The following is a 114,853-nucleotide window of genomic DNA, read 5'->3' as shown; positions in this document are numbered from 1 at the left end:
GATGTCCAGCAGCGCGACCCGGGGTCGGTGGGCACGGACCAGCTCCACCGCCGCGTGCCCGTCGCCGGCCTCGGCGACCACCTCGATGCCGGGATCGCTGGCGAGGATGGCCCGGACACCGGCCCGGATCATCGCCTCGTCGTCGGCCAGCACCACCCGGATCGGCGGTGCCCCCGTCGTGTCGGTGTCCACTACGCGATCCACTCCTTGCTGACCAGCCGGCCGTCGGTGAAGCAGAGCCGCCAGGTCGGCGCGGCGAGGGGAAAGTTGCCGTCGGTGTAGTACTCGCAGCCGACCCGGTCGACAGGTGTCGGGCGTTCCAACTGCCGCCGGGGCAGCCCGACCAGCTCCGACCGGGCCGCGCCGACGCGCATCTGGTCGAAGGTGGCCCGGTCCAGCACCGTCCCGGCGGTCGCCACCGGGTAGTAGACGAAGGAGAGCACCAGGGCGAAACCGACCGGGGCGACGAGCGCCACCAGCAGGCTGCGCCGAACGCGCCGCCGGGCGTCGTGCAGCCGCCGCTCGGCGTCCACCGGCCGCTCCGCCGGACCCTGTCGCTCGTCGGACCAGGACGTCGGCCCGACCTCGGCCGCCGACCCGATCGGCTCGGGCGGCGCCGCGGTGGCCGGCAACACCGCCCGTACCGCGAACCCGCCGTCGGCCCGGTGGCCGGCGTCGAGCGTCCCGCCGGCGAGGCGGACCCGCTCGGCGAGGGCGAGCAGCCCACTGCCCTGCGACGGCGGGGCGGGCAGCGGCCCGGCCGGCGGAGCGTCGTTGACGACTGTCACCTCGACCCGGTCACCGTCGCGGGTGAGGCGCACGTCGACCGGGGCGCCCGGCGCGTACCGGGCCGCGTTGGTCAGCGCCTCCCGGACGATCCGGTGCGCCGCGTGCCCGGTCATCGCCGGTAGGTCCGCGACCACCGGGGCGGTGTCCAGCCGTACCGCCATGCCGGCCTCCCGGGCGCCGTCGACCAGGTCGGCCACGGTCTCCCCGCTCGGACGCAGCGACGCGCCAGCCTCCTCGCGGAGCACCCCGATGATCTCGTGCAGTCGCTCGGTGGCGGCGGAGACGCTGGCCCGCAACTCCCCCGCCGCGGCCCGGTGCCGGTCGTCCAGGTCCGCGGCGACCTCCAGGGCGGCGGCGCGCAACGCGATCAGGCTGAGGTCGTGACCGAGCGAGTCGTGCATCTCCCCGGCGATCCGGGCCCGCTCACGCAGCCGGATCCGCTCGGCGGCACCTCGCTGCTCGCGGGTCAGCGCGTCGACGTGCCGGCGACCGGCGTCGGTCAACTCCTGCTGCTGGCGGCGGTACCGGCCGACCAACCAGGGGAACACGGCGGCGAAGAGCAGCACCGAGGCGAGCAGGAACCAGGTGGCCGCGCCGGCGCCGAGCAGCCCCAGGTTGAGCGCCGTGCCACCGGCCGTGATCAGCACGAAGACCATGATCGCTGGACCCACTGTGGCGCTGCGCCGCCCGGCGAGATAACTGAAGACCGGAATGGCGAACACGAAGTTGCCATCGACCAACGACCCGAGCACCGCCAGCACCAGGGCGACCAACGGCTGACGTCGACTCGCCATCACCGCCACACTCAGCACCAGCAGCTTGCCGACCAGCAGCGGCAACGTGTACCGCGTATAGGGCGGGCTGGCCTCGGCGTAGCCGACCGGGGCGACCACCACCGCCCAGAGCAGCACGTCCAGCAGCAGGCGACGCCGCCGGTGCAGCCAAGCCGGCGGCGGGAAGTCGAGGATCCGCACGGCGGTCAGGCTACCCACGCCCGACCTGCGCGGACACCGACGAAAGTCAGGTGTTCAGCCGCTCTCCTCGGCCCAGACCCGCCAGTCGTCCAGCACGCCGTGCAGGGCCGGGGTGAGCCAACCCGGCGCGGACCGCCGGAACACGCCCGGGTCCATCGCGCCCGCGCCGTCGGGCAGAGCGCCGAGCAGGTTCGGCACCAGGTCGGTGAGGTTCGTCCAGTGCACCAGCTCCGGCCGGGCCGGCCAGGCGCCGATCACCACACCGGCCGGCACCGCCCTACGGTCCAGCGCCTCCAGGGTCAGCGCGGTGTGGTTGAGCGTGCCCAACCCGGCGCGGGCGACCACCACCGCGGGCGCACCGAGCGACACCGCCAGGTCGGCCATCGTCCACGGCTCCCCCGACGGCCGCAGCCCCATCGGAACCAGCAACCCACCCGCGCCCTCGATCAGCACGAGGTCGTGCTTGTCGGCCTCCGCACGGACGGCGTCCACCGCCGCGTACAACTCCAGCGGAGGCAGGTCCGCGACCCGCGCGGCGGCCAACGGGGCGAGCGGATCCGGGTAGCTGGCCAGGGTCCGGCCGGTCAGCGGCGCAGCCAGCCTGTTCACCGCGTCCACGTCGCCGGGCTCACCGCCGGCCGTACCGGTCTGACCCGGTTTGATCACCGCCACCCGCAGCCCGGCGGCCTGCGCGGCGGCCGCGATCGCCGCGGTCACCACCGTCTTGCCGACCTCGGTGTCCGTCCCGGTGACCAGCACCGACCCCGCCCACCCGGTCACGACGCCCCCTCGGTTCGCGACTGCGGGGCTCGCAAACCCGGCTCACTCCTCGCGCTCACGACGCCCCCTCGGTTCGCGACTGCGCGGCTCGCAAACCCGGCTCGCTCCTCGCGCTCACGGCGCGGTGTCCACGATGACGTCCAGCGCCCGCTCGAACGCCGCCCGGGGCACCCCCGCGCTCACTGTGAGGCGCAGGCGGGAGCGGCTGTCCGGGGTGGATGGTGGCCGGAAACAGCCCACCGCGACGCCCCGGTCCCGGCAGTCCGCGGCCCAGGCGGTCGCCGCCTCCGGCCCCGGGGCGGTCACCGAGATCACCGCCGCGTCCGGGGCGGAGACGGTCAGCCCGGCCGCCCGCAGTCGACCGACCGCCAGTCCCACCCGGTCGGAGAGTTCGGCGCGCAGGTCGTCGCCGGCCTGGGCGAGCCGCAGCGCGGCGTGCACACCCGCGGCAACCGCCGGCGGCAGTGCCGTGTCGAAGATGAACGTGCGCCCGGTCTCGACCAGATGCCTGACGAACTCGGCCGGGCCGGCGACAACGCCGCCCGCGCCACCGAGCGCCTTGGACAGGGTGGCGGTCACCACCACGTCCGGCTCGCCGGCCAGCCCGGTGGCCGCCACCGCGCCCGCGCCGGCCGGGCCGGTCAGGCCCAGCGCGTGGGCGTCGTCGACCAGCAGCAGCGCGCCGTGACGGCGGGCCACTGCGTGCAGCCGAGCCAGCGGGGCGAGATCACCATCGACCGAGAAGACCGACTCGGTCACCACCACCGCCGGGCGGCCGGGAGCGGCCGCGAGCGCGGCGGCTACCGCGTCGACGTCGGCGTGCGGGGTGACCACCGTCTCCGCGCCGGAGATGCGGCAGCCGTCGATCAGCGACGCGTGGTTGTGCGCGTCGGAGACGAGCAGCGTCCGAGGTTGGACGAGCGCCCGCAGCGCGCCGAGGTTGGCCAGGTAACCGGAGGAGAAGACCAGGGCACCATCGGTGCCCAGCCAGCGGGCCAGGTCCTCCTCCAGCGCCCGGTGCGCGTCGGTGGAGCCCCGGACCAGACGCGACCCGGTCGCCCCCAGCCCGTACGCCGACAGGGCCGCCGTGGCCGCCGCGATGACGTCCGGGTGGGCGGCCAGGCCGAGGTAGTCGTTGCCGGCCAGATCGGTCATCTGATCGTCGGCCGGACGCGGATGCAGTCGCCTGGTGAGCCCGGCCTTCGCCCGCAGCTCCGCGCGGCGGTCGAGCGCCGCCAGCCAGTCCGCCACCGTCACCCTCCCCCGCTGTGCGTGCCGGTCAGCCCGACACCCGCCGGGCGAAATTACCACCCGCCGCCACCGGCCCGACGATTCCACTCGGTGTACGGCGCCGACGGGCGGCCAGGTCATCCCGGCTGATCGGGCGGTCCTGAGGCCTGTTTCAAAGCACCTGGCCGGCCTGGAGCCTTGGCGCAGGCCTAGTAGGGTACGAGCCATGCCAGAGATCCTCGACCAGGCCCGGACCCAGGTCCTGGGTGACGGTGTCGGCCTCGATCAGGCCGGCGTCCTCGCCGTGCTGAACCTGCCCGACGAGCACCTGCCCGCCGCCCTCCAGCTCGCTCACGACGTGCGGATGCGCTGGTGCGGCCCGGAGGTCGAGGTCGAGGGAATCGTCTCGCTCAAGACCGGCGGCTGCCCGGAAGACTGCCACTTCTGCTCGCAGTCGGGCCTGTTCACCTCGCCGGTGCGTTCGGTCTGGCTGGACATCCCGTCGCTGGTCGAGGCGGCGAAGCAGACCGCCGCTACCGGGGCCACCGAGTTCTGCATCGTCGCAGCGGTCCGCGGTCCGGACGCCCGGCTGATGAAGCAGATGCGCGAGGGCGTCGCCGCCATCAAGGCGGAGGTCGACATCCAGGTCGCCGCGTCGCTGGGCATGCTCAGCAAGGAGCAGGTCGACGACCTGGTCGACATGGGCGTGCACCGTTACAACCACAATCTGGAGACCTGCCGGTCGTACTTCCCCAACGTGGTCACCACGCACTCGTGGGAGGAGCGCTGGGAGACGCTGCGGATGGTGCGCGACTCCGGCATGGAGGTGTGCTGCGGTGGCATCCTCGGCCTCGGTGAGACCGTCGAGCAGCGGGCCGAGTTCGCCGCGCAGCTCGCCGAGCTGAACCCGCACGAGGTGCCGCTCAACTTCCTCAACCCGCGCCCCGGCACCCCGCTGGGTGACCGCCCGGTGGTGGAGGGCAAGGACGCACTGCGGGCCATCGCCGCGTTCCGGCTGGCCATGCCGCGCACCATCCTGCGGTACGCCGGTGGTCGCGAGATCACCCTCGGCGACCTCGGCACCCGTGATGGTCTGCTCGGCGGCATCAACGCGGTGATCGTCGGCAACTATCTGACCACTCTGGGTCGACCGGCGACGGCCGACCTGGAGCTGCTGGACGAGTTGAAGATGCCGGTCAAGGCGCTTTCCGCCACGCTGTGACGACCATGACGACGACGGAGCTGTGGTGCGACCGGTGCGGTGAGTCGGCGACGGCCACCGCGCACCCGGCCTGCGTGTCGGCCCGCCAGTTGGAGCCGCCCCGGTTCTGCCCCCACTGCCGTCGCCGGATGAAGGTGCAGGTGCTGCCGGTGGGCTGGTCGGCGGTCTGCGTCGAGCACGGCGAGATCCGGGGCTGAGCCGGTGCTGCGAGGGCGGGCGGTGACACTACGACCGGCGACGGTCGCGGACGTGCCGGCCCTCGCCGCGATCCGGGCCGACCCGGAGGTACGCCGGTGGTGGCGGGGCGGCGACGACCTGGCCGACTCCGTACACGCCGACCTCGCCGACGACGACCTGCACGTGTACGCGATCGAGCACGACGGTCAGGTGATCGGCGCGATCCAGTGGTACGCCGAGGCGGACCCGGACTACCGGCACGCCAGCCTGGACGTCTTCCTCGACCCGGCGGAGCGCGGCGCCGGCCTCGGCGGTGACGCCATCCGCACCCTGGCCCGACACCTGATCGACCAGTACGGCCACCACCGCTTCACCATCGACCCGGCCGCGGCGAACAGCGCCGCCATCCGGGCGTACGCGAAGGTCGGTTTTCGCCCGGTGGGGGTGCTGCGCCGCTACGAGCGCGGCGCGGACGGCCGCTGGCACGACGGCCTCTTGATGGACCTGCTCGCCGACGACCTGGTGGAGTGACTCAGGCGTCGTCCCACAGCAGGTGGCCGTCGGGCAGTCGGCGGGCGCCCTCGGCCGGCGGGTGCGGGCTGAGACGGCCGTCCGGCATCAGATGCGCCACGGGGACTTCCTTGCCCAGCGTCGCGACGTCGGCGATCAACCGCCGGTGGCAGCGCCACCACACGCTCTCGCTGCACATGATCGCGGTGGTTCGACGATCCGCCTCGGCGAGCACCTCGGCGAGCGCGTCGTCGAACTCGGCCGTCCTCGTGTGGGCGGCGTACGCCCGGAACGCCGCGACCGTCCACCAGGTGTCCGGCTCCGGCTCCCCGGCCGGGACGTGTCGTCGTCCACCGAGCCGCGGCTCCCAGCGGTAGTCGATGCCGCACTCGGGCAGCCACTGTTCGAGTTCCTCGCGGCGGACGTCCGGGTTGGTGCGGCTGGCCGGGTATCGCCGCACGTCCACCACCTGGGCGATCCCGGCCCCGGTCAGCAACTCTCCCAGCCGGCCCCGATCGGCCGCGCCGTGTCCGACGGTCAGCAACTCTCGCACCACCGTGGCTTGCCCGGAATCCCGCTGATCTATCCCACCCGGGTCCGCCCGGGAGGGCCGGGCGCCGCAGATCTTGGACAGTTACCGTTCGCGCGGAACGGTAACTGTCCAAGATCTCGTCGCGGTGCCGGTCAGGCGATGGTGCAGGCGGTGTTGTTGACGGTGATGGCGGTCGGTTTCGGGTTGGCGCCGCTGTACGTGCCGTTGAAGCCGAAGCCCACCGACGCGCCCGCCGCGATCGTGCCGTTGTAGGACAGGTTCGTGGCGGTGACCGCCGCGCCGCTCTGGCTGATCGCCGCCGACCAGCCCTGACTGACGCTCTGCCCGCCGGGGAAGCTGAACCGCAGGGTCCAGCCGTTGATCGCGGTGGTGCCGGTGTTGGTGATCGACACGTTGGCGGTGAAGCCGCCGCCCCAGTCGGTGGTGGCGTACCCCACAGTGCAGGTGCCGCCGACCGGCGGGGCCGCGGTGGTCACCGCGACCGGCGTGGACGCCGCGGAGGTGTTGCCCGCAGCGTCCACGGCCACCACGTAGAACTGGTACGCCGTCGAGGCGGTCAACCCGGACACCGCCTGGGTGGTGCCGGTCGGCGAGCCGACCAGCACGTCGGTGGCGCCGGCCTCGCGGTAGACCCGGTAACCGGTGACGCCCACGTTGTCGGTCGACGGGGTCCAGGCCAGTGTGAGCCCGGTGGGGGTGACGGCCGAGGCGACCGGCGTGCCGGGGGTGCTCGGCGCTGTGGTGTCGGCGGTGCCGGCCGGTGGCGTGGTCACGCTGAGCTTCGGCGAGGCGGCCGACTCGTTGCCCGCGCCGTCGCGCGCCACGATGGTGTACTCGAACGTCCGCTCCGGCAGCAGCGTGGTGATGGTGATCGAGTTCTCGGTGACCCGTCGGGTCGCCACCACGTCGTTACCGACCATGAACTCGCGGACGTCGTACCCGGCGAGGCCGCTGCCGCCGCTGTCGGTGGACGGCGCCCAGGTCAGGGTCACCGTGCGGGGGCCGAGGTTGGACGCCACGGGAGTACCCGGGACGGTCGGCTTGGTGGTGTCCGGTACCACCGGGCCCGGCTCCTCACCCCAGACGCGGGTGGCGCCGGAGTAGAGCGGCACCTTCCGGTTGGGCCCGGCGGTGGCCTGGTACGACGGGTCGTTTGTCGGGTCCCAGGTGCCGCCCTCCGGCACACCGATCTTGAACTGGACCTCCATCCGGTGCTGCGACTGACCCGCCGGGGCGATGGTGTGCCCGGCGCAGTCCACCTCGACGTACCAGATGTCGCCGCTGAACTGCTTGGCAGTGGTCGGGGACGGGCAGCCCTGGGTGTAGCCGGCGGTGACCTGCACGGGGCCGGTGCCGTCGGTCCGGAAGTAGTAGCGGAACCGGCCGTCGGTCAGCGCGCGGGCCGGGAACGCGGACTTGTTGTAGACCATCACCTTGAGACCGGTGGCCCGAGGTTCGGCCTGCGTCACGGTGGTCTCCACTGTCAACTCGTCGATGTCCGGCGTCTCGGCGACCGGGAAGTTCGCCAGCGGCGTGCCGCCGTACTCGGAGGTCAGCCGGACCAGCGCGGACGTGAAGCCGGCGTTGTAGTCGGTGGCCACCTCGTTCATCACGTAGTCCGAGCGGCTGTCGCTGTACGCGTCGTTGGCCGAGGACGGGCCGCCGACCAGCGCGCCGTAGAGGGTGTGCCGGGTCTCGACAGGCACGGTCTGGCTGTCCCACCAGGAGCCGTGTGCGGTGCGGTGGTGCGGGTTCTTCGGTGCGTTGGCACCGAACCCGATGACGTAGCTGGAGTTACGGGGGTTGTCGCCGAGCGCGTAGTTGATCTGCCGGACGGCGAAGTCGTGGTAGCGGGCCTTGCGGGTGGTGTCGGTGGTCTTGTCGCTGTAGACCAGCGCGGCGAAGGAGGTGTTCGCGGCGTAGCGCAGCGCGCCCCAGGAGTCGAGCACCGCCATCCCGCCCGGCGAGTACGGCACCCGCTGCCCGTTCACCCCGACGGTCCAGTAGTCCAGCCACCGGTTGGCGTCGTCGACGTACTTCTGCTTGCCGGTCAGGTTGGCCAGCAGCACGTACGCGCCGAACTGCTTGTTGTCCCAGGCGATGGTCCACTTGTAGGAGCGGGTGGTGGACTGGTTCTCGGTGCCGAGCTTGTCGTACTCACTCTCGGCCTTGGTCAGGTAGCTGGCCTCGCCGGTGGCCCGGTGCAGCCAGATCGCGGCCCAGACCAGCTCGTCCTGCCAGCCGCTCCACGAGCGGTAGAAGCTCGTGGCGTCGGTGATGCACTCGTGGTACGCCTTCCGCACCGTGTCGGCGAAGGTGTAGAGCTGCCGGGCGTGGCCGAGCAGCTTGTCCGCGTAGGCGGCGTCGGTGGGCCGGAACACCATCGAGGAGGCGGCCATCGCGGCCGCCGTCTCCCCCGCCAGGTCCGCGCCGCCACAGCTGGCATCGATCTTGTACGCGGGCCGCGCCATCGGCATCACCTCGGCCGGGCCCCACCACTTGTGGTCGTCGTCGCCCTTGCCGACCTGTCCGTAGAGGACGTTGGCCGACGGGTGCGCCTTGATGAAGTAGTCGTTGACGAAGCGCAGGTTGTTGAGCAGGTGCGGCAGTTGCCCGGAGGAGGTGTAGCCGCTGCGGTACTCGACAGCTCCCCAGGCGAGCATGGTGGCGCTGAACGCCATCGGGAAACCGAACTTGACGTGGTCGCCGGCGTCGTACCAGCCGCCGGTGAGGTCCACCCCCGCGCTCGCGCCGTCGGTGAGCGCGCTGTCTCCGCGCCAGGAGACCCGGTTCCAGTCGGGCAGCCGACCGGACTGCTGCGCCTCGTAGAAGAGCAGCGACTTCTGCAACGCCTCGGCGTAGTTGTAGGTCGCCGCCGGCGCGGCGGAGGCGGGCCCGGACGGTGGCGCGGTCACCGCGAGGGACGCGCCGGTGAGCAGCGCGACGCCGAGGGCCAGCAGCCGCCGCGGCCAGGGCTGGTCGGCGGCCGGCGACCGGCCGGGCTGGCCGCTGAACGGCCGGGTCAGGTGGCGCATGGCGGACTCCTGTCGGAGGCGCCGCCGGCGGTCGCACCGACGCGGGACGGCGTACGGGCGGCACGGCCACCGGCGACAGCGGGGTGGCGGTGTGACCACGGGTCATGGAAGCGCTCCCATGGATAACCGACAATGTAATGTGCACGTCGTCGATTGGGAAGCCCGCGCTGCGCCGCCAGCGCCACCGCTCTCGTGGGTGTTACGACGACACGCGCACGGCAGCACGGAAGGTCGACCCGGCAGGCACTTCCGCCCGAGACGTCGTCCCAGCTCAGGCCGGTTGGCCGATGCCGTGGGCAGACCCCACCCGTGGGACCATGGGCGGCCCCCTCGACCATTCCGGAGGAATTCTCATGCCACTGCGTCGGCGCCTGACGCGCGCGGCCGTCTGCACGGCCGCCGCCACGGCCGTTCTCGCCATCGCCTCCCCGGCCTGGGCATCGAGCATCGTCCCCCTCAACCCCGCCCACGCCGGCGCGACGGCGGGGACCTTCCAGCAGGAGTGCCAGGACCCCAAGTTCGGCACGCGCCCCACCAATCAGGACGGCTGGCACTTCGTGCTGCCCACCAAGGGAGCCGGTGACTTCCAGAGCCTGACCCTGACCTTCAAGGACAATGCGGGCGTCCCGGTTACGGTGACCGTGCCGGACCCCGCGGATCCGTACACCGACTTCCTGTCCGCCAACGGCGGCGGCGACAAGCAGGTGAAGCACGCCTACCTCTTCACCCCGACGGGATGGACGTTGACCGGCGGCAGCGCCCTGGTCAGCGGCGAGGGCGACAAGTTCAACCTCAGCCACACGTGCGCCGGCACCGGCACCACCGAGTCGCCGACCCCGACGCCGACCACGCCGACCACGGAGTCCCCGACGCCGACGCCGACCACCGGCTCGCCGGCGCCGACCACCGGCCTGCCGACGCCGACCACGCCGGCGCCGACGGGCTCGGTCTCGCCGTCGGAGTCGGCAGCACCCGGCGGATCAACCTCGACCCCGGAAAGCGGCGCGGGCGGCGGCGACAACGGTGCCAGCCTCCCGCTCACCGGCGCGGCCGTCACCAGCATGGCACTCGGCGGTGTCGCCCTGATCGGCGGCGGCACCCTGCTGATGATGCGTCGCCGGCGCGACCGGATCACCTTCACCAGCTGACGCAGGAACGCCCACGACCGGCTCCGGACATCGCTCCGGCTGCCGGTCGTCGGCGTTTCGCATGCCCCCGTGTTCCGTACTCACGGGTAACCCAGTCAACAACCTCACATTATTCATTGGCATCGATTAGTTGATTGCCATCCTCGCTGGCCACGACACCCCTCTCGGAGTTGACCATCAAGCGGCTTCGGTCGGCCGGCGGCCAGCCAGACAAACGTACTGTTGCTGACCCACTACCAAGCGCGAGACAGTACCGCTCACCAGCGGTGCCGTCGACGCCGCCGCTCCCTGGTCAACCCTGAGGAGAAGCGATGGCACTACGACTCGCCGACGACACCGCCTGGACCGACATCCTGGCCCGCGCGGTGGCCGTCACCCCGGAGGCGTTCGGCGCCGAGGTCGACGGCGTCACCACACTGCACAACCTGGTCGAGGGCGAATGGCGGGCGGTCGGCCAGCCCACACCGGTCCGCACCCCGGTGGACAACACAGTCCTCATCAACCTGCCCCGGGTCGATGCGACCACCGCGCGCGCCGCGGTCGCCCACGCCGCCGACGCGCACCGGGCCTGGGCCCAGACCCCGCTGGCCGACCGCAAGGCCCGGGTCGCCGAGGCCGTGGACTCGCTCACCGCCCACCGCGACCTGCTCGCCCTGCTGCTGGTGTGGGAGATCGGCAAGCCGTGGCGGCTGGCCTGCGCCGACGTGGACCGGGCCCTCGACGGCGTCCGCTGGTACGCGGGCGAGATCGACCGGATGCTCGCCGACGGCCGCGAACCGCTGCCCGGCCCGGTCAGCAACATCGCGTCGTGGAACTACCCGATGAGCGTGCTGGTGCACGCCGAACTGGTGCAGCTCCTGGCCGGTAACGCGGTTATCGCCAAGACCCCGTCCCAGGGCGGCGCGGTGTGCCTGACCGTCGCGCACGCGCTGATGCGCCGGGCCGGGCTGCCCGCCACGCTCGTCTCCGGCAGCGGCGGGGAGCTGTCCGAGGTGCTGGTCCGGGCACCCGAGATCGGCGCGGTGGCGTTCGTCGGCGGCCGGTCCAACGGCGGCAAGGTGGCCGCCGCGCTGCTCGACAGCGACAAGCGGCACTTCATCGAGCAGGAGGGTCTCAACGCCTGGGGCATCTGGAACTTCTCCCAGTGGGACCTGCTCGCCACGCACCTCAGGAAGGGCTTCGAGTACGGCAAGCAGCGCTGCACCGCGTACCCCCGGTTCGTTGTGCAGCGCGATCTGGTCGACGAGTTCCTCGACATGTACCTGCCGGTCGTCCGCTCGGTCCGCTTCGGTCACCCGCTCGCCGTCGGCGACGACTGGGCCGCCGGTGACCCGCTGCCCGAGCTGGACTTCGGGCCGCTGATCAGCGCCGCCAAGGCCGACGAGCTACGCCGCACTGTCGACGAGGCGGTCCGCGGCGGCGCGATCCCACTGCACCGGGGCAAGCTCACCGGCGCGCCGTTCCTACCCGGGCAGGACACCTCGGCGTACGTGGCGCCGTCGGTGCTGCTCGCCCCGCCCGGACGGTCCCGGCTGATGCACGCCGAGCCCTTCGGGCCGGTCGACACTATCGTCGTGGTGGACACCACCGACGAGCTGCTGGCCGCGATGAACGCCTCCAACGGCGCGCTGGTGGCCTCGCTGGCCTGCGACGACACCGACGAGGCCGGCAAGCTCGCCGTGGACCTGCAGGCGTTCAAGGTGGGCATCAACAAACCGCGCTCACGCGGTGACCGGGACGAACCGTTCGGCGGCCGGGGCGCCTCCTGGAAGGGGGCGTTCGTCGGCGGCGACCTGCTGGTGCAGGCCGTCACCGTCGGCGGAGACAGCCGGCTCTACGGCAACTTCCCCGACTACAACAGCTACCCCACCACCTGAGCGCCGGAACCGGAGAGGCCCCCTTGTGGACGCTCGCCGGGCACAAGGGGCCCTCGTCGGCACGTACCGTCGGGAGATGGCATTGATCGCGCAGCTCTCCCTGGGCGTGTCCGACGCCGAGCGGGCCGCAACGTTCTGGGCCGCGGCCCTCGGCTACCGTCGCCGCGAGCCCCGATTCACCGGCGACGAGTGGATCATGCTGGAGCCGCCGCCGGGGGTGTCGGGAGCGGCCCTCGCGATGGACCTCAGCGAGAGCCCCGTGCGGGAGTTCCCCCGACTCCACCTGGACCTGGACGCCGGCGACCGACCCCTCGACGAGGAACTCGACCGACTGCTCGCCCTCGGCGCGCGGATCGTCAACTGGCGGCACTATCCCACCGATCCACACCCGACCGAGCCGCCGTACGTGGTGCTCGCCGACCCGGAGGGCAACCGGTTCTGCGTCTCGGGCCGCCGCGAGCCGTCCCGACCCTGAGCAGGCCCTAGGCGAACGCGCCCTTCCGGTCCGCCCCGGCGGCGACGGCGAGCGGGACGGTGAGGGTGAGCAGCCCGCCGTCGCGCTCGACAGCAGCGGGCCGGCCCAGCCGGTGCAGCGTACGCAGCATCGGGTCGTTGGTGGCCTGCACGTGCAGCACCAGCGCCGCGTACCCGGACCGGTCGGCGTGCTGGACCACCCGGCGCAGCAACGCCGAGCCGAGCCCACGCCGCTGCCAGTCGTCCTGCACCAGCAGCGCCACCTCGGCCTCGTCGCCCTCGCCGAGCAGGTTCGCCATGGCGACCACCGACTCGGCCGTGCCGTCGGAGCCGGTGGTGCTGGCGATCAACGTCAGCCCTCGGCTCGGCTCCAGCAGTCGACGCAGGCGGGCCGGCTGCGGCAGCGCCGCCCCGCCCAGGTAACGCCGCTGCCGGCTACGCGGTGAGCACGCCTCGTGCAGCTCCACCACGCCGGACAGATCGTGGGCGCTGGCCGGCCGGACGGCCACCTCCGCGCCGTCGGGCAGCACCACTGTGACCTGTTCGGCAGCCCGGCGCGCCACGGTGGCGGCCAGCTCGACCAGGGCCTGCGCCCGCGCGTACTCCGCCGGGGTGAAGTCGGGCGCGACCCGCCGCAGAACGAACGAACCGCCCGCCGGGTCGGCCAACAGCATGTCGGCCCCGGTGATCCCCCGTTCGCCGCCGACCGACGCTGGTCGCCAGCTGACGACGTCGGCAGCGAGCAGGGTCCGCAACGCCTCACCCGTCGCGTCCGGGTCACGCACCAGCCGGTTGGCCAGCCCGAGCACCCGGGTGGGCTGGTCGGCCAGACCACGCGCCTCGCTGCGCGCCACCCAGCAGTCCCGGCCCCGACCACGCTCGACGGCGGCGATCAGCTCGGCCTCGTCCAGCGCGTCCGGCGCGTCGACCAGGAAGTCGTCCACCGCGCCCTGCTCGGTGGGCTGCACCTGCACGGTGAGGATGTTGACCCCGCGCAGCGCGAGGCTGGCCGTGAGCACCGACAGGTAACCCGGCCGGTCGTCCACCGTCGCCCGGATCCGCCACAACGTCATGGTTGGCTCCCTTCCCCGGGTGCCAGCCTCGTCCCCCGCTGTTGCCGCCCGATTGCCCGGCGGTGACGGGTTGCGCTCAGGAAGTCGACCCCGCGCGGCGGGTCACCGGATCCGCCGCTACACGAAACGGCCGCGGTAGCCGATGGGGCCCTCCCCGACCCGCTGGTAGGTGCCCAGGAATCCACCGCCGCCGAAGGCGATCGTGCCGTTGTTGCCGCGCAGGTCCCGCCAGGCCAACCTGGTGACCGGGCAGCCGCGCACCTCCACCGCGAGGAGCAGGTCACCCGAGCGGTGCCAGCCACCGGCCCAGCCCTCCTCAGTGTCGAAGCGCCACGCCTCCTTGGCGACGGTGCCGCGCTCGGTCAGCCGGCCGCGGAACTCCGTCGGCTCTCCACCCGGCTGCCGCCGCCAGCCGTATAAGGCCCGCTGTCGCTTCTCGAACGTGATCGCGTACTCGGTGCCGGACGTGTCGGCCCACGCCACCTGGTCGAGGACGGACTGCTCGCCCCGATCGACGAAGATGGTGACCTCGCCGGCGTCGCTCGCGTACCGCAGCACCGGCTTGGCGACCGCCTGCCGGACGAGGGCCAGGCCCGCCTGGTCGTGCGCGTTCATCGGGTCGACCGTGACTCGGTAGAGCCACAGCATGCTGCGGGCGTCGACACCGCTCGCGATCCGCATCGTGTTCCGGCCGGGCACCAACTCCTCGGCCGGGACCGCGAAGACCAGCCGTTGCGGAAGCCCACCACCGTTCGGGATGCGGAGCTCATCGGCCAGCGGCCGGCCGTTGAGGTGAACGGTGAGCGGGGCGTACCCGGGGCCTCCGGCCAGCATCGACACGAGCGCCACCAGGGTGACGCACGCCTCCCGCACCACGGCCGGGTCGGGCACGTCGAACTCGAACTCGACCGACCCGCCGGCGTTGATCGCCAGGTGGTCGTCCGCCGCCGAGGACCGGTGCACGCCGGTGATCTCGACGTTGCCGAGACGGGGCGGCTCGGTGCCGAAGTCCGCGTAGGTGGGTGCCATCTGGATCCCCGGCCGCCGTCCGGGCACCGGCGGGGGCGGCAGCTTGGCATCCGCCTCGTAGGCCCGCGGCGCACCGGAGGGGACGCGACCGCCGCCCTCGGGGGTCTCCGCGCGATATCCATCAGTGGAGATGTCCATCCCGAAGAGACTAGATCAACAAGTCCGAGCCCTGCGGACCGCCCGGTCGACGGGTGGCGCCTCAGGGATTGGCGCTGACCGGGGGCGCGCCCACCAGGTCGAGTCGGTCACCGAGGATCACCGCGCAGGCGCGGACGAGCTGGGTGAGCCGATCCACCTCGGTGCTGTGGAACGCCGCGGCGGAGAGGGTCTCGCTGCGCTCACGGGCCACCACCAGCACCAGGCCCGCCCGGCCGAACGGCGCGATCGCGTGGTGGGTGCCGTCGGGCGTGGTCATCGACCGACCGCGCAGCGGGGTCACCTCCGGCAACCGCGGGGGTACGGGAGCACGCCAGCTCGCGTACCCCACTGTCGCCCCGCCGCCCCCGCTCCGCGAGGCCCAGTCGACCGGCACCACGGCGGCCACGGCCCAGTCGGCGGCCAGCAGCCCCGGCACCGCGTCGACCAGGGTGGCCAACCCGTCGGCCGGGTTGGCCGCGACCTGGGCCAACAGCTCCGCGTCCTGCCCGGTGGTGGTGGGCGCGCCGATCGCCCGCCACACACCGTCCACCCGCACCCCCGGTATCGCCGCGAGGCCGGCCAGCAGTCGCTCCACCCGCGCCGCGCCCGGCCAGACGACAGTGAAGTCGTCCACCGCGCGCCCGCCGAGCCGTTCGAGGACCACCACCTGGACGATGTCCGCCCCGGAGACGCCCAAGGTGCGGGCGACCTGACCGAGGGTGCCCGGACGGTCCGGCAGGGTGACCCGAACTCGCAGCAACATGTCTGTCCCTCCGCTCGGCGGGCCGGCGAGAGAGCGGCCGGCAGGCTGACCCCAGCCTGGTAGTTGACCATTTCGTCGCTGTTGCAGGGGCATGTCCCGAGCGGAAATTCTGACCTTGACAACGTGAGCGGGCTGCCATCAACTAGTCGGATGAGCGATCCGGCCGTCGACGCGTCCCGGCCGGAGGCCGTTCCCGTCTCCCCGGCAGGGCTGGCCCTGGACCGCCTCGCCGACTATCTGGCAACGCGCCGACCCGAGCTGGCCGTCGGGCCGCTGCGTGCCACGCTGATCGCGGGCGGCAAGTCCAACCTCACCTACCTGCTGCGTCTCGGCGACCGCGAGGTGGTGCTGCGCCGCCCCCCGCTGGGCCACGTGCTGGCGACCGCGCACGACATGACGCGCGAGTTCCGGGTCATCTCGGCGCTGGCACCGACCGATGTGCCGGTCCCGGGCGCGCTGCTGCTCTGCACCGACCCGGAGGTGATCGGGGCGCCGTTCTACCTCATGGAGCGGATGCCCGGCGAGGTGTTCCGCACCCGCGCGCAGACCGACCCGCTGGGCGACGAGCGCCGCCGTGCCCTCGCCATGGCCATGATGGACACGCTCGCCGCGCTGCACAGCGTCGAGCCGTCCAGCGTCGGGTTGGCTGACTTCGGCCGCCCCGAGGGCTACCTCGCCCGGCAGGTCCGCCGCTGGGCCGGGCAGCTCGACCGCTCCCGCAGCCGGCCGCTGCCCGGCATCGACGAGCTGCGTGACCTGCTCGCGGCGACCGCTCCGGAGGGTGCGAACGCCGGCCGGATCGTGCACGGCGACTTCCGGCTGGACAACCTCCTCGCCTCGGCCGACCCGGTCGCCGTGCACGCGGTGCTCGACTGGGAGATGGCCACCCTCGGCGACCCCCTCGCCGACCTGGGGCTGCTGCTGACGTACTGGGACGTGCTCGGCGGCAGCGACACCGCCGCTGGCAACCCCGTCGCCGACGGGCTCGGCCCGCGCGCCGGCTTTCCCACCGGCAGCGAGCTGATCGACAGGTACGCCGGACGCAGCGATGTCGACGTCGGGCCGCTGCACTGGCACGTGGCGCTGGGCTGTTTCAAGCTCGCGGTGATCTGCGAGGGCATCCACTACCGCCACACGCTCGGGCAGACGCTCGGCGAGGGCTTCGACCGGATCGGCGAGATGGTGGCACCGCTGGTCGCGCACGGGCTGACCGCTGCCAGGGAGCGCTGATGGACTTCTCATACGACAGCCGGACCGAGGAGCTGCGCGACGAGCTGACCCGGTTCCTGACGGAGCACGTCTACCCGGCCGAGGCCGTGCACGCCGAGCAGGTGGCCGCCGGGGACCCGTGGTCGCGTACCCCGGTGTTGGGCGAACTGAAGGCGGAGGCCCGCAAGCGCGGCCTGTGGAACCTCTTCCTGCCCGACCCGCGCTACGGCGCCGGCCTGACCAACCTCCAGTACGCCCCCCTGGCCGAGCTGACCGGGCGCAGCCCGCACCTCGCGCCGGAGGCGGTCAACTGCGCGGCACCGGACACCGGCAACATGGAACTGCTGGCCGAGTTCGGCTCGGAAGCGCAGCAGAAGCGCTGGCTGATGCCGCTGCTGGAGGGCGAGATCCGTTCCGCGTTCTGCATGACCGAGCCGGACGTGGCATCCTCCGACGCCACCAACATCGCCACCCGGATCACCCGCGACGGCGACGAGTACGTGATCAACGGACGTAAGTGGTGGTCGTCCGGGGCCATGGACCCGCGCTGCGAGATCTTCATCGTGATGGGCAAGACCGACCCCACCGCCGACCGCCACCGCCAGCAGAGCATGGTGCTGGTCCCCCGGGACACCCCCGGGGTGACAGTGCGCCGGGGCATGACCGTCTTCGGTTACACCGACGGTTCCCACGGCGGGCACGCCGAGATCGACTTCACCGACGTCCGGGTGCCCGCGGAGAACCTGATCGGCGCCGAGGGCACCGGCTTCGCCATCGCCCAGGCCCGGCTGGGGCCGGGCCGGATCCACCACTGCATGCGGTTAATCGGAATGGCTGAGCGGGCATTGGAGCTGCTCTGCCGCCGCGCGAACGAACGGATCGCGTTCGGCCGACCGCTGGCCGAGCAGGGCGTGGTCCGGGAGTGGATCGCCGAGTCCCGGGTCCGCATCGAGCAGGCCCGGCTGCTGGTGCTCAAGACGGCCTGGCTGATGGACACCGTCGGCAACAAGGGCGCGCACACCGAGATCCAGGCCATCAAGATCGGCACGCCGGCGATGGCGGAGTGGGTGATCGACAAGGCCATCCAGGCCTACGGCGGCGCCGGTGTCAGCCAGGACACACCACTGGCCGCCCTCTGGGCGCAAACCCGCACCCTGCGCCTCGCCGACGGTCCCGACGAGGTGCACCGCAACTCCCTGGCCAAGCGCGAACTCCGCCGCTGGGCCCCCTAACCCGGGCCCACCGCTCACCCGCCCACCACGCACGCCGGCGCCCCGCATGCCCCGCGCCCCGCAGGCCCCGCACGCCACTACACCCCAAGATCGTGCTCGATCCTGGATGTAGTGGTGTGCGGTCGCCGGGAGGCCACTCAATCCAGGATCGAGCACGATCTTGCCCCGCCGGCCTTCTTGATCATGAGGTTGGCGAGTCGGGATGCCAGAAATGTCCAGGCCAAGTCCATGATCGACGCGCCGTGCGGGGCGCGGCGTGTGGGTTCCTGGACGGGTGGGTTAGGCGGAGGCTCGGTGGACCAGTTGGGTGTCCAGGAGGATGTGGGAGGCGGGTAGCTCCTCGCCACGGATCCGGGCCACCAGCAGGCGGGCCATCTGCCGGCCCATCTCCTCCACCGGCTGGAAGACAGTGGTCAACGGCGGTTCGGCCTGTCGGGCGATGGTCGCATCGTCGAAGCCGATCACCGCGACGTCCTGCGGAACGCGCCGGCCGGCCTCGCGCAGGGTACGCAGTGCGCCGAACGCCATCAGGTCGGACGCGACGAAGACCGCGTCCAGGTCCGGGCAGACCTCCAGCAGCCGGCGCATTCCCGCCGCGCCGCTGCCCTCGCTGAAGTCGCCGTACGCGATCAGGTCGGGGTTGACGCTGGCGCCGGTGGCCTTTACCGCGTCGGTGTAGCCGGCCAACCGGGCCAGGCCGGCACCCATGTCCTGCGGACCGGCGATGGTGGCGACGCGTCGCCGCCCCTGCCTCGCCAGGTATTCCACGGCCTGCCGGGCTCCGCCAACGTTGTCCACGTCGACAAACCAGGCCGGTTGGGCGCCGGGTTGCAGCATGCGGGCGGGCCGACCGCCGAGCACGGCGGGCAGGCCACGTTCCTCCAGCAGCGTCGGCAGCGGGTCGGAGTCGTGCAACGACAGCAGCAGTACGCCGTCGACGTGCTGGTTGGTGAGGTGGTGCTCGACCCGTTCCCGCTCCACCGGCGACTGTGCCATGGCCAGCCAGAGCTGCATCGGCGTCTCCAGCAACCCGGAGCTGATCCCCCGCACGATGCTGGCGAAGAACGGCTCGGTGAAGACCCGCTCGCCGGATTCGGACACCACAAGCGCGACGGAGTCGGTCCGCTGGGTGACGAGCGCACGGGCGGCCCGGTTCGGCACGTACCCCAGCTCTGCGATGGCCTGTTGGACCGCGGCCCGGGCCTCCGGGCTGACCTGGGGCGAGCCGTTGACCACGCGGGAGACCGTGCCCCGACCGACGCCGGCACGCGCCGCGACCGCGTCGAGGGTCGGGCGCCCGAGCGACCGGGTGCGCTGCGTTGTCATCGTCTGCTCCTCCGACGGCGGGCGGACCCGGCGCCACCTGCGGGAGGTGGACGCCGGGGCCGTCCTGATGGCTGGCCCGAGCCTATTGTGCGGCCAGACCGTTGCGCCGGATCACCGAGGCGTACCACTTGGCGCTGGACTTGGGGGTGCGGACCTGGCTGTCATAGTCGACGTGGATCATGCCGAACCGCTTGGTGTAACCCCAGGCCCACTCGAAATTATCCATCAACGACCAGGCAAAGTATCCCCGCAGAGGCACTCCGGCGTCGATCGCCTCGTGGGCGGCGCGCAGGTGGGCATCGAAGTAGGCCAGCCGATCGACGTCGTCGACCTGCCCGTCGACCACCGAGTCGACGAACGCCGAGCCGTTTTCGGTGACGTACAGGGGCAGATCGGTGTAGCCGTTCACCCGGCGCAGCGTCTCGGTCAGACCCGGGGCGTCGATCTCCCAGCCCATGTCGGTGACCGGAACACCGCGGGTGACGAACCGGACGTCCTCGCTGCCCGGCCAGCACGAGGGGGCCGGGTCGGCCTCGACGCCCTCGACCGGCGCGGCGACCACGTGCCGGCTGTAGTAGTTGACCCCGACCAGGTCCAGCGGCGTGGAGATGGTCGCCAGGTCGCCGTCGCGCACGTGCTCGAAGTCGGTCACCGTGCTGAGGTCGGCCACCAGGTCCTCCGGGTACGACCCGCGCAGCAGCGGGTCGAGGAAGAACCGGTTGGCCAACCCGTCGATCCGCCGGGCGGCGTCCCGGTCGGCGGGACTGTCACTGGCCGGGTCGACCGGGTAGAGGTTGACTGTCACGCCCACCTCGGCGGCCGGCCGGGCGGCCCGCAGTGCCTGCACGGCCAGGCCGTGACCGAGCATCAGGTGGTGTCCGGCTCGCACCGCGTCCGCTCCGTTGGTGCGGCCGGGGGCGTGCACGCCGGAGCCGTAGCCGAGGAACGCGGAGCACCACGGCTCGTTCAGCGTGGTCCAGTAGCGCACCCGGTCACCGAGCGCGTCGGCCACCAGGGTGGTGTAGTCGGCGAAGCGGGCCGCGGTGTCCCGGGCCGGCCAGCCGCCGGCGTCTTCCAACGGCTGCGGCAGGTCCCAGTGGTAGAGGGTGAGCCACGGCTCGATGCCGTTGGCCAGCAGCTCGTCCACCAGCCGCCGGTAGAAGTCCAGGCCGCCCGGGTTGGCCGCGCCGGTGCCGGTGGGCTGCACCCGGGACCAGGAGACCGAGAAACGGTACGACTTCAGGCCCAGCTCGGCCATCAGCGCGACGTCGTCGCCGAGGCGGTGGTAGTGGTCGCACGCCACGTCCCCGGTGTGTCCGGCGACGACCCGACCCTCGGTGTGGCTGAAGGTGTCCCAGATCGACGGGGCACGGCCGTCCACGGCCGCCGCTCCCTCGATCTGGTACGCCGCCGTCGCGGCCCCCCAGAGGAATCCGGGTGGAAAGGTCAGCCCGGGGCGCTCGTCGAGGACATCGACGGCGGGTGGGCTGGCGGGGTTGCTCACGACTTGACGGCACCTTCCATGATCCCGCCGATGATCTGGCGGCCGAACACGAGAAAGACGATTACCAGGGGGATGGTGCCGATCGCCGTGGCGGCGAACACCTGGGAGTAGTCGGTGTAGTAGGCGTACGAGAGGAAGGAGAGCGAGACCTGCAGGGTCGGGTTCTCCGGGGTGAGGATGGCGTACGGCCACAGGAACGAGTTCCAGGTCTCCATGAAGGTCAGCAGACCGAGGACACCGGCGGCGGGACGCAGCGCGGGCAGCACGATGCTCCAGTAGATCCGGAACGTGCTCGCGCCGTCGACGCGGCCGGCCTCGATCAGCTCGTCGGAGATCGCCTGGCTGGCGTACTGCCGCATCATGAACACGCCGAAGGCGGTGACCAGGAACGGCACGGTGACCGCGTAGAGGGTGTCGTACCACCCCAGGTCCTGCATCATGCCCCAGAGCGGGATGAGCCCCATCTGGGTCGGGATCATCATGGTGACGATGATCGCCAGCAGGAGGGCGTTGCTGCCGCGGAACTTCAGCTTGGCGAAGGCGAACCCGGCCAGCGAACCGGTGAGCACCACCGACAGGGTGACCACCGAGGAGACGATGATCGAGTTCATCATGCCGGTGAGGAAGTTGGCGGCGTCGTTGTCGAGCACCCGCCCGAAGTTGTCACCGAACGCGCCACCGGGGGTCAGCGGCGGCGGCACGTCGTTGATGTTGTCCAGGCTGCGACTGCCGATCACCAGCATGTAGTAGAACGGGTAGATCGACAGCAGCGCCGCCAGGACGAGCGCCAGGTAGGTCAGCGGGCTGGTGCGCCACAGGCGCTGGGAAGCCGAGATCATCGATCTCTCCTCACTTCGCCGAGCGGCGGACGAGTAGGAAGTTGAACAGCGACACCACGATGATGATCATGAAGATCGCCCAGGCGACCGCGGCTCCGTAGCCGGCGGTGTTCAGGTTCACGATGCCCATCTCGTACATGTACATGGCCAGCGTCTGGAACTCCCGCTGGTTGCCGCCGATGATGTTGCCGTTGCCGAAGAGCAGGGGCTCGGTGAAGAGCTGCATGCCGCCGATCGTGGACAGGATGACCACGAAGATGAAGGTGGGCTTGAGCATGGGCAGGGTGATCTGCCAGAACTGTCGCCACGGACTGGCACCGTCGATCTCCGCGGCCTCGTAGAGGTCCTTCGGGATCGCCTGCATGCCGGCGAGCAGGATCAGGGTGTTGTACCCGGTCCACCGCCAGTTGACCATGGAGGAGATGGCCGTCCAGGAACTCCACCGGTGCCCGTCCCAGTCGACCGGGTCGACACCGACGAAGCTGAGCAGCCAGTTGAACAGGCCGAACTCGCGCTGGAACAACATCCCGAAGACGATCGCGACCGCGGCCACCGACACCACGTTCGGCATGAAGATGGCCATCCGGAAGAAGGTCTTGGCGCGCAGGAGGCTCCGGTTCAGCAGGTTCGCCAGGAAGAGGGCGAGCAACAACTGCGGGATGGTCGACAGGGCGAAGATGCCGAACGTGTTGACCAGCGCGTTCCAGAAGTACTCGTCGGACACCAGCCGGGTGTAGTTGTCGAAGCCGATGAACGTGTGCTCGCCGATCATGTCCCAGTCGTGCAGCGACATCCAGGCGGTACGCAGCATCGGGTACAGCCCGAATACGCCGAAGATCAGGAAGAACGGGGCGATGTAGAGGTACGGCGAGTACTTGACATCGAGGCGGTTGAATAACCTTCCCCGTCGACGTCGGCGATCGACGTCGGGAGAAGGCGGTGCTGCTGGCGACGGCCGTGCCGTCGTGGCCGACAGGCTCATGCGAATTTCCTTTTCCAGCGAGGCCCGGGGGCCCTCGCGCAGGGCGCTACGCGGAGGGGACCGGCCGGTGGCGTCCGGGAAACCCCGAACGCCACCGGCAGGGAATCACTCAGAAGGCACCCTGAGTCTTTGCGTCCTTCGTGAACTGCTCCCAGGCCTTGGCCTTGTCGGCCTGCCCGTTCTCGAACGCCCGCAGGGCCGGCTCGAGCGCGTTCTCCTTCACCGCCTGGTGCTTCGGACCCAGGTGGATCGGCTGGATCTTGGCGACACTCTCCCCGAAGATCTTGCCGGTCGGCGCGTTGCTGAAGTACTCGTTGGTGTAGCCGAGGAAGGCCTCGTTCTTCAGCGCCTCCAGGTTGGTGGGCAGCGGGCCCTTGAGCTTGAAGGCCTCCACCTGGCTCTTGGCGTTGGTCAGGTACTCGGCGAGCTTCGCCGCCTCCTTCGGGTACTTGCTCTGCGCCGGAACCGCGAGCCACGAGCCGCCCCAGTTACCGCCGCCGCCCGGCACGGACGCGACGTCCCACTTGCCCTTGTTGGCCGGACCGGAGTTGTCCGACACGATGCCGAGCATCCAGGACGGGCAGAAGGTGGCCGCGAAGGTGCCCTGCTTGAAGCCACCCGACCACTCCGGCGACCAGGTGGACGCCTTGGCGGAGATGTCCGCCATCGAGGTGGCGGTGTCCCAGGCGTTCTTCACCGCGGGGCTGGTGTCCGCGATGATGTTGTCTTCCTTGTCGTAGAACAGGTCACCGTTGCCCTGGAAGAGCACACCGTTGGAGACGGCGGTGATCGAGTCGATGAACGCCTTGCCGCCGCTGCCCTGCTTGTACTTCAGACCGGCGTCGTGGAAGCCCTTCCAGTCCGGCCAGAGCGCCGACACCTGGTCGCGCTCGGCGGGCAGACCGGCCGCCTGGAACAGGTCCTTGCGGTAGCAGACGGCGAGGCTGCCGACGTCGGTCGGCAGACCGATCAGCCGACCGTCCGGCGCCTTGCCCAGCTCCCACTTCCAGGGCAGGTATTCCTTCGAGTGGTCGGCGACCAGCGGGCTGAGGTCGGCCCAGTTGCGCGCGTTGGGCTTGAACTCGTTGAGGATGCCCTCTTCCAGGGCGGTGACGTCCGCCGCGCCCTTGCCGGTGGCCAGGTAGCGGACCAGCTTCGGCCGGTACTCGCCGAGCTGTGCGGTCTTGCGCAGCTCGACCTTGATGCCGGTGTCCTTCTCGTACTGCTTGACGAGCTCGTCGTAGCCCATCTCGCCGAAGGTGTCGACGACCAGCTTGGCGGGCTTCTCGCCGGCCGCTGGCTTGTCGTCGTCGTTGCCGCAGGCTGCGAGACCGCTGACCGCGGTGATCGCGGCCAGGGCAGCGGCCGCCAGGCGGGTACGCCGCGTGGTGACACTCATTCGCTGACCCCTCTTTCCGGTGGTGAGGCTGATGTGTGTGGTGGGGGGTGCCCATCGCGCCGGGCCGGGGTCCGTGAGTGACACACACCACCTCCGGGAGCGCTCCCATGAGATTGCCGGCGGGTAACGGGAGTGTCAATAGGACGTTGGGAGCGTTCCCAGATCGTTACCGCTGACCACTCACACCGCACCAACCCCAACCACACCCCCCGCCCCACCCCGGCGATCAAGAGGTTTCGGTCAGGAAACGGAGCCCTGCTGACGCAAACTTCTTGATCAACAAGGCGGGGGCCCGATGGGCGGGCGGGTCAGCAGAAGTGGCGGAGGAGGGTGGTTGCGCGGGTGGGGTCGAACCGGGACGGGTCGAAGGTCGAACCCGCCCAGTCGCGCAGCATCGCGTGGCGGGAACTGACGGGGTCGGCCGTGGCGCTCTGGTCGTCCAGGGCTTCCAGGAGCGCCTGGTAGCCCAACGGCCCGCCGACACCCTCCGGCGGGCAGGCCCGTTCGCCGGCCAGGCAGACCGGGTACCGCTCGTCGGGGTCGGCGGTCAACGCGTCCTCCACGACCAGGTCGTGCTCCCACCAGTCGCCGAAGTCGTACGTGTAGGAGAACCGGCTGCCCTTGCCGAGCACCGCGTCGAGCCGCACGTCCAGCTCGTCGTGCAACGCCAACTCCCCGTCCGGGTCCGGCTCGCCGTACTGCACCGCGTCGATCTCGAACGAGTGCAGGTGGCAGTCCCGCCAACCCATCGCGTGCTGCACCACCCGGTGCAGCCGGTCCAGCGTGTAACCGGCCGGCACGAGCACCCGGCGCCACACCGGTGGGCGGGTCCCGGTGAGGGACATCTTCAGCTGGAAGATCTGACGCGACATGCTGTCCTGTCCTCCCGCGGCTTAGGCTGCGAGCATGATCTGCCGAGCGTGCCGGGCCCGGCGACACGACGACTGCCCGGGCCGGAACTGGTGCGACTGCCAGCACCGTACCGCCGAACCCACCCCTCCGGTCACCGGTCCGGCCGGCGAATGACCGTCGGAATTCCGATCCGACGGCTCTGGCCCGAGCCGTCGACGCAGCCGCTCGACGACGCCGCGCTGACCGCCCTCTACGGCCGCGCCGACAAGCCCCGACTGCGGATGAACTTCGTGGCCAGCCTGGACGGCGCGGTCACCGTGGACGGCTACTCCGCCGGGCTCTCCGGCGAGCCGGACAAGCGGGTGTTCGGCCTGCTGCGGATGGTCTGCGACGCACTGGTCGTGGCCGCCGGCACACTTCGCCACGAGGGGTACCGAGCGGTCCGGCTCAACGAGCGCCGCCGCGCCTGGCGCCGTGCCAACGGGCTGGCCGAGTACCCGACGCTGGTGGTCGTCTCCGGTTCGCTCGACCTGGATCCGGCGCAGGCCGCCTTCGCCGACGCGCCGACCCGCCCGGTGGTGCTCACCCACGCCGACGCCGATCCGCCGCCCGGGCTGACCGACGTCGCCGACGTGCTGCGCTGCGGCGCCGAGCGGGTCGACCTGGCGGCCGGTCTCGCCGAACTGCACCGCCGCGGGCTCACCCAACTGCTCTGCGAGGGCGGCCCACACCTGTTCGGCGCACTCACCGCCGCCGACCTGGTGGACGAACTGTGCCTCACCGTTTCGCCGCTGCTGGCCGGGCCCGGCCCCGGCCGGATCACCGCCGGCGACGCCGCACCGCCCCGGCACCTGCCACTGCGCCACGTGCTCGCCGCCGAGGACGGCGTCCTCCTGCTTCGCCACGCCCGTCCGTGAGACCTCAGTCGATGAGCACCGCCCCGGGGGCCCACGGGATCTGGTATCGCCGGCCGTCCTCGGTACTCGCCCAGACCTGCACCTCTTGGTACGGCTCGGCGGCGACCACCTCGACCACCGCGCCCCGCGGCGCCGCGCCGAGCGGATGCGGCACGCCGTTGGCGACGACCTCGACGGTACGCCCCTGAGGAGCCTGGGCGAGGACGTAGAGCCGGCCCCCGGAGCGACGGGCCACGGCAACGCCCAGCCCACTGCCGGCGGATCGGACAGCCGCGCAGACCACGTCACCGTCGACGCAGGCCAGGTCGTACGAGAGGTGGTCGAGCAACCGGCGCGGTTCGCCCACGTCCGGGGCGGTCAGGACCTCGACCGCCTGTCCCCCGGCGGCCCGCTCCTCGGCTCGTGGTTCGCGCCGGATCAGCACCAGCGTCTCCGTACCGACCCGGCCGACCGCCACGACCTGCGCCTGCGTCACCGGTCGACCGTCGGGACCGACGATCCCGGCCGGAACCTCGGCAGCGGCGATCAGCCCGGTGCCCCCACCCTCGCTACCGCCGCCGCGACCGGCCGGCCCCAGTTGCGGGAGCAGCAGTGCCCCGGCGGCGACCACCACGGCCACCGTGCCACCTGACAGCAGCAGACGCCGACGGCGACGCGCCCGGCTTCTCGTGACGACCCGTTGGGCGAGACCGGGTGGCAGCTCCACGGTCGCGACGGCGTGGTCGAGCAGGGCGGCCACCTCGTTGTCACGCATGGTTCTCCTCCGCGAGGTCGAGGTCGAGTGGGGGACCACCGGCCGCCTCTAGTCGGGCCCGCAGGCGGTGCAGGCCACGGGAAGCCTGGCTCTTCACCGAGCCCACAGAACATTCCAGTTCGGCAGCAGCCTCCGCCTCCGAGAAGCCGAGCCAGTACCGGACCACCACCACCGCCCGCATCCGCGGTGGAAGCTCCCGCAGTGCCGCCAGCAGCAGCTCCCGGTCGTCGACCCGGGTCGTCTCATCCTGCTGCGGCACCGCGTCCGGGAGGCCGGCGACCCGACGTCGGTTCCACGGCGAGCGCCACCGGCTGACCAACCGGTTCGTCATGGCACGACGCAGGTAGGCCTCCGGTTGCCGTTGCCGGACCACGTGCCAGCGCGGATACGCCTGCTCCAGCACCTCCTGCAGCAGGTCCTCGGCGTCCGCCCGCTGCCCGGTGATCAGTACGGCGAAGCGGAGCAGTCGCGGGCCGCTCGTCGCGACGAAAGCGCCGAAGTCGTCACTCATACGTGCTCCATGCCTAGGTAACGCGACCGGCGCCTCGGGGGTTGAGTCCGGACCTCGCGCGGTGACACGCCTACACGACTCCCGCCCACCTCATGCGCTCGGTCGAGCACCCAGCGTCATGAGTGTGACGGCGCATGGTGTCGTCCGACGCGTCGCGTGGCGACCTGTCGTACTCCTCGGGCAGGATGCAGGGCATGCGCGCCGACCGTGATGCCCGACCGACCCGAGTCGCCCGATGACCGACGCCGACCTCGACAGCCCTGGCGAGGCGGTCGGGCGGGTGCTGGGCACCGCCGACGCCACCCCGTTGCAGTTCTGGACGGCCGTGGCGCCCGGCAGTTACCTCCAGCTCGACGACGTGGTGGTCACGCGACGGGAGCTGCCGGACCGGGAGCCGGTGACGATCGCCGGGGTGGTGACCCAGGTCCGCGCTCGGCACGAGGGCGCCCAGTTCGACTCCGACGTGTTCGCCATCGCCGACGGCACGCTGCCCGCGCAGGTGCAGGAGGCGGCCGAGGTCACCACCACCCGGGTCGATCCCGAGCTGTACGTGCCGCCGACCCCAGGCGCGGTGGTGTTCCGGGCCGAGGGCGACGCCCGGGCCCGCGCGCTGCACTTCGACCGGATGGAGCGGCGCATCCCGATGGGGATGGGTCGGGACGGGGTCCCGGTCTACCTCAACGCCGACTTCCTCGACGGCAGTCGGGGTGCGCACGTCTCCATCTCCGGCATCTCCGGGGTGGCCACCAAGACCAGCTTCGCCACCTTCCTGCTCTACTCGGTCTTCCGCTCCGGGGTGCTGGGCGGCGACGCGGTCAACGCCAAGGCGCTGATCTTCAACGTCAAGGGTGAGGACCTGCTCTTCCTGGACCACCCCAACACCCGCCTCGACGATCCCACCCGCGCGGCGTACGCGAAGCTCGGGTTGAGCGCCGGCGCCTTCCCCGACGTGCGGGTGTACGCCCCACCCCGGGTCGGCGACTCGGCCGGCACGCCGGATGTGAGCAGCCGGCTCACCGGGGTGGATGCGTTCTACTGGACGCTGAGCGAGTTCTGCACCGACCGTCTGCTGCCGTACGTCTTCGCCGACGCCGACGACGAGCGCCAGCAGTACACGATGGTGGTCCACTCGGTGGCCGCGCACCTGGCCCGCTACGCCCAGCCCGCCGACGGCGGGGTGAGCATCGACGGGGTCCGCCTCGGCTCCTACGGCGACCTGGTCGACCACATCGTCGATCAGCTCAACGACGACGAGACCCGCTCCGACTGGGCGGGCAGCGCGGTGGGGTTGGGCACCGTCAACGCGTTCGCCCGGCGGTTGATCGGCAGTAAGAAGGACCTGGCCCGGCTGATCCGTGGCGACCTCGCCACCCGCCGCCCCCACTCGATCAACACGAGCGAGTCGGCCCAGGTCACCGTGGTCGACCTGCACAACCTTCCCGACCGCGCGCAGCGGTTCGTGGTCGGTGTGACGCTCAAGAGCGAGTTCGAGCGCAAGGAGAAGTCCGGCACCGCCAAGCCGCTGCTCTTCGTCGTCCTCGACGAGCTCAACAAGTACGCCCCCCGGGAGGGCTCCTCGCCCATCAAGGAGGTCCTGCTCGACATCGCCGAGCGGGGCCGTTCGCTCGGGGTGATCCTGATCGGCGCGCAGCAGACGGCGAGCGAGGTGGAGCGGCGGATCGTCACCAACTCGGCGATCCGGGTGGTCGGCCGGCTCGACCCGGCCGAGGCGTCCCGCCCGGAGTACGGTTTCCTGCCGCCCGCGCAGCGCCAGCGGGCGTTGCTGGCCAAGCCGGGCACCATGTTCGTCAACCAGCCGGACATCCCGGTGCCGCTCTGCCTGGAGTTCCCGTTCCCGGCCTGGGCCACCCGGGTCTCCGAGGCGGGCCGGGCACCATCGGAGACGCTGCGCTCGATCACCCAGTCCGCCGACCCGTTCGCCGTGGTGGGCTCCGGCGGCGGCACCGACGACGACATCCCGTTCTAGCTAGGGGCCGGCACAGCCATGAAGATCCTGCACACCTCCGACTGGCACGTGGGAAAGGTGCTCAAGGGGCAGTCCCGGGCCGACGAGCACAAGGCCGTGCTGGCGGGGGTGATCGAGATCGCCCGTGCCGAGCAGCCGGATCTGGTGATCGTCGCCGGTGACCTCTACGACACCGCCGCGCCCAGTTCCGAGGCGACCCGCCTGGTCACCAGGGCGTTGACGGCGCTGCGGCGGACCGGCGCGGACGTGGTGGCGATCGGCGGCAACCACGACAACGGCCCGGCGCTGGACGCGCTGCGCCCGTGGGCCGATGCCGCCGGCATCACGCTGCGCGGCGGGGTGCGGGAAAATCCGGACGAGCACGTCATCGACGGCACCACCGCCGGTGGCGAGCGGTGGCGGCTGGCCGCGTTGCCGTTCCTGTCCCAGCGGTACGCGGTGCGCGCGTTGGAGATGTACGAGCTGACCGCCGCGGAGACCAACCAGACGTACGCCGACCACCTGGGCCGGGTGCTGGGGCGACTGACCGAGGGTTTCACCGAACCGGACCGGGTGCACCTGGTCACCGCGCATCTGACGGTGACCGGCGCGGCCACCGGTGGTGGCGAGCGCGACGCGCACACCGTGTTGGGCTACGCCGTTCCGGCCACCGTCTTCCCGGCCACCGCGCACTACGTGGCGCTGGGTCACCTGCACCGGGCGCAGCGGGTCGCGGGCCCCTGCCCGGTGCGGTACAGCGGCAGTCCACTCGCTGTGGACTTCGGTGAGCAGGAGAACATTCCCTCGGTGACGATGGTCGAGGTGACGGCCAGCACCGCCGCCCGGGTGCGGGAGGTGCCGGTGACGGCGGCGAGCGCGCTGCGCACGGTGCGGGGCACCCTGGCCCAGCTCGCCGAGATCGAGGCACCGGACGCGTGGCTGCGGGTCTACGTGCGGGAGCAACCCCGCGCCGGCCTGCGCGAGGAGGTTCAGGAGCTGCTCCCCCGGGCCCTGGAGATCCGGATCGACCCGGAGCTGTTGGCCGCGCCGGGCAGCGGCGCGCGCATCGCCCAGCGGTCGGGGCGTTCGCCCCGGGAGTTGTTCGCCGACTACCTGGACAGCCGGGGCCACGCCGACGAGGGTGTCCGGGAGCTCTTCGACGAGCTTTTCGAGGAGGTTGAGCACTGATGCGTCCGATGCGGTTGGACATGGCCGGGTTCACGGTCTTCCGGGACGAGACCACAGTCGACTTCACCGACGCCGACTTCTTCGCGCTGATCGGCCCGACCGGTTCGGGTAAGTCGACAGTGCTGGACGCGATCTGCTTCGCCCTCTACGGCATGGTGCCGCGCTGGGGTGGTGCCCGAGGGTTGGCGAACGCGCTCGCGCCGTCGGCGACCGAGGCGCGGGTGCGGTTGGTCTTCGAGTCCGGCGGCGCCCGTTACGTGGCGACCCGGGTGGTCCGCCGGGACGGCCGGGGCAACGTGAAGACCGCGAACGCCGGGTTGCAGCTGATGCCGGCCGGCTTCGACGTGACCAAACTGGACACCGGTCTGAGCCCGGACGACCTCGGCGAGGTGGTGGCCGGCACCCCCGCCGAGATGGAGCAGGCGGTGCTGGAGGCGGTCGGGCTGCCGTACGAGCAGTTCACCAGCTGTGTGGTGCTGCCACAGGGGCAGTTCGCCGACTTCCTGCACGCCAAGCCGGCGACGCGGCAACAGATCCTGGTCAACCTGCTGGGCCTCGGCGTCTATGAGGACGTGCAGAAGAAGGCGACGGCGCGCGCCGCGCAGGCGGAGGCCCGGCTGGAGGCGGTCGACCAGGTGCTCGCCGGGTTGACCGGCGTGGACGACGAGGCGTTGGCCGAGGCCGACGCCCGGGTGGAGCGGATGGCCGAGCTGGCGGCCGCGGTGGCCGAGGCGGTGCCGGAGCTGGCGGCGGCCCGGGTCACCGCACGGGAGGCCGCGGCGGCGCTGACCGCGCTGGACGACGATCTGACCGTGCTGACCGGGGTGCGCGCGCCGGCTGGGGTGACCGCTGTCGCTCACGCGGTCGCCGCGGCGCGGGCCGACGCCGAGGCGGCGGCGACCGCGGTGTCGCTGGCCGAGGAGCGGGAGGACAAGCTGCGCGGTGAGCTGGCCGCCGCCGGTGACGAGAGCGCGCTGCGACTGCAACTGCGGGCGTACGACGATCGGGATCGGCTGTCCGGCGAGGCCGACACGGTCCGGGCGACGGTGCGCGCGGCGAATGACGAGCATGCCGCCGCGGTGGCGGCGCTGGCCGCCGCACGGGTGGTCGCCGAGCGGGCCGACGCCGAGCTGGAGGCGGCCTTCCGGGCGCACGAGGAGGCGAAGGCCACCGACCTGGCGGTGAGTCTGCGCGTGCATCTGCATGCCGGCGCGGCGTGCCCGGTGTGCGAGCAGCCGGTGGCCGAGGTGCCGGCGGTGCCGGCCGATTCGGCGGTGGCCGCCGCGACGGCGGCGGGCAAGGCCGCGCGGGCCGCGACCAAGGCCGCGCAGGCGACCGTTCAGGAGCGGGACACGGCGGCGCGGGAGCTGGAGCGGCTGCTGGTGCAGGCGCGAGCCCGGCAGGAGCAGATGGAGGCCCGGCTGGCCGAGCTGGACGGGCAGCTCTCCGGCGCGGCCGAGCCGGCCGTGCTGCGCCGGGAGTTGGCCGAGCACGCCCGGTTGCGGCGTGCGCTGGAGGAGGCGGCGACCGCGGTCCGGGCCGGCCGCGAGACCGCTCGGCAGGCCCGGGCCGGGGTGGACGCCGCCGAGGAGCGGCTGCGGGCGGCGTGGCGGGCCTTCGACACCGCCCGTGACGGGTTGGCCCGGTTCGGCCCACCGGCGACCGATCGGGACGACGTGGCCGCCGCGTGGGCGGCGCTGACCGGGTGGGCGACCACCGAGGCGGACCGCCGCCGCGCCGAGCGGGCCGGTCGGGCCGCCGCCGTGGCGGAGGCCGAGTCGCTGGCCGACGGGGTGCAGCGGGCCATCGCTGGCATCTTCGCGGCCGCCGACGTGCCGGTCGGGGACGACCCGGTGCACGCGGCGACAGTGGCTGTGGAGCGGGCCGACGCCGACCGGCGGCGGCTGCACGAGCGTCGCGAGCAGGCCGGGACGTTGCGCGAGCAGCGGGCGGGGCACGAGCGGGAGGCGCAGGTGGCGCGCGCGCTCGCCGGGCACCTGCGGGCCAACAACTTCGAGCGGTGGTTGCTGGCCGAGGCGTTGGACCTGCTGGTCGACGGCGCGTCGGGGATCCTGCGCGAGTTGTCCTCCGGGCAGTACGAGCTGGTGCACGACAAGGGCGAGTTCGTGGTGGTCGACCACCACGACGCGGGGCTGCGTCGCGGCGTGCGCACCCTCTCCGGCGGTGAGACGTTCCAGGCGTCGCTGGCGCTGGCGTTGGCGCTCTCCGAGCAGTTGGCCGGGATGTCCACCACGGCGGCGAGCCTGGAGTCGATCGTCCTGGACGAGGGTTTCGGCACGCTCGACGCCGCCACCCTGGACACGGTGGCGGCGACCCTGGAAAACCTGGCGGCCCGGGGCGATCGGATGGTCGGCGTGGTCACCCACGTGCCCGCGCTGGCCGAGCGGATTCCGGTCCGCTTCGAGGTGCGCAAGGATGCCCGGTCCGCGCGCGTGGAGCGGACGGGCCGGTGAGCGACGCCGCGTTCTTCGTGGATTCGTGGGATCCGGCGTACGGGGCGTCGTTCGAGGCGTCCGCCGCCGGGCCGGCCGCGCCGAGCAGCGCCCAGGTCGACGCGGATGTGGAGTTGCCCGCCGTGGACTGGCGGGCGATCGGGGTACGCCCCGGGGTGCGGGCGCCCGACGTGGTGTTGCTGGTCGACGGGGTTCGCCGCATCGACGCGAGCATCTGGACGGCGGAGACCGACGGCCTGTCGTTCCCCGGGTTGGCCGCCTCGTACGCCGCCGGGGTGGTCCGGTGTGACCTGGGGCGGGGTGCGGCGCAGTTGGCGGGTACCCGGGTTGGTCGGGGCCTGTTCACCGCGAGCCCGTCGGCGCAGGATGTGGTGGCGGGCGCGATCCGTTACCCGGTGCACCGGGTGGGTGGCACCGGTGAGCTGGCGAAGTTGCCGGCCGCCGTGCAGGGCCCGCTGACCGCGTTGGAGGTGGCGGTGTCCGACGCCGCCCGGGTCGACGGTGACCTGTTGGTGGTGGACGGCCCGCTGCGCAGTCGTCGGCAGTTGCCGCGCACCCTGGGCTACATCAAGACGCAGCACAGTCAGTACCTGGATGCCCGGCTGACCGCTGTGGTGACGAGTATGGCCTCGGGTGAGCGCTCCCCGGTGTTCCGGCTCGGCACCGCCTGGGGTGGTTGGTCGTGGTATTTGCGGCTGCCGGTGGCGATCGGCGCGCCGTGGGCGGGCATCGTTCGGGTGGAGTGCTCCGCCGACCTGCCCGTCGAGGCGGCGATCGAGCTGGCCGACCTGTCGCTGGTGACCCTGCCCCGCTTCGCCTCCACCCCGTACAAGGATCCTCGGGCCCCGCAGAACCTGATCCCGATCGCTGGCCTGGAGCGCCGACTGCGGGCCCTGCTCGGCGATTCCCGGCTGCTGCACCGCGCGCTGACCGCCGCGGCCCGCGCCGCCCGATGAGCGCGGATACTGGTTCCGGTGGGGCGTAAACGGACGGGTGACCGGGTGGTCGAGCAGGTGGACACCGGGCTGGCGGAGCTCGTCCCGGCCCCGGACCGGGCCGGCTCGTGGACGCTGCTGCTGGACGGCGCGCCGCAGTCGCACGTCGACCTGACCGACCCCACCCACCTCGAGTTCGAGTACGTGCGGCGGTTGGCCGCCGCCGTGGATCTGAGCGCACCGGCCGGTGAGCCGCTGCGGGTGCTGCATCTGGGTGGCGGCGCGCTGACCCTGCCCCGGTACGTCTCCGCCACCCGACCCGGGTCGACCCAGCGGGTGTCCGAGGTGGACGGTGCGCTGGTGGAGCTGGTCCGTCGGGCGTTGCCGTGGCCGTCCGATGCCCGGTTGCGGGTCCGGGTGGAGGACGCCCGGGCGGTGCTGGCGTCCAGTCGGGAGGCCAGCTACGACGTGGTGGTCGCCGACGTGTTCGCCGGTGCGCGTACGCCAGCCCACCTCACGTCCGTGGAGTACACGGCCGAGGTGGCCCGGGTGCTCCGCCCCGCCGGTTGGTACCTGGCGAACCTCGCCGACGGCCCGCCGCTGCGGCACGCCCGAGGGCAGGTCGCCACGGTCCGTTCGGTGCTGCCGCAGGCCTGCCTGATCGGGGACGCGGCGGTGCTGCGTGGGCGCCGGTACGGGAATCTGGTGCTGGTCGCCGGGCGGTCCACACCGCCGGTGCCGGAGCTGACCAGACGCGCTGCCGGCGACTGGTTCCCCGGCCGGGTGGTGGCCGGCGACGACCTGGACCGCTTCGTCGGTGGCGCGCAGGTGGTGCGGGACGCCGACGCCACCGGCTCCGATCCGCCACCGCCGGGGCTGTTCTCGGTGCGCCGCTGACCGTCCATTCGACGGCGGCGGGGAAGTTTTTTCGTCGTTTGTTGATCCGCTGAGGCCGGCGCTGCGTACCACCGGGCGGCCCACCTCGTGGGCCGGTGTTGGTCACGGAACATCCCGGAGGTCTGCATGCACGCGGTGGCGGCCGGTTGGCATGGCGACGCGGTACGCGCTGACTGGTTGTCGGCGCGACCCTCGTCACGGTCAACCTCGTCTGCCCGGGGGGTCGACGCGCGGGCGACGCCTCGCCAGAATGGTCCGGTGACGCCGCGACCGGCGCCCGGGCGCCATCAGGCGACGACGACCGAGGCCAGCCACTCCGACCAGTTGATCCGTCAGCTCTATGCCGAGCACGCCGGCCCGTTGCTGATGTTCGTCATGCGTCTCACCGGGGGGGACCGGCAGCGCGCGGAGGACATCGTCCAGGAGACGCTGCTGCGGGCCTGGCGCAACGCGCACCGCCTGGGCACCCAGGGGCAGGGTTCGCTGCGGCCGTGGTTGGTCACTGTGGCCCGCCGCATCGCCATCGACGAGCACCGCAGCCAGGAGGCCCGGCCGCCGGAGACGTACGACCGGGACCTCACCGCGTTCGCCGAGGCGGACAGCACCGACCGGGTGCTGCGGACCATGACGGTGGCGGACGCGCTGCGTACGCTCAGTCAGTCGCACCGGGAGATCCTGATCTCGACGTACTTCCGGGGGCGGACGGTGCCGGAGGCCGCCGAGGAGTTGGGCCTGCCGCTCGGCACCGCCAAGTCGAGGGTCTATTACGCGCTGCGCGCGCTGCGCACGGCTCTGCAGGAGCGGGGGGTGACAGAATGAGCCGGCCGGACCATATGGACGTCGCGGCGTACGCGCTCGGTGTGCTCGACGAGCAGGACACTGAGCGGTTCGAGGAGCATCTCGCCACCTGCTGGGCGTGCGCGGCCGAGTTGGAGACGATGGTGCCGGTCGTCGGGCTGCTCTCCGACATCGACGGCGAGACGATGATGGCGCTGGAACAGACGGCGACCGACCCGGCCCTGCTGGACCGGACGCTCGGCGCGGTCCGGGCCGACCGGCGGCGTACCCGGTTTCGTCACATGCTCGCGACGGCCGCCGCGGTGGTGGTCTTCGGCGGTCTGAGCGGGTACGGCTTCGTCAGCGTGACCGGCAACGATCAACCGCCGGGGGTGCTCGCCGAGTCGACGCCGAGCGCGCCCAACGACCCGCCGACGAGCGTGCCGACGGCCGCGCCGAGCGGCCCGGGTGTGGGCGGCACCGAGGTGGAGGGTGATCAGGTCGAGGCGACCGACCCGACCACCGGTGTGCAGACCACCATGTTCCTGGTGACGAAGGATTACGGCACCCGGATCAATTTCAGCCTGCGGAAGCTGCCCGGCCCACGCATCTGCCGACTGGTGGTGGTGCGCAAGAACGCCACCACCGAGGTCATCTCGACCTGGTCGGTGCCGGATGGCGGTTATGGCACCAACACCCGGCCGCAGGGTCTCGAACTCAGCGCCTCGACGTCGGCTCTGCCGAAGGACATCAAGCAGCTCCAGGTGCAGTCGGTGGATGCCAACGGCGTGGCGAGTCCGCTGGTCACCGTACCCATGTAAGCGCGGTTACCGCATCGGCGCCGGTCATTGCCACAATGACCGGCGCCGATCTGTCGTTGCGCGAAGGGGCCCCTCGCGGGGGCGTACGCATGGAGACGGAAAACGGTTCAATCAGTTTACGTGAAATTGACCACTGTTACTACTTCAACCTTGACAGCCCGCACGCCGTACCTATGGGTGAACTGTCAAGAATGAGGAGGGCACGTGGCACAGATGAAGCGGACCGTCATCGTCGCGAGCGCGATGGTCGCACTAACGGCCTGCGCTCCCGCGGGTTACGACGGGGCGAACTCGAGCGCGGCCGAGCCGGTCGCCGTCGCCGCGGCCGAGCCCACCGCGACGGTTGAACCTGAGGCCTCGGCCTCCCCGGAGGCGCCCGCCGCCGACGCCCCGCCCGCGGACGTCGACCTGACCGACAAGTTGGTCGGTAAGAGTGTCGCCCGGATGGGCAAGGTGGTCACCGACCAGGACGGCTGGATCCTGTACCGCTTCGACAAGGACACCGCCGACCCGCCGTCGTCGAACTGCGTCGACAAGTGCGCCGAGGTGTGGCCCCCGGCACTGACCGACGGCAACCCGGAGCTCACCGGCGTCTCCGACGACAAGGTCGGCAGCGTGACCCGGCAGGACGGCACCCGTCAGCTCACCGTCGGCGGCTGGCCGGTCTACCGCTACGTCGGTGACAAGAAGCCCGGCCAGTGGAAGGGCCAGGCTGTCGGTGGAACCTGGTTCGTGGTCCAGCCGGACGGCAAGAAGAACCTGAGCTGCCTGCCCAAGGGCACGCCGAAGGCTGTCGCACCGCCGGCGGACAGCGGCTCGAACGACGCTGGCGGCTCGGGCTACTCGTACTGAGCCTGGTCGCCCATGAGGGCACGGTGGTCGGTCGTCGCCGGGGAGGGCGCGACCGGCCACCGTCGTGTCCGGGGTGGGTCAGGTCCGTTCCCACGGGCTCGGCACCGGGAAGTACGTTTCCAGGAACGGAATGAGCAGCGCCAACTGCTTGTCGAGGTCCTCCTCGACGGAGAACGCGTCGTTCAGGCAGAACACCTGCCGATCCCGACGGGCGAGCAGGTGCGCCAACCGGGCGGGTGTGTCCGGGTGGGACAGCTCGGCGATGGTGTAGCGCAGGTTCCCCGGTGCCGCGCGACCGGTGTGGAACGCGTAGTAGTGGTGCAGCGACGAGGCGACCGACAGGTCGTCCATGCTGCGGAACTGACTCGCCGCGGTCCGCCGGTACTGCTGCGGGAACGTCTGCTCGATCTCCTGGAGCACGCTCCGCCGCAGCGCGTGCGGCATGTGCTTCATCTTCTGGGTCAGCACGGTGCCGAACCGCTCCGCGATCAACGCCCGGTTGTTCTTCCCGGCCGCCGACGACGGGATGTCCCCGGCGGCGGGTGGGCCCGGCGGCACCAGGGCCGGCGAGGGAAAGAACCGGGAGATGCCGTTGGCCAGGAAGAAGTCCTGGGGCAGCACCTCGGTGCCGAGGAAGACGTCATCGTTGAAGTACAGGAAGTGCTCGGAGAGCCCGTCGATGTGGTGCAGCTGACTCTCGATCGCGTGCGAGTTGTACGTCGGCAGCACCGTCGGGTCGGTGAAGATCTCCCGATGGCTGACCACCCGCAGCCCGGTGGCGGACGGGTCAAGCCAGGTGGGCACCTGGTCGTCGGTCACCACGTAGACATGTCGCACCCAGGGCGCGAACATGTGCAGCGACCGGAGCGAGTAGCGCAGCTCGTCGCGGCTGAGGAAGCGGGCCGCGCTCGCCGCCTCCGCGTGGTACGGCACCCCGGCCACCTCTGCCCGTCGGCGTAGCCAGACCGGGTCGGCGCCGTCGACCCAGGTGTAGACCACGTCGACCGGGAACGGCACATCGTCCGGGCGCGGTGCGGCGAACTCCGGACGGGTCCAGGCGGTCGCGGGCGCGGCGGCGGGCACCAGGCCGGTGAACCGCGACTCCGGTACGAGGACCAGCGGCGCCGCCACCGTCACCTGTTCGGCGACGGCGTTGGGTCGCGGCGCGACGAGCGTGTCACCCTCCCGGGTCCAGAACTCGACGTCGCACCCGTACGCCTGCCCCAGCACCAACCGCCGCTGGGGGTCGGTCCAGTACCAGGTCAGCCGCACCACCGGGGCGTCGGCCAGCCGGTCCCAGGACTTCGGTTCGAAGCCGGCGGCCGGCTGCCCGGTACCGTCCGGCACGCCGACGTAACCGGGGACCCGACCGCAGGCGGCGGCGAGTGCGGCGTACGCCCGCACGCGGTGCGCGGCGTCGACGGCGACCACCGACGAGCGGTGGATTTCGCCGCGTACCCGGAAGTGGGGTACGCCGGCCTCGTCGAGCGCCGCCGTCACCGCGGTGAGATTGTCCAGCCGTGCCATCAGGGGGGTGACCGCCCCGATCCGGGCCACCCGGGGTCCCCGGTCGGCGGTGACGACCACCCGGTCCGCGCCGGCCAGCAACTCCGGCTGGCGGCGGGCCAGCCGTTCGCCCCGGCGCTCGGAGAGGTGACCGTCGCGCGCGGCCCGGGCGACCCACTGCTTCAGCTGGTGCCGGGCCCGGGGGCTCACCTTCGTCGCGATGGCTCGCCGGGTCTGCGGGCTCAGCACCCGGCGGTACACCTCCACGAACCCGGTGGGTTCGGCCAGCGCCCGGGCTGGCTCCCCCGGCGTGGGCTTCGACTCGGTCACCGCTTGTTTCTCCTTGTGTCCGTGCTCATGGGCGATCGACGACGACGATCGACAGTTCGCTGTCGCGGGTGTAGTACGGGCGGACCCGCAGCAGTGGTGCCGGGTCCTCCTCCACGAGATCCAGCCCCGGATCGTCCACCAGGTAGATCTCCGGGTAGTTGTAGACGAGTTTCTTGTCGACGATGTCGTCGACGAGCAGACCCAACCGGACCTCACGGTCCGTGCCGACCTGCCGCAGCCACAGATCCCAGTCCTCGTATCGGCCCAGTCGATGTGCGGCCAACTCGTCTACAGCCACGTCGATACGCAGGTGACCGCTGCGGGTCCGTACCACCGGCACGGACACCGCGCACTCGTGGTGACCCCGTCGGTGGAGCACTGCCTGCTCGGGAATGCCGGATCCGCACCAGACGGCCTCAATCGACACCCGCTCACCGCTGAGCGCGATCCGCCGCACCTCGGCGTGCTCTGCCCGGACCCAGCTCCGCACCGCCAGAAAGCCGTCCGCCGTGCGGTACGGCAGGTGCGAACGGACCACGTGCACACCGGCCGGATCATCCGCCGGTCGGTGACCGCCGGCGAGTACCCGCGTGTCGATCCGGGCCGGGCACAGTCGGAGGCGCGCCCCCGTCAGCGGCTGCAGGTACGCGTTCCAGCGGCCCTCCGGCAACGCGTCGGCGGGCAGCACCGCCACCTGGCGCCCCCCGTCGTCCTGCGCTTCCAGTGGCACCCGCACCTTGTGCCCGTTGTCCCGGTCGCGCAGCAACAGGTGCGCGCCCGCAGCGAGGTCCGGTGCATCGATACTCAGGCTGAGGCCGTGGTCCGGCAGCACCTGACAGTCCACTGTCGGCCCGGCGGCTGGTGCGGCGGCCCGCCGCCGGATCGCCTTCTGCAATCGGGCGGAAGTGGCGCGGGCCTGCCGAATGCGGGAGAGGCGCACCAGTGCGCCCAGGCTCGCCCGGCGGGCCAGGTCACTGCCCGCGATCCCGCGAAGGACCGGATCGCCCAACAGGCGGACCAGATCGGGTTCCCGAACCAGTTCACCGCTACGAGCCAGCACCGAACGACCGGTGCGCGGCCCCTTGCCCGACCGGGCGGCCCTCTCGGGCCGCCCGAGCGCCGGGCCTCGCTCGACCAGCACGGCGTCACACTGTCGGGCGAAGGAGTCGGCGAGCGTATCCGGGTCGAACCGCGCCGCGTTCGCCAACGCCTGCCGGGCCAGGCCGGCCCGGAGATCGTCGTCGTGCATCAGCGTCCGCAACGCCGAGGCGTACGCGTCGATGTCGTCCATCGGGACCAGCAGACCATCGACCCCGTGCTGGATGATCTCGCGGGGTCCGACCGGGCAGTCGGTGCTGACGACCGGCAGGCCGAGCCGCATCGCCTCCACGATGGTCATGCCGAACGATTCTCGCTCCGAGGAGACCGCCGCGATCGAGCCCTTGACCCACTCCGTGGACATGTCCTCTCGCCGGCCCATCAGTTGGACCTGGTCGGACATCCCCAACTCGCGGATCTGTGCGACCAGCGCGGGGCGTTGCGGGCCATCTCCGTAGATCCGCAGTTTCCAGCTCGGATGATCGCCGGATGCCCGCGCGAAGGCGGCGATGAGCCGGTCATAGCGCTTGATCGGGTCGAGCCGCCCCGCACTGACCACGATCCGGTTGGTCCCGTCGGCCAGCGGCACTGTGGGCTGGGGAACGCTGTTCGGCAGTGCCACGACGCGGGTGTGTGGCACCGGATTGCCCGATCGGAAGGCGGCGGCGTCAGCCTCGGTCACTGTGAAGGCCAGGTCGATCCGGTCGTACGAGAGCCGGATCTCCTCCTTCAGCACGTCGTCGATCAGATCCTGCGTCATGTGCTCCTGCGCCACGCGGACCGCGTGGTCGGGGCCGTGCCGTGCCACCACCATGTTGATGCCGGGCCGGGTACCCACGATGACGTCGGCCCCGGTCGAGCGCAGGTAGTCGATCATCCGTTCGTCGGTCAACCGGCTGTACTGGGTGTGGAACTCCTCGCTCTTCGGCACCAGCAGGGACGGCTCCCGGAGCCGGGGATCGGCCCGGTCGGGACGCCCAGGTCGGGTGTCGAGGAGCGGGACGAGCGCGATCCGGTCGTCGATGGCGAACATCGGCTCGTCGGTGCGGCGGAACACGGAGACGATCTCCACGCCGTGCCCCCGGCCGACCAGGGCGGTGGCCAGGTTCAGCACGGCCCGGTTGGTGCCACCAACGCCGTACATGTTGTGGATCAGGAAGGCGAATTTCACCCGGAGATCCTCAGTTCGTAGGGGCTCGGGACCGGGAAGTACGCCTCCATGAACGGCTCGAGGATGGTCATCTGGTGTTGCAGTTGGGCGAACGTCGAGTAGGCGTCGTTGATGCAGAAGGTGTCCCAGTCCCGCCGTGCCTCCGCTCGCCGCAGCCGCGCTTCGAGGTCGGGTACCGCGAGTTGGACGTAGCCGTAGTTGACGCGCCCGGGCAGCGCGCGGCCGGTCAGGAACGCGTAGTAGTGGTGCAGCGAGTACGTGATGGTCAGGTCGTCGGCACTGCGGAACCGACTGCGCATGGTGGCCTCGTGCTCGACCGGAAACTCCCGCTCGATCTCCGCGAGGATGCTGCGCCGCAACGGATAGGGCACATGCTGGGAGCCCTGGGTGAGGGTACGGCCGAACCGCTTCTCGATCAGGGCCCGATTGTTCTTGATCATTGCGTCCACCGGGCTGTCCAGCTCGGTTTTCTCGCCGAGCGGGATCCGGTTCTGCGACAGGAAGAACTTGGTGTTGCCGTTGGCCAGGAAGAACGTCTGCGGTGCCAGGGGGCGACCGAAGAACATGTCGTCGTTGAGGTACAAGAAGTGCTCGGCGAGCCCATCGATGCGGTGCAGCTGACTCTCGATGGCGCACGAGTTGAAGGTCGGCAGGGCGTCCGGGGCCGCGAAGATCTCGTCGTGGTTGACAAGGAAGATGTTGCCGGCGCTGAGGTCCAGCCAGGCCGGACGCTGGTGGTCGGTCACGATGTAGATGTTGCGGACCCACGGGGCGTTCAGGTGTAGCGATCGCAACGAGAACTTCAACTCGTCGCGGTTGATGTACCGCGACTCACTCGCCGCCTCGGCGTGCAGCGACTCACCACGGACGCCCGCACGACGTTGCTGCCACTGGGGGTCCGCGCCGTCCACCCAGGTGTAGACCACGTCGATGGGAAAGTCGATGTCGTCCGGGAGCAGGCGGTCGAACTCCGCGCGGCTACGCCGGGGCGGGTGCCATTTCGCCGGAGAGGCGAGGCGGGTCAGCCGATGCTCGTCCACCTGCACCGGCGTGCCATCCAGTGCCACCGCCCGCATCATCCGGTTGGGACGGGGCGAACGGAGCAGCCCGGCGGCCCGGTCGGGTTTCCAGAACTCGATCTCGCAGCCGTACGCCGGGCCCAGGATCAGCTTGAGGGTCGGGTCGGCGCGGAACCAGGTCAGCTTGATCGCCTGAGCGGCGTACAGCTCGGTCCAGGCCGGCGCCTCCGACGCGTCCGTGAGGCCGCCGACGATCGGCGGCCGGGGCAGAACCTGGCTCACGTAGCAGGTCTCGACCCCGCCCAACTTCTCCAGGGCGCTCAACGCGGCAAGCCGATCAACCTCACTGACGCCGATCACCGGCGTCCGGTCGTCCATGCCGCGGACAAGGAAGTAGTCCACCCCGTGCTCGTCCAGCGCGCCGCTCACCGCGTCGACGTTCAGCCGACGCCCCAGGATCGGAGTCAGGTCGGCGTGCACGTGCGCGGTACGACGTCCACCGTCGACCAGGACCTCGCGAAGCGCGGGGAGGTCTGGCCCGGCGCTCCCCACCGGCGCGGACCTGGCCGCGTCGGCAGCCCGGGATGGCGCGCCCGCGCGCTGCGGTACCACCGGCGTGTTGTTCACGGCACTTCCTTCATCGGGTTCAAGGACGATCCGAATTGGTCCGGTCGCGAGGCGAGGAGCCCGCCGGATGTCGACACGGCCAGGAGGACGGCGCAGCCGGACGCGTCGACCTGCACCGCGTGGCCACCAGTAATCGGCGTTGACTCGCGGAGCCAGCGGCAGGGCGTCGACCCGGCCGGGTCCAGCCACGCGACGCTGGAGCCGGACGCGTCGTCTCGGACCGCCAGCAGGACCGCGCCCGCTTCGGACACGAACCGAGCGGTCAGCGGGCCGGGACCGCCGTGACCACCGAGGTCAGCGGCCGTCGACAGGTCCCAGTCCCGGCCGCCGCCGCGCGTACGGTACGACAGCACGGACGCCGAGTCCCGTCGCCGGAACAGAAGTAGTCGCTCGCCGTCGGGCAGCCGCGTCACGGCAGGCGGGCCTGCCGGCGCCTCGGTCTCCAGCCGGGCGTACTCGGCGCTGAGGTCCGGCACGGAGACCAGCCAACGTCCGATTCCAGCGCGCCCGGCGGCCAGCACCTCCACGTGGTGGTCGTTCCACGTCACAGCAGCCAGGCCGTCCTGGATGTCCCGGCCACCGAGGTCCTGCCACTGCGTCCAGGACGTCCCGTCGTACAGCCGGGCGCTCAGTCCCTTGCCGGCGTTCCGGGCCAGCAACAGGACACCCCCGTCAGACAGGGAGACAGCGTGCGGCATGCCGATGTTCCGTCGATCCGACGGGGCATTTCGCCCGGCGGGGTTGCCGAGCGACTCCCAGCGAACGCTGGCGTCGCCGGCGCCGGGCAATACGGTTGTCCAGATGTCACGGACGTGCCGATCGGGCACTGCCGTGAGTTCTTGCCGCACCGCGAAGAGCCGCCAGCCGCCGCTCGGGGTGGCCAACGCGGCGACGTACGGCAGGAGCCTGCTGCCGGGAACCACCCGGCTCGGGGTGAACGCGCCCGAGCCGGCCTGCTGCCAGTGAACCACCTGGCCGCCACGCACGGCGAAGGCCGACAACTCACCGTTCGGGCCCGGTACCGCCCAGGTCCGCGAGCCGGGATAGCGCAACGTGGTTCCGGAGGCGTTCCCGGTGCCGATCGCATCGCCGCCGACCTTGCGGTCACCGTGGCCGACGGGTCCGTCGGCGGGGCGACCGTCGGCCCACCCGTAGGTGTCCTTGTATCGCTGCTTGAGTGCCCGCGCCTCAGGGCTGAGGTTGGACGGCCACCGTCGGACGTAGTAGCCGCGGAACGCCTCGACGATCGTGGCGCTGCCACCGCCCTCAGCGAACCATCGTTGGGCCGCCTCGTGTGCGAACAGCCCGGTGATGGTGTGGGAGAGGTGGTCGGAGTAATCACCGGTGTCGGCGTGCTGTGGGTTCGCCTTGTCGTGCAGTTGACGATCGGGATCCGGGTCCATCGTCCACAACAGCGTCGGCTCGACGTCGCGCAGCAGGTGCAGCAGCGCCTCGATCAGGTCCTCCCGAGAGTAGGCGAAGGTACCGGAGACCGGCGAACCCAGCGGGACCATGGTGGGCGTGACAGTGGCTTCGCCGGTCCACAACTGTGGCAGCGACCCAGCTCCGACCGGCGAGCCGGGGGGCGGCGCACACCAGAGGTTCAGCGACATCAACCGGATCCACGGCGCGTCGACCAGCGTCGAAAGGTCCGCCTCGGCCGTCGAGCCCAGGGTGATCGCCGCACGGTGCCACTTGGCGTCCCGGTCACCGAGAACCATCTCGCCGTACGCCGAGCGGAGCCCGTTGAACCGCGCGGCGGCGAAGCCCTCGAAGTCCACCGGCAGCGCGGCGTGTGCCGCCGACCCACCGGGGGCGTTACGTCCATCCGCCTCACCAGAGGTCAGGCAGACCGTCAGGTGTGTCGCGCTGTGTCGCAGCTGGCTGGCGAGTAGCGGGTTCAGGAAGTAGAGATCGTCGTCCTGGTGGGCCATGACCGCCATGGACCGCGGACGGCGGTCAGATGTCATGGCGCTCCCCAGACGGATCGGATCGTCGCCGGCCCGGTTGCTCTCTTGAGCCGAGGACGGCCTTGAAGTCGGTGACCGTGTTGAGCATGTTGTTGGGCATTGTGGGCGCGTCGACCGGGGTGCCCCGACGGGCATCCGGCACCGGACGGTACGAGCGCCTCCACAGCTCCCCCGCGCCCACTTTCCGCCGCTCCGCCACCACGTCGTCCGGCAGCTCGAACGGGGCGGGGAAGGGCAGGTAGCGCGGCAGGAAGTCGGCCAGCATCCGCTCCTGCTCGGCGAACGACCGAGGGTCGGAGTCGGTGTCGTTGAGGCAGAACACGTCACGGTGCCGGCGGGCCAGCAGCTCGGCCAGCCGGGCCGGGGTCGAGGGGTGACCCAGGTCGGCGTACTCGTACTCGATGTCGCCGGGGACGGCCTGCGCGGTCAGGAACGCCCAGTACTGGTGCAGCGACGACGGGATGGACAGGTCGCCGTGGTGCCGGAACCGGTGCCGCGCGGTGGCGGTCACCTCGTCCGGCAGCATGCCCTCGATCTGCTGCATGATGCTGCGGCGCAGCGCGAACGGGGTGTGCTTCATCTTCTGCGTGATGGTCACGCCGAACTGCCGTTGGATGTGCCGACGGTTGTTCTTTCCGGCGGCCTTCACCGGCGGGTCCTCCGGCTTCGCCTCCCCAAGACCGAACTGGGCCGGCGAGGGGAAGAACTTCGCGATCCCGTTGGCGTGGAAGAAGTGGTTCGGCAGCAGCGGGCGACCGAGGAACACGTCGTCGTTGAGGTAGAGGAAGTGTTCGGCCAGTCCGTCGATGCGGTGCAGGCGGGACTCGATGGCGTGCGAGTTGTACGACGACCGGCCGCCGAGGTCGGCGAAGAGTTCGGCGTGCGAGATGACCGTGATCATCGGATGGCTCGGGTCGAGCCAGCTCGGCAGTTGGCTGTCGGTGATCAGGAAGATCCGCCGTAGCCAGGGCGCGAAGCTGTGCAACGACCGCAACGAGTACCGCAGCTCGTCGCGGTTGTGGTAGCGCGACGAGTTCGCGGCGACCGCGTGCACCGGGCCGTCCGGAGCGCCGAGCGCCAGCGACTTCCGCTTCAGCCACTGCGGGTCGGAGCCGTCCACCCAGGTGTAGACGGCGTCGATCGGGAAGCCGACCCGGTCCGGCGCGCGGACGGCCAGGTCCCGGCGGGTGCCGTAGGTGTGGTCGTCGGCCTCGGGCACGAAGTGGCTCATCAGCGCCGCTGCCACCCGGACCGGCTGCGCCCGGGCAGGGGCCTCGTCGACGACCCCGTTGCGCCGGGGAGCGCGGACCATGTCCCCGTGCCGGCTCCAGAACTCGATCTCGCACGCGAACTGGGCGCCGAGGACCACACCGGCGCGGGCATCGGTGACCGGGAAGCAGACCTGGATCACCTCGGTCGGGGCGGCGTCCGGTTGGTCCCGACGGGGCCGGACCTGCACCACCCGGACGTCCGCGCCGGACAGCGCCGGCGCGGAGCGGATCAGGCGTTGTACAGCCGGCCGCTGGTCGTCGAGGACCGCGACGGTGCTGCGCAGGTGGTCGTCGTTACGAATGCAGTGGTATTCGATGCCCGCGGCGTGCAGCGCGGTGGTGACGGCGGTGAGGTTGCGGTGCCACTGTTCCAACGGCGTCGCCGTGGCGACGATCTCGGCCCGGGTTCGAACGCCACCGTCGGTCACCGCCACCCGGGCTCCGAGGGGGTGCACTGTGTCGCCGCCGCGCGGGCGGGAGAGCGTCTGAACCAGGCCGATCCGCCGGTGCGCGGGCAGCAGACGCAGCAGCCGCCGCCGTGCCGGCGACGGCAGGAGTCGATAGACCTTCAGGGCGATCATGCGCTGGGCCGTCCGCTCGCTACGACCGCCTTGTCAGCGGGCACCCGTCAGCCCCGCGAACGGGTAGCGGGGTGAGATCCCACTCGCGATGATTCGACACAGACTCGCGCAGCCATCACTGCATGCCCTTCCACAGATCCCCCGTTGGCACTGCGTGGCGATCCAGCGTCGGCCGCGCGGCCGCCTGGTGGCGGCTGTCGGCGGGACACCGGTCTCCGGGCCGGACCGCGTTCTCCCACGAGTGGAAGTTGTTGGCCGCCGCAGGTGGCCCGGGGCAGTGCGTTTACCTGCAGGCCATCAAACAACCACATGATCGATACCTGGCCCACCGCCTAAAGTGACATAAGGGCGGTATGTACCTGTTTGCCAAGATAATCCTGGCCATTCGGGTGGTTCAACGACACCGGGACGGTCGGCCGAACGTATCCTCGCGAAGCTCCTCAACCGCGGGCGGGACCGGTACGGCCCGCTCGTCAGCCCCCACCGTGACCTGGCAGAGTAGCGGGGTGACCGAGACCGGACCCGCCGCTACCAGGGTGCTGCACCCGCCGGTCGGCTACCGGCTGACCGCGTCGGTCCGCACGCTCACCTTCAGCCCGTACGACCCGTGCGCCCGGGTGGCGGCCGGCACCTTCTGGTGGGCCACCCGCACCCCGGACGGTCCGGCAACGCTCGCGCTGCGACCGGCTGGCGGCGAGTTGCTCGCGGAGGGGTACGGGCCCGGCGCCGAGCACGTCCTCGCCCGCGCCGACGCGATAGCCGGGCTACGCGACGACCTGACCGGCTTCACCGAACTGGCCGCGGCGCACCCGCTGGTCGCCCGGCTGGCCCGGGAGCACCGGGGCCTCCGGATGCCCGCCACCGGCGAGGTCTTCCCCCGACTGCTGCGCGCGGTCTTCGAGCAGAAGGTCACCGGCAAGGAGGCCTACCGGGCGTACGCGGCGATGGTGCGGCACTTCCGGGAGCCGGCTCCCGGCCCGTTGCAGCCGCTGCTCCTGCCGCCCGAGGCAGCCTCCGTGGCCGCGGCTCCGTACTGGGTGTTCCACCCCTTCGGGGTGGAGCAGCGCCGAGCCGACACGCTCCGTCGCGCCGCCGCGCTCGCCGATCGCCTGGAGCGCAGCACCGACGCCACCGACGCCACCCGCCGGCTGACCGCGATCCCCGGCATCGGGCCGTGGACGGCCGCCGAGGTGGTCCGGATCGCGTACGGTGACCCGGACGCGGTCAGCGTCGGCGACTACCACATCCCGAACACGGTGGCCTGGGCGCTCGCCGGCGAACCGAGGGGCGACGACGCCCGGATGATGGCCCTGCTGGAGCCGTTCAGAGGTCACCGGGGCCGGGTGTGTCTGCTGCTGGAGGCAGCCGGCATCCGGGCACCGAAGTACGGCCCGCGCGCCCCGATCCGCTCGTTCGCCCGGTTCTGAGTCTCGCCGGCGCCACTGCGGTCAGCGACCGACGCAGAGCCGACGCAGGGTACGGCCGAGCCACCAGGCGTACGCGTGCTGCACCGCCCGAACCGCCGGCCCTCCCGTGCGGGTGAACCAACGGTCCGGAAGGCTGAACGCGCGGACCTCGAACCAGACCGCGCCGGTGTCGTCGCGGACGACCTCGAACGCCTCCTCGCCTCGCTCCGGGTGCCCGGGCAGGGTGCCGTAGCCGAAACCGGCGAGCGTGGGCGAGTCCACGCTCCAGACCACCTGGCACGGCCCCCAGAGGCGGGCCGGACCGACCCCGAGGCCGGAGGTCACCAGCACACCGGCGACGGCCCGCGGCGCTTCGGTGCGAATCCGGACGCCGGCGGCACGGTGCAGCCGCCAGCTCAGCACCGCGTCGGCGGCGGTCTCGAAGCAGCCGCCCGGCAACGGATACCGGTGGCGCAGGTGGTGGTACCCGCCGGGCAGCGGCCCGTGCCGGGTCGACCCCACCTCCGGGTACGTCAGCTCGGCCACCGTTGCCCCCTCGACCTCGACCGGACACGGGTCAGGGTACGACCGGTGCGGTCGGGCCGCCCGTCGATGGCGACGGCGGCTGTGGTGTGCTGCCCCGATGAACGCCGAGGCGAGCATCGTCCCGGCCGGTGTCGTGGACGCCGGCGAGATACTCACCGTGCAGCGGGCCGCGTACCTGAGCGAGGCGCAGCACTACACCGATCCCTTCCTGCCTCCGCTGACCGAGACGTTGGACGAGGTCGCGGCGGTGCTGGCCGGCCCGAGCATCGTGCTCGCCGCCAGGTTGGGCCACCGTCTGGTCGGTTCGGTGCGGGCCCACCTGGACGGGGACACCGCGCACGTCGGCCGCCTCTCGGTCGCCCCGGACCAGCAGGGACGGGGTGTCGGCGCGCAACTGCTCACCGCCATCGAGCGGGCCTGCGCCGGCCGGGCGGCCCGGTTCACCCTGTTCACCGGCGCGGACAGCGCGCGCAACCTGCGGCTGTACCAGCGGCACGGCTACCGGATCGTGGCGCACCGCCCGGACCCGAACGGCATCTCGTTGGCCGTGCTGGAGAAGCCGGCCGTCAGCCCCGCTCGCAGCGACGCCTGAGCCCGTCGGCCTCCATTCGCACGTAGCGGCGGAACAGCCCGCCGTACAGCCAGCCGATCAGGCCGGCCAGCGGGCCGGACTGGCTGAAGGCCAACTCGACGCGGGTACGCCCGTCGGGCAGCGGCAGCAGCCGGTGCTCCGCCGTGGTCCGCACACCCGGCGCGTCGGAGACCCAGACGAACTCCCGCCGCTCGGTCAGCTCGGTGACCCGCCACACCGCCGGCCGCAGCTTCGGCTGGGTCAGTCGGGCGGTCGCGCCGACGGCGAGCGGCCCCGGCTCCCCTCGCTCGGCCCGGGTCACCGAGTCCGTCCACTCGGGCCAGCGGGGCACGTCGACCAGCACCGCCCAGACCTGCTCGGCATCCGCGGCGATCTCGGTGTCGGCCTCGAACCGCATGGTGTCCCCTCCCCGGCGGCGCCGCTCGGCACCGCCACGGGTGCAGACGAGGCCGTCGGGAGAATTGTGACACCGGTGCTCGATCCCGTCCGTCCCTCCTCAGTGGAAGCGGACCGGGCCTGGCACCCGTGGTTCCCGGCCGCACACACCGTCCTCGGCCGCCGCGCGGATCAGGCGGCCTCGCGCAGGTCGGCCAGGGTGAGCGGGGTACGCCGCCGCAGCAGCTCCTCCAGCTCCGGCACTGAGCCGACCTCGCCGAGCACGTTCCGGCCGCCACCGAACCGCTCGGGGTAGCGGCGGGTCAGCCGGAAGCGGTAGCGGCCCCGGATCAGCTCGATGCTCACCCGCCACCGCCCGCAGCAGTCACAGACCCACTCGGACACCTCGCGAAAGTAGCTCTGACCTGGGGTTATTTGATTCGCCCGGTGGGGACGGGCGGCGCGTAGTGGGACACGCCGCCCCGCCATCCACGGTGATCTGCCTCACGACTGTCGGCACCGTCTGATTGACTGGTCGGCGTGGACCTGCCGATCAACCCGCCGGTCGAGCCGATGCTGGCCAAGAGCGTTCCCAAGCTGCCCACCACGCCAGGGGTGACCTACGAGCCCAAGTGGGACGGGTTCCGGTGCATCGTGTTCCGCGACGGCGACGAGGTCGAGTTGGCCAGCCGGGGCGGCAAGTCGATGACCCGCTACTTCCCCGAGGTGGTCGAGCAGGCCCGCCGGCAGCTGCCGGAGCGGTGCGCGGTCGACGGGGAGTTGATCGTGATTCGGCGTGACGGGCCGAGCGGCCAGCCCCGGCTGGATTTCGAGCTGCTGGCCCAGCGCGTCCACCCGGCCGCGTCCCGGGTGAAGATGCTGGCCGAGACCACCCCTGCCGACTTCGTCGCGTTCGACCTGCTGGCGATCGGTGACGAGGCCCTGCTCGACCAGCCCTACCCGCGCCGCCGGGAGCGGCTGGTCGAGGCGCTGGCCGGGGTGCGCCCGCCGGTCCACGTCACCCAGGTCACCACCGACCCGGACACCGCGCGGCGCTGGTTCGACGTCTTCGAGGGCGCCGGGCTGGACGGTCTGATCGTCAAGCCCGCCGACCTGCCGTACGAGCCGGGCAAGCGACTGATGTTCAAGGTCAAGCACGCCCGCACCGCGGACGCGGTGGTGGCCGGCTTCCGCTGGCACAAGTCCGGCCCGGTGGTGGGCTCGCTGCTGCTCGGCCTGTACGACGACGCCGGGGTCCTGCACCACGTGGGGGTGAGCGCGTCGTTCAGCATGGCCCGCCGCGCCGAGTTGCTCGACGAGCTGGCGCCCTATCGGGACACCGGCGGCGAGCACCCGTGGGTGCACGGCGACCACGAGCGTGGCCAACGCATCCCCGGTGGGGTCAGCCGGTGGACCGGCACCAAGAACCTGGAGTGGGAGCCGGTGCGCCCCGAGTTGGTGGTCGAGGTGGGCTACGACGCCATGGAGGGCGAACGGTTCCGGCACACCGCGCAGTTCGTTCGGTGGCGCCCGGACCGCGACCCCCGATCCTGCCGCTACGACCAGCTCGACCGGCCGATCCGCTTCGACGTGGACCAGGTGCTGCGCGGCGACCCGACGGCCACCGTGGACCGAGCCGCCACCGGCTCGGCGTAGCCTGGCCGTCGACCCGATTCCGGAGGACCACGTGACCCGCACCGCCGACCAGCCTCGGATGGCGACCAGCCGCCGGGTCCGTCGCACTCTGGCCGCCTTCGGCGTCGCCGCGCTGCTCACCGCCGGTTGCACGCTGCCGGCGTTCGCGCCGCGCACCGAGGTGGAGGGCGCGGCCGCCCCGACCGGCAGCGCACCGAACTGGCGGCCCTGCCCGGAGGTGCCCGACGAGTTGGTCGGGCGGAGCGCACCGAACATGCGCTACGAGTGCACCCGGATCGCGGTGCCCCGTGACTGGGGCACCGGCGGCGGGGCGAGCGCCGGCCCGGGCGCCGGGCAGACCTTCGAGATCGCCCTGCTGCGCGCCCGGTCCACCAAGCAGCGCGACCGGGTCGGCTCGTTGGTGATCAACCCGGGTGGTCCGGGCGGTTCCGGTGTCGACACCGCCGTCTACCTCTCCTTCGGCCCCCAGTTCGGCGGGCTGCCCGCCTCGATCACCGAGCGCTTCGACATCGTCGGCTTCGACCCGCGCGGGGTCTCCCGGTCCAGCCCGGTGAAGTGCATCTCCGACGCCGACCTGGACGCCAGCTTCGGTTTCGACCCGGACCCGGCGAGCCAGGCGGCATTCGACGGCTTCGTCGGCCTGAGCCAGCGGATCGGGCGCGGTTGCGGCGACCGCTACGGCGACCAGTTGCCGCTGTACGGCACCGAGCAGGCCGCCCGCGACATGGACGCGGTACGCGCCGCCGTGGGCGACGACAAGCTCACCTACCTGGGCTACTCGTACGGCACCCTGCTCGGTGCCACGTACGCCCAGCTCTACCCACAGCGGGTGCGGGCGCTGGTGCTCGACGGCGCGGTCGACCCGCAGCAGCGGCTGGTCGAGGGCTCGGAGAGCCAGGCCCGCGGCTTCGAACGGGCCTTCACCAACTTCACCCGCTGGTGCGCGGCGAACGCTGGCCGCTGCCCGATCGCCCCGGACGCCCGCGCCGCGGTCACCTCGGCCATCGACAAGGCCAAGGTCTCCCCGGTACGCGGCGCCGATGGGCGGGAGGCCACCGCCGGCTGGGTGTTCTACGCCGTCATCTCCTCGCTCTACACCGAATCCGGCTGGCAGGAGTTGGCCCAGGCGATCGACAAACTCGCCGAGGGCGACCCGAAGGACGTGTTCCGACTCGCCGACGCGTACGCCGGCCGGGAGGACAACGGGCACTACTCGAACCTGTTCGACGCCAACCTGGCCATCAACTGCGCCGACGAGACGGAGAAGCCGAGCCGGGAGCAGATCCGCCGGTTGCAGTCCGAGTGGCGCGGAAAATATCCGCTGTTCGGGCCGGCGTTGGCGGTCGGCATGCTGAGCTGCGTCGAATGGCCGGGCGGGCGTGACCCGTACCCGACCGGGAAGGCGAACGGCGCACCGCCGATCGTGGTGGTCGGCACCACAGGCGACCCGGCGACGCCGTACGAGCAGACCCCACGACTCGCGTCGATGCTGGGTGTCGGTCGGGTGCTGACCTGGGAGGGCGAGGGGCACACCGCCTACCCGCAGACGTCCTGCATCACCGACGCGGTCGACGCCTACCTGATCGACCTGACCGTCCCACCGGAGGGGAAGCGCTGCCCGGCCCGCTGACGGGCTGAGCCGGTGGCAGCGGGGGCAGATCGATCCCCTGCCGGGTGGCCAACTCCTCCAGTAGCGCCCGCATTCGGCGCACGTCGGCCTTGAGCTGCTCCTGCTCCTCATGCTCGAAGGCGTTGTCGTCGACGATGAGCCGGCTCGCGAAGTGCGCGGTGATCAGCGGGATGACCAGCAGCACCATGGTCGAGATGAGCAGCGCGGCCAGCGTCCGGCCCGCCCAGGTGGTCGGCGAGATGTCGCCGTATCCGACGGTCGAGGCGGTCACCACAGCCCACCAGACGGCGTCGGCGGGGCTGCGCTCCTCGACCTCGCCGTAGATGAAACCGGCCACCACGATCATCAACAGGTACGAGGTGATCAGCGTGCGGGGCGAGTTCGCGAACCACACCAACGCCCGGTATATCCAGCGGAACGGCAGCAGCACTAGCTCCATGCCGCCCCATGCTGCCCGTTGCCCGCAACCGGCACAGACCCATTCCTCGGTTTCGCTGTGCCAGGATCGCCAGTATGAGCGACGTGATCTACCGGGAGGCCGCCCGGGCGGACCTGCCCGCCGTCATCGCCCTGCTCGCCGACGACGTCCTGGGCAAGGCCCGCGACTTCACCGAGGTCGACGAGGCGTACGAGAGGGCGTTCGCGGCCATCGACGCGGACCCACGCAACCAGCTGATCGTGGCCGAGCAGGCCGGCGAACTGGTCGGCTGCCTGCAGATCACCTACATCCCCGGCCTGGGCCGGCACGGCAGCGAGCGCTCGCTGATCGAGTCGGTCCGGGTCCGCTCCGACCGGCGTGGCCAGGGGCTGGGCCGGGACCTGATGACCTGGGCGATCGACCGGGCTCGCGAGCGTGGCTGCGCGCTGGTGCAGCTCACCACCGACAAGACCCGCGGGGACGCGCACCGCTTCTACCTGGGCCTCGGCTTCGTGGCCAGCCACGAGGGCATGAAGCTCGCGCTCTGATCCGGCGTCGCGTTCACCCGGCGGGGCAGTGGGAGTCGCCCCGACCGGGTTACGTTCGCTGCCATGAGCAGGCCGACGATGCCCGGCGCCGCACCGTCGCGCCCGTCATGGCGGCGGACTGGCTCGGCGCTGTTGGCGGTCGGCGTCCTCCTGGTCGTCGTCGCGTTCTGGCTGCCCGCCTGGCGCAGCGTCTACCTGGATCGGACGGAAACCACTCCGGGTTCGAAGGTGCTCGGCTGGGCGCTCCCGTTCGCGGTGACCGCTGCCGTGTTCGCGGCGCTGTCGCTCGCCAACACCGGCCCGGCCCGCGGGGTCTGGCGGCAGGCCAGCCTGGGAATGCTCATCTCCAACGTGCTCGCCTGCGGCAGCCTCACCGGGACGTACTGGTATTTCGAGGCCGAGGACCCCTACGCCAGACACGAGTTGATCTCGACCGGGCCGGGCGCCGGTCTTCTCCTCGCCCTGCTGGGCTATTTGCTGATCCCGCTGGCCGGGTCTCTTCCTGACGGCCAGAAGCGCACCGACGAACCCAGCAACGACCGGCCCAAACACGACCGGCCCGACCAGACGCAGTAGGGGAACTCCCTCGCCCCACCGCCGTACAAGGCTGTGGAGCTGATGTCGTAGACGAGTCACCGTCCGGCGATTCGTTGACGACATCAGCTCCACAGCGAGCGCGGACCACCATCCGCCGCCCAGCCACCCGCCGCTCAACCGCCGCAAGCGGCAGGCGTGGAACAGCGTCGGGCAGCAGTTCGATGGCGGTCAGCCGTCGACCAGGCGGCCGTCGCGCAGAACGAGCACCCGGTCGGCGAGGTCGATCAGGGCCGGGTCGTGAGTGGCCACCAGGGCCGTCATGCCCCGGGCGTGCACCACCGCGCGCAGCAGGTCCATGATGGACCGGCCGGTCTCCGAGTCGAGCTGACCGGTGGGCTCGTCGGCGATGAGCAGGTCCGGCTCATTGGCCAACGCGCGGGCCACCGCGACCCTCTGCTGCTGGCCACCGGAGAGTTCGTACGGGCGCTGCGCGGCGTGCCCACCCAGGCCGACCAGTTCCAGCAGCACCGCGACGCGCTCCTCCCGTTCCGCGGCCGGCACCTGCGCCAGCCGCAACGGCACGCCAACGTTCTCGGCGGCGGAGAGGATCGGCACCAGCCCGAAGGTCTGGAACACGAACCCGACGGTGCCCCGGCGCAGCCGCAGCAGCTCCGCCTCCCCGGCCGAGGTGACCTCGTGCCCGGCCACCACCACCTGACCGCTGTCCGGCCGGTCCAGCCCACCGATCAGGTTCAGCAGCGTCGTCTTGCCAGCCCCGGACCGACCTCGGATGGCGACCAACTCGCCCCGGTTGGCAGTGAACGACACGTCCCGCACGGCGTGCACGGCGTGCTCACCACGGCCGAAGGTCCGGCTGACCCCACTGACCCGGACCACCTCGTCGGGGTGCGCCGAGGGCACACCGCCGAAACCGGCCGCACCGGTCACCACCATGTCCTGCCGGCTCATGCCCGCGCCCCCCGCTCGTCCGAGGCCCGGTTGCCGGGCCGTACCTGCACATGATCCGGCTCCAGGTCGAGCCGGACCCGCTCCTTCAGCGAGAGCGCGTCGACGAACGCAGCGGGCAGCTGCATCCGACCGTTGCGGTCCAGCACCGCGTACTCCTCGCTGACCAGCTCGGTGTTGCCGTCCGCGTCGGTCCGCGCGGTCCGGCGTACCTCGGAGGCGGTCCGGCCGTCGCGGATCGCGACGGTCCGGCGGACCTGTGTGGCCACGGCGAGGTCGTGGGTGACGACAACGATGGTCACGCCCAGTTCCGCGTTGATGGTGCGCAGCGCCGCGAAGACCTCCGCGCCGGTCGCTTCGTCCAGCTCACCGGTGGGCTCGTCGGCGAAGAGCACCTCCGGGTCGTTGGCCACCGCCACCGCCACCGCGACCCGCTGCTGTTCGCCGCCGCTGAGCTGCCCGGGCCGCCGGTCGGCGCAGTAGCCCACACCGACCAGGTCGAGCAGTTCCCGGGCCCGCTCCCGGCGGGCCCTGCGGCTGCGCTTGCCGGCCAACTGCATCGGCAGCTCAACGTTCTCCAGCGCGCTGAGGTACGGCAGCAGGTTGCGGCCCGTCTGCTGCCAGACGAACCCGACCAGCTGCCGGCGGTAGCTCAACCGTCGCTTGGCGGAGAGCGAGAGCAGGTCGTAGTCGGCCACCCGGGCGATACCGGCGGTCGGGGTGTCCAGACCGGAGAGGATGTTGAGCAGGGTCGACTTGCCCGAACCGGAGGCACCGACGATCGCCACCAGCTCACCCCGGTCGATGACCAGGTCGAGCCCCTGCAGGGCGACCACCTCGACCCCCTCGGTCTTGAAGATGCGCACCAGGCCGTCGCAGACGATGTGCCCGCGGAGGCGGTCCTGCCCGCCAGCCCGCTCGGCAGCGCGAAGCGCTGCCCGCTGTTGCAGGGCGGCCAGGTCAGGCACCAGTGGAGTCTGGGCGGTAGCGGTCATCTCAGCTCTCCTCTCCGAGCCGAAGCACCTCTCCGAGGCGCAACCGGCGGTTGTTCAGGGCCTCGACGGCGACCGCGAAGCCGAGGGCGACCGCCCCGAGCGCGAGCACCGCGGCGACCAGGCTGGGCTCGAAAGCCACCCGGACCGGCACACCACTGGTGAACGCGGACAGGCCGAGCACCGGGTTGAGCAGCAGGGGCAGCACCGCACCGACCAGCGCGCCGGTCAGCACCGACACCGCGACCAGCGGGGTCAACTCGACCAGCAGCAGCCCTCGCCACTGCCGGCGGGACAGGCCGAGGGTGCGCAGCCGGGACAGCACCTGGCCCCGGGCGCGCGCGCCGGCCAACACGGTGAACGCGATGGCCAACAGCCCGAGCACGGTGCCGCCGATGGCGCCGGCCACGAACCCGAAGGCCAGCACCCCGTTCGCCCCGCCCTCGCCGAGATCCCGGCGGACCTCCGCCCGGGTGTCGACGGTGACTCCGATCATCCGTTCCCGACCGGTGACCGTGCCGTCCCGCTGGTAGCGCTCCTGCCCCTGGTCGCCGGCGACGCGCAGCGCCTCGGCGTCCAGCGGGTCCCCGGCGATCAGCAGGCTGGTCGGCACGGGTGTGGTGGTACGCGTCGGCAGGGCCTGCCAGGGCAGGATCACGAACCGGCTGGCGTTCGCCGCCAGCATCGGGAAACCGTCAGCGGTGCCGGCCACCCGGAACTCGTACCGCTCGCCCTGCACAGAGATGAAGGCGGAGTCGTCCAGCTTGGCCTTCGCGAGGTCGGCGGCGACCGCCGGTGAGACGATCGCCGGCAGCGGCCCCGGGCCGGGCGCGGCGGTGCGCAGCGCGGCCGGAATCGACAGGTCCACCTGGGAGTCGCGGGCCACCTTGTCCAACCCCGAGCCGTCAACCAGCAGCACGTCCGTCTGCCCGATGAAGGCGTCGGTGCCGACCTCGTCGGACGCCAACCGCTCATCGTCCTCGTACAGCACCCGGGTGACGGCCCGGACCCCCGGCAGACGGCCCAGCTCGTCGATGGTGTCGGGTGCGAAGCGCTCCCCGCGGATCACCGCGTCGGCGGGCACGATCTGCGCGGCGGCCCGTTCCCTGCTCGCGTCGATGCCGGCGGCCACGACCGCGCAGAACGCCGCGGTGCCGATCGCCAGTACCACCACGACCAGCGGGGCGGCGACCGCCGCGCGCCCGGCGCGGGCCGTGCCGAGGAACGCCACGCTGCCCCGGGTCCGCGCGGCCAGCCGGCTGACCAGCAACAACGGCCAGGGGTACGCGCGCAGCGCCAGCACCGCCGCCGCGATCGCGAGGAGCACCGGCACCGACACGAGCAGCGGGTCCACCTCGCCGAGCGTCAGGCCACGCCGACGCAGCAGCACCGCGGCGAGCCCGGCCAGGAGCAGCAGGGAGACCTCGACGGTGAGCCGACGGGCCGACGGGCGCACCCGGATCAGGTCCCGGCGCCCCGCTCCGCCGGCCGGTACGGCCAGTGTCGCCAACGGCAGTGCCAGCGTGACCAGCACGGTCACGCCGATGACATAAGGCGTGGTCGGATCCGGGGCACCGGGGAACAGGGTGCCCAGCCACCAGCCCACCACTGCGGCGACCGGCACCACCAGCACCGACTCGGCGAGGCTTCGCCGGGCGCCGGCGGTGGCCCCACCCCCTCGGGCGCGCAGCAGCGCGAACTCCGAGCGACGTCGTCTGATGGCGAAACTGGCCGCGAGCACGATGAGCCCCGCCAGGGTGGCCAGGACACCAGCCGCGATCACCGCGAGCAGGGTCCGGACGGCGTCGATCTGGGCGGCGAACGCACGCAACGGAACGTCGACACCCTGGGTCAGGGTGAGCCCCGTCGGCAGGTTGCGCTGCATCACCTGCAGGCCGTCGATCATCTGGTCCAGTTCGCGTGCGTCGATCCGGTCGACGCCCAGTCGGTACCGCCAGTTGGACTGGATCGGCCAGCCCTCGGCGGCCCGCTTGTTGAGGGGCGACTGCGCGACGACGCCGACGATGACGAACGGCTGGCCATCGCCCTGCGGTTCGATGATCCGCAGCAGCTGTGGCAGCCCGTCCCAGATGCCGTTGGCGCGGTCGACGGGGCGGAACAGCCCGGTCACCACCAGCGGGACACCGTCGATGAGTCTGCCCTTGTCATCGGTTCTGCCGATGCGCAGTTGGCTGCCGGCGCGCAGGTTGAGCTTGCGGGCCACGTCGACGTCGAGCGCCACCTCGATCGGCCGGTCGGGAACGTACGTCTCGCTCGGCCACGTCCCCTCGACGAGGGTGCTCGCTCCCTGAATGTCGGGCATGGCCCGCAGGCTCATGTCGACCAGCAGGTTGCGGGCCGCCAGGTCCGGCCCGACCACGCGGGCCTCTGCGGTCTGGACGCTGTACCACCGCTCGGTCACTGCCGAACGCACCGGCGGCGGCATCTCCGCGGCCAGGGCGTCGAACCGTTCGGCGGCGTCGCCCATCGCCGTCCGCCGCGACGTGGCGGGCTCAATGCTGGTGGAGTACGAGATGTCCCGGCGGGCGGCCGGCTCGCTGTTGAGTTGCGCTCGCAGCCCCTGTTCGGCGAGCCGGTTGACCAGCCGGGGCACTCCGCTGATCAGCAGCGTGACCACCAGGGTCAGCACCGCCAGCAGCAGGAACTGCCCCCCGTACGCCCGGACCCGCCGGACGGCCGCCCCGACGCTCATCGTTCTCCCCCGATTCGCAGCTGCACCGCCGCCACCCGCTGACGGATGCCGGTGGCGATGAACGCGCTGAAGGCGAGCGCCGCCAGCAGCAGACCGACCGCGGTCAGGCCGATTGGCACCCAGGGCAGCACGAACGCCGCCGGGGGTGTCGGCCGGCCGGCGGCCGGGGTGAGGATGACCAGTGGAGCCATCGTCGCGCCGACCGCGGTGCCGAGTAACAGCCCGACGCCCACGCCGATGCCGGCGAGGAACGTCTGTTCGGCGAGCAGCGCCCGAGCCATCAGCCGGGGCGTGGCGCCGAGGGTGTGCAGGACCGCGAACTCGCCGAGCCGACGCCGCGCGGTGGCCCACACGTCCACCATCAGGCCGACGAGGGCGAGCAGCACCGCGCCGAGCGCGGCGGCGAGCATGCCGGTACGCGAGCCGCGCCAGTACGGGTCGTCGGCGGCCGCCTCGATGGCCGCCTCCCGGTTGAGCAGTGTGATGCCCGGGAGTGCGCTGACCGCCTGGGCGGCGGCGTTCGCGTCGGCGGCGCCGACCCACCATTCCGGTACGGGTCGCACCGCGCCGCTACTCCGGATCATCGCGTCGACCGCGGCCGGCAGGTCCAGCAGGACGCCCTCGCCGGTGGTGGCCGGCACGGCGTCCAGCTCGCCGACCAGGTGCACCGGCAGCGTCGCCCCGGAGAGGGTCAGGTCGACGGTGTCGCCGACGCGCAGGCTCAGCGCGTTGCGGACCCCGGGGGTCATCAACACCGGTATGGGCTTGTTGTCTCCGCCCGGCACGACAGCGAACCGGGTGGGCGGCTGGTACGCGAACTGCCCGCCGGGGATCACGTCGACCGCGCGCGCCGCGGCGAACCCGGCGCCGGTGGTCCGTACCGGCATGGGCTCCTGCCCGAGGGCGGTCACGGCCCAGTCGCCGCCCAGTTCGGCCGGTTGTTTCGTGCCGTCGGCCTTGACCACCGTCAGCCCGTCCACCTGGAGCTCGTAGGAGTTGCCGGCGGCCAACCCACCGTCGGCCTCGAAGCCGGCCAGCCGCAGCCGCGCCCCGCCCAGGTCGGGCAGTCGTGCGGTGAACGGGGTGGCCCGGCCGTCGCTGTCGGCGTCGGCCGCCGGCAGCCGCAGGGCGAGCCCGTCGGGGGTGGTGACCAGCAGCGTCACAGCGACCTTCAGCGACCGGGCGGCGTTGCTCACCGGGGTACGGATCGTGCCGGTGATCTCACGCGCCCCGGCGGGCAGTTCGACGCCGGCGGGCTCTCCCCGCGCGCCGACCATCCTCCGGTACTGCTCCGACGCCGATCCGTCGCCGAGGCGGTCGGCGAGCCGGACGACGCCCGGGGCGCTGGCCGGGTCGACACCGATCACGGTCGCCGGCAGGTTCTCCCGCCCGACCCGGATCTCGTCCCGCCACGCCGGCAGCACCCGGTCGACGCTCGGCAGCGCGGCGAGTTCACCGGCCCGGGTCGGTGGGGCGCCCCCGGTCCGTTCGGTCACCCGGAGGTCGGCGCCGACCGTGTGGCCGGCCTGCTCGACCTGGGACCGCTCGCCGGTGCTGATCAGCGACCAGGCCAGGGTGCTGCCGCCGACGGCGAGGGCGAGCAGCAGCACCGGGCCGGCGTGGGGACGCCGGCCGGCCTGCCACATGCCGAACATGGTGGCGGTCCAGGGGCGTCGGTCGACGAACCGCTCCGCGAACCGGGTGAGCGGCGGGAGCACCCGCAACGCCAGCACGGCACCGGCCAGCACGCCGAGCGTCGGGGCGGCGACCAGCAGCGGGTCGAGCCCGAGTTGGCCACCCGAACCGGCCAGCGGGGAGGCGTACCGGCGCAGCTGCACCCAGGCGAGCACGGCGAGCGCCACGAGCACCAGGTCGACGCTGGCGCGTTGGACGCTCGCGGCCCGGTTCGGCCGGGATCGGGCCGCCATGTCGGCGACGTACGTCCCGGCGCCACGCAGCGCCGGGAGGACCATGGCGACGAGGCAGCCGGCCGCGGTGGCCGCTGCCGCCGCCCAGACCAGTGTGGTGTTGCCGCCGGCGGTGGAGAGGTCACCGGACCCGCCGGGTCGGATGTACCGCAAGGCCTCACCGGCGATCAGCGGACCGAGCACGGCTGCCGGGGCGACCACCAGTGTCGCCTCACGGGCGGCCAGGCCGGCCAACTGCCGACGGGCGGCGCCGCGGGCGCGCAGCAGTGCGGTCTGCGGGCGGCGGTCCTCGTGCAGCAGCGCGGCGACCAGCACCAGCGCGTACCCGGCGAGCACCAGAATGAGCAGGAGCGGGGTGGCCAGCGACGAGCGACCCACCAGGTCGGCGCGACCGATCCGGTCCAGCAACTGCGGCATCTTGGTCACCGTCTGCCCGGAGCTGCCCAGTTGGGCGGCCTCGGGCACGGCCGAGAGCGCCTCGGTGAGGGCTTTCCGAACGGCGGGCAGGTCGGCGGTGTCGACGGCGCCGAGGTCCGGTTGGGCCAGCCAGGACACCGACACCGAGCCCGGGAAGGTGGCCGCGAAGTCGGCCGGGTCGAGCGTGAACGGCCCGTAGGAGGTGCCGGAACTGGCACTGCCCGCCCCCACCCCGGGGGCCAGCAGCCAGTACGCGTCCGACGGGTCGCGGGGCCGCCAGGTGCCGGCGAGCACCAACTCCCCGCGTCGTTCGGTGGCCCGGTCGCGCACCGGGACGCGCTCGCCGACGGTCAGGCCGAGGGCGCCGGCGACCCGCTCGGGCAGGCTCACCTGGACGGGGTTCGCTCCGGGGCTGGGCCAGGCTCCGCTGGTCAGCTCGGCGTGGCTGGCGAGGTCGGCGAGCGTGGCCAGGTTCGCGAAGACCGGTTCGTCGGCAGTACGCGGGATCTGCCCGAGGTCGCCGGTCAGTTCCCGGCCGGTGCCGTAACGGGCGGCGGTGACACTCACCGGGACGCCGCCGAGCCCGGTGGCGAACTCGGCTCGGACCGCCTTGTCCCGGGTTGCGAACTCGGCCGTGTCCCGCCCACCCGAGCCACTGACCAGAAGGCCGCGCTCCTCGGCGGGCGAGGCGGCGACCAGTGCCCGCTGCCCGGCGTCCACCGCCCGACGGTTGTAGTCGGACAGCCCCGTGACCAACGCGACGGCGACGAGGGCTGCGATCACCGCCGCGACCAGCAACCCTCGCGCCTCGCGGGCCCGCCTCCACACCAGCTTCATCCGACGCCTCCCCTGGCCCTGGCGGGCCGACGACCATCAAGACAGGCCACCTACCGGGAAAGGTTCGCGCCCGTTACATGATCGTTATTACGGGAGGGGTCAGGTCGGGCCGGCCAGCGCGCCGGGGCGGCTAACTGCCGCCTCGAAGGTTGCGGATGCCGAACACCACCGCGCCGAGTACGAGCACGACGCCCAGGAGTTGAAGGCCAGGCGAGTCGTCGGCCTCCCCGTGCACGATTCCGGCGACGCCGAGGGCGACCACGAGAACGGCGGCGACGGTCAGGGCGTACTTCATGGGGTTTCCTCCTCGACCCACTCCAGCAGGTCTCCGGGTTGGCAGTCGAGCACTCGGCACATCGCTTCGAGGGTGCTGAAACGGACCGCCTTGGCGCGGCCGTTCTTCAGCACCGCCACGTTGGCGGGGGTGAGCCCGACGCGCTCGGCGAACTCGCCGACGCTCATCTTGCGCTTGGCCAACTCCACGTCGATGCGGACGACGATGGGCATCAGATCACCGCTTCCATGTCGGTCCGCAGGGTGGTGGCCTGCCGCAGCAGCGCCCGCATCACCACCATGAGGAGCCCCAGCACCGTGACACCCATGGTCAACAGGAACAGCAGGATCGGACCGCCCGGGTCGTCCGCGTTGAAGCCGACGTAGAGGAAGACACCCACGAGGACCAGCCACCCCGCGCCGATGGCCCAGACGATCAGGTCGACCCACTTCAGGGAGGCCTCGGTGAAGATGCGGTCGTTCTTGACCATGTTGAGCAACTGCCACGTGGACACGATCACCACTTGGACGCACAGCACCCAGAACACCGTCACGGCGGTCAACGGCCACCGGAGGTAGGCGTGCTCCGGCGACTCCTGTGCCATGTGCGCGAACTGCCCCGGCAGTGAGAACGTCTGGAACCCGATCAGGACCACAAACAGGACCCCGAGTACGACTCTGAGAGCGGCTACCGCTCGATGCTCCGTAACCATGCATCGAGTTTCGCTCGTTACCTATCGAAAGTCAATCGGTTGCTGGGGCGTTGGCTCCCGCTCACGACGACGTCGGCCCGGGCGCCGGCCTCGCCTTCTGGGGGTAGAACGTCTCGTGACGGGCCAGCATGGCGACGAATTCGCCGATCTTGCGCTCACGGGTCTCCGCCCGCTTGACGGCATTGAGGCGATGGATGAGAGCGAACCGGTTGGCCTTGGTGAGCACGTCGAGCATGGCCTGGGCGGCGGGCTCGGCGGCGATGGCGGCGAGCAGGTCGGCCGGCACCTCCGCCTCCGACGGCGGGGCGTAGGCGGCCGCCCACCGCCCGTCCGCCTTCGCGGCGTCCACCGCGGCGCGGCCCGCCGGCAGCATCCGCCCCTGCTCCTCAAGCCGGGCCACGTTGGCGACGTTGCGTTGGGACCACGAACTGCGGGACCGACGCGGAGTGAATCGGATCCAGGAGGACTCCTCATCCCGCTTACGGGCCTGCCCGTCGATCCAGCCGACGCACAGGGCCTCGTCGACCGCCTGTTGCCAGGTCACCGTCGTGACCGTGCCACCCTTCCTGGTCAGGGCCAGCCAGACGCCGGGCGACGTGGCGTGGTTGGCCGACAACCATGCCCGCAGAGCCTCGGCGTCCGCGACGATCAACTCATCCAGCTCTGTGCTCGCCATGACGGCAGGCTAATCGCAGCGTCCGACGCTACGGCTCCGCGCTTCCAGGCCGGAAGAGTTCGTCTGGCGTCGGACGATCTGACGTCGTACGATCGGGCGGTGAAGACCCTTCCTGCCCCCGAGCCGTGGACGGCTGCCCTTCCCGAGGCGACACCGCCACCCGACATGGCGATCTATCAACTCCCCACGGGCACCTACGAGACGCGAGCGGCATTTGCCCTTCGCGGTGGCTCGTTCCGTGACAAGCGGCAGTTCGCCGCCACCGCCATCCTCGTGCGGCACCCGAAGGGCGACTTCCTCATCGATGCCGGCTTCGGGGCCGACGTCGCCGCGCACGTCGCCATGCAGCCGCGCTTCGCCCGCGCCCCCTTCCAGAGCACCCGAACCGTGCACGAGCAGCTCAATGACAGCGGTTACGACCGCCCCAGGCTCCGCGGGGTGTTCCTGACGCACTCGCACTGGGACCACGCGAGCGGCCTGGACTCGCTCGACCTTCCGGTCTGGATGAACCGGGGCGAGCTTGAGTACGCCGTCAGCGACGGTGACGGAAAGGTCTTCCGCGCCGTCTCGCCCGGCCACGAGATCCGCGAATACTCCTTCGACGGCCCCGCGTACCTCGGCTTTTCCGCGAGCTTCGACGTCCACGGCGACGGTTCCCTGGTGCTGGCGTTGGCCGGCGGCCACACGACGGGGTCCGTGGTCGCGTTCGTGACCCTTCCGTCCGGGCAGCGCTACGCGTTCATCGGGGACCTGACCTGGCAACTGGACGGAGTTCACCGGCGGGTGGAACGCCCCTGGCTGCTACGGGCCCTCGCCGACAGCGACGCCGAACAGGTGCGACAGGGCATCCTGCGATCGGCCGCGCTGACCGAGCTGGTGCAGGTCGTTCCGGCCCACGACCGGCGCGCCTACGAGGGAATCCCGCTGCTGTCAGGTGCGGCGCGATGACCGCTGGACCGGCGCCGTCGCTCGACTCCGAGATCACCTGGCTGTTGCATCGCGCCGCCCAACGGATGCACGTGGTGACCGGTGAACAGGCCGAGAGGCACGGCTTGCACCTGCGGGACTACATCGTGTTGAGCGCGCTCGACAAGACACCCGGGCTGACCCAGGTCGAGCTGGCCAGGACCCTCGGGCTCGACAAGACCACGCTGATGACCCAACTCGATCGACTCGAACAGAAGAATCTCGTCGTACGCCACTCCGATCCCCGCGACCGCCGGCTGCGCATTCCGGCGATCACGACCACCGGCGAGAAGGTACGGGCGCGGGTCGCCCACGCCAGCGAGGAGGCGGAGCGGAACGCGATGGCCGGCTTCAATCAGGCCGAGGTCGACGTGTTCCGCCGGATGCTCTTCGCGATCATCGGCACGGCGGTGGACCCGGGGTCGTGCCTGTGATGCTCGGCGAGCACAGGTAGCTCGGCGCTCAGGCGTTCTCCTCGTCGGGAGATCGCTTGGCGCGGCTCGGCTGCACCCGCTTGGGCTCGCCGGGCATCTTCGGGTGGTCCGGCGGGTACGGCAGGTCGCCCTGACCGGCGGCGGCGTCCCGCTCGGCCCACTCCAGCAGCGGGGAGATGTCCCACGGTGCGTCGTCGATGCCGGCGTGCGGATCACCTCGCTCGGCGAGCCGGGCCGGCACGGTGCGCAGGTCGAAGTCGTCCGGGTCGACATCGGGTAGCTCGTCCCAGCTGACCGGGGTCGAGACGGTGGCACGCGCGTTGGCCCGCAGCGAGTAGGCGCAGGCGATTGTGCGGTCGCGCGCCATCTGGTTGAAGTCGACGAAGACCCGGGTGCCGCGCTCCTCCTTCCACCAGGCGGTGGTGACCAGGTCGGGGTTGCGGCGCTCCACCTCCCGGGCCAGCGCGATGGTGGCCCGGCGCACCTCGGTGAACGTCCAGCGGGGTTGGATGCGCAGGTAGACGTGCACGCCCCGACCGCCGGAGGTTTTCGGCCAGCCGGTCGCGCCCAGCTCGTCGAGGAGCGCGCGGACCTCGCCGGCGGCCCGCGCCGCGTCGGCGAAGTCGGTGCCGGGCTGCGGGTCCAGGTCGATGCGCAGCTCGTCGGGGCGGTCGACGTCGGCGGCCCGCACGGGCCACGGGTGGAAGACGATGGTGCCCATCTGCGCCGCCCAGGCCACGTGCGCCAGATCGGCCGGGCAGAGCTCCGACGCGTTCCGACCGCTCGGGAAGGTGATCTGCGTGGTCGTCACCCAGGGCGGCACCCCCCGGGTGGGCACCCGCTTCTGGAAGAACGCCTCGCCCTCGACACCCTCGGGGAAGCGTTGCAGGGTGGTCGGTCGGTCCCGCAGAGCGCGCATGATCCCGTCGCCGACCGCGAGGTAGTAGTGGAAGACGTCCGCCTTGGTGAACCCCCGCTGCGGGAAGATCACCCGATCCGGACTGCTCAGCCGGACGGTGTGCCCGGCCACCTCGACCTCGGCGGCCGCAGCCTTGGTGCCACCCATCCCGCGACCTTATGCCACGCCCCCGACGTTCGACGTACCGTTGAGGGGTGAGTCTTGACGACAACGAGCTGCCCCGTACCGACGAAGAGTGGCGGGTCCGACTGACCCCCGAGGAGTTCCACGTCCTGCGGGAGGCCGGCACCGAACGCCCGTGGACGGGCGAGTACGTGGACACGAAGACCCAGGGGGTCTACCACTGTCGCGCCTGCGGGCTGGAGCTGTTCTCCAGCGACACGAAGTTCGACTCGCACTGCGGCTGGCCGAGCTTCGACGACGCCATCCCGGGCCGGGTCAAGGAGATCGAGGACCGCACCCTCGGCATGGCGCGTACGGAGATCCGCTGCGCCCGCTGCGACAGTCACCTCGGGCACGTCTTCCACGGCGAGGGCTTCACCCCGAAGGACACCCGGCACTGCGTCAACTCGGTCTCCATCAAGCTGGAACCCCGCTGACCCGGACACCCAGGGCGTGACAGTGCTCAGGGCGTACCCGTACCCCTGAGCAGGTCGACCTCGGCGGTCCGGGACTGCTCGATCCGCCGGGCCAGGTCGCGGACCCGTTCGTTGCGGCCGACGCCGACGTGGGATCGGGCCAGGTCGGCGGCCGATCGCTGGTGGTCGGCGAGCACGTCGCGCAGCACTCGGTCGACGTCCGCGTCCGGCGCGGTCCGCAGCCGGTCGAGGGCGGCGTCGTCGCCGTGCCCGTCGTGGTGGTGTGCGGCCGCGCTGGCACCTGGCCCGGTCGTGGGCAACCAGCCGCGCATGGCGGCCAGTTCGTCGGCCTCGGTCGCCTCGACGGCGGCAGCCAGGGTGCGCAGCGCGTCGTCGCGCACCCGGTCCCGGGCCAGCCGGACGATCTGCAGGGTGCGTTCGCTGTGCCCGACCATGGTGCTCAGAAACACCACGTCGATCCCGCTCATCGCGTCCGCCTCGATCGCGGACCCGACGCCCGCGGACCCGGCACCTGCGGACCCGGCCGCCGCCGAGCCGACCGGGGACGCGGGGGCCGGCTGAGGCAGGGCCGACGGGCTCGACGTGGGAGATCCGGCGCAGGCTCCGGTGAGCAGCAGAGCGGCAACGAGGGACGCCAGCGGGGTATGGCGGGGCATGCCGGTTGCTCCGTTCACGCGAGGGCGGCGACACGGGTGCGACCAGGGGCCGCACCCGTGTGCGGTCAGACCTTGAGCCAGAGCGCCGGTACGTTCGGCGGCTCCCAGCCCGGGATCGCGGTGTGCGCCTGCCGGCAGCGGTACGTCGCTCCGCCGTAGGTGACCTGGTCGCCGACCTGGTACGCCCGACCCGTCGTCCAACTGCCGCCCGGCGCGGGCGGAGTGGTCGGCGTGGTGGTCGGGGTGGGCCGTGGGGTGGGTGAGGTGGTGGGGGTGGGCGTCGGGTTCGACCCTCCGCCGCCGATCTGCACGTCGATGCAGGAGTAGAAGGCGTTCGCCGTGTCGGAGATGTTCCACACCGCGAGGATCTTCTGCCGGCCGGAGAAGCCGCCGAGATTGACGTTGTGCGACACCGTGGCGCCCGGCTGCTGGCCGTTGCCGTTGACCACGCCGACCCGGGTGTTGCCGATCCAGTACTCCCAGTTGCTGGTGGCGTGCCGGGCGGTGTTCACCCAGGTGAAGGTCAGCGAGCTGCCCACCGAGGTGGCCGGCCAGCCCCGACTGTCGTCGTTGAGGACGGCGAACTGGGCGATTCCGGCGTTGCAGCTGCGCAGGCCCTTGGGCCCTTCGACGCTCTGCGGCTCGTACTTGATCTGCCCGCAGTCGGGCACCCGGCCCTGCGCGCAGAGCGCCTGCCGGCTCGGTGGGGCGGAGACGTAGCCGTGCGCCTGCGCGGGGGCGGCGACGGTGAGGGTGGCGGCGACGGCGCCCGCCGCCACCAGCGGGACGGTGACTCTTCGGCGCATGGGGGCAGCTCCTTCTCCAGGGTCCGGTGGGTGCCCTCAAGGTAATTTAAACATTGTTAACAGTAAAGACTCCGATCGATAAATCCATCGATGACGACAGTTTTCCTTCTCAGAGTCGGAGCAGGCTGCCCCGGTCGTCGACCTGGTCGGCCGACTCGTCGTCCAACCAGACGCCGCCGGTGCCGAGGTAACGGAACCGGTACTCCCCCGGCGGCAACTTCACCGTCACAGTCCTGGTGCCGTCGCGGCGGGCCACCAACTCGTGCCGGCCCGGCTGCCAGCCGTTGAAGGAGCCGACGACGCTCACCGGGCCGGGCGGGACATCGCGGGGAAGGCAGAAGGTGACCCGGGTCTGGTTGCCGAAGAGCTTGTTGCGCTTGATCACGGTGATCCTCCGGGGGTTGCGGCGGTTCACCCGGCATAACGGGCAACACGCCGACGCCGACACGCCGCGGTCGTGGCCAGGCGTCGACGTTCCGCCCCCACGCCAGGGTCACCTGGGCGATTCTGTAGGTACTTGTCCATTTAACGGAGGTTTTCGGTGGCAACCTGCGAAGTCTGCGGCAACGACTACTGGATGGCGTTCGAGGTGCACACCGTCAGCGGCGACGTGCACACCTTCGACTCGTTCGAGTGCGCGATCCAGCGCATGGCACCGATCTGCGAGCACTGCCAGGTCAAGATCGTCGGGCACGGTGTCGAGGTCAACGGCCGTTTCTTCTGCTGCGCACACTGCGCCCGCGCCGTCGAGGGCGCGGTGGGCGCCGAGATCCGCGACGCCGTCGGCGCCCGCCCGGCCTGACCGGCGCCGCCCGGCCGCGGGCCAACCGGAACACCAGGCTGGGGTACGGTCGTCGCCATGCGGCCGTTCCTGGGCGTCCTGCCCCCGCCGCGCTCCTGAGCGGAGCGCCGCGCCTCTCGCCGACCGGGTGACCTGACCCCGCTCGGCCACCCTGTCGTACGCGCTCCGTCGACGTCGTCCCCGTCAACGGCTCACCCTTCGGAGCGCTCCCGTGTCCACGACCCGCACCGCGCTGCCGGCCGCCTCGGCCGCCGGCCACGCCGCCCGCAGCGGCCTGATCCAGATCACCGTCACCGGGGTGCTGTGGGGCACCACAGGCGTGGCGGTGCAACTCCTGCGCGAGAGCACCGGGCTCAGCCCGGTGAGCATCGGCTTCCACCGCCTCGCCATCGCCGCGCTCGTGCTGCTGGCATGCACCGCCGGCCGGCTCCGCACGATCGTGACCACAGTGCGCGCCGCACCCGTACCGCTGCTGCTCACCGGCGTCGGCCTCGGCCTCTACCAGGCGCTCTACTTCGCCGCCGTGGCCTGGGCCGGCGTCAGCGTGGCCACCATCGTCAGCCTGGGCCTGGCACCGGTGCTCGCCGCGGCCTGGGAGTCGGCCCACGCCCGCCGGCTCCCAGGCCCGCTGCGACTCGGCACGCTGGTCGCGGCGGTGGCCGGCCTCGTCCTGATCACCGCCGCCACCGAGCACCCCGGCGCGGCGGCGCCCGCCCCGCTGCTCGGCCTGCTCGCGGCGGCCGGCTCCGGCCTCGGGTACGCGGTGACCACCCTGATCAGCCGTCAGGTGTCGCAGCGCACCGCGCCGATGACGCTGACCACCATCTCCACCGTGGTCGGCGCGCTGACCCTGGCGCCGTTCGCCCTGGTCACCGGGGTCAGCGTGCCGGTACGCCTCGACACCGTGACGCTGCTGCTGCACCTCGGCGTGGTCACCACGGCGGTCGCGTACGCACTGTTCTACGCCGGGCTGCGCACCACCCCAGGCAGCGTCGCGGCAGTGCTCACCCTGCTCGAACCGCTCACCGCCGCGGCACTGGCGGTGGCGCTGCTGCACGAACCGCTCCCCCTGCCGGTAATCGTCGGCGGTGTCCTGCTGCTCACCGCCGTGGCCGCCACCTACCTCGCACCCGACCGGGCGGACCGCCGGTGAACCCGCCCGACCTACCATCGGTGGATGCCCCAGCAGACCACCGAGCTACGGACGGCGTCCTTCGCCGACCTGAACGCCCGCACCCTCCACGACCTGCTCAAACTGCGCATCGACGTGTTCGTGGTGGAGCAGAACTGCCCGTACCCGGAGCTGGACGGGCGGGACGTCGAGCCGGGCACCCGGCACGTCTGGCTCACCGACGGCGGCGCGCCGCTGGCGTACCTGCGGATTCTGGCTGACCCGGACGGTGTCGCCCGGATCGGTCGGGTCGTGGTGGCCCCGGCGGCGCGCGGCGGCGGACATGCCGGCCAGCTGATGACGGCGGCGCTGGAGGTGGTGGGCAACCGGCCGTGCGTGCTGGAGGCCCAGTCGCACCTGGTCGCGTTCTACGCCCGGCACGGCTTCACGGTCAGCGGCCCCGAGTACGTCGAGGACGGCATCCCGCACACGCCGATGCGACGCGAAGCCATTGACGGGTGACGATCGAACTGGCATGGTGCCGGGTAGGGCCATCGCGGGAGCCAGCGATCAGGCACGGGAGTGGGCAACTCCCGACGATCCGGGTGTCGACGTCCGACCTCATCCCCCCGGGGGCTCCATGTCTTTCACCCGATCACGACGCGTGCTCTGGTTGTTCGCCATCGCGGCGACCAGCACGCTCCTGTTGACGACCGCACTGACCACCATGCTGCCCAAGCCCGCTTCGGCGCATGGTTCGGTCGTCGACCCCGCCTCGCGTAACTACAGCTGCTGGCAACGCTGGGGCAGCGACTTCCAGAACCCCCGGATGGCCACCGAGGACCCGATGTGCTGGCAGGCCTGGCAGGCCGACCCCGCCGCCATGTGGAACTGGAACGGCCTGTACCGCGAGGGAGTGGGGGGCAACCACCAGGCCGCCGTCCCCGACGGCCAACTGTGCAGCGGCGGACGCACCCAGAGCCCTCGCTACAACGCGCTGGACACCATCGGCGCCTGGAAGACCACAGCGGTGTCGAACAACTTCCGGCTCCGCTTCGTCGACCAGGCCCGTCACGGCGCCGACTACATCCGGGTGTACGTGACCAAGCAGGGCTTCAACGCGGCCAGCCAACCACTCGGCTGGGGCAACCTGGAGTTGGCCGGCCAGATCGGCAACACGCCCGCCTCCCAGTGGAGCCCGGACCCCAGTGGTGTCTCGATCCAGATCCCGGTCAGCGCGCCGGGACGCACCGGACGGCACATCGTCTACACCGTCTGGCAGGCCAGCCACCTGGACCAGTCGTACTACCTGTGCAGCGACGTCGACTTCGGCGGCGGATCGACCACACCGCCGCCCACCACGCCCCCGCCGCCCACCACACCCCCGCCCACCGCGCCCCCGCCGACCACCCCGCCGCCGGCCGGCGCCTGCACGGCGACGTACCAGGTGACCGGTCAGTGGTCCGGTGGCTTCCAGGCCGACGTGAAGGTGACCGCCGGCGGTTCACCGACCCGGGGCTGGTCGGTGAGCTGGAACTACAACAACGGCCAGCAGGTCACCTCGTCGTGGAACGCGACGGTCAGCACCAACGGCACGCTGGTCACCGCACGTAACACCAACAACAACGGCACCCTCGCCGCCGGCGCGAGCACCACGTTCGGATTCCTCGGCTCGTGGAACGGCAGCAACCCGGTTCCGCTGGTCTCCTGTACGACGACCAGTTGATCCCCGTCCGGCGCCGCACCCGGGCGGGGGTGCGGCGCCGGACGGTGGGAAATGCGGTGGTGCCCGGCAGTCCGTCCGGGCACCATCCCCACATGATCGAGATCAGGGTGCTCACCCCCGACGACTGGCCTACCTGGCGTGAACTGCGGCTGGCCGCCCTCACCGAGGCACCGGGAGCGTTCGGCTCCCGGCTCGCCGACTGGCAGGGCGACGGCGACCGCGAGCAACGCTGGCGCGACCGGCTGAGCATCCCCAACTCATACAACCTGGTGGCCGTCCTGGACGGGCGCCCGGTCGGGATGTCGAGCGGTGTACCCACGCCGGACCCGCTGATGATGGACCTGATCTCGATGTGGGTGCACCCCGACGCCCGCGGCAAGGGTGTCGCAGACCGTTTGGTGGACGAGGTGGCGCAGTGGGCCCGCAGGGCCGGCGCCGACCGGCTACGCCTCAACGTCATGCCGGACAACGCGCGAGCGACGGCCCTCTACCGCCGCGCCGGCTTCCGGATGACCGACGAGCCAGGCAACCTGACGCCCGACGGCGAACAGGTGATGCTCCGCCCCCTCTGACCCCGGCGCCCTCCCTGCCCCGCACCCCCACATTCCCGCGATCTTGCACTTTCGGTCGCCCGATCGCGGCTTATGCGCTTTTCGCCGGGACAGAAACTGCAAGATCAGCGAGGGCGGGGCGGGGGCGGCTCAGACCAGGCAGTTGACGATCTCGGCTACCGAACGGCGGCGGCCGGTGTAGAACGGGACCTCTTCGCGGACGTGCCGGCGGGCGCTGGAGGCGCGCAGGTCCCGCATCAGGTCGACGATCCGGTGCAGCTCGTCGGCCTCGAAGGCGAGCATCCACTCGTAGTCGCCGAGCGCGAACGAGGCGACCGTGTTGGCCCGCACGTCCGGGTAGCCGCGGGCCATCTTGCCGTGCTCGGCCAGCATCTCGCGCCGCTCGGCGTCCGGCAGCAGGTACCACTCGTAGGAGCGGATGAACGGGTACACACAGATGTAGGGGCGAGCCTCCTCACCGGCAAGGAACGCCGGGATGTGGCTCTTGTTGAACTCCGCCGGCCGGTGCAGCGCCATCTGCGACCACACCGGGGTCAGCGCCCGGCCCAGCGTGGTGCGGCGGAACCGCAGGTAAGCGTCCTGGAGCGCGTCGGGGGACGCGGAGTGCCACCAGATCATCACGTCCGCGTCGGCGCGCAGGCCGGAGACGTCGTACACGCCCCGGATCACGACGTCCTTGCCGGCCAGTTCGTCGAAGAGGGACACCACCTCGCCGGTGACGTTGTCCCGCAGCGACGGCAGCGGGGAGCTGGCCCGGAACACCGACCACATGGTGTAACGGATGCTGTCGTTCAGCTCCCGCAACCGGGCCGCGTTGGTCTGCTCGGTCATCTCGCCGATCCTCCCAGTGCTGTGATGATCTCTTCGGCCGCCGTCTCGCCGGAGCGGACGCAGACCGGGATACCGACGCCGTCGTAGCCGGCGCCGGCGAGGACAAGTGTGGGGTGCGCGGCCCGCAGCGCCGTCCGCGCGGCGGCGAGCCGGTCGGCGTGCCCCGGCGCGTACTGCGGCAGCGCACCGCCCCACCGCTGCACGTGCCCGTCGACCGGGGCGGGCAGCGGGGTGCCGAGCACCGCCGACAGCTCCCGGTGCACGGTGGCCGCCAGGTCCGCGTCGGGGCGCTGAAGGTGCGCCTCCTCGCCGTACCGGCCCACCGAGGCGCGCACCAGGGCCAACCCGTCGGGCCGGCGCAGGTGCCCCCACTTGGTGGTGAAGAAAGTCGCCGCCTTGATCAGCAGGCCCTCGGTGCTCGGCACCAGGAAGCCGGACAGCTCGGGCAGTCGCGGCTGCGGCAACGCCATGGTGACCAGCGCGACGCTCGCGTAGTCCAGCGCGCCGACGCCCGCCGCCACCGCCGGCGCTGGGCCGGCGAGCAGCCGCGCCGCCGGTCGCGCCGGCACCGCCAGCACCACGGCGTCCACGTCCACCAGCTGGGGGTCACGCGTCGGGCCGACGGTGAGCCGCCAGCCGGTGCCGGTCGGGGTCAACTCGCGCACGGCGGCGTCCCGCCGCACCGTCGCGCCGCTGGCCGTCACCGCCGCCTCGATCAGGGTGCTCAGCCCACCGGCGAGGGTGCCGAAGACCGGGGCGCCGGGCGCACGCGGCGCGGCGGCCTGCGCGGCCCGGACCGCGCCGACCAGGGTGTGCTCCACCCGGGCCGTGCGGGCCAGGGCCGGCATCGTCGTGACCAGGGAAAGATCGTCGGCACGGCCGGCGTACACGCCGCCCAGCATCGGGTCGACCAGCCGCTCGACCACCTCGTTGCCGAAGCGGGACCGGACCAGCGCGCCCACCGAGACGTCCGCGTCCGGCCCGACCAGCGGCCGACCGCCGTCGGTGTCGGCGTCCGCGGCCGGGCGGGCGACCGCGGCCACCCGATCCAGATCCCCGGGTACGCCCACCAGGGTGCCGCCCGGGATGGGGCGCAGCCCTCCGTCGATGACCAGCGCGGCCTGCCCCACCGTGGGGTGCACGATCTTCTCGGCCAGCCCGAGCCGGCGGGCCAACGCCACCGCCGCACTCTCGGCGCCGGTCGGGTCGCGCATCAGGAACGACTCCGCGCCGAACTCCACCGGCTGACCAGCCAGCTCCCCGGTGCGCAGCTTCCCGCCCAGCACGCCGGACTGCTCGTACACAGTGATCTCGGTGCCGGCCGGTGCGCTGTCGCGCAGGCGGACCGCGGCGGCCAGGCCGGCGATCCCGCCGCCGACCACCGCCACCCGCCAGGGCTGCCGCATTCCCGGTCAGCCCTGGTCGGCTCGGCGGCTGGACAGCTCGTGCACCAGCGCGACCACCCGGGTCAGCACCTCCGGGTCGGTCTCCGGCAGCACCCCGTGGCCGAGGTTGAACACGTGCCCGGGGGCCGCCCGGCCCTGCTCCAGGATGCGGCGCACCTCGGCCTCGACAACGGGCCACGGCGCGAGCAGCACGCACGGGTCCAGGTTGCCCTGCACCGCCTTGTCCGCGCCGATCCGACCGGTGGCCACGTCCAACGGTGTACGCCAGTCGACGCCGACCACGTCGGCCCCGGCCTCACCCATCGCGCCGAGCAGTTCGGCGGTGCCCACCCCGAAGTGGATCCGCGGCACCTCGGAGTTGACCAGCCCGCTCAGCACGGTGGTCGAGTGCGGCAGCACGAAACGGCGGTAGTCGGCCTCGGAGAGCGCGCCGGCCCACGAGTCGAACAGCTGCACGGCGGAGACGCCGGCCTCGATCTGCACCCGCAGGAAGGCCAGCGTCACCTCGGCCAGGCGGGCACAGAGCGCGTGCCACAGCTCAGGGTCGCCGTACATCAGGGCCTTGGTCTTCGCGTGGGTGCGCGACGGCCCGCCCTCGACCAGGTAGCTGGCCAGCGTGAACGGCGCGCCGGCGAAACCGATCAGCGGGGTGTCGCCCAGCTCGACCACCAACTGCCGGACGGCCTCATCCACGTACGAGACGTCGTCACGGGTGATCCGGCGGATCCGTTCCACGTCGGCGGCGGTGCGGATCGGCTCGGCCACCACCGGGCCGGTGCCCGGCACGATGTCCAGGTCGATCCCGGCCGCGGCGACGGGCACCACGATGTCGCTGAACAGGATCGCCGCGTCCACGCCGTGTCGGCGCACCGGCTGGAGGGTGATCTCGGTGACCAGCTCCGGGCGCCGGCAGGACTCCAGCATCGGCACGCTCGCCCGGATCTCCCGGTACTCCGGAAGGGAGCGGCCGGCCTGGCGCATGAACCAGACCGGGGTGTGCGGGACGGGCCGACGTCGGCAGGCCCTGATGAAGGGCGAGTCGGCCGGTCCGCCGGGGCGGGAATCTCCGTCTCGGGCGACAGTGCCCGTGGTGTCCGTGGTCATCGCCGCAATCGTGCCACGCCCGCCACCCCCAACCGGGTGGGGGTGAGAGGAAGGGCACCGTTCCTTACCTGGGAGTCGAAGCGAGGGCCCCTCGGTGAGCGTCGGCGCGCCGTCGAAGCGGGGGGCGGGCGTCGGCATAGGCTGCCGACATGGCCCCCCCGATCGCGCTCCCGGAGACGTTCGCCCGCGCGGTCGCCGGGCTGCGGTCGGCCGCCCCGCGGCCGGAGATCACCCTGGAGGAGGTCGGCGCCCCGCAGCGGCTGGCCCCGTACGCGTTCGCGCTCGCCGCGACAGTGCTGCGCGACGACGACGAGGTGGCGACCGGCCGGCTCATCCTGCTGCACAATCCGGTCGGGCACGAGGCGTGGCAGGGCACCCTGCGGCTGGTCACCTACGTGACCGCCGAGCTGGAGGTCGATCTGGCCGCCGACCCGCTGCTGCCCGGGGTCGGCTGGACGTGGCTGACCGACGCGTTGGACGCCCAGGACGCCGGCCACCGGGCGATCGGCGGAACGGTGACGCAGACCATGTCGACCCGGTTCGGCGATCTCGCCGGGCCACCCACCATCGGTGACATCGAGATCCGCGCGTCCTGGACGCCGATCGACGACGACCTGACCCCACACCTGCTCGGCTGGTGCGCGTTGCTCGCCTCCACCGCCGGTCTCCCCCCACCCGGCGTCACCGCCCTCTCCGACCGCCGCCCGGCCGGCGCAGCCTGACATTCGGCCCTCGGGAGGCCACTTTGCGGACACCTGATCGACACACGCCGGACCGGCTGCACCCGCCGGATCTCCGCGCGCACTAGGGTTGGCAGGTGACCGACGAACCACCCCTGCGCCGTCGGCCCACCGAAGAACTTCCGGGAAACGCACCCCAGCACCCGCAGTCGGCCCAGCCGCAGCCGGCGGGCGAGGGGGCCGACCCGGCCGACGGTGGGCCCGTTCCGCTGATCGCCCCGCGTGACGGCACCCCCGATCCGGTGGCCGCCCCGGCCGAGCTTGCCGAGGTCGTGGCCCGCTTCGCGGCGGGCACCGGCCCGGTCGCCCTGGACGCCGAACGGGCTTCCGGCTACCGCTACAGCCAGCGCGCGTACCTGGTGCAACTGCGCCGGGCCGGTGCGGGCACGGCGCTGATCGACCCGCTGCCCCTGCCCGACCTCAGCGCGCTGGACGCGGTGATCGGTGAAGCCGAGTGGGTCCTCCACGCGGCCAGCCAGGATCTGCCCTGCCTGGCCGAGGTGGGGTTGCGTCCACGCCGTCTGTTCGACACCGAGCTTGCGGCTCGGCTGGCCGGCTTCGAACGCGTCGGGCTTGCCGCGCTCACCGAGCAGCTGCTCGGGTTCACCCTGGAGAAGCACCACTCGGCGGCCGACTGGTCGAGCCGACCGCTGCCCGAGTCGTGGTTGACGTACGCCGCCCTCGACGTGGAGCTGCTCACCGACCTGCGCGACGCGCTGGACGCCGAGTTGACCCGGCAGGGCAAGTCGGCCTGGGCCGCGGAGGAGTTCGCCGCGCTGGTCCGCACCGGGGCACGCCCGCCCCGGGTCCGGGCGGAGCCGTGGCGGCGTACCTCGGGCATCCACCGGCTGCGGGGGGCGCGGGCCCAGGCCCGGGTCCGCTCGATGTGGTACGCCCGGGACCAGATCGCGGCCCGGCGGGACGCCGCTCCCGGTCGGGTGTTGCCGGACTCGGCGATCATCGCCGCGGCCGAGCTGGACCCGAAGGACGAGAAGACTCTGCTGACCCTGCCCGGCTTCGGTGGTCGGTCGGTCCGTCGGCTGGCCCGCACCTGGCTCGCCGCGCTCGACGACGCCCGGCAGCTGCCGGAGGATTCCCTGCCGGTCTCGCCGGTCGTGGAGGGCCCGCCTCCGCCGCACCGGTGGGCCGAGCGGGACCCGGTGGCGGCCGGTCGGCTGGCCCGCTGCCGGGAGGTCGTGATCCGCATCGCCGGCGAGCACAACCTTCCGCCGGAAAACCTGATCACTCCCGATTCGGTCCGCCGGCTGGCCTGGACCCCGCCGGAGGAGATCACCGAGGAGTCGGTGGCGGAGACCCTGCGCGGCCTCAACGCCCGCGAGTGGCAGATCGGCCTCCTCACCCCCGACCTGACCGGAGCCCTGACCCCGAAAACCCCCACCCTCTCCTGATCCGCCCCTCCCGCTGTTGATCATGAAGTTGTTGCCACACGCGCTGGCGTGTCTCGGCAACAACTTCATGATCGACCGGAATCGGGTGTGGGGTGGGCCACAGGCGGGGGTGGGGACGGGGTTGGTTACTGGCGAGTAGCATTCGAGGGAAACGTGCCCGTGTCGGCGACCCTTGTTCGGTCCGGCGTGCCGCCCGGCGCGAAGGCCGATCACGGTCGAATAGGAGGCTCAAGTGCCCCGTGAAGTTCGCGACGTCGTCTTCGTCGACGGCGTCCGTACCCCGTTCGGCAAGGCGGGTGGCATGTACGCCAACACCCGCGCCGACGACCTGGTGATCCGCTGCATCCGGGAACTGCTGCGTCGCAACCCGCAGCTGCCCCCGGAGCGGGTCGAGGAGGTCGCCATCGCGGCCACCACCCAGATCGGCGACCAGGGCCTCACCATCGGCCGCACCGCCGCCCTGCTGGCCGGGCTACCCAAGACCGTTCCCGGCTTCGCCATCGACCGGATGTGCGCGGGGGCGATGACCGCTGTCACCACAGTGGCCAGCGGCATCGCCATGGGCGCGTACGACATCGCCATCGCCGGTGGCGTCGAGCACATGGGCCGCCACCCGATGGGTGAGGGCGTCGACCCCAACCCGCGCATCATCGCGGAGAAGCTGGTCGACCCGTCCGCGCTGGTGATGGGCTCCACCGCGGAGAACCTGCACGACCTGGTCCCGCACATCACCAAGGCGCGCACCGACGCGTTCGCGCTGGCCTCGCAGCAGAAGACCGCCAAGGCGTACGCCAACGGCAAGCTCCAGGACGACCTGGTGCCGATGTCGATCCGCGACGCCGAGGGCGGTTGGGGTCTGGCCACTGTGGACGAGGCCCCGCGGGACACCTCGTTGGAGAAGCTGGGCACCCTGAAGACCCCGTTCCGCCCGCACGGCAAGGTCACCGCAGGCAACGCGGCCGGCCTGAACGACGGCGCCACCGCGAGTCTGCTGGCCGACGAGGCCACCGCCCGCGAGCTGGGCCTGCCGGTCGCCATGCGGCTGGTGTCGTTCGGCTTCGTCGGAGTCGAGCCGGAGGTGATGGGCGTCGGCCCGATCCCGTCGACGGAGAAGGCGCTGCGCCTCGCCGGGCTCAGCATCGACGACATCGGCCTGTTCGAGCTGAACGAGGCGTTCGCCGTGCAGGTGCTCGCCTTCCTCGACCACTTCGGCATCGCCGACGACGACGCGCGGGTCAACCCGTGGGGCGGTGCCATCGCCATCGGTCACCCGCTGGCCTCCTCCGGCGTGCGGCTGATGACGCAGCTGGCCCGCCAGTTCGCCGAGCACCCCGAGGTCCGGTACGGCCTCACGGCGATGTGCATCGGCATCGGCATGGGCGGCACTGTCATCTGGGAGAACCCGCACTGGGAGGGCGACAAGTGAAGGCACCGAACGAGGTCGTCACCCGGGCGCTGCTGCGCCAGGTGAACGTGCCGGGGCTGGACCGGCCCGCCGCCCTGATCACGCTGGACAACGGCTTCGACCACACCAAGCCGAACACCTTCGGCCCGGGTGGGCTGGCCAGCCTGGACGAGGCGATCACCGCCGCGCTCGCCGCCGACCCGGCGTTCATCGCGGTCACCGGCAAGCCGTACATCTTCTGCGTGGGCGCGGACATCGTCGGCCTGCCGCAGCTCGCCGACCGCGCGCAGGCGCTGGAGATCGGCCGGCTCGGCCACCGGGTCTTCGCCCGGCTCAAGGACAGCAGTGTCCCCACCTTCGCGTTCGTCAACGGCGCGGCGATGGGCGGTGGCCTGGAGCTGGCGCTGCACTGCCACTACCGGACGCTCTCCGGCGGCGCGGCGGCCCTCGCGCTGCCCGAGGTCTCCCTCGGACTGGTACCCGGCTGGGGCGGCACCCAGTTGCTGCCGAACCTGATCGGCATCCCCGCCGCGACCCAGGTGATCATCCAGAACCCGCTGATGCAGAACAAGATGCTCAAGCCGAAGCAGGCGGCCGAGCTGGGCATCGCGGACATCCTGTTGGAGCCGGCGGACTTCCTGGAGCGGTCCCTGGAGTGGGCTGCCGGCGTGGTCCGGGGCCAGGTCACAGTGACCCGACCCGAGGTCGACAAGGACATGTGGGCGGGCGTGCTCTACTTCGCCCGGGAGACGCTGAACCAGCGGCTGCACGGCGCGGTCCCGGCCGCGTACAAGGCGCTCGACCTGCTGGAGACGGCGAAGGACGGCGACTTCGCCGCCGGCACCGCCGCCGAGGACGAGGCCCTCGCGGACCTGGTCTTCTCCGAGGAGCTGCGCAGCGGCCTGTACGCGTTCGACCTGGTGCAGCGGCGGGCCAAGCGCCCGGCCGGCGCACCGGACAAGGGCCTGGCTCGCACGATCACCAAGGTCGGCATCGTCGGCGCGGGTCTGATGGCCAGCCAACTGGCGCTGCTGTTCGCCCGACGCCTCCAGGTGCCAGTGGTGATGACCGACCTCGACCAGTCCCGGGTGGACAAGGGCGTCGGCTACGTGCACACCCAGATCGAGAAGGCGGTCACCAAGGGCCGGATGGACAAGGGCACCGCCGCCAAGCTGTACGGCCTGGTCAGCGGCACTGTCGACAAGAGCGCCTTCGCCGACGCGGACTTCGTCATCGAGGCGGTCTTCGAGGACCTGGGCGTCAAGAAGCAGGTCTGGGCCGAGTTGGAGAAGATCGTCTCCCCCGAGGCGGTGCTCGCCACCAACACCAGCTCGCTGTCGATCACCGAGATGGCCGCCGAGTTGGAGCACCCCGAACGGGTGGTCGGCTTCCACTTCTTCAACCCGGTGGCGGTGCTGCCGCTGCTGGAGATCGTCCGGGGCGAACGCACCGACGACGTCACCCTGGCGACAGCGTTCGCAGTGGGCAAGCAGCTCAAGAAGTCGAGCGTGCTGGTCAAGGACGCCCCGGCGTTCGTGGTGAACCGGCTGCTCACCCGCTTCCTGGGCACCGTCTTCGCCGCCGTCGACGCCGGCACCCCGCTGGACGTGGCGAACAGCGCACTGGACCCACTGGGCCTGCCGATGCGTCCGCTCGCCCTGCTCCAGTTGGTCGGGCCGGCCGTCGCGTACCACGTGGGCGGCACCCTGCACGCCGCGTACCCGGACCGGTTCGGGGTCAGCGAGAACCTCAAGCGGATCGCCGACTCGGGTCGGCCGATCGTGGTTGACGACCAGGTCAACGAGGAGGTCGCCAAGCTGCTCGTGGTGGGTGACCAGCCGTTGACCGCCGAGCAGGTACGCCAGAACGCCCTCGACGCGCTCGCGCAGGAGATCCGGCTGATGCTGGACGAGGGTGTGGTCGCCGAGGCGCAGGACATCGACCTGTGCATGATCCTGGGTGCCGGTTGGCCGTTCCACCTGGGTGGCGTCACGCCGTACCTGGACCGGACCGGCACCTCCGAGCGGGTCACCGGCCAGCGGTTCCTGCCGCGTGGTGCGGCGAGCCTGCCGGCCTGACCGATCCCTGTACCACCGTCGCGGTGGTCGGACCGTCCCTCGTGGGCGGACCGGCCACCGCGACCGTTTGTGATCAGTCGATCGCCGGCTGCGGGTTTCCGCAGGGGCAACGGCGCGCTTCGCACCGGGTTAGGATCACGCGTTTTGCACACCCATCTTGGAGCTGACTGATGTCCCAGCCGCCGGCCAATCCCTACGGCCCGCCGCACGATTCCCCCGACCCGTCGCAGCAGCCTGGCGGTTGGCCGCCGCCGCAGCAACAGGGACAGCCGCAGCAGCCCGGTGGTTTCCCACCCGCGCAATCGGGCTTCCCGCCCGCGCAGCCTGGTTTCCCGCCCGCGCAGCCGGGGTTCCCGCCCGCGCAGCCGGGTCAGCCGTACGGTGACCCGAACCTGGCCGGCGGCCCTCCCCCGGCGAAGAAGTCGAACGTCGGCAAGATCGTGCTGATCGTGCTGGCCGCGGTGCTGGTGCTCTGCCTCGGTGGCGTGGCGATCACCTGGTTCGTCGTCAAGGACGACGTGGGCGCCGTCGTGGACGCCAGCAAGACCCGGGTGGTCGCGCCGGCCACCCTCGCCGGCCGGCCGAAGCTCACCAACCCGGAGCTCCTGACTGCCGCCGAGCAGGCGGTCAGTGGGATGAAGACGGCGGCGGGGAACGAGACGAGCACTGTCGCCGCCTTCTACGGCGACCCGACCAAGCAGGACCTCGTCATGATCGCGGCCGTGTCCGGGCTGCTGTCGGACCCGAAGAAGGAGCTCGACGCCTACGTGGACGGCCTGTCCAAGCAGCTGACGGTGGGCGAGATGACGGCCGTCGACGCCGGCCCGCTGGGCGGTGAGGCGCGCTGCGGCGACGGCAAGGCCGACACCGTGCCGCTGGGCATCTGCGTCTGGACCGACCGGGGCAGCCTGGGCATGGTGGTGATGTACTTCAAGTCCGCCGACCAGGCGAAGGCCGAGTTCACCGCGATCCGGGGCCAGGTCGAGCAACAGTCCTGATCCGTACGAGACCGGGGCCCCGGCCACCCTCGGGTGGCCGGGGCCCCGCGCCGTACGTCGACGGTCAGGCCGGTTCGGAAACCGCTGCCGCAGCCCGCGCCGCTGCCGCGGCCGCCCGCTCGGCGGCGTTGCCGAGCACGCAGAACTCGTTGCCCTCCGGGTCGGCGAGCACCACCCAACCACCACCGGTCGGGCCGACGTGGTCGGCGACGAGCGTCGCGCCGATGCCGAGCAGTCGCTCGACCTCCTCGGCCCGGGTCCGGTCGGCGGGTTGCAGGTCCAGGTGCAGCCGGTTCTTCACCGTCTTGCCCTCGGGCACCGCGATGAACAGCACCTCCGGGCCACCCGGCGGCAGGAGCATCGCCTCCGGGTCGCCGGGGAAGTCATCGGGCTGCCGTGGGCAGTCGAAGACCTGCGCCCAGAAGCCGGCGAGGGCGTACGTGTCGTGACAGTCGATGCTGATGTTGTGGATCGTCGAACTCATGCTTGGTCCTCCACAGTGGTGTCGATCCGCTCCCCGGCGCTGCGGACCACGCAGAACTCGTTCCCCTCCGGGTCGGCGAGAACCGCCCAGCCCGTCCCGTCGGTGCGCCGCCGGTCGACGACCATGCTGGCCCCGAGGCCGAGTACCCGGTCGACTTCCTCGTCGCGGGTCCGGTCGACCGGTTCCAGGCAGATGTGGACCCGGTTCTTCGTCACCTTGTCCTCGGGCACCGCTTGGAAGAACATGTTCGGCGTGGCACCGTCCGGCGGCAGCAGGGCAGCTTCCGGGTCACCCGGAACGTCCTCCGGGAGCCGGGCGTAGCCGAGCACCGCCGACCAGAAGCCGGCCAGGGTGTACGTGTCGTGGCAGTCGAAACTGATGTTGCGGATCCGTGGATACACGGGTGGTCTCTCCATCTTCGGATGGGGACGCTCCGCCGCCGGGGGTCAGCCTGCGAGGACCCGGGGTGCGGAGCCTTGACTGATGGACATCAACGCACCCCCCTTCACTCTCCGAGCTGACCCGGCGATCTTGCCATTGGCCGAGCGGGGCGCGCAACCCCGGTCAGCCGGCGGCGGGAACCGTTCCGGGCACGGCCGGAGCATCCGACGACGGCAGGGTGACCGTCACCTCCAGGCCACCGCCGGGCTGCGCGACCACCCGTACGGTGCCGCCGTGCGCGGTGCAGACCGCCCGGACGATGGACAGCCCCAGGCCGGAGCCACGGGCTCCGGTGCGTTCCCGGCCACCACGGCGGAACGGCTCGAACAGCCCTGGCACGTCGGCCTGGTCCACCTCGAAACCGGTGTTCCCCACCACCAGCCAGGATCGTTCACCGTCGGTGCCGGTACGCACCCAGAGCCGACCGTGCAGGTGGTTGTAGCGAACCGCGTTCTCGATCAGGTTTCCGGCCAGCCGGTCGAGCAGCCCCGGGTCACCGACGACCGGCGCGGACTCCAGGGACGTCTGCACCCGCAGGCCGATCCGTTCCACCTCGCGGCGCATCGCCGACAGTGCGTTGGCGGTGCCCGCGGCGAGGTCACACTCGGTACGCCGGCCCAGCTGCCGCCCGGCCTGCGCCTCGCTACGGGCCAGCACCAGCAGCGCGTCCACCAGGCCGTTGGCCCGCTCGGAGGCGTCGCGAACCACTGTCGCCATCCGGCGGTACTCGGCGGTGTCCGCGTCATCGTCGCTGAGCGTCACGTCGATCTCCGTCCGCATCACGGCGAGCGGGGTACGCAGCTCGTGCGAGGCGTTCGCCACGAAACGCTTCTGGGCCTCGAACGCGGACGCGATCCGGTCCAGCATGGCGTCGAACGTCTTGGCCAACTCGGCCACCTCGTCGTCGGCACCCGAGTAACCGATCCGCTGGTCCAGGGTCGCCTCACCGAGCCGCTGGGCGGTCGCCGTGACCTGGTGCAGTGGGCGCAGCGCCCGACCGGCCACCGCGTACGCGCCGGCCACACCGACCACGCTGATCGCCAGCAGCGCGACCAGGCCCTTGGCCAGCAGCTCCCCGGAGGCGGCGTCGACCAACTGTCGCTGCCACTCGGCGGCGTCCATCTGCCGGCCGTCGGAGAGCAGCACGATCGTGCCGGGCACCAACTCGTCGGTGGGGCGCAACGCGTCGCGGACCAGCAGCCAGGCCAGCAACACCAGGATCGCTCCGGCCCCGATCAGCAGCACCCCGTTGAGCACTGTCAGCCGCAGCCGCAGGGTGGGTCGCAACCGGCGGCTCATGCGCCTACCTCGGCGGTGCGGTAGCCCGCCCCGACCACCGTCTCGATCAACGGCGGGTCACCGAGCTTCTTGCGCAGCGTCATCACGGTGACCCGGACGATGGTGGTGAACGGGTCGGTGTTCGCGTCCCAGACCCGTTCCAGCAGCTCCTCACTGGAAACCACCGCGCCACGCGCCTTGAGTAGCTCGCAGAGCACCCCGAACTCCTTGTTCGTGAGGTCCACCGGCACCCCGGCTCGGGTGGCCACCCGGCGGGCCGGGTCGAGCACCAGGTCGGCCAGTTCGAGCACCGGAGGCGCGGCCGGGGTGGCCCGCCGGCCCAGCGCCTGCACCCGGGCGACCAACTCGTCGAAGGCGAACGGTTTGGGCAGGTAGTCGTCCGCGCCGAGCTGCAACCCCTCCACCCGGTCGGCGACAGTGCCGCTGGCGGTGAGCATCAGCACCCGGGTCAACGCGCCGGAGGCCGCCAGGTCGGCGCAGATCTGGTCACCGTGCACACCCGGCAGGTCGCGGTCGAGCACCACCACGTCGTACCGGGTGACGAACGCCGCCTCATGGCCGGCGTCGCCGTCGTACGCCACGTCGACAGCCATCCCCCGCTTACGCAACCCCCGTGCGATCGCGTCGGCGAGGTTGCGCTCGTCCTCGACCACCAGTACCCGCATCCCGGCCTCCTCGCTGCTGACCACCGACAACCTAGTGCCGGCCGGCAACCATCGTCCCTCGCCGTCCGCGCCGGCCGGCGTTGCGGGCCACCGCGGCGTACGCGATGCTGGCCGGCGGCACCGAACGACGGACGGACTGGCATGACCACTGCGGCACCACCCACCCGGCGCGACATCGCCTACCGGGGTTTCCACCTGCCGGCCGACACCACCAGCGGCAGCGGCGACGGCCTGCTCGCCAGCGGCCGAGGGCTCGCCCTCGACGGCGTCGCCGAACGGGGCACCTGGACGTCGCCGCCGGTACCTGTCGGCTTCGCCGTCGCCGAGGTGGTGCCGTCCTGGACGGCCGACACCCCGGACGGCTGCTGGATCGAGGTCGACCTGCGCGGTTGGCACGACGACGCGCCCCGCACCGACTGGTACCGGCTGGCCCGCTGGGCCGCCGGCGACCACACGGTACGGCGCACCTCGCTGCCCGGACAGCGCGACAGTGCCGCCCGGGTCGACACCGACACCCTGATCGTGACCGGAGCGACGGTCACCGGTTGGCAGGCGCGGGTGACCTTGTGCCGGCCCGCCGGCAGCCCGACCGGCCCGGTGCTGCGCAGCGTCGGCGCGGTCGCCACCGGCCCCACGACGGCCGACCACTGGTACGCGGGGAAGCCCGTCCCGTCCGCCGCCTGGGGTCGGGTGCTGGACGTGCCCCGCTACTCGCAGCGGCTGCACGCCGGCCAGTACCCGCAGTGGGGTGGTGGCGGGGACTCCTGGTGCAGCCCCACCTGCACCTCGATGGTGCTCGCCTACTGGGGCGCCGAGCCGACGCCGGACCGCTACGCCTGGGTGGAGCCGTCCGGCCCGCGTCCGGTGGTGGTGCACGCCGCCCGGCACTGCTACGACCACGCGTACGCCGGGGCCGGCAACTGGCCGTTCAACACCGCGTACGCCGGTCTGCACGGGGTGGACGCGTTCGTCACCCGACTGCGGTCGCTGGTCGAGGCGGAGGCGTTCGTCGCCGCCGGCATCCCCCTGATCGTCTCCGCCGCGTTCCGGGCCGACGAGGTGCCGGGGCTCGGGTACGACACCGGAGGGCACCTGATGGTGCTGGTCGGCTTCACCGCCGACGGCGACCCCGTGCTCAACGACCCGTACGCCCCGGACGACGACGCGGTCCGTCGCACAGTGCCCCGGCACGGGTTCGAGGCGGTCTGGCAGCGCGGCAGCGGCGGGGTGGCGTACGTGCTGCGACCCGCGTCGGTGCCGCTGCCCCCGCCGCCCACCCAGGCGAACTGGTGATCAGTCCCTGAGTTTCCAGAGCTGGTACGAGCCGGTTGTGGTGGCAATGCACACCAGGTAGCCGGTGACCGCCTGACACCCCCCGGTGACATCGGGCAGCACGTCCACGATGTGCACCTTTCCGGCGGCGATGTCCAGCTCGCCGACGAGCACCCCTCCGTCGGGATGCCGGCGTATGCCGACCAGCCGGCCGCCGACACCGAGTTGGTACAGCTCCCACCGGCCCAGGTCGGCCAGTTGCTTGCCGGTCAGCGCATCGAGCACGACGTACTGCTCCGACGGACCGACGCCGCTGAGGTTGGCCATCAGCCGGTCGCCGCTTGGCCAGGCCCACCCCCACTGGCTGCTGCGCCAGCGCACCTCGCCGGTTGCCGGGTCGAGCGCCTGCAGTTCGTTGTTGCCGGTGCGCAGACACAGGACGGGGCCACAGTCCAGCGCGAAGTCGATGTGCACCCTGGCGCGGGTCCAGCGGGGCTTGAGCTGGTCCAGCTCGTACGCGGTGACAGTGCCCGAGCCTCTGTCTATGGACAGCAGCAGGTCCTTGGTCAGGTCCAGTCCGATCCGACCGCCGTCGGGTGGGCGCAGGTCGGCGCGGGCCAGCACCGCGCCCGTGATCGCGTCGCGTACCTCGACCGGCCCGTCCAACTGGTTGAGCACCACCCGGTCCACCCCGAGCCCGGTGTCCCGCACCCTCATGTCGGGGCTCAGGCCGGAGAGCTGCCAGCGCACGGTGCCGCAGCACGGATCCACAGCGCGCAGACTGGACGGTACGGTCTCGCCGCCGCTGCGCAGCAGCAGGTTGCCGTCGGTCAGCTTGGAGACGGTGCCCGGCTGCTGCCACCGGTACGCCCCGGTCGCCCGGTCCAGTGCGACGGTGAGTGTGTCCCGACCCTCCGGGCCGATCTCGTACCCGGTGGCCAACAGCATCCCGGCCAGCGGAATCATCCCCCAGTACCGGGCCTGCGCCGGCAGCGGCGCCTGCCAGACGGGCTCGCCGTCGGGCAGCCGGTACGCGGCCAGCCGCGCCTGCCGCATGTCGGTGCTGGCCGGCTCCATGACCAGGAGGAGGTCACCATCGATCATGACGTCGGACCCGGGTCGGCCCGGCAGCGTCACGGGGGCCGGGCGGGGCGATGCGACGGCGGAGGCGGCGAGCGTGACCAGCGCGAGCACCACGACCAGCGCGCAACGCAGCGGGCGGCCGTGGGCGCGAGGTGGGCGGGGCATCGACTCCGGGTTCCTGTCGTCCCGCAGCTCGCCGAGGTCGATCACCGAGTCGGTCACCGCGTCAACCTCCACAGAGCGGTCGTGCCGTCGAGGCGCTGGCAGAGCAGGACCGGCAGGGACGCCTGGCAACTGCCCGCGATGCCCGGCAGCACGTCGACGATCCGCGTTCGGCCGGCCACCAGGTCCAGTTCGGCGACGACCATCCGACCGTCGTCACCCCGCCGCACACCGACCAGCGGATCGTCCGGCCGCAGCACCGGCATCAGACTCCACGCGCCCAGTTCGGTCCGTACCTGCCCGGTGGCCGCGTCCCGCACCGCGTACCCCTGGCCGGGCCTGGCCATCAGTAGCCGACCGTACCGGACGTCCGCCAGGACGTCCTGGCCCGGTTCCGACCACCGCACCGATCCGGTGGCCGGGTCGAGCACCTGGACGCCGCCGGTCTGCGGTACCGCGCAGAGCAGACCACCGCATTCGAGCACATGCGACACCAGCGTCACCTCCGCCGTCCACAGTGGCTCCAACTCGGACAGCCCGAAGCTCACCAGCCGGGTGCTGCCCGGCGGGACGAGCAGCAGCAGGTCGTCGACGATCTGCACCCGCTGGTACGCCGACCGGTCACCGGGCAGCGTGTCGATGCTGCGCAGCAGCTGGCCGGTGCCGGCGTCGTACACCTGCACCTCACCGGTCGGTTGCAGGAGCACGAACCGGTCGACCTGCCCCTCGGGAGTGAGGTGGTAGGTGGGGCTGGCGGCCGGCGGAAGCGGCACCGACCAGAGCACCAGGCCGGTGTCGGGCTCAACCCCGCTCATCGCGCCCGACCCGTCCTCGCGGCCATTGGTCACCAGCAGGCCACCGCCGGGGGTCGGCTGGGGAGCACCGGGATGCTGCCAGCGTTGCCGGCCCGTCGCGGTGTCGAAGGCGGTGGTCTGGAACAGCCGGTTGGGGGCGTTGACCGCCAACGCCAGCACCAGGCCCCGTTCGACCCGGACGTCGAGGTAGTTACCGGTGCGGGCCAGCGGCGCCTGCCACCGCCGCCGCACCCCAGCGCCGGTCGGTGCCGGCTGGGCGTACGCGGTCAGGTACCGGTCCCCGTCGGGTGTCGGCGGATCGACAACGAAGACGCCGTCTCCGGCCAGGTACGCGGTGGCCGTCCGCGAGGCCGGCACCACGCTCACCGTTCGCTGCGTTGGTGGCGCGGCACCGGCCAGCACCACCAGGCTGAGCAACAGCACAGTCGCGCTGCGCAGCGGGCGACCGGCGGCGCGCGGGCGGCGAACCGGAGGTGCCGACGCGGCCTCTTCCCGGATCTCGCCCAGCTCGATGATCGACAAGGACCGTCCTTCCGTCACCAGGTAAGGCTGGCCGACGGGTGACCCGCCCGGCAAACCGACCGTCAGCGCACCGGCCCGGCAAAAGTGACGGAACCCCGCCTGTACGATGGCGCGTCGTGGCTGTGCCGGTGGTAGACCCTTCGCTGAATCCCGTGACCGACGTCGACCCGGCCGAGGCCGAGTCGACACGACGGCCTCGACGCCGTCCGGCCCGAGCCGACCTGTTGGCCCTCGGAGCCTATGTGCTGCTGGGCGTGTTCGTCTGCCTCAACTACTGGGGTGACGTCAACGGCCGGGTCTCCTCGCACCTGCCCACCGATCACAGTTGGTTCGAGTGGCTGTTCGCGCACGGCGAGTACTCGGTGCGGCACCTGGAGAACCCGCTGTTCACGGCCCGTCAGAACGCCCCGGACGGGGTGAACATGATGGCCAACACCTCGCTGCTCGGGGTGACCCTGCCGCTGGCTCCGCTGACGATGCTGCTCGGCCCTCAGGTGATGTACGCGCTCTACCTGGGCGCGGCGCTGGCGGCTACCGCCGGCACCGGCTACTGGATGCTCTCCCGCCACCTGGTGCGCTCCCGTGCGGCGGCGTTCGTCGGCGGCGCGTTCCTCGGCTTCGCGCCGGGAATCATCCACCACGCCAACGGCCAACCGAACTTCGTTTCCAACTTCCTGCTCCCGCTGATCGTGGTGCGGGTGCTGACCCTGGGTGAGCCGGGCCGGTGGCGCCGCAACGGGCTCGTGCTCGGTGCGCTGGTGGCGTACCAGATCTTCATCAACGAGGAGATGCTGCTGCTCACCGCGCTGGCCTGCCTGGTCATCGTGCTGGCGTACGCCGTGCAGCGGCCTCGGGCCACCCGGGCCGCCGCCGGCACGTTCCTGGCCGGGCTCGGCGTCGCCGGCGGGCTGGCCCTTGTGCTCACCGCGTACCCGATCTGGTTCCAGTTCAACGGCCCGCAGTCCTACCGGGGCCTGCAGGGCGGCGTCTTCCACAACTGGGGCGAGGACCTGGTCGCCTTCGTCACCTTCGCCCGGGACACCTGGGCCGGTGACCCGGCCGTGGAGAAGACGATCGGTCTGACCGAGCAGAACACCTGGTTCGGTTGGCCGCTGGTGCTGCTCTCGGTGGTGGCTCTGGTGCTGCTCGTACGCCGCTCGCTGGCCGCCCGGATCGCCGCGGTGCTCATCGTGGTGTTCAGCGTGGCCGCGATCGGGCCGTGGGTGCGCTTCAACGGTGTGGAGACCGGTGTGCGCGGCCCTTGGTCGTACGTGTCGGACGACCTGCCGCTGGTCGAGATGATGATGCCGACCCGGTTGACGCTGGTGGTCGCCGCCGCGGTGGGCGTACTGCTCGCGTTGACCTGGGACGCCGCGCACCGCCAGGGGCGCCCGGCGGCCGACCGGCCGCGGGTGCCGGCCCAGCGCTCCGCCGAAGGGGCCCCGGCTGTGTCCCCCGAGCCCGCCAAGCCCGCCGGCCCGGTCGCGTCGCGCCGTCGGTGGCTGCGCCCGGTGGGGTACGCGGCGGTCGCCCTCGCCGTGCTGCCGCTCTTCCCCCGCCCACTGCCCGCCCAGCAGATCGACCCACCGCCGCACTTCATCACCGCGGGCGGCTGGCGGCCGTACGTGCCGGCGGGTCGAACCCTGGTGCCGGTGCCGATCCCGAGCAACGTGCACGGTCTGCCGACGCTGCGGTGGAGTGCGCTGACCGGGCAGGAGTTCCCCGTTCCGGGCGGCTACTTCATCGGCCCGAACGAGCTGGGTGAGGGGGTCTTCGGTGCGCCGAACCGACCGACCAGCTCCCTCATCTACTCCACCATGGACAGCGGCACCGTTCCGGCGCTGACCGACGAGAACCGCCGCCAAATTGTCGAGGACCTGCGGTTCTGGCGGGCGTCGGTGGTGGTGCTCGGGGCGCACCCCCGCGAGGCGGTGCTCCGTGAGCTGGTCACCGCCCTGCTCGGGCCACCGCAGCGGGTCGACGACGTCTGGGTGTGGGACGTGCGCGCCCTGGTGGGTTAGTCGAGCACCGCGCCACCGGTCGGCTCAGCCGACCCGGTCCCGGACGTCCCACAACCATCCGCCGTCGACCGGTCGGCCCGGGCCGAGCAGGTCGTCGACCGTTCGGCGGACCGGGTCACCGTGCTCCAGGTGCCCGAGTACGACCACCGCGGCACGCCAGTGCCGCAGGTCCTCGACGGCCTGGCGGCGGTCGGCGTCGGTGAGCACCGGCACCGCGCCGGTCTCGGCCACCTGCCGCAGCAGCACCGACGTGGGCCGGTCCGGCGCGCCCCAGCGGGCCGCCGGGTCGTCCGGGCCGCTGGGGCCGATGAAGTAGCCGCCCGGCGCGGCGAACCCCAGAGCGGTACGGGCGGACCAGAGCATCACCGGGCTGCGCCCGGCACCGGTGACCGGGGGCACCGCGACCACCGTCCGGCCCGGCGGCACCAGCGGACGCCAGCCACCGGTGGCGAGAAACGCCGGCACCGGCGCGACCGGCACCACGCGGATCGGCGTCGGAATCAGGGGCAGCAACGCGGCGGCGACCGCGCCGGCCCACAGCAGCCGCACCGGTAGGCCCGGCGCCACGTTCGGCCCGCGCGCGGCCCGGACCCGGTCCAGGGACAGGGCCACCAGCACACCCAGCACCGGTACGCAGACCAGCGCGAACCGGGCCGGCACCGCGAGATCGAGCAACGGCAGCCCGCTGACCAGCCGGTACGGCCCCGGAATGCCGGTGGCCTCACCGTCCACCCGCAGGTCGTCGCCGAGCGAGAGCAGGGCGAAGACCACGCCGCAGGCGGCCAGTGCCCGGACCAGCGGTCGTCGCCACTGCCAGATCACGATCACCACGGCGAGCACCAGCAGGCCCGGGCCGAAGAACGAGTTCTCCTCGGTCGGATTCGGCGAGAGCAACCCCGGCAGCCAGTCGTCACCCAGCACCGTCTGCCGGGCCGACGCGGTGAACGAGGCGACGTCCAGTTGGAAGCCCTGCGTGGCGAACGCCATCCCGGAGTAGTGCTGCGGGCCGTGGAACTGGAACCACAGCGGGTACGCCAGCGGCACCGCCGCCACGCCGGCCGCCACCGCGAGTCGGCCGAAGAGGGCCGGCGCCAGCCGCCGTGCGGCCACCCGGTCGGCGAGCGCGTAACCCAGCGCGAAGACGCCGGCCGCGAGCACCAGGAAGACCAGCACCTCCTCGCCGATGAAGACCTGCCAGACGAGCAGCAGCCCCAGGCCGACGCCGGGCCGCCACACGCCGTGTCGCGTCGTCTCCGAGGCGGGGCGGAACACCAGGGCGAGGATCGCGGGCACCAGGAACTGGGCGGCGATGTGGAGGTGCGCGCCCGCCTGAGCGATCATGCCCGGGGCGAAGCCACAGATCAGCCCACCCACCGCGGCCGGGGCCCGGGCGCCGACCAGCCGGCGACGCAGCAGCACGTACCAGGCGACGGCGGTCCCGGCGAGGCAGCAGACGACCGCTACGCAGAACGCCACCTGCGAGCCGAAGAGCAGGGTGACCGGGGTGAGCGGGACACCCAGGCCGAGCACCGAGGTGTTCGCCATCAGGTTGACCCCGTCGGGCGCGTTCAACCCGGTACTGAAAAGCGGGTTCTCCCCCTCCACCACGGCATGCGCCGCGTGGGCCAGCATCCACTCGAAGAGGATCTGGTCACCCGCCTGGTGGAACAGCTGCCACGGGCGGCCCCACTGCCCGCTGGTCACCAGCACCGCGAGGCCCAGATAGCCGGCCACCACCAGCGCGTCCCGCAGCCAGGCCGGACGGGACGTGCCGCCCGTCGCCGGCAACGAGGTGTTCGGGGACGTCGTCCCGGTGGCCATCAGACCGAACGGTCGGTGAGCGTCCGGACGTCCCAGACCCAGACATCCAACTCCTGGCGGCCCGGGCCGACCAGCTCCTCGACCGTACGTCGCAGTGGCTCGGCGTTCTGCTGCCGCACGGGCAGCACCAGGATCGCCGCCCGCCAGTGCCGCAGTTCGTCGGCGAAGCGCCGACGCTGCCGGTCGTCCAGCTTGGGCGTACGGCCGGTGGTCGCCACCTCCTCCAGCATCTGACCCACCCCGCTGGGACGACCGCCGAACCGGCCTGCGTCACCGGTGTTGCCGTTGCGGGGCGCGAGGAAGTAACCGCCGGGGATCTTGAAGTCGAGGTTGGTGGCCGCGGCCCAGCGCATGCCGTGCGTGTTGCCCATGCTGGGCACCGGGATCGGCACCAGCGTCTGGTCCGGGCCGACGTACGCCCGCCACCGGTCCGCAGTGATGAAGTCCGGCACCGGCGGCCGGGAGACCATCCGCAGCGGCATCGGTGCGATCGGCAGCAGCGCGAAGGCCAGGCCCGCGGCGGTGAGCACGTGGACGGTACGGCGGTCGGCCGGGCGTAGCGCCCAGGCCCGCTCGACGGCGAGCGCCAGCAGCAGGCCGATCACCACGCTGGTGATGAGCCCGAACCGGGTCGGCACCACCGCGTCCAGCAGCGGCAGGTGGACCAACCACTGCCACGGCCCGGTGATCAGCTCGCGGTCCCACCAGGAGACCCGCTCGCCGAGGGAGAGCACGGCGAAGAACACGCCGGTCACCGCGAGCGCCCGAACGATCAACTCCCGGCGCAGCCAGACCACGATGCCGATGGCCAGCATCGACAGGCTCCAGCCGAAGAAGGCGTTCTCCTCCGAGTAGTTCGGCGCCAGGTTGATGTTGGCCCGCTGGTTGCCGCCGAGGGTGGGCGAGCCCGGGGCGAAGAAGGCGGCGATGTCGTTGCCATAGTCCTTCACCGCGTCGCTGAGCCCGTGGTAGGCCATCGGCCCGGCGAACTGCACGTAGAGCGGGTACGCCAGCAGCGCCCCGGCCAGCAGCGCGCAGGTCACCACGCCGACGCCCAGGGGTCGCCACGCCGCCTGCCACCGGGCCGGCTCCTGGGCCAGCACCGCCAGCAGGAAGACGCCGCAGGCCAGCGCCGTGAAGAGCAGGATCTCCTCGTTGATGAACGCCTGCGCGGTGACCAGCAGGGCGAGCAGGGCCCCGTCCCGAACCGGTTTTACGGAGCGGGTGAGGACCAGCACCCGCCACACGATGAACGGCAGCAGGAACTGGCTGATGATGTTCGGGTGCCAACTGGCGTGCGAGAGCATCGCGGGCGAGAACCCGCAGAACCAGCCGCCGACCGCTGCCGCGAGCGGGGTACGCACCAGGTGGCGGGAGAGCATCAGGTACCAGGCCATGGCGGTGCCGGCGAGACCGAGCGTGACCAGCACCACGAAGGAGACCGCCGGCCCGAAGAGCAGCGTCACCGGGACCATCGGGATGCCCAGCGCCAGCACGGCCGTGTTGGCCATCAGGTTGACGCCGTCCGGATAGTTGAACTGCTCGGTGTAGAACGGGTACTCGCCGTGCAGCACCACGCGTACCGAGTGGGCGAGGAAGAACTGCACCTGCGCCGGGTCACCGGTGTAGAGCGAGGCCACCCGACCGGACGGGTCCAACCAGATCCGGCTGGTCACCCAGAGTGCGGCGAGCAGGAACAGCCCGCCCACCGCCAGGTGCTGCCGACGCCGAGTCCACCGACGCCACCACGCCCGCGTCGGCACCGCGCTCTCGGCCGGCGTTTCGGACTCGGCCGGTGCTCCGGGCCCGGCCAGCGTTTCGGGGTCCGCCGGCGCTTCGGGCTCGGCCGGCGTTTCGGGGTCCGCCGGCGCTTCGGGCTCGGCCGGCGCTGTGGTGGGGGCGGCCAGCGCGGGCGGGCCGGCGAAGAGGCCGGCCGGTGTGCGGTAGTTCACCAGCTCGGCGGAGTCGGCTGCCGCCTCCGGGTGCGGCGCGGGCAGGGCGCGGGACTCGGCAGGCGTCACAGTCGGCGGAGTCTACCGGAGCAACCAAAACGCCCTAAACCCCCGGTGGTGTCCATTGTGGTGGCTCGGATGCCGGCCAACTGAGGTGCCGCATCGGACATCTCGTACTATGGCGCTTTCCGACAGCGACGGCGAGGCGATCGGGGGCGGGCCAGGTGACTCCAGGCCGTCGGTACGGCAGGGCGCTTCCCGTCCTGCTGAGCGCGCTGCTGGCCGGCACGGCCTGCGGTCCGGTAGCCGAGCGCAAGCCGCAGGACCTCCGGGTCGGGTACGACAGCCTGGACGGCACCCTCGCCGTGTGGCCGCCCCGCGGCGACCTCTCCCGGGACGCCGCAGCGACGGCGGCGGTCACCGCGGCGGTCCGGGGCTGGCGGTCGCCGGCCGACGACCGCGCGCACCTGCCCTCGTCCGGCATCCTCTTCTCCGGTCGGGTCGACGGCGCCCCGGTGGCGCTGGTGGCCGCCGACGTGCCCGGCGAAAGCGCGTCCTGGCTGCTGCAACTGACGCGCGAGGGCGACCGGTACGCGGTGACCCGCGCCACCGAGTACACCGATCCGGGCTACCTCGTCTACTCCGACGTACTGCCGGTGCAGACGGCCGGTGGCCGGCGTTACCTGGTTTCGGCCCGGGTGCAGAGCCTCCTCGGGCCAAAGGACCGGACGTTGACCATCGCGGACGGTCTCAGCGCACCGGTCGATGTGCCGTCCTGCACGGCCGTCGGCGTGACCGCGACCCTGCGAACCACTGAGTCACTCCCCCGCGGGCGGGCCGCCGACCGGTTGCTCGACCTGGGCACCGGCACCGTCGACCCGCGCTACCCGTTGGTCCGCGACGAGTCCGGCACGGGCCGGCGGGCGCTCACCGGCCTGGACACCTGCGTGCTGTCCGGCGATCGGGGCCCCTTCGGCAGCATCCCGCGCCGGATCGGGGACCGGGACGCCCCACGCTCGGTGCCGACGTCCTGGCCGATGGCGAAGCTCACCGTGCGCTCGCTGGGCGAAGTCGCCCTCGGCGGCGGCGAGCCGGCCGAGTTGCAGCAGCTCAGCTGGGACACCGACGCCGGCGCGATGACGGCGGTGATCTATCGACCGGCCGACGGGAGCGCGCCCGTCGTCTCACCCGCCGACCGGGCCACCCCGTTGCAGGCGTACCAACTGCCGGTGCCCGGTCAGCCGCTGGTGGTACTGAGCTGGCGGGCCACCCGGGACAGTTCCCTGTCCGTTCCGCCGGGCACTCCCCTGCTGGTCGAACGCCCCGGCCTGGCGGTCATCCCCACCCCGTCCCGCTCCCAGACCTACAGCCTCGCCAACACCGACAAAACCCACTACCGCTCAATCTCCCCCCGCTAGCCCCACCCTCGCCCGCGAGGGCGGGGGCAGGGCGACGGGATTGGGGATGGACACACGACGGCGGGCGTCCCGAGGGACGCCCGCCGTTGTTCGTCTCGTCAGTTCTGTGCGGCCGCGTCGCTCGGGGTGAGGCGGTCCGGGGTGGCATCCAGGCCGGAGATCCAACCGGTGACGTTGCGGGCCACGTCCTGAGCGGTCAGGCCCAGGTCGGCGAGGATCTGCGCGCGGGTGCCGTGCGGGTGCCAGTCGGCCGGCACACCCAGGTCCTTCAGCGGAACCCGGACGTCGGCGTCACGCATCGCCTGGGCGAGCGCGTCGCCCACCCCGCCGACCCGCACGCCGTCCTCGACGCTGACCACGAGCCGGTGGCGGGCGGCCAGGTCGACCAGCTCCGCCGGGACCGGACGCACCCAGCGCGGGTCGACGACGGTGACCCCGTAGCCCTGCTCGGCGACCCGGGCGGCCACCTCCATGCCCAACTGGCCGAAGGAGCCGACGGCGACGAGCAGCACGTCGGTACGGGCGGACTCGGCCAGCACGTCGACCGTGCCGACCCGGCGCAGCGCCGGCAGGTCCGCTGCGACCGCACCGGTCGGGAACCGCACCACGGTCGGGCCGTTGTCGACGGCCATCGCCTCGCGCAGCTCCTCCCGCAGGGTGGCGGCGTCGCGGGGAGCGGCGATCCGCAGCCCTGGCACCACCCCGAAGACCGACATGTCCCAGATGCCGTAGTGGCTGGGCCCGTCCGGGCCGGTGATGCCCGCCCGGTCCAGCACGAAGGTCACCGGCAGCTTGTGCATCGCCACGTCCAGCAGGACCTGGTCGAAGGCGCGGTTGAGGAAGGTGGCGTAGACCGCGACCACCGGGTGCAGGCCACCGAGCGCCAACCCGGCCGCCGAGGTGGCCGCGTGCTGCTCGGCGATGCCCACGTCGTACACCCGCTCGGGGTACTTGCGGGCCAGCTTGGCGATGCCGGTCGGCTCGGCCATAGCGGCGGTGATGCCCACCACGTCCGGGCGCTCGTCGGCGATGGCCAGCAGCTCGTCGGCGAAGACGTGCGTCCACTTCACCGACGGGGCGGCCAGCAGCGCGCCGGTCTCCACGTCGAAGGCGCTGCCGGGGCCGTGCAGGCAGTCCGCCTCGTCCTCCTCGGCGGGACGGTAGCCGTAGCCCTTGCGGGTGACGGCGTGCACGATGACCGGGCCGCCGAAGTTCTTGGCCGCGCGCAGCGCCGCCTCGACCGCGCCCACGTCGTGTCCGTCCACCGGGCCCACGTACTTGATGCCCAGGTCCTCGAACATGGCCTGCGGGGCGACAGCGTCCTTGATGCCCTTCTTGACCGCGTGCAGCACCTCGTACATCGGCTTGCCGACCAGCGGGGTGGAGCCGAGGGCGTCCTTGACGGTGTCGAGGACCTTCTCGTAGCCGGGGTTGAGCCGCAGCGAGGAGAGGTGGTCGGCCAGCCCGCCGATGGTCGGCGAGTAGGACCGGCCGTTGTCGTTGACAACGATCACGAGGGAGTTGCCGGCGGTGGCGATGTTGTTCAGCGCCTCCCAGCACATGCCGCCGGTCAGCGCGCCGTCACCGACCACGGCCACGACGCTGCGTGCCTCGCCCCGGAGGGCGTACGCCTTGGCGAGGCCATCGGCGTAGGACAGCGCGGTGGAAGCGTGCGAGTTCTCGATGAGGTCGTGCTCGCTCTCCGCCTGGCTGGGGTAGCCGGAGAGGCCACCGCGCTGGCGGAGCTTGTCGAAGCCGGCCTGACGCCCGGTAAGGATCTTGTGTACGTACGCCTGGTGGCCGGTGTCGAACAGGAGCCGGTCCCGGGGGGAGTCGAAGACGCGATGCATGGCGAGCGTCAGCTCGACCACACCGAGGTTGGGTCCGACGTGCCCGCCGGTACGGGAGACCTTGGTGATCAGGAAGTCCCGGATCTCGGCGGCGAGGACGTCCAGTTCCTCGCCGGACATCCGCTTGACGTCCTGCGGACCGCGAACCGTCCCCAGCAGCCGGCCGTGGTTGGCCGTGTCCTCTTCAACGCTCATGACCGGAGAGTCTATCGGCCCCCCGGTACTCCGCAGCCCGGCCCGAGCCCCACGCAGCTGGGCCGGGCGGGGAGTGGGCAGCTGAGCACCCGGTCAGGCGCCGACGCGGGGTGTTCTACCGCGCGGCCGGGGGAAGCAGCAGCCCGACCTGCTCGACGTGCTGCGTCATCGGGAAGAGGTCGAAGCCCCGGAGCGCCGCCAACCGCCAACCGAGTTCGGCGAAGGTACGCACGTCCCGGGCGAAGGCGGCCGGGTCACAGGCCACGTACGCGACCGCCCGCGGGCCGGCGGCGGCCAGCGCGCGAACCACCGGGGCGCCGGCCCCGGAGCGCGGCGGGTCGAGCACCACCACGTCGACCGGGCCGGTGATTCGTCGGCGGGCCAGCGCGGTCTCCACCCGGGCCGACACCACCTCGACGCTGGGCAGGTCGGCGAGGTTCTCCCGGGCGGCGGCGACACCCTGCGCCGCCGCTTCGACCACCGTCACCCGGCCCGTCGCGCCGACCCGTGCGGCCAGCCCGGCGGCGAACAGCCCAGCGCCGCCGTAGAGGTCCCAGGCGACCTCGCCCGGCTGCGGGTCCAGCAGCTCCAGCACCGCCGTGGAGAGGGCGTCTGCGGCGGCCGGGTGCACCTGCCAGAACGCGGACGCGGGCAGCGTCCAGTCCCGTCCGGCGGCGACCTCGCGGACCTCGGTCGGGCCACTGACCGGGGCGGGCACCCCATCGCGGATCTCCGTGACGGTCACGTCCCCGCCGGTGCTGGCGACGGTCTCCACGGCCTCGGCGGCCGGCCAGCGCGCACCGGTGGGGGTGAGCACCGGCAGCTGCTGGATGGCCGGGTGGGCGATCCGGCAGCGGTCGATCGGCACCACCTCGTGCGAGCGGTGCTTGAGCAGGCCGGCCCGGTCGGCGGCGTCGACCGCGTAACGGACCCGGGAGCGCCAGCCGAGCAGCCCACCGGGCAACGCCTCGACCCGGACGCCGAGCCGGTCCAGCTCGACGTCGGTCAGCCCACCGAGGCGGACCAGCTGCTCGCGGACCACGGCGGTCTTCCAGGCCAGCTGCGCGGCCGGTGCGACGTGCTGGAGGTCGCAGCCCCCGCAGGCACCCGGCTTCGCGTACGGGCAGGGCGGCTCGACCCGGTCCGGTGAGGGCTCCAGCACTGTCACCGCGTCGGCCCGGACGAACCCCCGGTGCACCTCGGTGACCTCGGCGATGACCCGTTCGCCCGGCAGCGCGTGCCGGACGAAGACCACCTGCCCCTCCACCCGGGCGACACAGTGCCCGCCGGGGGCGACAGCGTCGACGGTCAGCTCGATCCGGTCCGTCTCGGCCAGCCCCCGCTCGAACGCCGATGAGGCCGACGCCGACGGCGCCCTGGATGTCGCGGTCCGCGGACCGCCCGGCTCAGTCACGACTGTTCCCCATCGTTCCGCTGTTCTCGGGCCCGCCCTCGCCGGGCGGCGTGGCGGCCACCGGCGGCGTGGTGACCAGTGGTGGCACGGCGCTGCGTGGCCCCCGCGCCGGTGTCCGGGACAGGGTGGCGTCCAGCCGGTCCAGGTTCTTGCTCGCTGTTGACGCGAGCTGCCACGGCACGCTGACCACCATCACCCCCGGTTCGAAGAGCAGCCGGCCCTTGAGGCGCAGGGCGCTCTGGTTGTGCAGCAGGTTCTCCCACCAACGGCCGACCACGTACTCCGGGATGAACACGGTGACCACGTCTCGGGGCGACTTGCGGCGGGTGGAGGCGACGAAGTCCAGGATTGGGCGGGTGATCTCCCGGTACGGCGAGTCGATCACGGTGAGCGGGATCGCCATCTCCCGGCGCTCCCAGTCGGCCTGCAGGTCCCGGGTGTCCTTCTCGTCCACGTTGACTGTCACTGCGGTGAGCGTGTCCGGTCGGGTGGCGCGGGCGTAGGCGATGGCCCGCAGCGTCGGCTGGTGCAGCTTGCTGACCAGCACGATCGCGTGGTTGCGGGCGGGCAGCACGGCCCGGCCCTCGTCCGGCGGGGTCAGCTCGACGGCGATCCGGTCGTAGTGCCGGCGGATGGCCAGCATCAGCACGTAGATCACCGCCATCGCGGCGATGGCGATCCAGGCGCCGAGCAGGAACTTGGTGATCAGGACGATCACCAGCACCGCACCGGTCAGGCCCGCGCCGAACGTGTTGATCGCCCGGGAGCGGTGCATCCGGCGACGGGCCTCCGGGTCCCGCTCGGTGCGCAGGTGCCGGTTCCAGTGCCGGATCATGCCGACCTGGGAGACGGTGAACGAGACGAAGACCCCGACGATGTAGAGCTGGATCAGCTTCGTCACCTCGGCCTGGAAGCCGACGATCAGCACGATCGCGAAGAGGGCGAGGAAGGTGATGCCGTTGGAGAAGGCCAGCCGGTCGCCCCGGGTGTGGAACTGGCGGGGCAGGTAGCGGTCCTGGGCCAGGATCGAGCCGAGCACCGGGAAACCGTTGAAGGCGGTGTTCGCGGCCAGGAACAGGATCAGTGCGGTCACCCCGGCCAGCACGTAGAGCAGGATCGACCCGGAGCCGAAGACCGTCTCCCCGAGCTGGGTGGTGACCGTCTTCTGCACGTACCCCTCGGGGCCGGAGACGATCTGGAGATTCGGATCCTCGACGAACTGGAGGTGGGTCAGCCGGGCCAGCCAGATGATCCCGACCAGCATGCTCACCGAGATGGTGCCGAGCAGCAGCAGGGTGGTGGCGGCGTTGCGGCTCTTCGGCGCCTTGAACGCCGGCACCCCGTTGGAGATCGCCTCCACGCCGGTGAGCGCGGCGGCGCCCGAGCTGAACGTCCGCAGCAGCAGGAAGACGAGCGCGAAACCGGTCACGCTGTGCTCGGCCTGGATCACCAGGTCGGCGCTCGGCGCGCGCAGTTCGTCGCCCAGCACGAAGACGCGGAACAGCCCGGTGAGCAGCATCCCGAGCATCACGATCACGAAGCCGTAGGTGGGGATGGCGAACGCCGTGCCCGACTCGCGCAGCCCGCGCAGGTTGACCGCGGTGAGCAGGACCACTGCGCTCACCGCGATCAGAACCTTGTGGGTGGCCACGAACGGCACCACGGAGCCCAGGTTGGCCACCCCGGAGGAGACCGACACCGCCACCGTGAGCACGTAGTCGACCAGCAACGCGCTGGCCACCCCGACGCCGAACTTCGGCCCCAGGTTGACGGTGGCCACCTCGTAGTCACCACCACCGGACGGGTAGGCGTGCACGTTCTGCCGGTAGCTCGCCACCACGGTGAGCATGACCACGACCACGGCCAGCGCGATCCACGGCGAGAAGAAGTACGCGGACGCACCGGCGATGGAGAGGGTAAGCAGGATCTCGTCGGGCGCGTACGCGACGCTGGACAGCGCGTCGGAGGCGAACACGGGCAGCGCGATGCGCTTCGGCAGGAGGGTGTGCTGGAGCCGGTCGGACCGGAACGGTCGACCGAGAAGAAGCCGCTTCAGCAGCGAGGTGGGACTGGCCACGAACGCCAAGAGTACGACCACCACGGCGAGGGCGCGGGGGTGGGCGATCACCGCTGCTCGCGACGGCGGGGTACGGTCGGTCCCCGCTCGCGACCGGGACGTGGCAGGCTCGCACTCGAAGGCCACCGGCAGCGGGAGTGGTACGCACCTTGGGAGGGACAGCGTGCACGTCGTGATCATGGGATGTGGCCGGGTCGGGTCGACCCTCGCCCACAGCCTGGAGTCCCGAGGGCACTCGGTGGCGGTGATCGACCAGGACGCCGACGCCTTCCGCCGGCTCGGCCCCGACTTCGCCGGGATCACGGTGACCGGGGCCGGTTTCGACGGCGAGGTGCTCCGGCAGGCCGGCATCGAGCGCGCGGACGCCTTCGCGGCGGTGTCGAGCGGCGACAACTCCAACATCATCTCGGCCCGGCTGGCCCGCGAGACGTTCGGCGTTTCCCGGGTCGCCGCCCGCATCTACGACCAGCGCCGGGCACAGGTCTACGAGCGGCTGGGCATCCCCACCGTGGCGACGGTGCGGTGGACGGCGGACCGGATGCTGCGACACCTGGTGCCGGAGGGCAACGTGGAGATCTTCCGCGACCCCACGAGCACGGTGTCGATCGTCGAGGTGCCCGTACACAAGGACTGGATCGGCCGACCGGTGCGGACGCTGGAGGACGCGACCGGGGCGCGGGTGGCCTACCTGATCCGCTTCGGCATCGGCACGCTGCCCACCGGGTCCACCGTCATGCAGGAGGGCGACCAGGTGTTCATGCTGGTCAGCGATGACATCGTGGCGACTGTCACGTCGGTGGCGGCGACGCCGCCGGAAGGAGGGCACTGAGCCATGCGGGTCGCCATCGCGGGCGCGGGCAACGTGGGCCGCTCGATCGCCCAGGAGTTGATCGACAACGGCCACCAGGTGATGCTGATCGAGCGCCAACCCAAGATGCTGCGCCCGGACCGGGTGCCGGCCGCCGACTGGGTTCTGGCCGACGCGTGCGAGCTGAGCAGCCTGGAGGAGGCCAACATCGCCGGCTGCGACGTGGTGGTCGCGGCGACCGGCGACGACAAGACCAACCTGGTGCTGTCGCTGTTGGCCAAGACCGAGTTCGCGGTACCCCGCGTGGTCGCCCGGGTCAACCGGGCCGAGAACGAGTGGCTGTTCACCGACCAGTGGGGCGTGGACGTCGCGGTGAGCAAGCCGCGGGTGATGGCCGCGCTCGTCGAGGAGGCGGTCACCGTCGGCGACCTGGTCCGGCTGATGACCTTCCGGCAGGGCGAGGCGAACCTCGTCGAGATCACCCTGCCGCCGACCGCGCCCTACGTCGGCCAGCCGATCCACGCCGTGCCGCTGCCCCGCGACTCCGCCCTGGTGGCGATCCTGCGCGGCAAGCGGGTCCTGGTGCCCAGCCCGGACGACCCGATCGAGGCCGGCGACGAGCTGATCTTCGTCTGCACCGCCGAGGTGGAGGACGAGGTCCGCGCGGTGATCCTCGGGCCGGACAGCGTCGAACGGACCCGCAGCTCACGCTGACCCCGACGGGGGCGCGCTGAGCGATCCGGGTGGCCCGGCCTCGCTCAGGCGCTGGGCAGCGGGGCCGGCGACGACTCCCGGGTGACCCGGCGCACCGTCCAGACCGTGATCAGCAACAGCAGCGCGTACGGCGGGTAGCCCAGCGCCAACCGGGCCACACCCAGGGCGGTGTCCTGGTGGGCCAGGTAGAGCCCGGCCTGCACGCCCACCTTGGCCAACCAGACCACGCCCCAGAGCACTGTCAGCTGCGTGAAGGTGCGCACCAGCTTCGGGTCGGACCGCCACTCCGAACGGCCCTTGGCCACCAGCACCGACCAGATCCAGCCCACCAGCGGCTGCCGGATCACGGCCGAGATCAGCAGGGCGACCCCGTAGCCGATGCCGTAGAGGATGCCGGGAAGGTAGAAGTCACGCTCGTCGCCGGTGCGCCACGCGATGGCCGCGCCGACGCCGACGCCGAAGAGCCCGTTGACGGCGTGCCGGATCGGCCGACGCTGGGCCAGCCGCAGCCCCGCGATCAGCACGGCGACCGCGATCGACGCGATCACCGCCGGCCGCAGCTCGCCGATGATGTTGGCGACGACGAACACCACGACCGGGATGCTGGACTCGACCAGCCCCCGCCAGCCGCCGAGCTGGTCGGCCATCTGCTCGGCGATCGTCGGCAGCGGCTCCTCGTCCTGAGGGTCGGTATCCGGCTGTGCCGCCCGGTCCTGTCCCGTCGTCATCGCCGGCCTTCCGTCCGCAGTGCCGTCACTTGGGCGAGTCCAGCTCGTAGTAGGGGTTGTAGATGACCTTGCGGTCGTCCCGCACCGCCACCCGGCCACGGGCGGTCAGATGCCGGCCCGGCTCGATCCCGGCGATGTGCCGTCGACCCAGCCAGACCAGGGTCACCACGTCACTGCCGTCGTACAGGTCGGCCTCAAGGGTGGGCAGATTGGTGCGCGGCGTGTAGACCACAGTGCGCAGCCGACCGGCGACCGAGACCACCTGACCCCGGGAGCACTGCTGGGCGGGGATTCCGCCGCACTCGGCGCTCTCCCGACGCAGCTCCTGCGCGTCGATCTCGGCCTCGCTGGCGGTGAACCTCTGCAGGATGCGCCGCAGCGACACCCGGCCCTCGTCGGTCATCATGACCTCCGCGTCACCCTCTCCACGCTCGCCGTCCCCGGCTGGCCCCGGCGGCGCCGGAACCGTGCCGCCAGCGTACGCCGACGGGGCCGGTTCCGGCGGGCCGGTGCGCGCCGGTCAGACCTGACGCGGCGCGGCGGCGGCGTCGCCCGCCTCGGCCTCGGCCTGGTCGGCGATCTCCCGGGGCAGCCGCAGCGGCAGTGGCTCGCGGACCGGCTTCGCCTCCTGCCCACGGTCGACCACCAGGCCGTCCAGGCACTCGACGAGCGGCCCGGCCATGGCCGGGTCGGTGGCCACCGGACCCTGGAACACGCCCCGGACCATCCAGCGCGGCCCGTCGATTCCCACGAACCGCAGGTTCGTCGGACCGTCCGGGGTATTCACCTGGGCGTGCAGCTCCGGGCCGTACTCGCCGGCGACCTCCTGCGCGCTCGCGCCGTCGCGGAGCAGCGACTGCCGGATCTCCTCGCGCACCTCGTCCCAGATCCCCTCGGACCGGGGGGCGGCGAAGACGCCCAACTGGAGCGCGTTGTCGCCGTGCACCAGCACCACCTGCTGGACCACACCCTGCGGGTCGGCCTGCACCCGCACCTCGACGTCGGCGATCGCCGGGATGTGCAGGCTGCCCAGGTCGAGTCGCTGCACGTCGTCGTAGCTCTCGGAGATGTCGTACGGGCCGCGCTCCAGCGTCGGCGTCGCATCACCCTGGTCCGGGACCTGGGTGGCCCGCTCGTCACGGGTCTGCCGCTCCGCATCGGCCCGCTTTCGGGAGAAGATCACTGCGCCTGCCCTCCGCTGTTCACACTCACCCTGCCACCTCTTCCGTCTGCCCGCGGCCCGGCTCGCTCGGCCGCCGCTCGACCCGGTCCTGGCCCGTCGGCGACGGCACCAGCCCGGCGTGCCCACCGGTGGACCCGTGCCCACCGGTCCCGCGCCGGGACGCGGGCAGCTCGACCACCGGCTCGAACCGCGCCCGCGCGACCTGCTGGACCACGAGCTGCGCAATCCGATCGCCGCGGGAGATCTTCGCCGGCACATCCCGATCATGATTGATCAGGTTGACCAGGATCTCACCCCGGTAGCCGGCGTCGACCGTACCGGGCGCGTTGAGCACCGTCACGCCGAGCCTGGCCGCCAGACCGGACCGGGGATGGACCAGGCCCACGTACCCCTCCGGCAGCGCGATGGCCACCCCGGTGGGCACCAGGGCACGGCCGCCGGGTGGCAGCTCCACGTCCGCGGCCGCCACCAGGTCGGCCCCGGCGTCGCCGGGATGGGCGTACGTGGGCAACGGCAGCTCCGGGTCGAGCAGCTGCACGGGCACGGGTACGACGTCGGTCACGGGTCCCCTCTTCCGTCCGGTTCGCGGGGTGACCCTGCCATCCTGCCGGTTCGTCGAGCTGCCGTGCGCCGTACCCTCGCAGGAGTGAGCATGTCGCCCTCCCCGTCCGCCGATCAGCCGCCGGTCGCCGCCCGCTCGGCGTACACCGAGCGGCTGGATCTGCCCTGGTGGCTGTGGCTGGCCGGGCTGGTGGCCGCCGCGTTGCTGGCCGTCGAGATCTGGATGGGCGCCTCCGGCGTCCGCGCCTGGCTGCCGTTCGCCGTGCTGGTGCCGCTCACCGCCGTGGGGCTGTGGTGGCTGGGCCGGATCCGGGTCGGGGTGGCCGACGCCGAGCTGCGGGTGGACGATGCCCGCCTGCCGGTCCGTTTCGTGGCCGACGTGGTGCCGCTGGACGTGGCCGGCCGACGTGAGGTGCTCGGCGTCGGCGCGGACCCGCTCGCCTTCGTGGTGCAGCGACCGTGGATCGGCGGCGCAGTGCAGGTGATCCTCGACGATCCCGCGGATCCGACCCCGTTCTGGGTGGTGAGCACCCGCCATCCGGTCGAGCTGGCCGAGGCGGTGCTGACCGCGCGGGACGCCCTGACGGCTACCCACCCGACGGCGGGCGAGCCGGGCTGACCCGACGCCGAAGGGCCGCTCAGGTGCCGGTCCGACGCCGAAGGCCGCTCAGGTGCCGGTAGGCGGGCCCGGCAGGGCCGCCGGTGGCGCGGGCCGGGCGATGCCCCGCCGACGCAGGTCGACCTGGAGTTGGTCGGCCATCTGCTGGGTGGCCCGGCGGTTGAGGAAGCTGGCCACCGCCGCGCCGGTCAGGAACGGCCCGAGCGTGGTGAGGTTGCGACCGAAACGCCGCAGCAGCATGTCCCGCAACTCCTTGCGGGCGGCGGTGCCGAGCACCGCTCCCACTCCCACGCCGGGCACCATCGGGTTGACGCCGCGTTGAGTGGCCCAGGAGTGCACCAGCGCGACCGCCCGTTGGCTTCCGGCGGCCGGTAGTGCCACGCCGTGGATCTCGTGCAGCTCGCCGACGAGTTTCAGCTCCACCGCCACCACGGCCACGGTCTCGGCGGCGAGCAGCACCGGCGCGGAGAGCAGGGTCGGGGCCACCGCCCACTCGACGGCGGCGACGCCCCCACCGGCCGCGCCGATCGCGGCGGTGGTCCTCGACGCGTTGCGGATGAGCCGGTCGGCCAGGGCGGCATCGTCCAGGCCGGGGAAGTGCTGGCGCAGCGTGTCCAGGTCCCGTACCGGCACGTGCGGGGCGATCTCGGCGACGGTGTCGACCATCCACCGCACGGCGGCGCGCGGCTTGAACAGGTCGGAGATGCCCCGCGCACGGGCCTGCCCGACCATCCGGGTCAGCAGTTGGCGGCGTCGGGCCGGCGCGATGTCGTCCGCGGTCAACGCCGCGACGGTGGCACCGAGGTCTTCCGCGCCACGGGTGGCACCGAGGCCGTCCGTGCCGCCATCGGTGGTGCCGCCTCGATCGCTCATCGGACCTCCCGGTGCTGTGGCTACCCGCTACGAGTCAAGCAGGTACCCACCGCTGCCGCATGCCTACACCGGCAGCGGCGACCCCGTTCAGGAGGCCGCCGCCGGTGTTGTTGTGGTTGTCAGACGCACTCGCGGCAGATCAGCTCGCCGTTACGCTCGACTGCCAGCTGGCTACGGTGGTGGACCAGGAAGCAGCGGGCGCACCGGAACTCGTCCTGCTGCATCGGAAGCACCTTGACCGTGAGCTCCTCGTCGGCCAGATCGGCACCGGGCAGCTCAAAGCTCTCGGCCACCTCGGCCTCGTCGACGTCCACCGCGCCCGACTGTGAGTCGACGCGCCGTGCCTTGAGCTCTTCCAGGCTGTCCTCGCCGAGGTCGACCTCGTCGCGACGCGGGGCGTCGTAGTCGGTGGCCATCGGTTTCACTCTCCCATATCGATGTTGTCGCTTCCGGTTGTAACGCCGGACGACGCTGTTTCGGTTCCGCTGGCCGGCCACCACTTGTGTCGGGCACCCGACCCGAGGACCGAACGGGTCGAGCTCGCCGGGGCGACTCCCCTGCGAGCGCGGAACCTTACCCCCCCTTGGGCGAGGCATGTATACCGCCCTTGCGGCTGAGATGTACGCCCCCGCACGCGAAGTTGTTCCCAATGTGATTCAGGCGACACGAAGATAGGGGTAGTAGTACCCGGTTCGCGGTCGGCGCGCCGGCATGTCGGGCTGTTTCCACGCGACGGCCGGACAACCGTTAACCTCAGCGGCGTATTCGACGGCCGGCGGCCTGAGCGATCGTTCCCGGCCGCCACCACCCACTGAGGTCCGGGGAGTGCCCTGATGAGTTTTGCGCGCGTGCGAGCACTCGTCGTCGTCGGCCTGCTGGCGATCATCGCCCTGGTCTTCGTCGTCGTGGCCGTGGTCCGCGACAGCCAGGGCAACGTGGGCACCGCGGCGGGCTGCCCCGAGGGCTGGCCGCTGGCGGATCTGACCCTGCGCGAGCGCAAAGACGTCAAGATCAACGTTTTCAACGCCACGGATCAGCCCGGTCTCGCCCACACCGTCGCCGACGAGTTCAGCAATCGACAGTTCCAGGTCAAGAAGACCGGGAACGAGAAGAAGGTCGACAGCGTCGCGGTGCTGCGGTACGGCCCGAAGGGCGTCGGTTCCGCGCACCTGCTCCAGGCGTACTTCCTCAACAACGCCGTGCCGGGCTACGACCCGAAACGCACCGACGACACCGTGGACGTGGTGCTGGGCAACCGCTTCCAGCAGCTCGCCACCACGACCGAGGTCAACCAGTCGCTCGGCGACTCGGGTCCGCCGGAGGCTCCCAAGGGCTCCTGCCCGTCCCCACCCGCCAAGTGACGGCGTAACCGGTCCGCCGCTGTCCAGGTCGGCGGCCGGCGTCGGCGGCCGGCACCGACCTGGCCCGCCGACCACAGCCGGCCGCTTCTAAGACCGGAGCCGGCCGCTCAAAGCCGGCGGACCTGGTCCGCCGGTCAGGGACCGCCGGCGGCGTCCAGCGCGGCCAACCGGTCGTGCAGCGGCGCGAAGAGCGCGGGCGGGGCCGCGACCACCAGATCCGGCCCTGGCGGCCGACCGGCCAGGCCGGCGACCCGAACCCCCGCCTCGGCGGCCACCAGCCCGCCAGCCGCCAGGTCCCAGGCCGCAAGGCCCTTCTCGAAGTACGCGTCGAGCCGCCCCTCGGCGACCAGGCAGAGGTCCAGCGCCGCGGCGCCGAGCCGGCGGATGTCCCGTACGTGTGCGATCAGCCCGGCCACCACCTGCGCCTGGTGCGCCCGACGGCCGGCGTCGTAGCCGAAGCCGGTGCCGACCAGCGCCTGCCCCAGATCGACCTCGCCGGAGCAACGCAGCCGGACACCGTCGCGCCAGGCCCCACCGCCGGCCGTGGCGGTCCATTCCTCGCCGGTGCTCACGTTGCGCACCACGCCGGCAACCACCACCCCGTCCACCTCGGCGGCCAGCGAGACCGCGGAGTGCGGCAGCCCGTACAGGTAGTTCACAGTGCCATCGATCGGGTCGACGATCCAGCGCACACCGCTGCGCGTCGCGCCGGAAGCTCCCTCGCCGTACTCCTCGCCCAGCACGGAGTCGTCCGGACGCCGCGCGGCCAACGCGTCGAGGATCTGCCGCTCCACCGCCCGGTCGGCGGCGGTGACCACGTCGGTGACGGTGCTCTTGGTGGCGGCGACGACGACCCCCTCGGCGCGCATCCGGTACGCGGTGTCCGCCGCGTCCCGAGCCACCTCCACCGCGATGGTCAGCAGCTCCGACGGTGTCGTGGCCGAGTTGGTCATGATTCGCCTCTTTCCGCACTCCGGGTGCATGTGGGTGGGTGAAACTACCGACCCGGCTTCCGAAGATCATCGTTCCCGACGCCGCACGACGGCACCAGACCAGGATCTTTGGCACCTGGGATCCGCTGGGAGGTGGGCGCACCCGCACCGCCCTCGCGGCTTGAGCAGCCGACCTCCACCAATACGCCCCTTTCGGTTGGTAATGTCGCTTAAGTGCTTACCGCCCCGTCCATGCTCGGCTCACAACCGTTGCCCAACCGCGACCTGGTGGGGACGCCACCGGCCGGACCAACAGCGACCTCGGTGAGCCACCCGCGCACCCTCGCAACCGCCACGTTGACCTCGTACTGCCTGCTCAAACGGCAGTTCGGACACGATCTGCGCGCCACCGGGCCCGACGACGGAAGCCCTTCGCCAGCCGCGCGGCTATCATTACCGCGAAGCCCATATCTCCACCCCACCGACGGTCCCCACCGGCGGTACGCGGTGCGGAGCAGGATGATCGCCGCAGACGGCGTTACAATTCACCCCTGCCCACGCGGCACGGACCGCCGACCACCGGCCGGACCGTGACACGAGGGTCCCTCAACCACATCGCCCGGCACGGTAACCCTCGCTGCGCTGGACGAACCCGCCGTGCCCGCTCTTCGCCTCCGGAAGGTCATTCGTGACAGAACCCCGCCAGCCCGGCGCCGACGTTCGCTCGCTCACCGACACCCTGATCGCCCACGCGCAGAGCGCCGGTGGTCAGCTCACGTCGGCTCAGCTCGCGCGCACCGTCGAGTCCGCCGAGGTGACTCCGGCCCAGGCCAAGAAGATCCTGCGGGCGCTCTCCGAGGCGGGAGTGACCGTCGTGGTGGACGGCTCGGCGAGCACCCGTCGCCGCGTCGCCGCGGCCCGCTCGACCACGCCGGCGTCCCGGGCCACCACCGCCAAGACCACCAAGAAGGCCGCCGCGCCGGCCCCGAAGCAGGCGCCCGCCGGCGACGACGCCCCGGCGACGTCAGCCCCGCGCAAGGTGGCCGCTCGCAAGGCGACCGGCGCCGAGGCCGCCACCGCGACGGCGGCGAAGGCGACCCGGTCGACCCGAGCCACCAAGGCGACGGTGGCTGCGGCTGCCGGAGCCAAGCCGACCAAGGCTGGCGGCAAGGCCAAGGGCGAGGGCGCTGAGGGCGAGATCGACCCGGAGGAGCTGGCCGCCGCGATCGAGGACGTGGTGGTCGAGGAGCCGGCCGAGCTGGCCCAGGCCGCCGAGACCGACGCCGCCGCCTCGGCGACCGACAACGACTTCGAGTGGGACGACGAGGAGTCCGAGGCCCTCAAGCAGGCGCGACGCGACGCCGAGCTGACCGCCTCCGCCGACTCCGTCCGGGCGTACCTGAAGCAGATCGGCAAGGTTCCGCTGCTCAACGCCGAGCAGGAGGTGGAGCTGGCCAAGCGGATCGAGGCCGGGCTCTACGCCGCCGAGCGGCTGCGGGCTGCCGACGAGGGCGAGGAGAAGCTCGTCCGGGAGATGGTCCGTGACCTGGGCTGGATCTCCCGCGACGGCGAGCGGGCCAAGAACCACCTCCTGGAGGCGAACCTCCGACTGGTGGTGTCGCTGGCCAAGCGCTACACGGGCCGCGGCATGGCCTTCCTCGACCTGATCCAGGAGGGCAACCTCGGTCTGATCCGGGCCGTGGAGAAGTTCGACTACACCAAGGGCTACAAGTTCTCCACGTACGCCACCTGGTGGATCCGACAGGCCATCACCCGCGCCATGGCCGACCAGGCCCGCACCATCCGCATCCCCGTGCACATGGTCGAGGTCATCAACAAGCTCGGCCGCATACAGCGTGAGCTGCTCCAGGACCTGGGCCGCGAGCCCACTCCGGAGGAGCTGGCCAAGGAGATGGACATCACACCCGAGAAGGTGCTGGAGATCCAGCAGTACGCTCGGGAGCCCATCTCACTGGACCAGACCATCGGCGACGAGGGCGACAGCCAGCTCGGCGACTTCATCGAGGACTCCGAGGCCGTGGTCGCGGTCGACGCGGTCTCGTTCTCGCTCCTGCAGGACCAGCTCCAGCAGGTGCTGCAGACTCTCTCCGAGCGTGAGGCGGGTGTGGTACGCCTGCGCTTCGGCCTGACCGACGGCCAACCTCGGACGCTCGACGAGATCGGCCAGGTCTACGGGGTGACCCGGGAGCGGATCCGGCAGATCGAGTCCAAGACGATGTCCAAGCTGCGTCACCCGTCCCGGTCGCAGGTCCTCCGGGATTACCTGGACTGAGCGGGTTTCGTCAACCGAACGTGTCGTTTTGACCACCTGGTGTGCAACACCAGATGGTGATCGTCCGGATGCACGAATGTGATCGTTGACGTGGCACCCTGGGTGCACGGCACACTGTCCCTTCCAGGTGTGACCTCGGTCCCCCGCGGGCACACAGGGAAGGCAGTGCCTAGTAAGGGTGTTGCACGATAGGTGAGCAACGACCGAAGAGATTGTTCATCGGTGACGACCAGAGGAGGAAGGCGATGACCCCGACCCTCACGCCGCCGCCCGAGACGGTGGCGCCCCCAGCCGCCGATGAACGGTGCGACCGCTGCAATGCTGCCGGGAAGCTCCGGATCACTCTGGCGGGTGGGAGCGAGCTGGTGTTCTGCGGGCACCACGCGAACAAGTACGCGGAGGATCTCGTGAAGATCACCGAGCGGTTCGCAACGGAGCCCGATTTCAGCTGGCGTGGCGCCGATCTGATGGCGAACTAAATCCGCAAACCGACATAGCTGACCGGAGGCACCCCGAGGGTGCCTCCGGTCAGCTTTTTCTGTCCGAACGCCCCGCGCCACGCGCCCCGCGCCCCGCGCCCCGCGCCACGCGCCACGCGCCCCGCGCCACGCGCCACGCGCCCCGCGCCCCGCGCCCCGCGCCCCGCGCCAGGATCCGAGCAACTTCCCGGATGTTGCTGCCTGCGTCACGCCGGAGACAGCAACTTCCCTGATCCCGCGCGGATCTTGGCGACGGATACCGCCCCCGACAGGTCGGGAGCGAGGTCTGGGCGTCACCGACCCCCAAGGTCACGCTCGAACCAGGATGTGGTGGCCTCACCGACGCACCGACACCACTACACCCAGGATGGTGCGTGATCTTGAGTTCGGGACGCCCGCATAGGGGCAGCCATAACCGTTCCGGGCAGGCAAGCCGCAGTACCGCCAAGGCGCCCGTTGATCCACTCGGGTTCATGGAAGTCGCGCTTTCCACCTCGCTCGAACACCGCGTCTTCAAGGAAGCCGAGTGGATCACGCGACACGGCGTGGCCGGGCAGGTCTAGAGGGTCTGCACGGTGGCGATGCGTTCCTCAAGCTGCTCGATGGTGGCCTGGGCGCTCGGCGGCCCGCCGCACAGCCGACGCAGCTCGGCATGAATCTTGCCGTGCGGCTGACCGGTGCGGTGGTGTCGGGCGGCCACCAGAGCGTTCAGTTGGCGCCGGAGCGCCACGCGACGCTGGGCGGCGCTCATGGGTGCGGGTGGCGCTGCCGTGGGCGCAGCGGCCGGCTGAGCGGCCCCGTCGGCCGTACGGCGGCGTTGGGCGGCGAGCTGTGCGGCCTGCCGCTTGGTCAGCAGCAGCGAAACCTGGTCGGCGGTGAGCAGACCGGGCAGGCCGAGGTATTCCTCTTCCTCGGGGGTGCCGGCCTGGGCCGCGGTGCCGAAGGACGCGCCGTCGAAGATCACCTGGTCCAGCTCTGCGGTGGCCGAGAGCGCCGCGAACCGCTTCTCCAACTCCCCGCTGGCCTGGTCGTCGCGCTGCGCGCGTTCCAACAGGTCGTCGTCGAAACCGTCGGCTTCCTTGGGTTTACCGAGTACGTGGTCGCGCTCGGTCTCCATCTCGCTGGCCAACCCGAGCAGGTGCGGCACGCTGGGCAGGAACACCGACGCGGTCTCCCCGGGCCGGCGGGCCCGCACGAACCGGCCGATCGCCTGGGCGAAGTAGAGCGGCGTGCTGGCGCTGGTGGCGTAGACCCCGACCGCCAGTCGCGGGATGTCGACCCCCTCGGACACCATCCGCACCGCGACCAGCCACCGCTGGTCGGACGCCGCGAACGTCGCGATCCGGGCAGACGCGCCCTGGTCGTCGGAGAGCACCACGGCGGCCTTCTCGCCGGTCACCTGCTCGATCAGCTTGGCGTACGAGCGGGCGGTCTGCTGGTCAGTGGCGATGATCAGGCCACCGGCGTCGGCCATGCCCGCGTTGCGCAGCACGGTGAGTCGGGCGTCGGCTGCCCGCAGCACCTGTGGCATCCAGTCGCCGGCCGGGTCCAGGGCGGTACGCCACGCCTGGGCGACCAGGTCCTGGGTCATCGGCTCGCCCAGCCGGGCCGCCAATTCCTCCCCCGCGTTGGTACGCCAGCGAGTCTCCCCGGAGTACGCCAGGAAGAGCACCGGCCGGACCACGCCGTCGCGCAGCGCGTCGGAGTAGCCGTACACCGAGTCGGCGCGGGAGCGCAGCAGCCCGTCTCCGCCCCGCTCGTAGCTGACGAACGGGATCGGGTTGTCGTCGGAGCGGAACGGTGTACCGGTGAGCATCAGCCGGCGTACGGCGGGTTCGAAGGCGTTCTTCACCCCGTCGCCCCAGGACCGGGAGTCGCCGGCGTGGTGGATCTCGTCGAGGATGACCAGGGTGCGTCGGGTCATGGTGCGTCGCCGGTGCACCTGCGGGGCCATCCCCACCTGCGCGTAGGTGACCACCGCGCCGTGGAAGTCGGCCGAGGAGTGCAGGTCGGCGTTGCGGAAGGCGGCGTCGAGTTGGATGCCCACCCGGGCCGCCGCGTCGGCCCACTGGTTCTTCAGGTGTTCGGTCGGGGCGACCACGGTGACCGCCTCCACGGTGCCGTCACCGAGCAACTCGGCCGCGATCCGCAGGGCGAAGGTGGTCTTGCCGGCGCCGGGCGTGGCGACCGCGGTGAAGTCCTCGCTACGGCGACGCAGGTACTCCACCAGCGCCTTGCGCTGCCAG

105 protein-coding genes (2 of these 105 cut by a window edge) are annotated in these 114,853 nt (G+C 71.9%); 45 read left to right on the top strand and 60 right to left on the bottom strand.

From position 1 onward, the window contains the following. From MED15_RS23155 to MED15_RS23140, 4 genes are all read right to left on the bottom strand, one after another. A protein-coding gene (locus MED15_RS23155; RefSeq protein ID WP_112585029.1) for a response regulator transcription factor crosses the window boundary here: on the bottom strand, positions 1-192 show its start. 486 nt of this gene lie to the left of the window's left edge; only the first 192 of its 678 coding nucleotides appear in the window; it begins with the start codon at positions 190-192; the stop codon falls past the left edge of the window. Beyond that, positions 192-1,763 carry a sensor histidine kinase gene (locus MED15_RS23150; protein ID WP_244220546.1) on the bottom strand — a complete coding sequence of 524 codons (1,572 nt, stop codon included), beginning with the start codon at positions 1,761-1,763 and terminating at the stop codon, positions 192-194. The genes MED15_RS23155 and MED15_RS23150 overlap by 1 nt, the downstream gene beginning before the upstream one ends. Positions 1,764-1,817: 54 nt before the next feature. Beyond that, positions 1,818-2,522 (bottom strand): dethiobiotin synthase, encoded by a 705-nt coding sequence (bioD, locus tag MED15_RS23145; RefSeq protein ID WP_112585576.1) that lies wholly within the window; start codon positions 2,520-2,522, stop codon positions 1,818-1,820. A 135-nt stretch (positions 2,523-2,657) separates the two neighbouring features. Further along, entirely contained in the window at positions 2,658-3,794 is a 1,137-nt protein-coding gene (locus MED15_RS23140) for an 8-amino-7-oxononanoate synthase (RefSeq protein ID WP_112603891.1), read from the bottom strand. Positions 3,795-3,999: 205 nt separating this feature from the next. Between MED15_RS23140 and bioB the strand changes: the two genes are divergently transcribed. Genes bioB through MED15_RS23125 form a run of 3 tightly spaced genes read left to right on the top strand, consistent with a single transcriptional unit; the run spans position 4,000 to position 5,703 of the window. Next, positions 4,000-4,995 (top strand): biotin synthase BioB, encoded by a 996-nt coding sequence (gene bioB, locus MED15_RS23135; RefSeq protein ID WP_112585025.1) that lies wholly within the window; start codon positions 4,000-4,002, stop codon positions 4,993-4,995. A gap of 5 nt (positions 4,996-5,000) precedes the next feature. Further along, positions 5,001-5,192 (top strand): biotin synthase auxiliary protein BsaP, encoded by a 192-nt coding sequence (gene bsaP / locus MED15_RS23130; protein ID WP_112733071.1) that lies wholly within the window; start codon positions 5,001-5,003, stop codon positions 5,190-5,192. A gap of 4 nt (positions 5,193-5,196) precedes the next feature. Continuing rightward, a complete protein-coding gene (locus MED15_RS23125; RefSeq protein WP_112733067.1) occupies positions 5,197-5,703 on the top strand; it encodes a GNAT family N-acetyltransferase in 507 nt (168 codons plus the stop codon). A 1-nt stretch (position 5,704) separates the two neighbouring features. Here the strand turns inward: MED15_RS23125 and MED15_RS23120 are convergent, their stop codons facing one another. Together MED15_RS23120 and MED15_RS23115 are read right to left on the bottom strand one after the other, a co-directional pair. Then, the gene (locus tag MED15_RS23120) at positions 5,705-6,235 is read right to left on the bottom strand and encodes a DUF488 domain-containing protein (protein WP_208646712.1); all 531 of its coding nucleotides are present in this window, start codon (positions 6,233-6,235) and stop codon (positions 5,705-5,707) included. Positions 6,236-6,366: 131 nt separating this feature from the next. Next, complete coding sequence (locus MED15_RS23115; protein WP_112736915.1) at positions 6,367-9,270, bottom strand: glycoside hydrolase family 9 protein; 2,904 nt, start codon at positions 9,268-9,270, stop codon at positions 6,367-6,369. Positions 9,271-9,623: 353 nt separating this feature from the next. On the opposite strand from MED15_RS23115, the gene MED15_RS23110 reads away from it, so the two are divergent. The 3 genes from MED15_RS23110 to MED15_RS23100 all read left to right on the top strand — a co-directional run bounded on the left by MED15_RS23110 (position 9,624) and on the right by MED15_RS23100 (position 12,770). Then, a complete protein-coding gene (locus MED15_RS23110) occupies positions 9,624-10,418 on the top strand; it encodes an LPXTG cell wall anchor domain-containing protein (protein WP_112603821.1) in 795 nt (264 codons plus the stop codon). A 311-nt stretch (positions 10,419-10,729) separates the two neighbouring features. Beyond that, positions 10,730-12,295, top strand: a complete 1,566-nt coding sequence (locus MED15_RS23105; protein WP_112585015.1) for an aldehyde dehydrogenase family protein — start codon at positions 10,730-10,732, stop codon at positions 12,293-12,295. A gap of 76 nt (positions 12,296-12,371) precedes the next feature. Continuing rightward, on the top strand, positions 12,372-12,770 hold the full coding sequence (locus MED15_RS23100) for a VOC family protein (RefSeq protein ID WP_112736913.1): 399 nt from the start codon (positions 12,372-12,374) through the stop codon (positions 12,768-12,770). A 7-nt stretch (positions 12,771-12,777) separates the two neighbouring features. On the opposite strand, the gene MED15_RS23095 is transcribed toward MED15_RS23100, so the two are convergent. From MED15_RS23095 to MED15_RS23085, 3 genes are all read right to left on the bottom strand, one after another. Further along, entirely contained in the window at positions 12,778-13,842 is a 1,065-nt protein-coding gene (locus MED15_RS23095; RefSeq protein ID WP_112603818.1) for a GNAT family N-acetyltransferase, read from the bottom strand. A gap of 117 nt (positions 13,843-13,959) precedes the next feature. Further along, positions 13,960-15,009, bottom strand: coding sequence for a hypothetical protein (locus tag MED15_RS23090; protein ID WP_112699415.1), 1,050 nt, complete (start codon positions 15,007-15,009; stop codon positions 13,960-13,962). 61 nt (positions 15,010-15,070) lie between these two features. Then, positions 15,071-15,772, bottom strand: coding sequence for an ACT domain-containing protein (locus MED15_RS23085; protein WP_112699414.1), 702 nt, complete (start codon positions 15,770-15,772; stop codon positions 15,071-15,073). Between the two features lie 150 nt (positions 15,773-15,922). On the opposite strand from MED15_RS23085, the gene MED15_RS23080 reads away from it, so the two are divergent. After that, entirely contained in the window at positions 15,923-17,002 is a 1,080-nt protein-coding gene (locus MED15_RS23080; RefSeq protein WP_112736911.1) for a phosphotransferase family protein, read from the top strand. Continuing rightward, the gene (locus MED15_RS23075) at positions 17,002-18,213 is read left to right on the top strand and encodes an acyl-CoA dehydrogenase family protein (protein WP_112736909.1); all 1,212 of its coding nucleotides are present in this window, start codon (positions 17,002-17,004) and stop codon (positions 18,211-18,213) included. The genes MED15_RS23080 and MED15_RS23075 overlap by 1 nt, the downstream gene beginning before the upstream one ends. Positions 18,214-18,492: 279 nt before the next feature. Here MED15_RS23075 and MED15_RS23070 read toward each other — a convergent pair whose 3' ends face one another. The 6 genes from MED15_RS23070 to MED15_RS23045 all read right to left on the bottom strand — a co-directional run bounded on the left by MED15_RS23070 (position 18,493) and on the right by MED15_RS23045 (position 25,135). Next, entirely contained in the window at positions 18,493-19,539 is a 1,047-nt protein-coding gene (locus tag MED15_RS23070; RefSeq protein WP_091400709.1) for a LacI family DNA-binding transcriptional regulator, read from the bottom strand. Between the two features lie 82 nt (positions 19,540-19,621). Next, positions 19,622-21,043: a GH1 family beta-glucosidase gene (locus MED15_RS23065; RefSeq protein WP_112736907.1), complete on the bottom strand. Its 1,422-nt coding sequence runs from the start codon at positions 21,041-21,043 to the stop codon at positions 19,622-19,624. Beyond that, complete coding sequence (locus tag MED15_RS23060; RefSeq protein ID WP_091400707.1) at positions 21,040-21,882, bottom strand: carbohydrate ABC transporter permease; 843 nt, start codon at positions 21,880-21,882, stop codon at positions 21,040-21,042. The genes MED15_RS23065 and MED15_RS23060 overlap by 4 nt, the downstream gene beginning before the upstream one ends. A 10-nt stretch (positions 21,883-21,892) precedes the next feature. Next, positions 21,893-22,864, bottom strand: coding sequence for a carbohydrate ABC transporter permease (locus MED15_RS23055; protein WP_112585003.1), 972 nt, complete (start codon positions 22,862-22,864; stop codon positions 21,893-21,895). A gap of 109 nt (positions 22,865-22,973) precedes the next feature. Then, complete coding sequence (locus MED15_RS23050) at positions 22,974-24,263, bottom strand: ABC transporter substrate-binding protein (RefSeq protein WP_112585001.1); 1,290 nt, start codon at positions 24,261-24,263, stop codon at positions 22,974-22,976. A gap of 308 nt (positions 24,264-24,571) precedes the next feature. After that, positions 24,572-25,135, bottom strand: coding sequence for a plasmid pRiA4b ORF-3 family protein (locus MED15_RS23045; RefSeq protein WP_112584999.1), 564 nt, complete (start codon positions 25,133-25,135; stop codon positions 24,572-24,574). 150 nt (positions 25,136-25,285) lie between these two features. On the opposite strand from MED15_RS23045, the gene MED15_RS23040 reads away from it, so the two are divergent. Further along, entirely contained in the window at positions 25,286-26,032 is a 747-nt protein-coding gene (locus MED15_RS23040; RefSeq protein ID WP_112584997.1) for a pyrimidine reductase family protein, read from the top strand. A 4-nt stretch (positions 26,033-26,036) separates the two neighbouring features. On the opposite strand, the gene MED15_RS23035 is transcribed toward MED15_RS23040, so the two are convergent. Both MED15_RS23035 and MED15_RS33855 read right to left on the bottom strand, forming a co-directional pair. Further along, positions 26,037-26,786 (bottom strand): hypothetical protein, encoded by a 750-nt coding sequence (locus tag MED15_RS23035; RefSeq protein ID WP_112584995.1) that lies wholly within the window; start codon positions 26,784-26,786, stop codon positions 26,037-26,039. Further along, positions 26,779-27,297 carry a SigE family RNA polymerase sigma factor gene (locus tag MED15_RS33855; RefSeq protein ID WP_192581137.1) on the bottom strand — a complete coding sequence of 173 codons (519 nt, stop codon included), beginning with the start codon at positions 27,295-27,297 and terminating at the stop codon, positions 26,779-26,781. Before MED15_RS33855 ends, MED15_RS23035 begins: the two co-directional genes overlap by 8 nt. A gap of 235 nt (positions 27,298-27,532) precedes the next feature. On the opposite strand from MED15_RS33855, the gene MED15_RS23020 reads away from it, so the two are divergent. The 8 genes from MED15_RS23020 (at position 27,533) to MED15_RS22985 (ending at position 37,207) form a co-directional block, all read left to right on the top strand. Then, positions 27,533-29,284 (top strand): ATP-binding protein, encoded by a 1,752-nt coding sequence (locus tag MED15_RS23020; protein WP_112584990.1) that lies wholly within the window; start codon positions 27,533-27,535, stop codon positions 29,282-29,284. A gap of 18 nt (positions 29,285-29,302) precedes the next feature. Continuing rightward, entirely contained in the window at positions 29,303-30,451 is a 1,149-nt protein-coding gene (locus MED15_RS23015; protein ID WP_112584988.1) for an exonuclease SbcCD subunit D, read from the top strand. Next, positions 30,451-32,925, top strand: coding sequence for an AAA family ATPase (locus MED15_RS23010; RefSeq protein ID WP_112584986.1), 2,475 nt, complete (start codon positions 30,451-30,453; stop codon positions 32,923-32,925). The genes MED15_RS23015 and MED15_RS23010 overlap by 1 nt, the downstream gene beginning before the upstream one ends. Continuing rightward, positions 32,922-33,881: a hypothetical protein gene (locus MED15_RS23005; RefSeq protein WP_112699347.1), complete on the top strand. Its 960-nt coding sequence runs from the start codon at positions 32,922-32,924 to the stop codon at positions 33,879-33,881. Before MED15_RS23010 ends, MED15_RS23005 begins: the two co-directional genes overlap by 4 nt. An 18-nt stretch (positions 33,882-33,899) precedes the next feature. Further along, positions 33,900-34,757, top strand: coding sequence for a spermidine synthase (locus MED15_RS23000; protein ID WP_112699346.1), 858 nt, complete (start codon positions 33,900-33,902; stop codon positions 34,755-34,757). A gap of 126 nt (positions 34,758-34,883) precedes the next feature. Continuing rightward, positions 34,884-35,576, top strand: a complete 693-nt coding sequence (locus tag MED15_RS22995; protein WP_091400696.1) for a sigma-70 family RNA polymerase sigma factor — start codon at positions 34,884-34,886, stop codon at positions 35,574-35,576. Then, positions 35,573-36,355 (top strand): anti-sigma factor family protein, encoded by a 783-nt coding sequence (locus MED15_RS22990; RefSeq protein WP_112584980.1) that lies wholly within the window; start codon positions 35,573-35,575, stop codon positions 36,353-36,355. The genes MED15_RS22995 and MED15_RS22990 overlap by 4 nt, the downstream gene beginning before the upstream one ends. Before the next feature lie 204 nt (positions 36,356-36,559). Next, positions 36,560-37,207 (top strand): hypothetical protein, encoded by a 648-nt coding sequence (locus MED15_RS22985; RefSeq protein ID WP_112736905.1) that lies wholly within the window; start codon positions 36,560-36,562, stop codon positions 37,205-37,207. A 78-nt stretch (positions 37,208-37,285) separates the two neighbouring features. On the opposite strand, the gene MED15_RS22980 is transcribed toward MED15_RS22985, so the two are convergent. The 5 genes from MED15_RS22980 to MED15_RS22960 are packed head-to-tail and all read right to left on the bottom strand — an operon-like array spanning position 37,286 to position 46,780. Continuing rightward, complete coding sequence (locus MED15_RS22980) at positions 37,286-39,043, bottom strand: stealth family protein (RefSeq protein WP_208646711.1); 1,758 nt, start codon at positions 39,041-39,043, stop codon at positions 37,286-37,288. Positions 39,044-39,068: 25 nt separating this feature from the next. Continuing rightward, entirely contained in the window at positions 39,069-41,312 is a 2,244-nt protein-coding gene (locus tag MED15_RS22975) for a glycosyltransferase family 4 protein (protein WP_112736903.1), read from the bottom strand. Beyond that, positions 41,309-42,958 (bottom strand): stealth family protein, encoded by a 1,650-nt coding sequence (locus MED15_RS22970; RefSeq protein ID WP_208646710.1) that lies wholly within the window; start codon positions 42,956-42,958, stop codon positions 41,309-41,311. Before MED15_RS22970 ends, MED15_RS22975 begins: the two co-directional genes overlap by 4 nt. Continuing rightward, positions 42,955-44,892 (bottom strand): PIG-L family deacetylase, encoded by a 1,938-nt coding sequence (locus tag MED15_RS22965; protein WP_167457710.1) that lies wholly within the window; start codon positions 44,890-44,892, stop codon positions 42,955-42,957. The genes MED15_RS22970 and MED15_RS22965 overlap by 4 nt, the downstream gene beginning before the upstream one ends. A 25-nt stretch (positions 44,893-44,917) precedes the next feature. Continuing rightward, positions 44,918-46,780, bottom strand: a complete 1,863-nt coding sequence (locus MED15_RS22960; RefSeq protein WP_112584972.1) for a stealth family protein — start codon at positions 46,778-46,780, stop codon at positions 44,918-44,920. Positions 46,781-47,286: 506 nt separating this feature from the next. On the opposite strand from MED15_RS22960, the gene MED15_RS22955 reads away from it, so the two are divergent. Next, complete coding sequence (locus MED15_RS22955) at positions 47,287-48,207, top strand: DNA-3-methyladenine glycosylase family protein (protein WP_112736901.1); 921 nt, start codon at positions 47,287-47,289, stop codon at positions 48,205-48,207. Between the two features lie 21 nt (positions 48,208-48,228). Here the strand turns inward: MED15_RS22955 and MED15_RS22950 are convergent, their stop codons facing one another. Continuing rightward, positions 48,229-48,732: a DUF1990 family protein gene (locus tag MED15_RS22950; RefSeq protein ID WP_181518633.1), complete on the bottom strand. Its 504-nt coding sequence runs from the start codon at positions 48,730-48,732 to the stop codon at positions 48,229-48,231. A gap of 97 nt (positions 48,733-48,829) precedes the next feature. On the opposite strand from MED15_RS22950, the gene MED15_RS22945 reads away from it, so the two are divergent. After that, complete coding sequence (locus MED15_RS22945; protein ID WP_112736899.1) at positions 48,830-49,324, top strand: GNAT family N-acetyltransferase; 495 nt, start codon at positions 48,830-48,832, stop codon at positions 49,322-49,324. Here the strand turns inward: MED15_RS22945 and MED15_RS22940 are convergent. Both MED15_RS22940 and MED15_RS22935 read right to left on the bottom strand, forming a co-directional pair. Then, positions 49,299-49,721, bottom strand: a complete 423-nt coding sequence (locus MED15_RS22940; RefSeq protein ID WP_112584964.1) for an SRPBCC family protein — start codon at positions 49,719-49,721, stop codon at positions 49,299-49,301. The genes MED15_RS22945 and MED15_RS22940 overlap by 26 nt on opposite strands. A gap of 170 nt (positions 49,722-49,891) precedes the next feature. Beyond that, positions 49,892-50,104 (bottom strand): hypothetical protein, encoded by a 213-nt coding sequence (locus MED15_RS22935; RefSeq protein ID WP_112584962.1) that lies wholly within the window; start codon positions 50,102-50,104, stop codon positions 49,892-49,894. Between the two features lie 135 nt (positions 50,105-50,239). On the opposite strand from MED15_RS22935, the gene MED15_RS22930 reads away from it, so the two are divergent. Then, positions 50,240-51,355: an ATP-dependent DNA ligase gene (locus MED15_RS22930; protein ID WP_112584960.1), complete on the top strand. Its 1,116-nt coding sequence runs from the start codon at positions 50,240-50,242 to the stop codon at positions 51,353-51,355. A 58-nt stretch (positions 51,356-51,413) separates the two neighbouring features. Beyond that, complete coding sequence (locus MED15_RS22925) at positions 51,414-52,985, top strand: alpha/beta hydrolase (protein WP_112585563.1); 1,572 nt, start codon at positions 51,414-51,416, stop codon at positions 52,983-52,985. Here MED15_RS22925 and MED15_RS22920 read toward each other — a convergent pair. Beyond that, the gene (locus tag MED15_RS22920) at positions 52,912-53,424 is read right to left on the bottom strand and encodes an ion channel (RefSeq protein WP_112584958.1); all 513 of its coding nucleotides are present in this window, start codon (positions 53,422-53,424) and stop codon (positions 52,912-52,914) included. The two genes, MED15_RS22925 and MED15_RS22920, sit on opposite strands and share 74 nt — an antisense overlap. A 74-nt stretch (positions 53,425-53,498) precedes the next feature. On the opposite strand from MED15_RS22920, the gene MED15_RS22915 reads away from it, so the two are divergent. Together MED15_RS22915 and MED15_RS22910 are read left to right on the top strand one after the other, a co-directional pair. Next, positions 53,499-53,951 (top strand): GNAT family N-acetyltransferase, encoded by a 453-nt coding sequence (locus MED15_RS22915; protein WP_112604261.1) that lies wholly within the window; start codon positions 53,499-53,501, stop codon positions 53,949-53,951. Between the two features lie 63 nt (positions 53,952-54,014). After that, on the top strand, positions 54,015-54,527 hold the full coding sequence (locus MED15_RS22910) for a hypothetical protein (protein ID WP_146766740.1): 513 nt from the start codon (positions 54,015-54,017) through the stop codon (positions 54,525-54,527). A 189-nt stretch (positions 54,528-54,716) separates the two neighbouring features. On the opposite strand, the gene MED15_RS22905 is transcribed toward MED15_RS22910, so the two are convergent. From MED15_RS22905 to MED15_RS22875, 8 genes are all read right to left on the bottom strand, one after another. Next, positions 54,717-55,442 (bottom strand): ABC transporter ATP-binding protein, encoded by a 726-nt coding sequence (locus MED15_RS22905; protein ID WP_112585561.1) that lies wholly within the window; start codon positions 55,440-55,442, stop codon positions 54,717-54,719. 11 nt (positions 55,443-55,453) lie between these two features. Continuing rightward, positions 55,454-56,449 carry an ABC transporter ATP-binding protein gene (locus MED15_RS22900; RefSeq protein WP_112584952.1) on the bottom strand — a complete coding sequence of 332 codons (996 nt, stop codon included), beginning with the start codon at positions 56,447-56,449 and terminating at the stop codon, positions 55,454-55,456. A gap of 1 nt (position 56,450) precedes the next feature. Beyond that, positions 56,451-59,159, bottom strand: coding sequence for an FtsX-like permease family protein (locus tag MED15_RS22895; protein ID WP_112736895.1), 2,709 nt, complete (start codon positions 59,157-59,159; stop codon positions 56,451-56,453). After that, positions 59,156-62,341 carry an ABC transporter permease gene (locus MED15_RS22890; RefSeq protein ID WP_112736893.1) on the bottom strand — a complete coding sequence of 1,062 codons (3,186 nt, stop codon included), beginning with the start codon at positions 62,339-62,341 and terminating at the stop codon, positions 59,156-59,158. Before MED15_RS22890 ends, MED15_RS22895 begins: the two co-directional genes overlap by 4 nt. Before the next feature lie 130 nt (positions 62,342-62,471). After that, positions 62,472-62,636, bottom strand: coding sequence for a hypothetical protein (locus tag MED15_RS33595; RefSeq protein WP_167457709.1), 165 nt, complete (start codon positions 62,634-62,636; stop codon positions 62,472-62,474). Continuing rightward, positions 62,633-62,848, bottom strand: coding sequence for a helix-turn-helix domain-containing protein (locus tag MED15_RS22885; RefSeq protein WP_030336216.1), 216 nt, complete (start codon positions 62,846-62,848; stop codon positions 62,633-62,635). The genes MED15_RS33595 and MED15_RS22885 overlap by 4 nt, the downstream gene beginning before the upstream one ends. Continuing rightward, the gene (locus tag MED15_RS22880) at positions 62,848-63,327 is read right to left on the bottom strand and encodes a DUF2975 domain-containing protein (protein WP_112584946.1); all 480 of its coding nucleotides are present in this window, start codon (positions 63,325-63,327) and stop codon (positions 62,848-62,850) included. The genes MED15_RS22885 and MED15_RS22880 overlap by 1 nt, the downstream gene beginning before the upstream one ends. Before the next feature lie 61 nt (positions 63,328-63,388). Beyond that, positions 63,389-64,003, bottom strand: a complete 615-nt coding sequence (locus MED15_RS22875; RefSeq protein WP_091400680.1) for a YdeI/OmpD-associated family protein — start codon at positions 64,001-64,003, stop codon at positions 63,389-63,391. A gap of 99 nt (positions 64,004-64,102) precedes the next feature. Between MED15_RS22875 and MED15_RS22870 the strand changes: the two genes are divergently transcribed. Further along, the gene (locus MED15_RS22870) at positions 64,103-64,951 is read left to right on the top strand and encodes an MBL fold metallo-hydrolase (RefSeq protein ID WP_244220545.1); all 849 of its coding nucleotides are present in this window, start codon (positions 64,103-64,105) and stop codon (positions 64,949-64,951) included. Then, positions 64,948-65,403, top strand: a complete 456-nt coding sequence (locus MED15_RS22865) for a MarR family winged helix-turn-helix transcriptional regulator (RefSeq protein WP_244220544.1) — start codon at positions 64,948-64,950, stop codon at positions 65,401-65,403. The genes MED15_RS22870 and MED15_RS22865 overlap by 4 nt, the downstream gene beginning before the upstream one ends. A 28-nt stretch (positions 65,404-65,431) precedes the next feature. Here MED15_RS22865 and ligD read toward each other — a convergent pair whose 3' ends face one another. Beyond that, positions 65,432-66,469: a non-homologous end-joining DNA ligase gene (ligD, locus tag MED15_RS22860; RefSeq protein WP_112699336.1), complete on the bottom strand. Its 1,038-nt coding sequence runs from the start codon at positions 66,467-66,469 to the stop codon at positions 65,432-65,434. A gap of 47 nt (positions 66,470-66,516) precedes the next feature. Between ligD and msrB the strand changes: the two genes are divergently transcribed. After that, a complete protein-coding gene (gene msrB, locus MED15_RS22855; protein WP_091400676.1) occupies positions 66,517-66,921 on the top strand; it encodes a peptide-methionine (R)-S-oxide reductase MsrB in 405 nt (134 codons plus the stop codon). Positions 66,922-66,947: 26 nt separating this feature from the next. On the opposite strand, the gene MED15_RS22850 is transcribed toward msrB, so the two are convergent. From MED15_RS22850 to MED15_RS22840, 3 genes are all read right to left on the bottom strand, one after another. Continuing rightward, positions 66,948-67,388 carry a DUF305 domain-containing protein gene (locus tag MED15_RS22850; RefSeq protein ID WP_258399425.1) on the bottom strand — a complete coding sequence of 147 codons (441 nt, stop codon included), beginning with the start codon at positions 67,386-67,388 and terminating at the stop codon, positions 66,948-66,950. 254 nt (positions 67,389-67,642) lie between these two features. Then, positions 67,643-68,383: a lytic polysaccharide monooxygenase gene (locus MED15_RS22845; protein WP_112736889.1), complete on the bottom strand. Its 741-nt coding sequence runs from the start codon at positions 68,381-68,383 to the stop codon at positions 67,643-67,645. 109 nt (positions 68,384-68,492) lie between these two features. Beyond that, complete coding sequence (locus tag MED15_RS22840) at positions 68,493-68,768, bottom strand: isoamylase early set domain-containing protein (protein ID WP_112737007.1); 276 nt, start codon at positions 68,766-68,768, stop codon at positions 68,493-68,495. 156 nt (positions 68,769-68,924) lie between these two features. Here MED15_RS22840 and MED15_RS22835 point away from each other — a divergent pair, with 156 nt between their 5' ends. The 5 genes from MED15_RS22835 to MED15_RS22815 all read left to right on the top strand — a co-directional run bounded on the left by MED15_RS22835 (position 68,925) and on the right by MED15_RS22815 (position 72,594). Beyond that, positions 68,925-69,185, top strand: coding sequence for a Prokaryotic metallothionein (locus tag MED15_RS22835; protein ID WP_091400670.1), 261 nt, complete (start codon positions 68,925-68,927; stop codon positions 69,183-69,185). A 211-nt stretch (positions 69,186-69,396) separates the two neighbouring features. Continuing rightward, positions 69,397-70,338 carry a DMT family transporter gene (locus MED15_RS22830; protein WP_112584934.1) on the top strand — a complete coding sequence of 314 codons (942 nt, stop codon included), beginning with the start codon at positions 69,397-69,399 and terminating at the stop codon, positions 70,336-70,338. A 24-nt stretch (positions 70,339-70,362) separates the two neighbouring features. After that, a complete protein-coding gene (locus tag MED15_RS22825; RefSeq protein WP_112584932.1) occupies positions 70,363-70,818 on the top strand; it encodes a GNAT family N-acetyltransferase in 456 nt (151 codons plus the stop codon). 118 nt (positions 70,819-70,936) lie between these two features. Continuing rightward, positions 70,937-72,022, top strand: coding sequence for a lytic polysaccharide monooxygenase auxiliary activity family 9 protein (locus tag MED15_RS22820; RefSeq protein WP_112736887.1), 1,086 nt, complete (start codon positions 70,937-70,939; stop codon positions 72,020-72,022). Positions 72,023-72,114: 92 nt separating this feature from the next. Further along, entirely contained in the window at positions 72,115-72,594 is a 480-nt protein-coding gene (locus MED15_RS22815) for a GNAT family N-acetyltransferase (RefSeq protein ID WP_112604239.1), read from the top strand. Between the two features lie 129 nt (positions 72,595-72,723). On the opposite strand, the gene hemQ is transcribed toward MED15_RS22815, so the two are convergent. Genes hemQ through hemE form a run of 3 tightly spaced genes read right to left on the bottom strand, consistent with a single transcriptional unit; the run spans position 72,724 to position 75,935 of the window. Beyond that, a complete protein-coding gene (hemQ, locus tag MED15_RS22810) occupies positions 72,724-73,425 on the bottom strand; it encodes a hydrogen peroxide-dependent heme synthase (RefSeq protein WP_112604237.1) in 702 nt (233 codons plus the stop codon). After that, on the bottom strand, positions 73,422-74,831 hold the full coding sequence (hemG, locus tag MED15_RS22805; protein WP_112584928.1) for a protoporphyrinogen oxidase: 1,410 nt from the start codon (positions 74,829-74,831) through the stop codon (positions 73,422-73,424). The genes hemQ and hemG overlap by 4 nt, the downstream gene beginning before the upstream one ends. A gap of 6 nt (positions 74,832-74,837) precedes the next feature. Then, a complete protein-coding gene (hemE, locus tag MED15_RS22800; protein WP_112584926.1) occupies positions 74,838-75,935 on the bottom strand; it encodes a uroporphyrinogen decarboxylase in 1,098 nt (365 codons plus the stop codon). Positions 75,936-76,084: 149 nt separating this feature from the next. Here hemE and MED15_RS22795 point away from each other — a divergent pair, with 149 nt between their 5' ends. The 5 genes from MED15_RS22795 to MED15_RS22775 all read left to right on the top strand — a co-directional run bounded on the left by MED15_RS22795 (position 76,085) and on the right by MED15_RS22775 (position 82,565). Beyond that, the gene (locus MED15_RS22795) at positions 76,085-76,657 is read left to right on the top strand and encodes a DUF3000 domain-containing protein (protein ID WP_091400652.1); all 573 of its coding nucleotides are present in this window, start codon (positions 76,085-76,087) and stop codon (positions 76,655-76,657) included. A gap of 95 nt (positions 76,658-76,752) precedes the next feature. Beyond that, positions 76,753-78,084, top strand: a complete 1,332-nt coding sequence (locus MED15_RS22790) for a ribonuclease D (protein ID WP_112736885.1) — start codon at positions 76,753-76,755, stop codon at positions 78,082-78,084. 232 nt (positions 78,085-78,316) lie between these two features. Continuing rightward, complete coding sequence (locus tag MED15_RS22785) at positions 78,317-79,510, top strand: thiolase family protein (protein WP_112584922.1); 1,194 nt, start codon at positions 78,317-78,319, stop codon at positions 79,508-79,510. Continuing rightward, on the top strand, positions 79,507-81,567 hold the full coding sequence (locus tag MED15_RS22780) for a 3-hydroxyacyl-CoA dehydrogenase NAD-binding domain-containing protein (RefSeq protein WP_112584920.1): 2,061 nt from the start codon (positions 79,507-79,509) through the stop codon (positions 81,565-81,567). The genes MED15_RS22785 and MED15_RS22780 overlap by 4 nt, the downstream gene beginning before the upstream one ends. A 170-nt stretch (positions 81,568-81,737) precedes the next feature. Then, the gene (locus MED15_RS22775) at positions 81,738-82,565 is read left to right on the top strand and encodes a flagellar basal body-associated FliL family protein (RefSeq protein WP_112736883.1); all 828 of its coding nucleotides are present in this window, start codon (positions 81,738-81,740) and stop codon (positions 82,563-82,565) included. A gap of 64 nt (positions 82,566-82,629) precedes the next feature. Here MED15_RS22775 and MED15_RS22770 read toward each other — a convergent pair whose 3' ends face one another. The 4 genes from MED15_RS22770 to MED15_RS22755 all read right to left on the bottom strand — a co-directional run bounded on the left by MED15_RS22770 (position 82,630) and on the right by MED15_RS22755 (position 85,454). After that, positions 82,630-83,049 carry a VOC family protein gene (locus MED15_RS22770; protein ID WP_112586774.1) on the bottom strand — a complete coding sequence of 140 codons (420 nt, stop codon included), beginning with the start codon at positions 83,047-83,049 and terminating at the stop codon, positions 82,630-82,632. Beyond that, a complete protein-coding gene (locus tag MED15_RS22765; protein ID WP_167457708.1) occupies positions 83,046-83,465 on the bottom strand; it encodes a VOC family protein in 420 nt (139 codons plus the stop codon). Before MED15_RS22765 ends, MED15_RS22770 begins: the two co-directional genes overlap by 4 nt. Before the next feature lie 148 nt (positions 83,466-83,613). Then, a complete protein-coding gene (locus MED15_RS22760; protein WP_112736881.1) occupies positions 83,614-84,789 on the bottom strand; it encodes a sensor histidine kinase in 1,176 nt (391 codons plus the stop codon). After that, positions 84,786-85,454 (bottom strand): response regulator transcription factor, encoded by a 669-nt coding sequence (locus MED15_RS22755; RefSeq protein WP_112586810.1) that lies wholly within the window; start codon positions 85,452-85,454, stop codon positions 84,786-84,788. Before MED15_RS22755 ends, MED15_RS22760 begins: the two co-directional genes overlap by 4 nt. A gap of 141 nt (positions 85,455-85,595) precedes the next feature. Between MED15_RS22755 and MED15_RS22750 the strand changes: the two genes are divergently transcribed. Further along, positions 85,596-86,747 (top strand): peptidase C39 family protein, encoded by a 1,152-nt coding sequence (locus MED15_RS22750; protein WP_112606023.1) that lies wholly within the window; start codon positions 85,596-85,598, stop codon positions 86,745-86,747. Here MED15_RS22750 and MED15_RS22745 read toward each other — a convergent pair whose 3' ends face one another. Next, on the bottom strand, positions 86,748-88,031 hold the full coding sequence (locus tag MED15_RS22745) for an outer membrane protein assembly factor BamB family protein (RefSeq protein ID WP_146765923.1): 1,284 nt from the start codon (positions 88,029-88,031) through the stop codon (positions 86,748-86,750). Continuing rightward, the gene (locus MED15_RS22740; RefSeq protein ID WP_208646709.1) at positions 88,028-89,326 is read right to left on the bottom strand and encodes an outer membrane protein assembly factor BamB family protein; all 1,299 of its coding nucleotides are present in this window, start codon (positions 89,324-89,326) and stop codon (positions 88,028-88,030) included. Before MED15_RS22740 ends, MED15_RS22745 begins: the two co-directional genes overlap by 4 nt. Before the next feature lie 110 nt (positions 89,327-89,436). Here MED15_RS22740 and MED15_RS22735 point away from each other — a divergent pair, with 110 nt between their 5' ends. Continuing rightward, on the top strand, positions 89,437-91,329 hold the full coding sequence (locus MED15_RS22735; protein ID WP_181518698.1) for a DUF6311 domain-containing protein: 1,893 nt from the start codon (positions 89,437-89,439) through the stop codon (positions 91,327-91,329). 24 nt (positions 91,330-91,353) lie between these two features. Here the strand turns inward: MED15_RS22735 and MED15_RS22730 are convergent, their stop codons facing one another. Then, complete coding sequence (locus tag MED15_RS22730; RefSeq protein ID WP_112736879.1) at positions 91,354-93,150, bottom strand: DUF6311 domain-containing protein; 1,797 nt, start codon at positions 93,148-93,150, stop codon at positions 91,354-91,356. Then, positions 93,150-94,913 carry a DUF6311 domain-containing protein gene (locus MED15_RS22725; RefSeq protein ID WP_244220560.1) on the bottom strand — a complete coding sequence of 588 codons (1,764 nt, stop codon included), beginning with the start codon at positions 94,911-94,913 and terminating at the stop codon, positions 93,150-93,152. The genes MED15_RS22730 and MED15_RS22725 overlap by 1 nt, the downstream gene beginning before the upstream one ends. A 413-nt stretch (positions 94,914-95,326) precedes the next feature. Here MED15_RS22725 and MED15_RS22720 point away from each other — a divergent pair, with 413 nt between their 5' ends. After that, positions 95,327-96,520, top strand: a complete 1,194-nt coding sequence (locus MED15_RS22720) for a hypothetical protein (RefSeq protein ID WP_112736875.1) — start codon at positions 95,327-95,329, stop codon at positions 96,518-96,520. 98 nt (positions 96,521-96,618) lie between these two features. On the opposite strand, the gene dxs is transcribed toward MED15_RS22720, so the two are convergent. The 3 genes from dxs to MED15_RS22705 all read right to left on the bottom strand — a co-directional run bounded on the left by dxs (position 96,619) and on the right by MED15_RS22705 (position 102,056). Then, complete coding sequence (gene dxs, locus MED15_RS22715; RefSeq protein WP_112586758.1) at positions 96,619-98,565, bottom strand: 1-deoxy-D-xylulose-5-phosphate synthase; 1,947 nt, start codon at positions 98,563-98,565, stop codon at positions 96,619-96,621. 115 nt (positions 98,566-98,680) lie between these two features. Next, entirely contained in the window at positions 98,681-99,901 is a 1,221-nt protein-coding gene (locus tag MED15_RS22710) for a class I SAM-dependent RNA methyltransferase (RefSeq protein ID WP_112737003.1), read from the bottom strand. A gap of 70 nt (positions 99,902-99,971) precedes the next feature. Then, a complete protein-coding gene (locus MED15_RS22705) occupies positions 99,972-102,056 on the bottom strand; it encodes an APC family permease (RefSeq protein WP_112737001.1) in 2,085 nt (694 codons plus the stop codon). 163 nt (positions 102,057-102,219) lie between these two features. On the opposite strand from MED15_RS22705, the gene MED15_RS22700 reads away from it, so the two are divergent. Both MED15_RS22700 and MED15_RS22695 read left to right on the top strand, forming a co-directional pair. Further along, a complete protein-coding gene (locus MED15_RS22700; protein WP_112586756.1) occupies positions 102,220-102,885 on the top strand; it encodes a potassium channel family protein in 666 nt (221 codons plus the stop codon). A 3-nt stretch (positions 102,886-102,888) separates the two neighbouring features. Continuing rightward, positions 102,889-103,578: a potassium channel family protein gene (locus MED15_RS22695; RefSeq protein ID WP_112586754.1), complete on the top strand. Its 690-nt coding sequence runs from the start codon at positions 102,889-102,891 to the stop codon at positions 103,576-103,578. A 44-nt stretch (positions 103,579-103,622) separates the two neighbouring features. On the opposite strand, the gene MED15_RS22690 is transcribed toward MED15_RS22695, so the two are convergent. The 4 genes from MED15_RS22690 to dut form a co-directional block, all read right to left on the bottom strand. Further along, entirely contained in the window at positions 103,623-104,306 is a 684-nt protein-coding gene (locus MED15_RS22690; protein ID WP_112586752.1) for a DUF3159 domain-containing protein, read from the bottom strand. 25 nt (positions 104,307-104,331) lie between these two features. Continuing rightward, positions 104,332-104,712: an OB-fold nucleic acid binding domain-containing protein gene (locus MED15_RS22685; RefSeq protein ID WP_091400608.1), complete on the bottom strand. Its 381-nt coding sequence runs from the start codon at positions 104,710-104,712 to the stop codon at positions 104,332-104,334. A 114-nt stretch (positions 104,713-104,826) separates the two neighbouring features. Continuing rightward, a complete protein-coding gene (locus tag MED15_RS22680; RefSeq protein ID WP_091400606.1) occupies positions 104,827-105,489 on the bottom strand; it encodes a DUF3710 domain-containing protein in 663 nt (220 codons plus the stop codon). Positions 105,490-105,514: 25 nt separating this feature from the next. Continuing rightward, positions 105,515-106,051: a dUTP diphosphatase gene (gene dut / locus MED15_RS22675; RefSeq protein WP_091400603.1), complete on the bottom strand. Its 537-nt coding sequence runs from the start codon at positions 106,049-106,051 to the stop codon at positions 105,515-105,517. An 84-nt stretch (positions 106,052-106,135) separates the two neighbouring features. Between dut and MED15_RS22670 the strand changes: the two genes are divergently transcribed. Next, positions 106,136-106,669 carry a DUF3093 domain-containing protein gene (locus MED15_RS22670; protein WP_373861088.1) on the top strand — a complete coding sequence of 178 codons (534 nt, stop codon included), beginning with the start codon at positions 106,136-106,138 and terminating at the stop codon, positions 106,667-106,669. Positions 106,670-106,717: 48 nt separating this feature from the next. Here the strand turns inward: MED15_RS22670 and MED15_RS22665 are convergent, their stop codons facing one another. Beyond that, complete coding sequence (locus MED15_RS22665; RefSeq protein ID WP_112736873.1) at positions 106,718-107,542, bottom strand: hypothetical protein; 825 nt, start codon at positions 107,540-107,542, stop codon at positions 106,718-106,720. A gap of 119 nt (positions 107,543-107,661) precedes the next feature. After that, positions 107,662-107,958, bottom strand: a complete 297-nt coding sequence (locus MED15_RS22660) for a DUF4193 domain-containing protein (protein WP_007075406.1) — start codon at positions 107,956-107,958, stop codon at positions 107,662-107,664. 432 nt (positions 107,959-108,390) lie between these two features. Here MED15_RS22660 and MED15_RS22655 point away from each other — a divergent pair, with 432 nt between their 5' ends. After that, complete coding sequence (locus MED15_RS22655) at positions 108,391-108,903, top strand: LytR C-terminal domain-containing protein (protein ID WP_181518699.1); 513 nt, start codon at positions 108,391-108,393, stop codon at positions 108,901-108,903. Positions 108,904-109,037: 134 nt separating this feature from the next. Here MED15_RS22655 and MED15_RS22650 read toward each other — a convergent pair whose 3' ends face one another. Next, on the bottom strand, positions 109,038-109,856 hold the full coding sequence (locus MED15_RS22650) for an inositol monophosphatase family protein (protein WP_112586744.1): 819 nt from the start codon (positions 109,854-109,856) through the stop codon (positions 109,038-109,040). 667 nt (positions 109,857-110,523) lie between these two features. Between MED15_RS22650 and MED15_RS22645 the strand changes: the two genes are divergently transcribed. Together MED15_RS22645 and MED15_RS22640 are read left to right on the top strand one after the other, a co-directional pair. Beyond that, the gene (locus tag MED15_RS22645) at positions 110,524-112,128 is read left to right on the top strand and encodes an RNA polymerase sigma factor (protein ID WP_112586742.1); all 1,605 of its coding nucleotides are present in this window, start codon (positions 110,524-110,526) and stop codon (positions 112,126-112,128) included. Positions 112,129-112,373: 245 nt separating this feature from the next. Beyond that, a complete protein-coding gene (locus tag MED15_RS22640) occupies positions 112,374-112,607 on the top strand; it encodes a DUF7455 domain-containing protein (RefSeq protein ID WP_030337431.1) in 234 nt (77 codons plus the stop codon). 559 nt (positions 112,608-113,166) lie between these two features. Here MED15_RS22640 and MED15_RS22635 read toward each other — a convergent pair. Beyond that, on the bottom strand, positions 113,167-114,853 hold the 3' portion of the coding sequence (locus MED15_RS22635; RefSeq protein WP_112586740.1) for a DEAD/DEAH box helicase. It continues 47 nt past the right edge of the window; 1,687 of the gene's 1,734 nt are visible here — the last part of the coding sequence; the start codon falls outside the window, past its right edge; the stop codon is at positions 113,167-113,169.

Source organism: Micromonospora noduli (assembly GCF_003264475.1).
GTDB classification, from domain to species: domain Bacteria; phylum Actinomycetota; class Actinomycetes; order Mycobacteriales; family Micromonosporaceae; genus Micromonospora; species Micromonospora noduli.
This window is presented reverse-complemented; position numbering and strand designations above follow the sequence as displayed.

Bases quoted from the DNA above. Each gene is read 5' to 3' on its own strand.
- MED15_RS22995 (WP_091400696.1), top strand. From the start codon at position 34,884: ATGCACGCGGTGGCGGCCGGTTGGCATGGCGACGCGGTACGCGCTGAC.
- MED15_RS22885 (WP_030336216.1), bottom strand. From the start codon at position 62,848: ATGCCCATCGTCGTCCGCATCGACGTGGAGTTGGCCAAGCGCAAGATG.
- MED15_RS22895 (WP_112736895.1), bottom strand. From the start codon at position 59,159: ATGAGCGTCGGGGCGGCCGTCCGGCGGGTCCGGGCGTACGGGGGGCAG.
- MED15_RS23070 (WP_091400709.1), bottom strand. From the start codon at position 19,539: ATGACAACGCAGCGCACCCGGTCGCTCGGGCGCCCGACCCTCGACGCG.
- MED15_RS23085 (WP_112699414.1), bottom strand. From the start codon at position 15,772: ATGTTGCTGCGAGTTCGGGTCACCCTGCCGGACCGTCCGGGCACCCTC.
- MED15_RS22880 (WP_112584946.1), bottom strand. From the start codon at position 63,327: ATGGTTACGGAGCATCGAGCGGTAGCCGCTCTCAGAGTCGTACTCGGG.
- MED15_RS22755 (WP_112586810.1), bottom strand. From the start codon at position 85,454: ATGCGGGTACTGGTGGTCGAGGACGAGCGCAACCTCGCCGACGCGATC.
- dxs (WP_112586758.1), bottom strand. From the start codon at position 98,565: ATGAGCGTTGAAGAGGACACGGCCAACCACGGCCGGCTGCTGGGGACG.
- hemG (WP_112584928.1), bottom strand. From the start codon at position 74,831: ATGCGGCAGCCCTGGCGGGTGGCGGTGGTCGGCGGCGGGATCGCCGGC.
- MED15_RS23105 (WP_112585015.1), top strand. From the start codon at position 10,730: ATGGCACTACGACTCGCCGACGACACCGCCTGGACCGACATCCTGGCC.
- MED15_RS23045 (WP_112584999.1), bottom strand. From the start codon at position 25,135: ATGTCGCGTCAGATCTTCCAGCTGAAGATGTCCCTCACCGGGACCCGC.
- MED15_RS23020 (WP_112584990.1), top strand. From the start codon at position 27,533: ATGACCGACGCCGACCTCGACAGCCCTGGCGAGGCGGTCGGGCGGGTG.
- MED15_RS33855 (WP_192581137.1), bottom strand. From the start codon at position 27,297: ATGAGTGACGACTTCGGCGCTTTCGTCGCGACGAGCGGCCCGCGACTG.
- MED15_RS22850 (WP_258399425.1), bottom strand. From the start codon at position 67,388: ATGAGCGGGATCGACGTGGTGTTTCTGAGCACCATGGTCGGGCACAGC.
- MED15_RS22730 (WP_112736879.1), bottom strand. From the start codon at position 93,150: ATGGCCACCGGGACGACGTCCCCGAACACCTCGTTGCCGGCGACGGGC.
- MED15_RS22825 (WP_112584932.1), top strand. From the start codon at position 70,363: ATGCCCCAGCAGACCACCGAGCTACGGACGGCGTCCTTCGCCGACCTG.
- MED15_RS22815 (WP_112604239.1), top strand. From the start codon at position 72,115: ATGATCGAGATCAGGGTGCTCACCCCCGACGACTGGCCTACCTGGCGT.
- MED15_RS22940 (WP_112584964.1), bottom strand. From the start codon at position 49,721: ATGCGGTTCGAGGCCGACACCGAGATCGCCGCGGATGCCGAGCAGGTC.
- MED15_RS22890 (WP_112736893.1), bottom strand. From the start codon at position 62,341: ATGAAGCTGGTGTGGAGGCGGGCCCGCGAGGCGCGAGGGTTGCTGGTC.
- MED15_RS22685 (WP_091400608.1), bottom strand. From the start codon at position 104,712: ATGATGACCGACGAGGGCCGGGTGTCGCTGCGGCGCATCCTGCAGAGG.
- MED15_RS22990 (WP_112584980.1), top strand. From the start codon at position 35,573: ATGAGCCGGCCGGACCATATGGACGTCGCGGCGTACGCGCTCGGTGTG.
- MED15_RS23080 (WP_112736911.1), top strand. From the start codon at position 15,923: ATGAGCGATCCGGCCGTCGACGCGTCCCGGCCGGAGGCCGTTCCCGTC.
- MED15_RS22660 (WP_007075406.1), bottom strand. From the start codon at position 107,958: ATGGCCACCGACTACGACGCCCCGCGTCGCGACGAGGTCGACCTCGGC.
- MED15_RS22910 (WP_146766740.1), top strand. From the start codon at position 54,015: ATGAGCAGGCCGACGATGCCCGGCGCCGCACCGTCGCGCCCGTCATGG.
- MED15_RS23050 (WP_112585001.1), bottom strand. From the start codon at position 24,263: ATGAGTGTCACCACGCGGCGTACCCGCCTGGCGGCCGCTGCCCTGGCC.
- ligD (WP_112699336.1), bottom strand. From the start codon at position 66,469: ATGGGTGGCACCAAGGCTGCGGCCGCCGAGGTCGAGGTGGCCGGGCAC.
- MED15_RS22915 (WP_112604261.1), top strand. From the start codon at position 53,499: ATGAGCGACGTGATCTACCGGGAGGCCGCCCGGGCGGACCTGCCCGCC.
- MED15_RS22650 (WP_112586744.1), bottom strand. From the start codon at position 109,856: ATGACCAACTCGGCCACGACACCGTCGGAGCTGCTGACCATCGCGGTG.
- MED15_RS22690 (WP_112586752.1), bottom strand. From the start codon at position 104,306: ATGACGACGGGACAGGACCGGGCGGCACAGCCGGATACCGACCCTCAG.
- MED15_RS22640 (WP_030337431.1), top strand. From the start codon at position 112,374: ATGACCCCGACCCTCACGCCGCCGCCCGAGACGGTGGCGCCCCCAGCC.
- MED15_RS22905 (WP_112585561.1), bottom strand. From the start codon at position 55,442: ATGGTGGTGACCGGTGCGGCCGGTTTCGGCGGTGTGCCCTCGGCGCAC.
- MED15_RS23060 (WP_091400707.1), bottom strand. From the start codon at position 21,882: ATGATCTCGGCTTCCCAGCGCCTGTGGCGCACCAGCCCGCTGACCTAC.
- MED15_RS22945 (WP_112736899.1), top strand. From the start codon at position 48,830: ATGAACGCCGAGGCGAGCATCGTCCCGGCCGGTGTCGTGGACGCCGGC.
- MED15_RS22845 (WP_112736889.1), bottom strand. From the start codon at position 68,383: ATGCGCCGAAGAGTCACCGTCCCGCTGGTGGCGGCGGGCGCCGTCGCC.
- MED15_RS33595 (WP_167457709.1), bottom strand. From the start codon at position 62,636: ATGAAGTACGCCCTGACCGTCGCCGCCGTTCTCGTGGTCGCCCTCGGC.
- MED15_RS22665 (WP_112736873.1), bottom strand. From the start codon at position 107,542: ATGAGCGATCGAGGCGGCACCACCGATGGCGGCACGGACGGCCTCGGT.
- MED15_RS22760 (WP_112736881.1), bottom strand. From the start codon at position 84,789: ATGAGCCGCCGGTTGCGACCCACCCTGCGGCTGCGGCTGACAGTGCTC.
- MED15_RS23075 (WP_112736909.1), top strand. From the start codon at position 17,002: ATGGACTTCTCATACGACAGCCGGACCGAGGAGCTGCGCGACGAGCTG.
- MED15_RS22795 (WP_091400652.1), top strand. From the start codon at position 76,085: ATGGCCCCCCCGATCGCGCTCCCGGAGACGTTCGCCCGCGCGGTCGCC.
- MED15_RS22965 (WP_167457710.1), bottom strand. From the start codon at position 44,892: ATGGCCCACCAGGACGACGATCTCTACTTCCTGAACCCGCTACTCGCC.
- MED15_RS23110 (WP_112603821.1), top strand. From the start codon at position 9,624: ATGCCACTGCGTCGGCGCCTGACGCGCGCGGCCGTCTGCACGGCCGCC.
- MED15_RS22765 (WP_167457708.1), bottom strand. From the start codon at position 83,465: ATGGAGAGACCACCCGTGTATCCACGGATCCGCAACATCAGTTTCGAC.
- MED15_RS23095 (WP_112603818.1), bottom strand. From the start codon at position 13,842: ATGACGTTGTGGCGGATCCGGGCGACGGTGGACGACCGGCCGGGTTAC.
- MED15_RS22820 (WP_112736887.1), top strand. From the start codon at position 70,937: ATGTCTTTCACCCGATCACGACGCGTGCTCTGGTTGTTCGCCATCGCG.
- MED15_RS23100 (WP_112736913.1), top strand. From the start codon at position 12,372: ATGGCATTGATCGCGCAGCTCTCCCTGGGCGTGTCCGACGCCGAGCGG.
- MED15_RS23010 (WP_112584986.1), top strand. From the start codon at position 30,451: ATGCGTCCGATGCGGTTGGACATGGCCGGGTTCACGGTCTTCCGGGAC.
- MED15_RS23040 (WP_112584997.1), top strand. From the start codon at position 25,286: ATGACCGTCGGAATTCCGATCCGACGGCTCTGGCCCGAGCCGTCGACG.
- MED15_RS22865 (WP_244220544.1), top strand. From the start codon at position 64,948: ATGACCGCTGGACCGGCGCCGTCGCTCGACTCCGAGATCACCTGGCTG.
- bsaP (WP_112733071.1), top strand. From the start codon at position 5,001: ATGACGACGACGGAGCTGTGGTGCGACCGGTGCGGTGAGTCGGCGACG.
- MED15_RS22775 (WP_112736883.1), top strand. From the start codon at position 81,738: ATGTCCCAGCCGCCGGCCAATCCCTACGGCCCGCCGCACGATTCCCCC.
- MED15_RS22750 (WP_112606023.1), top strand. From the start codon at position 85,596: ATGACCACTGCGGCACCACCCACCCGGCGCGACATCGCCTACCGGGGT.
- MED15_RS22920 (WP_112584958.1), bottom strand. From the start codon at position 53,424: ATGGAGCTAGTGCTGCTGCCGTTCCGCTGGATATACCGGGCGTTGGTG.
- MED15_RS23015 (WP_112584988.1), top strand. From the start codon at position 29,303: ATGAAGATCCTGCACACCTCCGACTGGCACGTGGGAAAGGTGCTCAAG.
- MED15_RS22770 (WP_112586774.1), bottom strand. From the start codon at position 83,049: ATGAGTTCGACGATCCACAACATCAGCATCGACTGTCACGACACGTAC.
- MED15_RS23115 (WP_112736915.1), bottom strand. From the start codon at position 9,270: ATGCGCCACCTGACCCGGCCGTTCAGCGGCCAGCCCGGCCGGTCGCCG.
- MED15_RS23055 (WP_112585003.1), bottom strand. From the start codon at position 22,864: ATGAGCCTGTCGGCCACGACGGCACGGCCGTCGCCAGCAGCACCGCCT.
- MED15_RS23035 (WP_112584995.1), bottom strand. From the start codon at position 26,786: ATGCGTGACAACGAGGTGGCCGCCCTGCTCGACCACGCCGTCGCGACC.
- MED15_RS22900 (WP_112584952.1), bottom strand. From the start codon at position 56,449: ATGACCGCTACCGCCCAGACTCCACTGGTGCCTGACCTGGCCGCCCTG.
- bioB (WP_112585025.1), top strand. From the start codon at position 4,000: ATGCCAGAGATCCTCGACCAGGCCCGGACCCAGGTCCTGGGTGACGGT.
- MED15_RS22875 (WP_091400680.1), bottom strand. From the start codon at position 64,003: ATGGCGAGCACAGAGCTGGATGAGTTGATCGTCGCGGACGCCGAGGCT.
- MED15_RS22960 (WP_112584972.1), bottom strand. From the start codon at position 46,780: ATGATCGCCCTGAAGGTCTATCGACTCCTGCCGTCGCCGGCACGGCGG.
- hemQ (WP_112604237.1), bottom strand. From the start codon at position 73,425: ATGACCGAGCAGACCAACGCGGCCCGGTTGCGGGAGCTGAACGACAGC.
- MED15_RS23090 (WP_112699415.1), bottom strand. From the start codon at position 15,009: ATGGACATCTCCACTGATGGATATCGCGCGGAGACCCCCGAGGGCGGC.
- MED15_RS22695 (WP_112586754.1), top strand. From the start codon at position 102,889: ATGCGGGTCGCCATCGCGGGCGCGGGCAACGTGGGCCGCTCGATCGCC.
- MED15_RS22925 (WP_112585563.1), top strand. From the start codon at position 51,414: ATGGCGACCAGCCGCCGGGTCCGTCGCACTCTGGCCGCCTTCGGCGTC.
- hemE (WP_112584926.1), bottom strand. From the start codon at position 75,935: ATGACCACGGACACCACGGGCACTGTCGCCCGAGACGGAGATTCCCGC.